The sequence below is a fragment of the Blautia coccoides genome, assembly GCF_034355335.1.
Classification (GTDB): domain Bacteria; phylum Bacillota; class Clostridia; order Lachnospirales; family Lachnospiraceae; genus Blautia; species Blautia producta.
This window is the reverse complement of the sequence record NZ_CP136422.1, coordinates 476372-591714: the sequence shown is the minus strand read 5'-3', so window position 1 is coordinate 591714 and position 115343 is coordinate 476372. Positions and strand designations below refer to the sequence as shown.

Sequence of the window (115343 nt, the reverse complement as noted above, 5' to 3'; positions counted from 1 at the left end):
AATCATATCACCTACTTCCAAAAAAACGGAGGGTATTCATCTAAATCTCCTCTTATATAGCGGGCAAGTAACAAGGCTTGAACATACGGTGCCATCCCCCATTCAATTTTCTCCTCTAAAAACGGATGTTTTATCATTTCTTGTTTTTTAGCCTGCCAGGCAGATAAAAAAGATTTCCTGGTTTCATCGTCCAGCACCACTGCTCCATTTTCCTTTTGAATAAATCCTTCTTTTTTTACAATACGTTTATTTATCAATGTAAGAACAAAACGGTCGGCCATCACACTACGAAATTCTTCCATCAGATCTAAAGCCAATGACATTCTGCCTGGTCTGTCTGTATGCATAAACCCAACGTATGGGTCTAACCCAACCGATTCTAAAGCTGAGCCGCACATCCCGGCAAGAAGAGAGTACGTAAAAGAAAGCATCGCATTAACACGGTCAAGCGGTGGCCTTTTATTTCTTCCTTTAAAGTAAAAGTCTTCCTTTTGCTGAAGGATCAAATCATCAAATACTGAAAAATATAGGGAAGCGGATTCTCCTTCTATTCCTAATAGTTCTGATGCATTCTTACATTTTCTCACAGCATGAAGATTATCCGCCAGCATGGAAGATTTTTTCTTAAGCAATACGGAATCCAGCCTCATAGAATAATCCCTAGATGCCCTTTCTAATACCCATCTGGAATTGTATACTTTGCCTGTAATAAAATCTCTTGCAATACAGAGACTTTGCTCCTTATCTCCGCTTATCTTATACTGCTGTTTTCTTAATAAAACATTTCCGCGCACTTCACCTGAAACCCGCGCAAGAAACCTCCCGTTTCCAGACATAAAACACAGATCGATATTCCTTTTAGCACATGCTCCCATAAGAGCGGGGCTTGCGCCAGTATATCCGAAGGTTACAATAGATTCAAGATTATGTAAAGGTACACGACCAATTTCTTTTTGTTCTTCTAAAACAACTACATTTTCCCCATCCAGGGACAGATACCGGTTATTAGAAGTTACATACAAGGTATTCAACAGCCTTTTCATCCATCTTCCACCTCCGAAATATTTTTTATTATATAATCCGCTGCAGATTTCCCCTTATTTAAGACCGGAAGACAAATATCTTTCAAAGAACATGCATTGCAGCTCTTGGTACGCTTTACTTTCGGTGTATATCCACGCTCATAATACTGATGCATTTCAGCGAAAGCACCTTTTGTTTTTTCTCTTAGCTCCTCACTAAACTCCACTTTTTCTCTCCGGCGTATTTCACCGTAAAATAAATATCCCATAGGGATCTCACAGTATAGCATTTCTTCCAGGCAGAGAGCCTGAGCCATTAGCTGCATTTTATCTGCATCATTTGCCTTTGGCTCACCACGTTTATATTCTATAGGTATAACAATATATTTCCCATCTCTGCCTGATAATGTAATACCTTCCTGACTTTTGTGGAATTCCACTACATCACATTCACCACTGATACCCAACACTCGTGAATGGACGGGCATTGCTCTTGAAACAATTAACTCCCCTCTCTTTTCCTTAGCGCTCACATCATGGGCTTTTTCATGTAGTATTCTGCCCTCCGCAGTACGGACATTTTCCTGCCATTGAAGTTCTATATATGCCAAAGCCCACTGTCTTCTGCAAAATGCAAAATGCTGGACACCGGATAACTGCAGGAAATTATCCTCATCATACAAAATCATACACCTCCGGTTCAACACATCCCAAGGGTTCCCAATGGATTTTATAATCTTCAAATGACTTCGGGTGTTCCACTTTTTCAATCCTGAATGCCCTCTGTATTTTTCCAGAAGAAACAGCCGGTGTCTTATCTTTATGCTGCCACCAATAAAGTTTACAGACCTCCATACTGCCTTCCGGTCTGGCAGACGATGCATCATTTTCAAACAACGTCTTTAATGCTTCTTTTAATAACTGTGCATCTTCATGTGTAAATCCTGTTTTTTCGGCAAGCTGTACATTGACGCTTCCCTGCACTTTATATACCCCAAACCCTACTCTATGTTTTGTTCCCATTGTATCTGATGCTTTGCTGTCTTTTCCAGATTCACTATTTACACTTTTTGTTATCTGCATACTAATTACATCCACGGGAGAAAGACTAACAGCCTGATGTATAGATACGGGGCCTCTGACCCCTACTGATACATCATCCCCCTTAAAAGCGAACACCTGGCCAAAACTCCGCACATCTATCCATTCCCTGCATGCAATTTTCGCAAATATATCACGGTTTGCCTTTTTCTTTTTATCCATTTCAATCTTAAGCTCTTTACACCCTTCTGCTCTATCCCTCAAACTAGTGTAGGAATCATCGGAACGGTCATCTGACTGTACAAAAATCCGTCCTCCCAAATCCTGTAGACGATTTCGGATTTTTCTCTTTAAACACACGTCAGAAATCTCCCCATATCCATCTAAATTTACACGCGGCCTGTTTCCATTTAACGGATCACCATTAGGATTTGCATTTAATGCTGAAATAAATAATGTAAAATCAATTTTTCCCATTAAATCGCTCATATTTTTATTCCTCCTCACTTGTTATATCTTGCGCTTTATCCGCTTCCTTATTTCTCAGCTCATAGGACTCACTATGAAATCCCAACAAATAAAGCCCATCTAATTTGCTGTTATCCTTAAAAGTTTCCTCATCAAACAACTCACAAATTTCTTCTAACTGTTTGCAATAATAAATTTTCTCCTGATACTTTAACTTCGAAAAATATGGTGCTAAACTCTCCTCTATTATCTTCCATGTCTCATATGGCCGCTGTGAAAACATGCTCATATACCTTCTGGCATTGGTTTCCCTGTTCGCATCTCTGTCCTTTTTATCAAATGTCCTATATTCCACCCGGTCCGCAACTGCCAACAGCCTTCCATATAAATAATTCCTGTCCCGGCTTTTTCTATTCAATGCCAATGTCCATACCTCCTTTGGGTTTTGCTGCTTTTTCATCTTTTTTACAAGGGAGCATGCCAGTGATAATGTCCGCTCCCAGTTATACCTCTTTTCATAGGATACAGGTGATGACGCTCTGGATACTGCAAGATTTACCATATCAAACGGCACATCCATCTGGTCCCATATACAAGGAATCAAACGCCTGTAAATCTGACCATATAACTTACTTTTATTTCCCAGAGAAAGTATTCCATTCTGCTCTGTACCATAAATTATATCGGCAATTTCTTTCACACCAACCATCCCTTTATAGTAATAAGAACCACCCTCCTTAAACTTTAAATGCAGCCATTCACACTCTTTATGCCAATATTTTATATTATCCAGATATCGTGATGTCTCCAGATTCTTGTACTCTACCAGCGCAAGTCGGCCCGTAGTTGCCGCATCAAATGCCATTAGTACCATACGTGACATATTCTCCAGTTTTCGTCGATATCCAAGCAGTGCAGCACTAAATTGGAAAGCTCCTGCTTGATTGCCATCCCATACCTGAACCTCTTCCTCCTCCTCGCCCCAATCCTCTTCATACTGACTGCAAATTGAGTCTGTATCCAAATCCCACTCCGGCATTGGACACAAATCAGATTCCCACGATACGATACAAAATGTATCTATGTTTTTCCCCTGTCTTCTGATAATCCATTTTAGGGCATTATGTACCTTCTGGGATGTTTCATTGCCAATAGCAAACGCCTGCTCCTTATTATGAAATCTTCCTCGAAAAGTATAATAATCCTTATCATTGGAAGAAATCAATTTAGAATTATCGCCCTCATTTCTAATTTTTTTGGAATGTAAATAGGTTGGCTGTTCAATATTACCCGACAAATAACAGATATCTTTTTCTGTCATTAAAGATCGATAATACTGAATGAATCGCTCCTGCAAAGTACGATCCAACCAGCATTCTGAATAATATTGACCTGTTATATCAGACAAGATATCCTCATCCCCTTGATATTCCTCTAATATACGAAATCGTACAAATGACTTATCCTGCTCAATCCCCTGTATTTTAACTGATTCAGATAGTTTCCCGTTTTCTCCCAGCTTTAGCACACCCTCATTCACCAAATCCCAGATCAGACATTTTTTACTCAAATACAGATATAATGCATCTACCTTCTTATGGGAATACAATGAGATATGCCACCTTCTTAAGGCTTCTATATATAACTGATAGCACTCTTCAGCGTTCTTAGTACCCTCTATGCAATAGTCTTTATAATCACCTGACAAATATTTAATATTATCACATAAAGGATGAGGTACTACTGTTGAAGTCCGGCTGGCTGAATTCTCTGTGACTGGTATAATCGTAAGTTTGTCCTCGTTTTCAACAAGTTTTGCATCTTGAAACTCACCACTTTCGCTAATTGTCACCGTAATCTGTGCCGTTACCGTAGTATGAAAAGGAGGAAGCAGAACCAGTGGAATCTTTTCTAATCCATTTTTTCTAATCTGTTCTTTATACCGCATTTCGCCCGCTAAATATTTATTTTTCTCATATAAATCACATAACTCACTTACCCAATCCAAGCACTTTCCTCCTCTTCAAATTCCTTTAATCCTGTGAACTCGCCTTCACCAAATGATTTTATACCCATTTGCCTAATATATCGTTTTATCGTACATTTTTCTGGGCGCTGGAATTCAATTATTCCCCCCTTCTTCATTACAGGATTCCAAAAACGTACCGTCATTTTCCCTTTATCTTCTTCCAGTACCGCCTCATCTGCGTAGGTTATCCCATGATACATGAACCCATATGCCACTTCACCCGTCATATCATCATAATAACTTTCTCCATCTCCAAATACACATTCCTGGACAAGTCCCTGACATTCACGTGTTCCTAAAAATATGTCTCTTCTCCCTCCACGCATAACCATACGCTTTGCAATATTATGATGTTTGTTTTCATTTCTGTCATGAATCAGCTCTTTTCTGTTTTCATTCCATTCAAAATGAGCTCTCACCTGATAAGACACATTTTTTAAATATGTATAATATGCCAGGTCATTTCCTCCATTATATACGATTGGCCTTACCCCCTTCGTTTCTGTTTGTATCCCATTCATAACCCGCACTGCATCTATGATCCAAACCAAAGTGGGTTTCCAATAAATACTTTGAAGAATCCCCTTTAATGCCTCGTATGTAGGTATGTGATAGCTGCACTTTTCTCCACCAACACGCATAACAGGATTAGCAAATAACGCATAGTCACCGCTCACCTGAAATTCCACAGTATTCCTGAATTTCTCCATGATCTCACCTCCTGATCCTTACATGAACATATTCTTTAACTTGGGATTCTCTAAAACCCCTGTCTCTTCATCATAATAATCATCACTCAACACAAGGATCCTACCCTCGCAAATATTACTAACCGCTCTCCCTAACCTATCTTTCATAGCCATTGAAATTCCAACTGTATATCCCTGAATCGCTCTTAGATTTCTTCTGCGACTGACCGCATCAATATAAGGATTTTCCAATTCATTCAGTATTTTTTTTGCTATGCCATCATAGGCCGCAACCACTTTTACTTTCCCATCTTCATCAATTACCTCAAATATGTCTCCTGCAGTCTTAAATGCCTGGTTTAACATTCTACTTCTTTTAACAGGTTCATTTTTGTGAGCCGCTTCATAGCGATTATATCCTATCAGATTATTTGACAATAATTCTACCAATGTGGTTTGTATCCCATTCACACAAGCTGGAAAATTTGTCTCCACACCAACTTTTTTCAAATAGTATCTGTTATAATAGTAAGTGACTGCTTCCAGTGAACTTAGATCATCAGAAAAGATTTCCGCATGGCTGTTGAATTGATACAGGACCTCCTCCATTGCCGTCTGAGCATCTCTGATATCTCTGTTTCTGGAAAGGTTTTCTGCCTTTTGTGACATTTTTACTATATATACATCTCCGCTATCCCTCTCCCTATGTCTGTTGCATCTGCCCGCTGCCTGGATAATATTATCCAGACCTGCCATTGAACGTATTACACATTTAAAGGAGAAGTCAACGCCGGCTTCCACTAACTGTGTGCTGACACAGATAACTGTATCTTCTTCACTTTTCTTTTCATCTAATTTCTTCTTAATATTTCTTAAAACAGATTTCCTATTAACCGGGCACATATTCGCACTTAAATGAAATAAATAATGATGCTGCTGTCCCCCATATCGTTCTTTTAAACCATTAAACACTTCTTTTGCACATGGCTTTGTGTTAACTATTATTAAAATCTTATTTTGTTTCGGTATTAGTTCCTCAACAAAGTCCAATAAATCTTCAACTTCAAGTCCACCACTTTTCAGTTGCGTCTTATCAATAATATTTGTCCTCTTAAATGCCTGTACATATATTGGAGGATTTTCTATCATTTCTTTTGATTCAAGAACTCTATTTTGAGGTATTTTTGCTAAAGAAGGCTGTGTTGCGGAGCACAAAACAACTGTCGTGCTGCAAAATGAAGTAAGAAAATTAACTGCAAGATTAAAAAGTTCTGTACATTTAACCGGAAAAGCCTGCACCTCATCAAATATGATCACGCTATTACATAGGACGTGCATTCTTCGGAGACTCATTTTACTGGAAGAATATAACGAGTTCAAAAGCTGTACCGCAGTTGTAACGATAACCGGGCAATCCCAGCTTTCTGATAACTGTCTGTAACGTTCCTCATCTTCATCATTTTCCTGTACCACATTACAGTGATGTTCCAGAACAATGTCCGGTTTTCCGATTGCTTCTCGTATTTCAGATGCATTCTGCTCTAACACAGAATTGTATGGTGCCACATAAATTATGTGCTTCTTTTTAAACTTTTCAGCATGATAAAGCGCAAATCTGAGGCTACTCAGTGTTTTACCTGCACCGGTTGGGACTGTAAGACGATAAAGCCGACATGAAGTGATTGCCGTTTTCCTGCAGTATTCGGAAATCTCCTGTCGGTATTTATCAACAGGGCTGTCTTTTTTATTCTTTCTCATCTGAGTAAGATAGCTTTCAAAATACCTGATACATTGACTCCAAATCCTCTGTGTATCATCTGCTGTTTTCCTGAAAGTAACATCGACATGCTGATTAAACGCGGCAGTATCCGACCAGTCACTGTCTAATAACAGGGAAAGCAAGATTCGTTCGTACATTCCCAAGAAAAAATTTTCTGTACCATAAATACGCTCCCTGCCACCACTTTTAGCTATAGTTTTTATTTTGTCTTTCAATATCTGCACATCGTCCTGCGCCCGCAAGCAGTACTTCTTCAAATTTTCTACAGGATAAAGTTTAAAGTATCTGCTGCAGATCGTCTGCATATCTATTTCCTTTTTCTGTCGTTCTTCCTCCAAAGATACTGCCGATTCCAAATCGATACAATCCTGTAACCCATGATGGCAGTACACAGCTATACTAATCATTTTTGCCAACAAGGTTCCCGGCAATAAGCCCAGGGCTATTCTTCCACCTGCAGTAGAATGATCGATTTTTCTCCTTACAGTTTCTCCATTAGATTCTATCACCGCCTGCATATAATCCTGGAATTCTAAACAAAATTTACCGGAATCATGCAGTATTGCTGTAATGACCACCAGATTTTTCATTAACTGTAAAGGACAGTTGACACTGGAAAGTTTTTCTACACTTAATAAATGCTGTTCCAAAAACTGTATATCACCTGTTTCGGGTATGACATGAGCTATATACTTATTTTTTTCAAAGTTTGTGTTTATTTTATCCATCAAGAACTTATCCTTCGCATATTTTTGTATACTTTTTATACTTTTCTCAATCTTAATCCTTGTTTATTATACATATTAACCATATAATATCATATAAATCTTTTATTTACAAGCCTCACGTTTTAGTATATAACAAAATATGTTACTATTCAGCCTTTCGGCTTCATAGCAACAAAAACATGCAAAAAGAAAGCATGAGCCAGATGATAAGAATATACTACTGGAGAAATTCAATACAAAATGACACTACCTGCCCTGCCGCTGTTATCCTCAGAATACCAATACGTCTGCCAAACGCCGTGTACAACAGCCCTCCCATCAGCATCATCAAAAGCACATTCAAAAATATTTTCTCTGCCAATAGTACCCAAAAGGCACTTGTTCATATTTATTTGCGGATAAGGGTTCCGTGAGAAAACGGTGGATAAAAAACAATAAGCAGCCAGACAAATACTCCCGCTATACAGACTGCCTGCTCATTTTATGGACGTTTGACGAGGCTTTTTTCATCCCAAATTGTAAAAAACATGATTATATACTATCCATACAAACCGCACAATTTTTTGTTTTATACCCATCTTTATATCTATATTTTACATTATTCCGGCAATCGCTCTATTTCTGCCAAAACAAAAGCCCTGCTGCGGAAACTTTTAAGCAGCCTTCCACAGCAGGACTTTTTCATTTTAACTTCTTAACATCACATAATTAATAACATGCCTGGTTCAGCAACGCCGTCACAGCTCTCCCATCAGCTCCCACAGCTCTCCCTGTTTCCCCGTCTCATACAATTCCATATGTTCCAGTCTCTCATTTTCAGAAATCCCCGGCTGGTTTATCTGTACAGGCCCTGTCTTCACAACTTCTTTCTGGCTGTACATGCGTTTCCTAATGCTGAGCTGGTAGAACAGACTGAATCGGTTGGTAATAGAACTCTGGCTCAGATCTGACAGGCAGATCAGCTGTATTTTGAAGGTTTTTGCAATATCCATCACTGCTTTTAAGAGGTGTTCAGAAGATGTCTTTGCAAAAGGATTATCCATTATCAGCACCTTGGACTCCAGCATGGCATCTCCTCCGGCATTTCTTCTGGTAACTTCCCTGACATAAGATATGAGAGTTGATACCAGAGTGAAAAATACCACAAACTTTTCACCTCCCGAATTCTGATCCATGGCATCCTCCCAGCGTTTCAGGCCGCTGTTCTTTTCATTCAAGTCGATCTTATAGACAAAAACAGGTATTTTATTCGTTCCCGTCACCTGGTTCAACAGCTCTCTGCCGGATGTGAGAGCAGAGAGCTTCTCCCGTATCTTCTTCTCATTTCCGGATGCATCTTCTTTTTTATTCAAAGAGACCATGATCTCCAGACATCTGTTTATATATTCATCCATCCGTTCCCGTACTTTGTTGTCCAGTTCCCTGGGCACGTCGATTTTCAGCATCTGGACCGGCCTGCTTTTCTGGCTGAGACGGATCCTGGATTTTGACACAATGGCTTTGATCTCCTCATAAATTCCGGTTCCGTAGCTGACGCACTGATCTACGATCTGGTTCCTGGTGCGGCTGATCGTCTCCAGCTGTGTACTGTAATAATCCAGAAGCTTTTCCAGGTTTTCACGCTTGAGCATGAACTCTTCCAGATAAAAATAAATGGTATCATAGGAAAGATCCACATCCTCCAGCGGCATGGAAGACAGCGATTCCAGAATATCCTCCACACATTGATTTTTACCTCTGTACCGGTCCCTTATATCCAAATACCTCTTGCTGCAATTCCTCTTTTTCTGCTCTGCTGATCTCCGCGCCTGCCTGTATTCCTCCTTCATGTCCAGGAACTGCTTCTCCATATCCTCTTCCAGCTTCAGATGTACATCCGTTCCCGCTGCTGCCGGAACCACATCACGGATCCTTTTCTGCAGGCTTTCACAGTCTTCCCTCAGACGCTTTAATTCCTCTGCCCTCTCTCTGAGTTTATCTGATTCAAACCTGAGATTTTTTCTCCTCCGCTCATAATCCTGGCATATCTCTGCATCGTCAAGCGGCTGCTCCAGTCCAAGTTCCTTTAGTCTGCTTTTTGCATGATTCCTGTCTGTCTCTATTTTTGCAGCCCGGATTCCGGTTTCACGATAATTTTTGTCACTCTCCTCCTTTTTTGCTTCCAGTTCCCTGATATCCTTTTTCAGCTCCCTTTCCCGTTCCGGGCGGTATGCAAGCTGTTCATATTCCTCCCTGGAAACTTCCAGCTCTTCCGTCTTTTCCTCCTGACGGCCAAGCTCTCTTCTGGCTTCTTCCATTTCTCTTTGCAGGGCTGCCTGGTTTTTCTCCCGTTCTTCCGTCAGTGTCCTGTATTCCTGCTCCATCTTCTCAAATGCTTCGTCCAGAACCTCCGCCTCTTCTGCCTCCGCATAAACTGCCACAGTCTCTTTTGCCCGCCTACATAGATTTTCCATCCGTATACACTGCTCCCGCAGCTGATTTTCTTTTTCCCTGCATGCTTCCAGCTGTCTCTTACATTCTACTGCGCTTTTATCCAGCTTTTGCAGTTCTTCCATGGTGACAGTATACGCCTTAAAATCAATCTGATACTGTACATCCGCTTCCAGAAATTTCTCATAGCACTCTGCTTTTTCCTTCGCATCAGCCAGCATTTCCCTAAACTTTGGCAGCATCTCTGCCAGACGTTCCTGTTCTTCTTCCAAACTGGTTGCTTTTATGTCCAGGCGCTCCTTTTCCGTTGTCATCTTTGCCAGTTTCTGTTTCCCCTGCAGGATCTGTTTTTCAAATTCCTCTTTTGTACCTTTTTTATAATGAAAGCTTTCCAGCCTGATCTTTGCCTGATATAACTGCTGTTCCTCTTCCCCCCTGTTTTTCATGAGCTTTTCCAAATCTTCCCTCTGCATTTCCAGGCGCTGCAGATACTCCTCTCTCTGTACATCTGAGAAGATCTGTTCTTCATAAACCGCAATAAACTCTGCCTGCTCCCCCAGGATCACCCTCTGCTTTTCCTGTACCAGTTCATTCCCAAGCTGTTCATAGGTAAACACTGGTATGATCTGCCTCAAATAACACTCCCCGAAAGAAATATGATCCAGCTTACCTAAATCTTTCTTCTCCAGGATCAATCCAAAAGGCAGCATGGGATTTCTCAAAAGCTGCTGTTTTCGGTTCTCCTCCGGCAGATTCTGCAGATAGGCCTCCCCGGTCTGAAAACTGATATCCTGTTCCTGCACTGCCGCAAGAAGTGTTTCAGGCAGATAGACACAGTGGTTCCTGATTCCGGAAATCATATCTCCTATCTGCCGGTGTTCGCTTCTCGCCTGATATGTCCATGCTTTCTGCAGGTCCATCTTTTCTTCAAAAATACGCCTGAGGGCTTCCGGTTCATACAAAAGTGATTTCTCCACACCATACTTATCCAAATAGGCCTCACACTGTGCCTTCCCATCCAGGAAAACAGACTGCTCGCGACGGACTTCTGCCAGTTCCTGTTCCAGATCATACAGGCTGCGGCTCTGTTCTGTCACCTTCTGCGCCAGTTCTATTCTCTGCTCCCTGATCCCGGCCTCCTGTTCTGTGCACTGACAGAACTTTTTGCCGCTCTCCTTCACATTCTTCTCCAACAGCTTTTTATACTTCTCTGTCTCCTGGGTATCCAACTGTTCCAGAACATTTCTTGTCAGGGCAAAGCCCAGTCTTTCAAAGACACGTTCCTGCTCCTTTTCAAACTGCTGCACCCTGCTTCTAAGCGCCCCGGCTTTTACTTTCAGATTCCCCCACTTTGCCTTGTCCGCATCTTCCTTTTCCCTCAGTTCTCCGCACAAAGCGCTGAGTTCATCTATCTCTTTCTGCAGATCCTTCGCTTCTGTTTCAAGGGCACGCTGACGCTGTTTGCTCTGCAGTTTCAGGGAATAGGCCAGATCCTTCAGCCTTTTTTCCAGACTTTTGTCTCCCTGTTCCCGCTCCATTTCCTGTTTCAGGGCAGAGATTTTTCCCCGGAGTCTCCGGATCTCCTCCATGATCCCTGCGCCCTCCTGGCAGTTCTTCTCCCTACGGCACCGGGCCAACTGTTCCCGCAGGCTCTCTCCCTCTGCCTGCAGTATCCGCACCTGTTCCGACGCCTCCAGAAAATCCTCCTGGGACTGTCTGTACGTTTCAGACGCTTCCTCCTGATCAATATGCCGCAGTTCCGCAAACAGTTCTTCCTGCCGGAAATTCACTTCCTCCCTGTCAGCGCCCGCATTCCTTGCCCGAATGCCAAGAGCCTGATACATTCCGTTCAGCTTGTTCTGTATCTGCGTCCTGGTGTCAAGCGCTCTGCACAATTCATCCATGTCTGTTTCCAGAGCCTTTTGTTCCTCCAGGTATTCCTGTATGATCTTCTGCGCCCGGATGTACTCCTGGTTTTTTATGGTATCCGACACCAGGCCTGCGAGCAGTTCCTGGATCCCTGTATCCTCCGTCTGCCCCGCAAGCTGGGATTTTTCTATGTTTTTAATGATCCATTCATTCAGCACGCTGTCTGATGTGCCGCATTTATCAAAGAACTGTGTGATCCCGCCCTCATCATTGTTCATACGGGCAATGATATTTTTCCATTCTTCCTGGGAAATGCCGAACTGCCCCAGAAGTTTCCTGTACTCGCCCACATCCTCTCTTCCGAAGTAAAACATCTCCCGATGGCTTCCCACCACCTTCTTCACACTTTCCCTTGCCCGCTCAAAAGGCAGGAGCACCTGCCGCTCCCCATCCATTCTGACAAAAGGCACAGCCTGCAGATCAAATTCACAGGCTCTCTGATAATGGCTGGCAAACGTAAAGTAATGGATCTTGTTGCTCTCCTCCATATTTGCAGAATTCCCAGGCGCAATGGCAATTCCCATCATCAGATAATCCTTCACAGAAGGGTTGTCCAGAAGCCATTCTATGAGAACATATGCAGGGGCGCTGTTTCTCCTGAAATAGTCGGTCATTTTCCGCTTCTGCAGTTTTAAGTCGGGCAGGATAGGCTGCATAAACAACTGGATCAGCACGGTCTTTCCTCCCCCGTTTGACAGATTCAGAAGCGCATTTTCCCCGTCATAAAACCGGAAAGTCTCATCCGGGATTTCTCTGGTATCATTGTTGTAGGAAAAATTTATAATTCGGATTCTGTTAATCTTAGGCATCTTCTATTCTCCTTGCGCAAATATTCCGTGGATCTCCTGTACCCGTTCCTCATCCAGATAATAATAGAGGAACAGATCGTCCATACGCTTTGTCCTGCGGATCTGCCTTCCATCCTCCAGAATACGGATGAGGCGTTCCTCCTCAAGCTGGGCGTAAGCACGTTTTATGGTCCCTATTTTTGACTTTCTGGCCGCGCTGTCCCCGATCTGTTTATTATCCCAGAGCTGGGATATCCGTAGGAAGTTCACTCCATATACCTCTTCTGCTTCCATGGCAGCATCCTCATTTTCCAGATAACCTTTCATCCTCCGGTCCAGCTCCTCAAGCAAATCTTTCGTCTGGATAAATTCCCTCTGTATGGGATTTGTATTCTTTCCCCCGTAAAAGAGATAAAAGATCAATATACAGATATAGCTCTGCAGATACGCATCTGCCATCCTGGCATCAGCAGAGATCCTGGTGCGGAAGTCCTTCATGGTATATCCCATCACATCATTGTCCATATTGGGGATCAGATAAACCTTTGTCCCCGTGTCCAGGAGCCGGAAATCCAGCTCTTCTTCAAACTGCTCCAGGATCTGACGCACCTCTTCATTTTTCAGATCCATATATAGCTCACTGTCTGTTTTTGCATCCAGCTCACCCTTTTCCATTAATCTTCTGTAGATTGCCAGTGCATTTTTAAGCATTCTCTCCATCCCCGCTTTCTGCCTCTTCTCCCCGGTGCAGCTTGACACACACCTTCAGGTCATCCATCATTACGGTCCTTTGGACCAGTTCCGCAATCCCCTCCCTGTCCGTATGTTCCTCCTCCAGAACTGCCCTGAACTTTTCTCCGGTCTTTTCAAAATGCAGCTCCTCCACACCGAAAAAATCGGGATGTTCCATTTCCATCCGGTACATACAGCAGGCAAGGTCAAATTCCCCGTTGGAGCCGGAAACACCCCGGTCCGTTCTGTTTTTCCACTCTTCCACATTGATACACTGATGCTCATAAAGCTTCAGCATAACAAGAAAAATCCTGTTTTCCCGGGTATATCGCTCGAATCTGGGGGAAACTTCCCGAATATGTTCATATAACCGGGAAAAAGTATAACTTCCTCCGCTGTCCGCCGCGTATTTAAAAATGCGCTCGATCAGACGCTCATACATGGCATCCAGCATTCTCTGCCGTTCTATGCGCAGATCTTCTTCCAGTAATTCATCCTCCAGAGTTGTCTCCTCCTCCTCTGTATCCCGGAGTTTCCCCTGCCTCTGGTAAAGCAGCCCCAGATTCAGCCGCTTCTCAAACCTTGGTCCGGAAAGAGGACGGAACAAATCCCATAATCTCTGCACCTGCTCTCCTTCAGCCCCTGTAAACGGCTCCAGTATTTCCTTCTGAAAATCATACCTGCGGATCATGGAATTGTAGAAACTGTTCCGTATTGTCTCCTCGTAAATGTCATTCATGCGGAACCGGCCGGCGATCAGGTTCCTCTGCTCACTGATCACAATCTGAAGGTTCCGCCTGATCATAGACAGATTCTCCATTGCCTGCACCATAGCGGCATCAGGGACAGTGCCTGTCTCCATCTCACCCCGGATCCGCTCTTCATCCTTCTCCACAGCCCGTTTCAGTTCCAGCATTCCCTCATATTCCTCGTCGATCAAATGATAGGTCTGCTTCAGAAGCTCCTCATGCTCTCCCCTGTCAATGGTGTGGATGTTCTCCCGGATGCGGTCCACAAAAGACTGGATTTCCCTCTTTTTCTGCCGCAGCATGCTGATCAGCTCACGGCTCTGTTTCAGGGCATGCTTGTAATTTTTCCGTTTCAGCAGCTCTTTCAACTTTAACTGTTCCAGCTTAAAGTCAAGCTCCCTGTCAATCTCCTTTGTCCTGAATAAAAAATCATATCCCTGATCCGTGAGCTGATAGACTATTTTCCCCTCATCAGTCATCTTATCCTCGATCAGCCGAACCCGATGCTGTACCATACCCTTATCGTAATGCATGACAGCATAAGTCCTGGCTGTGCCCTTGTTCTGCAGAATGTCCCTCACCATATATTCTGTAAGCCGGAGTATCTGGTCAAAAGAAAAATCTTTCCCATATGCGGGAAGCGTATCATCTAAAAAACCGGCCATTTTCTCAATGGTACAATCATCGTTTTCATTCAGCGTCCGTTCCATGATATATACTAAAAGAGAGAAGAACACATTATCCAGTTCTTCTCCCCCAAACCAATCCTCTATCTCACTGTTTTTGTTTTTGCGGTTCACGATCGAATCCACCACCGCGGCAAATCCCATCCGTTTTTCAAATCCTTCTAAAAATTCCAGCATGACTGTCACCTGCACATATTCCTGTAATCCTGATAATTTAAAATTTCCTGGGGGATCCTTCTGTTCTCCTCCAACACCTGCTGTACAAAACTGCGGTATGGCAGCGGAAAATACTCCAGGAATTCCCTTTTCCAGCCGATTTCCCTTTTATCCCTGCATTTTTCCAGAACCCGCTTTTCCTCCAGGGCGCGCTGCACCATAAAATGATAAAGCGGAAGACATGGTTCCATGGACAAATCCGGATTCTGTTTTTTCGCATCGTAAAAAATCCCGACCCCAGCCCGGTCAATGTCTCCTGCATAATAAATCCTCTGCCCTGTGCTTCTGCATCCCATCTCCTCCAGAAATGCAGATAAGCCTTCCTGCTCCCTTGTGATCTTATTTCCTTCTCCATAGACTAAAAGCCCAACAGAGATTCCGAAAATACGTTTTTCCTGGTGTTCTCTCAGCGCTCTGCCAATAGAATACCAGGAGTCCTTATTCTCCAGGACCAACACATCCCCTTTTTCCCCGGGCTGAAAAACACGGCAGAAAAAGGGTTCCGGTGCATGATAATAGCGTAGTTTCTCTTCATCCAGGCGATGGAAAGCCAGAATGGCCTTTCCCTGCCTGCTCTCTAAAAACTTCTCGTCCCCCCAGATGGCATATGATTTCTCTTTCACAGACATCCACCGGCCCAGGCGCTCATCCTCCTGCCAGAGGAGCCGGCTAAGCTGCAGGACATAGTCCCTGGACTCCTCAAATTCCCCGGGCTCCTTCAGATACCGGTCAATGGCAAGGGTTGGATGAAGACTGCGTATTTCCGGAAGGAGATAACTGTAATCCCGTTTTTCTGCTACCTTGCGGTATTCACGGTATACCTGGGGAACAAAAGATGTTTTTCCCGATTTTCTGATCGGTGCTATGACACCTTGTTCACATAATTCTTCCAATACTCCATGGAGCTCTTCGTATGACAGATCCGGGGAAAGCTGTAATATTTCCTCATATCCGAATCTGTTTTTTTTGATCCTTTCCAAGTCCGGTCGTTTCATTCCCTACACAATTTCCTCTTCCGCCAGAACAGGAATCTCCTCCTCAAAACTCTCTGTCTCCATCTCACCGATCACCGCTTCCCCGGCCTGTCCGTACTGATACATCTGGTCCAGGAATTCGATCGCTGCCCTGATTTTTGTCCGCAGAAGGTATCCCCCCGTCTGCGTTGCCTTTGCCAGTTCTTCCACTGACACCTGAGGCTCCCATCCATAAGCCCTTCCGTGAAACTCCTGGAGTTTCTGCAGGATCTCATGAATCTCGTCCTTTGTCAGCGGCTGAAGCTGTTCCGCATCGGTGATCAGCCCCAGCACCGTCTTCATAGGCTCCATATCCTCAGGAAAGGTCTCAGCCAGGGTATCAAATTCATGCTTGGCCTCAACCACATCCTCCACGTAAGAGGCTCCCAGCGCAAACATGGTATATGTGGATTCCAGACGGCTCCCCGGAAGCAGAAACTCACCCATATTTCTGTAGGCTTTTAATCTTGTCTTTTTACCCAGCCGTCCGATCAGTTCCGTCTCATCAAAAAGGATCACCCAGCCATTATACCCCATTTTCACAAACAAATGGCTTAAAAAGTCAAAATAATCCATTGCATGCTTCGTCTTGCTGAAGTTTACATTATATTTTACTCTCTGCTGAAAAATCCTCCGGTAAATCTGGCGCAGGGACGCATTCGTAATAAAATCCCCCTCCAGATCTGCCTGCAGCAGAAATTTTTCATCCTGGTCCTCTGTATTCAGATAAGACTTGAGAAGGTAATATAACTTATCCGTCTCCAGTTCCTTTCCCCCATAGAGCTGCATTTCACTGGCAAGAGGGCTGTTGGGCGTCATCTTTTCCAGCTCCTGAATAAATCCCGGCTGCAGACGTTTTGGCAGATATGTATTGTTCACCAGCTTCTGGTACAGGAGATAAAGCTTGTCAAAGGGTGCCTCCTTACTCAGTGACAGATAGGAAACTACCATATTGTTGGAATGGGCCAGATTGAAGACTGTGTTCAGCAGATGGGTCTTTCCCTCTCCGTATTTTCCTGCGATTATTTTGCCGGAAGATTTTCCGGTCTCACATACCCTGTCCATTTCCTGGGATATTTCCTTCATGATCTTAGGCCGTGCCTCAGAAAAATACTGTCCCACTGCCCTGGAAGGGATCCCCGAGCGCAAAGCTTCTATCACGTGACGCGCTTCCATATCAAACATCATTCCTCACCTCCCAGCACAGCCCTGTTTATCAGACCGGGGATTCCTATGGCGCCCACTTTTGACTGGATCAGGATTTCTTTTATCTTCTCCCTGTCAACTGCTGCTGCCCGGATGCCGCCTCTGTCTGCACACCTTGCCAGCTTTTCCCACATATCCTCTGCAACTGCCTCTGTATATTCCTGCGCTGCCAGTCTGTCCATATCCACAATATCTGTAAAACGGTTAAATCTTTGGCTGACAATTTCGCTCTGTATCCGCATCCAAAGAGCCTGATAAGACTTGATCCCTGCTTTGTCGTTATCCAGCAGTTCCCGGTCAAAGGCAAAAATAAACATAATATTCTTCAGAGTATCAATATCATCGATCAACTGGCGGATGCTCTCGTAAGTATCTTCACGTTTCAGCTTGGTATAATGGAGCGGTTCCAGGCTGGATCTGCTCAAAAGGATCTCCATATCATCCACAGTGACCAAAAGTCCCGAATAACCTGCCATGTGAATGACCTGAGCCAGGGAACGAAGCATATGTCTTGCATTTACCCTGGTGATCCGTGCCGGGGACAGGCCGAGAGAGCGAAGGGATGTTATCTTCACACTCCTGTCTCCTGCGAGCCAGCCCAGGAGCAGTTCCTTATTCTGTTCCTCCAAAAGGGGATGTCCCAGTATCCCTCCTGTCAAAAGACTGCAGGCCAGAGCAAAATTATTGTCGATCAGAGGGTTTTCCAGGAACATGCTTTTGAGCTGCAGCCGGATTTCCCTTCTGGTGATGGCATCCGCCATATTCTCCCTGGAGAGGTAATCCATAAATGTCATATCCTCCGGAACCTCCCTGTAGTCAAATCCGCAGTTTTCTATGATCTTATAACTGCACCGCTCAAGACACGCCAGAAGGTCACTCTGCCTGAGCACCTCAACATAAATTTCCCTGAAATCATGTATCCAGATATCCTTTGCGGAAAATGTCGCAGTCACATAGTTTTCCTGCTCTGCCAGGTGCGCGGTCAACTTCAGCAAATGTGATTTGCCGCTGCCCTTCCGGCCGCTGACGAACTTGATCTTGCTTCCGCCTTCCGTAATATATTCCTGCAGGTACTTCTCCTGCCAGAAATCTGTCAGAAAAGAAACTCCTGCTGACAGTTCCTCAAGCATACTGCCGTCATCCGGCGCCATACATTCTGTAAGCTGCATATATGGTGTCTCTTCCCGGGTATCTCTCCCGAAATCCTCCATGCTATATTCCTCCACCATGATCCTCCTCTGTACTTCTGTCCGCCAATTCCTGAACTGCCGCTGTTATTTAAAGAAACGGATCGTCGCCAAATATTGTTCCTGTCCGTCCTGATCCAGGATCCTGATAGCCTGGTTAATGTTCTTACTGGGGCCAAACTGGAACCGTCTTCCGTCCCTGGTCTCCTCCACATCAGAGGAATACAGTCTTGCAAGGTCAAAGGCATAACTCTGCTGGTCATAATCCCTGCGGAATCTGCCCATAGGCGCCAGGAACTTATACAGTCTGGTGAGATACAGATCTGCCTCCGGCCGCTTTCCCTGCTTCAGGACAGCCAGATCATATGCCTCTGCCAGTTCATTGACAAATGTGGCTGCATTGAAAGACGCTTTCATAAGCTTGTCCTGTCCGGTCTTGATCCTCTGCACAAAACTCAGTGGGCGCATACACTGCACCTTTTTCCGGTCCATATAGATATCCAGATTTTCCATGTCAAAACGTACTCTGTAAGGAAACATCTCATAGACCGGGAATTCCCCTTTTACATCCACGCCGTTATCCGCGCAGTAAGCCAGCATCTGCTCTGCAAAATCCCCGCCCTCAAAATAGGCCCTGCGGTCAAATTCTGCAGCCAGTGCCTTTACTGCCTCCAGAATTTTCAACTGCTCTTTGCAGGCTTCCTGAAGGAGTTCCATATCCTTATCAAAGCTTTTCAGATCACCGGTCTCTATTTCCTTATTCACGGACTTCTGCAGGCGCTGTACCAAAGATGTTTTGTCTTTTAAATCCTTTGAAAGTGCCTGATATTTTATATATAACTCTTCGTAATCCATTTTGCATAGACCTTCTTTCCTGTTTTATATTGAGTATACTGAATTACAGCAGGTTTTTCAATGTTTTCTTTGTCCATCTAAAAAAAGAAATATCTCCAAATATCTAAATTTCATTTTGTATTTGTCACTTCCTCTATAGTTTTTCACACGCTGACAAGTTATCGGTCACTTCATAAGACAACCGCCTTACTGTAAGCAGCACACCCCGCATCTTTTGACGCATGAATGTTATAGTGCTATACTCATTTCATTAAGATACTGAAATAAAATACTTATCCAAAAGGAAGGAGCAGACACCAGATGAAGCTGCAGTTATATCCATGGCAGGAAGAGTGCCTGCAAGCATGGTTCAGCCATCAAGGCCGGGGAATCGTAAACGTGGTGACCGGAGCGGGAAAAACCGTCATGGCCCTGTCCGGCATGGAGCGGCTCAGCCATACTTCCCCTCTCCCCCTCCGCGTAAAGATCATAGTACCCCAGACCTTCCTCACCTCCCAGTGGAGCAAGGCCATGCAGAAGCTTGCCGGCATTCCCAGAAGGGATATCGGTTTTTATTATGGTACCCATAAAGACTCTCCCAACCGTCCTTACATGATCTATGTGGTCAATTCTGCCCGTTACTCCCTGTCCCGCCACATCCTGCAGGATATACACAATGGATATGCTGTCCTGCTGATCGCCGATGAATGCCATCATTATGCCAGCCCGGAAAACCGGCGGATTTTTGAATTTCTCCCTCACCTCGGAAAAGAGAAAAAGAACTTCTATTCCCTGGGTCTGTCTGCCACGCCGCAGACAATGGACTACGAAAGCTGCCTGGTTCCTTCCCTTGGTCCCGAAATATACAGATATACCTTCGAGGATGCTGCTGCCCAAAAAAACATCCGCCCATTTGCCTGCTTTCATATTTCCCTTCGCTTTACGCCGGAAGAGAGCAGCGAATATGAAGAATTAAGCGACCGTTTAAACCTTTCTGTCCAGAGACTTCTGGATCATTCTCCATGCCTGAAAAAACTGGAGGGATCACAGTTTTTCCACGCCCTGAAACGACTGTCCCACGCTTCCCGCTGTCCGGAACCAGCGCGTATGGCGCAGTCTGTGCTGTCTCTGCTCTATCAGCGGAAGTCCATTATCTATAATGCCACCTCCAGGATCCAGTGTGCACTCCGTCTGGTCGAGGAAGCTGCACCAGATTCCAGGATCCTCATATTCGGCGAACGGATTGCCCAGGCAGACCTGCTGTATACAGAGCTGGATCAAAAATACCCCGGCCAGGCCGACCGCTACCACTCCCAAATGGACCCAGAGACAGCAAAAGCCGCGCTGGATCGTTACCGCATCGGTGAAACCCGTATCCTTGTCACCTGCAGGGCCCTGGATGAAGGCTTTGATATCCCTTCTGCCAATATAGGGATCGTCCTTTCTTCCTCCTCGGCAGAACGCCAGCGCATCCAGCGCCTTGGGCGTATCCTGCGCAATACCGAAGGCAGCTCCATTGCAGGACTTTACTATCTCTACGTCCAACATTCCAGCGAACGGCCTGATTACATGGAAAGATCACAGCTGGGCAGCGCTGTATCCTTTTTTCTTTCCTATGACTCCGCATCCGGCCAGTTCTGCCACCCTGTCTATGAAGAACTCACATGTCTGGTCCTGGAAAGCCTGAAAAAACAAGGAAAGCCACAGACGGTCGTAAATGAATGCCGCCGATGCCTTTCCCTTGGTATGCTGCGCCCTGACTGGCTGATGGATGTGCAGGATATTACGTCCAGAATAAACGCCGCAGAGTCGGTCAGAGACCAGAATTATTGGATTTGCATGAAATTAATCGCATTGCAGAAATACCATTCTATAAATTTTAGCAAATCACCGCGCAACAACAGTAGCGCAAATCAGGATTAAATGTTATACTGGAAACGAAATTCACAGAAATACGGATAACCTCCTGACACAGACTTTAACAATACCTGACACCCGGTTCCCATACAGTCACGGACAAACTCCCTATTTCACATATCAGGAGGAATCACATGGCAGACAAATTAATTGTAAAGAACCTGGAAAAAGAGTACGACGGAGAAAAAATCTTAAAATCCCTTTCCTTTGCAGTAAAGGAAGGCGAATTTCTCAGCGTACTGGGTCCCAGCGGCTGCGGAAAAACCACGCTGTTAAGAATACTGATCGGACTGGAATCCCAGACAGCCGGCGAAATACTTTTAGATGGAAAAGACATCAGCAGGCTCCCTGCCGCTGAAAGGGGCATGGGCATCATCTTCCAAAATTATGCGCTTTTCCCAAACATGACCGTATTGGAAAATGTAGAATATGCCCTTAAGATCAGGCCGGAAACAAAAGCAGACGCCACACAGCGGGCCAAAAGTACTCTGGAAATGATAGGCATGAGCGACCAGTTAAAGAAAAGACCCCACCACCTCTCCGGAGGCCAGCAGCAAAGAGTGGCGATTGCCCGGACCCTGGCCTTAAACCCATCCATTGTTTTACTGGACGAACCCATCAGTGCACTGGACGTTGAAAATAAAGAGATCATGAAGCGGGAACTGAAGGACATACAGAAAAAATTCCATTCTACCATGATATACATAACCCATGACCAGCAGGAAGCCTTTTTTCTGTCTGACAGGATCATGGTAATGAGCAGCGGAACCATTGAACAGCTGGACACCCCTCTGGAAATATACAATAATCCTGCAAATGAATACATTCAAAATTTTGTAGTGAGCCATTTGAATATTCTGCGGTGGCGGAGCCACCAAATCTCCTGGAATAGAGCCACAGGATCCGTTGTCGAGAGCCAGCCGTCCAATGACGGGAGCCATGACCTTTGTCGTGGCTCCCAGTAGAATGATTTAGTTTTTGATCGCCCTTTTCCTTTGCCGCATAGAAACATCCCCGTCAATCTGCATGGTATAGGCAGATGGTATAATACGGTCAAGGATGGAATCGGCAAGGGCACTGCCTCCCAATCTTTCATGCCAGCCTTCCGGCATGAACTGGGAACAGAAGATGGTGGAGGCCTGGCCACAGCGGTATTCCATCAGTTCCAACAGATCCCTTTGCTCCTGATCGGAGGCAGGGATCAAAAGGAATTCATCAAGAATCACAAGTGGAAGCTTTTGAAGCTGCTTCATCACTTGATGATATTTTCCCTGTATCCTCGCCGCTTCCAGTTCACTGAACAGTTCCACCAGACGGATATATCTGGTCTTATATCCGGATTGGCAGGCGTTGACTCCCAGTGCATTAGCAATAAAGCTTTTGCCGGAACCTGTAGCCCCGATCAGAATGACATTCAGCCCTTGGCGAATGTAGTCATTATCAGCCAGGCTTTCCAGAAGATCACGGTTCAGGTGCCGGTCCGGCAGATAATCAATGTTTCCAAGAAATGCAGATGAGTCAGAGAGCTTCGCGTTCTTGATCAATCTTTTGATATTGTTATTATGCCGGGAATCATATTCCGCATCAACCAACAGCATGAGACGTTCATGGAAGGAGATGGAGCCGTATTCAGCTTCCTGGTCGATCTGTTTTTCATAAGCTTCCGCGAAGGCAGGCAGCCTCATAGACTTTAACTTTTTTAACGTATCATTTTTCAGTAAACGCCAAATAGTAAGTACCTTTTCAAATTCATCATATGTGAGATAATAGACTCATCACTATAAAGTCAAAAAAGTTTAGTACTCAACTTTTTTGACCAGACTACAGGAGGTGAGTTATGAAATCTCATGCAAGTTTAGTTGCACAGCAAACTCGTTTGCGTGAATGGGCCGAACTGGTCAAAGATTGCCAAAATCGTCCACAGGGTATGAAAATCGATGAATGGTGCCAGCTGCACGACATTACGAAAGCGAGTTATTACTGGAGACTCCGAAAAGTTCGGGAAGCTTTTCTGGCAGCTGCTGACAACACACCAGATTTTATAGAAGTTCCTTCTTCTGCAATCCAGTCAGAAAATATAGCACCGAATCATAAAACCGTTGCTATGATCAGAGGTAGAAACCACCTCACATTGGAAATCACAGACCAGGTATCTGCTTCCTTTCTTCATACACTTTTGGGAGTGATGATGGATGCTCAATGATGGTACAGGATTCAAAAAAGTATACATAGCCACTGGTTTTACGGATCTTCGCAGAGGAATTGATGGTCTTGCCAGAATCATACGTTTCCAGTTTCATCTCGATCCTTATGATAAACATACATTATTCTTGTTTTGTGGCAAGCGTACTGACCGGATAAAAGGACTCCTCTGGGAAGGCGATGGGTTCCTCCTTCTGTACAAGAGGATTGAAAACGGTAACTTTCGATGGCCGCGCACAAAAGACGAAGCGCTGGAGATTACCGCAGACCAGTATCAAATGTTGATGCAGGGCTTGGAAATCATTGCCAGGAGTCCGATTGAAGAAGTTCCGGAGCCGGTGTTTTCCATGTGATTGTGCAAAACAGCGAAAATAAAATCATTTTTATTCATGTCGATTTATTCTGTGCAATATAAAATTTAAAGTTATTCACATTCTAAAAGTTTCTTGTGAGTTTTTATATTTACAGGACTCAAAAACTTTTCGGATTGTGGATAACAGTCATAAATATCTGGATTTTCAGCGTTTCTTTTCAGGTATTCATGACTGTTATCCACCGTCAAAATGACGAAGGTGACAGAAATTAAAAATGGCGAAAATCTGCCGTTTCTGCTATAATACCACTCAGGAAAGTGAGGTTCGGTTATGGCAGTTAAGTATACGGAAGAACAATGAAATACAGTTGATAAGTCGTTTCTTATCCATCTGCTTTTACAACAGCAGGAACAGTTGGAAGCCTTAACAAAGGAACTTCATGCATCGAATGAAAAAATGCAGCTTCTGATGGAACAGGTAATCCTTGGTAAACAAAATCGTTTTGGCAGACCTTCTGAAAAGATGGATGATACCAATCAGATCAGTTTTCGCGAAGTGGATGGAAGCATCGTATTTTTTAACGAAGCCGAAGCTGTATCTGATCTTAGTGTATCAGAACCGGAAGATCTGGAACTCAGATCTCCAAAGCAGTCAAAACGCAAAGGAAAGAAAGAAGCGGATCTTTCCGGACTTCCGATCAGGCGGATCGACCACTATCTGTCCGAGACCGAATTGGAAGAAGAATTCGGTGAGAAGGGCTGGAAACAATTACCGGATGCGATCTCCAGAAAATATCATTTCGTGCCGGCAAAGGTGGAAGTGGAAGAACATCACATTGGTGTATATGCCAGCAAAACAGATGAACATATGGTCAAAGCAGACCATCCAAAGTCTCTGCTGCATGGAAATCTGGTATCCCCATCTTTGGCAGCTGCGATCATCAACGGTAAGTATGTGAATGCAGTACCACTCTATCGGTTAGAACAGGAATTCCGGCGCTATGGTCTTCAGATCACAAGGCAGCATATGGCAAACTGGTGCATCCGTCTCGGAGAAGAATATTTGTCGGTTCTTTATGATCATCTTCATGAAGAATTGTATTCCTATCATGTGATACAGGCAGATGAAACACCGGTGCTTGTAAACCATGATGGACGGAAAGCAGGTTCCAAAAGCTGGATGTGGGTATATCGTTCCGGACATCTATATCACAACCGCCAGATTGTCTTATATGAATATCAACAGACGAGAAATGCATCTCATCCACGGGAATTCCTGAAAGGGTATGATGGCATCTGTGTGACAGATGGATATCAGGTCTACCATACTTTAGAAAAGGAGTTGGAAGAACTGACGATTGCCGGCTGCTGGGTTCATTGCCGCCGCAGATTTGATGAAGCTTTGAAACTGATCAACAAATCGCATCAAAAGGAATCCGGGGCGTTTCTGCTGATGAAACAGATCCAGGCAATCTACCGGGAAGAAGGGAAGTTGAATTCCCTTTCTTCTGATGAACGGCTTAAGCAGCGGCAAGCGGTTATAAAACCACTTGTGGATGCGTTTTTTGCGTACCTGAAAAACATAAAGGTATCCAGAAAGGATAAATTTGGAGATGCCGTCGGTTATGCTCTGAACCAGGAAAAATATCTTCGGGTATTTCTCACAGATGGAGATGTTCCAATAGATAATAATGCATCCGAAAGGGCAATCCGGGGCTTTTGTATCGGGAAGAAAAATTGGCAGATGATAGATACAATTAATGGAGCCAAGGCTTCCGCAATCATTTATAGTATCGTAGAAACAGCAAAAGCCAACAATCTGAAGCCCTTTGATTATGTACAGTATCTCTTAGAAGAGATTCCACAACACATGGATGACACCGATTGTTCATTCATAGAAGAGCTTCTTCCATGGTCAGAAAAACTTCCAGCAGAAATCCGTAAAGCTTAAATATAGGTGGCTGTAAAGCAGCCGGCTAAAAATGTCAAGGTACTTACTATTTTGCGTTTACATTTTTCATTGCTGCCACCTCCGTAATAAGAAGCCCCACGGACCAGGGCATAGCTTTCGTCATGAATAGTCTCAGAGGATTGGCTTGATGGGCCAACAGTCCTGTCATTTCCGGAGTAAACGCAAAATAGTAAGTACCTTGACATTTGGCGTTTACGAATGACAGAGCGGCTTATAGATTTCGTTACAATACTTGCTCATGAAACCAGTTGTGAAGCAAGTGCTCGTATTATGCAGGCCATGAATGTTAAGATTAGTGGTGACACGGTGATCCGTATGCTTTTGAAAAGATACCAGACGCAATCCCATATACCATGTGGAAGCCATGTTGGTGTGGATGATTTTGCTTTTAAAAAACGGCATACTTATGGAACGATTATTGTTGATGAAAATTCCCATATTCCTGTTGCTGTTCTGGAAGGACGGGATGGATCTGCCCTAAAAGCATGGCTGACTCAGAATAAGCAGGTAACAACAGTGACTCGTGACCGTGCATCTGCATATGCAAAGGCAGTGGAAGAAATTTTGCCGGATTGTATGCAGATTGCAGACCGATTCCACTTGCATCAGAATCTTCTTGAAGCAGTAAAGAATGTAATAAATTCAACAGTGCCAGTGGACATAAAAATTCCCAAAGATGCTGCTTCATCTTATGCAGAAGCAGCAGTTTCGGAGTCTCTCGTGGAGAGTGGTAAAAAAAATGCCTGATGCTGTGGATAATTCAATAGAATATAATCCTAAAAGTGTACAACTATATAACAGCATTCGAGAATACGCCGCTGCCGGATACAGCAAAAGAGAAATCGCTAAAATTTTGCATTGTGGCCGTAATACAGTCACCAAGTATCTTAATGGCGACTATGAATCCCTATGCAAAAGAGATTATATGAATATTCTTGTGCGGTGAAATCGCACTTCCGGAAATCTGGAAATCAGATGTCCGGAAAGTGGAAATCATCTTATGCGAGATTACTCGCGTAATGTTTTGTCCAGTCCATATACCTCTCGCATGGAGATGTCATGAGCTGTATCGATGCTTGTGATGTTGATTCGGTAGCTGTCATGAGCAATGCGATCAATGATTGCATCAGCAAGTGGACTTGCATCGCCACCAAGCTGGTCATACCATTCTTCGAAGCCATACTGAGAACAGAAAATCGTGGATGATTTCTTACGCCTCCGATGGAGCAATTCGAAGATATCCCTTTGTTCTGTATCTGTTGGCTTGAGTAAAAGCCATTCGTCCAGAATCAGAACGACGGGGTTAGCATATTTTGCCATGACTTTTTTATAATTACCATCCGTCCGTGCTATTTCCAGATCTATGAGCAGATCCGGAAGGCGGATATATCTGGTGTTATAATACTGCTTACAGGCCTCCATGCCAAAGGCACAGGCCATGTAGGTTTTACCACAGCCTGTAGCTCCGGTAATAAATAGATTCCGGTGTTCAGATATATATTCGCAAGTGGCAAGTCTGTGAATCATTTCCTTGTTCAGCTTGCGCCCGGAAGTGTAGTTGATATCCATAATATTTGCTTCCGGCTGATCGAATCCGGCATTCTTAATCAATCTTCTGAGACGATTGCTTTTGCGGCTGCTGTATTCGATATCTATCAGCATTCCGAATTGATCCTCGAAAGAAATCTCCTTAAATTTTGGATCATCCAGCTGGCTGCGGAATGCGTCTGCCATTGCAGTCAGGCGCATTTCAATTAGTTTATCTATTGTACTCTGATTAGTCATATGCGTTTACCTCCGATAGTAGTCGGCACCTCTTGTGATGCCGTGTGCTTTCTGTGTGTTCTTGGATTCAGATGCTTCTGATTCTTGTTTAACAGAACCTATTACAAGGATGTTTTTAATACTCTTGTAACTTGGCGATGCTGTATAGGATAATGCCTTTTTACAGGCAGTTTCAAGCAATGCATCTGAGTATTTCTCAGCAAGCTTTAGAAGCCCCATGCAGCTCCGATAGGTCTGTTGTTCCACACCTTTGGAGGTTAATATCGCATTAACTGCAGTGTACGTATTTATACCAATCCGCTCAGCCCACTTACGAAAGCGGTCACCGTTCCACTCCAGATATTTCTGGTGGTCTTCTGGCATATGCTCTGTAATTGTGCTGTATTGCCCAGAGCGCCCTTTCAGACGCCGATGGGAAGCAATGCGGTTATGGTTGTAGAAAATTTCAATAGTGGTATCTGTTACCTTCACATCAACTTTCTTTTTGATGTATTCATACGGAACGGAGTATAGCATTCCGTCTACAGATATGTGATAATTGAACTGGACGGTGGCTGTTTTCCAGTCACTCAGTTCAAAACGGGTAGCAGGTAATGGTGCCAGCAATGGTTTTTCTTCCCCAAGAAATAAGCTTCGCCGACTACCCTCTTTCTTCTGAAAGAGCCTTTGGTTGAACAGTTCTAGCTTATCTCTGATTGCCCGGTTTAATTCGGCAAGGGAGAAGAACTGTTCATCCCGAAGTGCTGCTGTGATCCAGGTAGATATGTTTCCTACCGTTCCCTCAGCATTCGGCTTGTCCTTGGGTGCCCTGACACGCGCCGGAATAATAGCGGTGCCATAGTGTTCGGCCATTTCCTGATAGGTTTCATTGATCTGCTGGTCTTTAAATCCACCATTGTGAACAACTGCTGTTTTACAGTTATCCGGTACGAGGATTCTGGCGACACCGCCAAAATATTCGTACATATGGACATGAGCATTAATCCATGATTTCTGCTTCATATCCAGAAATGCTTCCACATATGCATACTGACTGTAGGTCATTACGCCAACAAATATGTAAGCTTTGATAATTTCGCCGGTATCCGGGTCGATGACTGTTGCAGAAGCTCCTGCCCAGTCTACTTCAACCTGTTCGCCGGGTTTGCGGTTGATATGCATGGTAGCACGCCGTTTCTGCTCATCTTGCTGGATGTGATAGCAGAACTGGGAATACATGAGCGGTTCCTCACCGTTGGCACGGCAGTCCTCCATGTATTCTGTCCACAGAAGCTTTTTGCTGACTCCGTTGCGGAGCAGTTCCTTGTGGATGTAAGCGTAGTCAGGTATACGCTTGTTAGGTGATACCTTGTTCTCCTTGGAGAACATGAGCCTTTGAAGCTCTGTGTCAGTCATTGCATCATCAAGCGGCCATGAAAGATTTAATTCTTTGGCACGTTTCTGAACCTTGACGACAGTTTTCTGTGCGACACCACAGCTAGCCATGATATCGCGTTGTGAGAATCCTAGGCCGGTAAGGCGAATGATTTCTCTGTACTTGGTCATAAGTGTGACCTCCTTATAATGAATTTACACCAACAGGTGCATGACCTCATTATAAGGTTTTTATAGATAAAGCGATTTCCTTTTTAACGGAAATGCGATTTCCATCTAAACGGATTGGTGATTTCCATACACCGGACAGGTGATGGATTTCACCCCGGATTATTCAATTATAGGAGCGGTATGGATCAATTTTATGGTGATATCGTAAAAGAACTGAACGCAGGTGTGAGCAGAAAAGATGTCTATTGTCATCTGCTCAAAAAAGGTTATAAGGGTAAGCATTCGGCTGCTTATGATTATATGAATAAAATCATAAAGCGAGAGCATATTGATGTAGCTGTTTATAAAAGTTCTTCTGCAGAGGTTATTCAAAAACGGAAGAAACTGCAACAATATGACCATATTTCACGAGCAGGCATTTTTCGTTTTCTTTGGATGAACGCTGACTTGAGCAAGGCACATTGCATTTATATTATGGAGCATTATCCTAAAATCCGTCAGTTAGATATATGTATCCGAGAATTTCGAAATATATACGATCAAAAAAATATGGTGCTGCTTTATTTATTCATTGAAAAGTATAAACTATCAGAAATACAGGAATTATCCCGCTTTGCAGCTGGGCTTGAAAAAGATATTGAAGCAGTCGAAAATTCAGTTGCAAGCCCTCTATCTAATGGATTTGTTGAAGGGACAAATAACAAATTAAAAATGGTAAAGCGTACAATGTATGGACGATGCAGCCGTCAGTTATTAGAAGCAAAACTTATGTATCGCCCTAATGTATAAATACCAAAATATGCGGAAGAACCCTCAAGCCACGGAATACTCAATCTGGAAAGTAAGCGCCAAATATTCCTGCGGATTTTCTATTTTCCTGGTTTCCTCTATAATTGTAGATGAAAGATATTTAGACTATTTCACTACAATTACGGAGGATAGGTTATGACAACTACTCGCAAAGCCCGTGTTCCGATGGCGGAACAGATCCGGCTTATCAATGAATGCCGCCAAAGCGGCATGACAGATGCTGACTGGTGTCGTGAAAACGATATCGCAGTAAGCACTTTTTATAACTGGGTCAGCCGCTGCAGAAAAGCAGCAGCGGATCAGATCCCGGCACCGAATTATGGTCATTGTGGGATCGCGCATTCAAAACAGGATGTGGTTCCCATTGACATTGTTTCGGATCACCTTCCAGAACAGCATATAGCATCGCAGATGCACCAAACGAACCTTGACAATTCACATACGATTGAAGTGTCCATGAATAATGTAACAATCCGCATCAGCAATGATGCCGATCCTGCCCTGCTCACCAGGACACTCCGCCTGATCCGGGAGACCTCATGTTAGGTGATATCTCCGGCCTCGAAAAAATCTACATTGTCTGCGGCTATACCGATATGCGCAAATCGATCGATGGTCTCTGTGCCATTATCGAAGACCAGCTTAAGATGGATCCGACATCCAGTGCGCTCTTCCTGTTCTGTGGAAGAAGACGGGACAGGATCAAAGCTCTGTTCCATGAACCGGATGGTTTTGTCCTGGTCTATAAACGGTTGTCTATCCGGGGCGGGTATCAATGGCCAAGGAAGCAGTCGGAAGTCCGGAATCTTTCCTGGAGGGAGTTCGACTGGCTAATGTCAGGAATTGATATCGACCAGCCAAAAGCACTCAAAGCAGAGTAAAAAAGCATCTGGATCCTGGTAAAAATCCTGCACAGAAAAATGTCAGGTTTCCTTATAAATTCAGCGTTTTTCAGTACTTGTTTTCCTTTAGGAATGGCTGTGTTTCTGGTATAATAAAGGTGTTAAATTCAAGGAGAAAACGATGGCTTCCAGTGCAAAAGACATCCAGCTGCGAGAGCTGAAGGATACCATAACACAACTGAAAACAATGATCTCTGAGCAGACGGAATTGATCAGATCTCTCCGTCTTGTTATTGATGAAAAAACCAGCCATGAAAAAGCCCTTCAGGAACAGGTGGACTATCTTACCAAAAAGCTTTTCGGTTCTTCCAGCGAAAGAAGGACCGATGACATTCCGGGACAACAGCACCTTTTTGATGAAGCGGAAGTGGAACAAGATCTTTCCCTGTTGGAAGAAGAGACTGTGATCCGGGAGCATACCCGCAAGAAGAAATCAACCCATGAGGATCTTTTTAAAGGCCTGAAGGTTGAAAAAGTAGTCATTCCTCTTCCGGAAGAAGATCAGGTCTGCCCGGTCTGTGGTACGCAGATGGTTCTGATCGGTGAAGAGTATGTCCGCCGTGAGCTGGAATTCATTCCGGCAACATGTAAAGTGATCGAATACTACAGCCAGAGTTATGGATGTCCGTGCTGTAAGGAAGGATTGGGAGACACAGAAAAACCTGTGATCGTAAAGTCTCAGGTTCCGCAGGCCCTGGTAGGAAAAGGCCCAGCGACCGCATCCACCGTTGCATGGACGATGTATCAGAAATACGCCAATGGACTTCCCCTTTACCGTCAGGAGAAAGACTGGAGACAGTATGGTGCCCAGTTCAGCAGGACGACACTGGCCAACTGGATTATCTATTGCTCCAGGAATTACTTTCAGCCAATGTATGATTACTTCCACAGGGAACTGCTGAAGCGCAGTTTTGCAATGGCAGATGAGACTAGAGTCCAGGTATTGAAGGAAGAAGATCGCCGGGCACAGACGCAATCCTTCATGTGGCTGTTCCGCAGCGGCGAAGATGGTCTTTCCGCCATTATCTTATATGGCTATTCTCCAACCAGGAGTGGCAGCTATGCAAAGGAGTTTCTGGAAGGCTATCACGGATATCTGGAAACGGATGGTTACCAGGGCTACAACAGCCTGCCGGATATCAAACGATGTTCCTGTTGGGCACACATCCGCCGGTACTTTATCGACGCCGTTCCCAAAGGGAAACAGTATGATTACAGCCAGCCAGCAGTACAGGGAGTCCAGTACTGTAACCGCCTGTTTGCCATAGAAGATTCCATTAACAAAAAATATCCCGGTGATTATGAAAAACGTAAGCAGCTGCGTCTCGAGAAGGAAAAACCTGTTCTGGAGGCTTTCTGGTCGTGGATTGAGCAGCAAAAGCCAGTCCGAAATACCCGCATGGATAAAGCGGTGAATTATGTCCTTAACCGGCGGGAAACAGCGGAGACCTATCTGGAGGATGGTCGCTGTAGTTTCACAAACAATCTCAGCGAGAACGCGATCCGTCCGTTTGCAGTTGGCCGTAAAAACTGGCTGTTCAGTGATTCTGTAGAAGGAGCCAATGCCAGTGCTGTAGTCTATACAATGGTTGAAATGGCAAAGGCACACGCCCTGAACATTTACGAATATCTGAAATTTCTACTGGATCATCGTCCAACGAAGGAGATGACTGATGCTCAGCTCGCAGAGCTTGCACCCTGGAGTGAAAAACTCCAATCTATCAAAAATCGCATGTGAATTATAGTGAATTACTCCAACTCGCAAAGGGCTGGGGTAATTTTATATCTGACCGCATTATTATTTGGCGGTTACTCTGGAAAGGGCAGGTTAAACTGAAAATAGACAACCGCCTCCAAAAAGAGGATGATTGTCTACAGTCTGATGCAAGGGGCTTTCCCCCTTGCATTCTATTTTCTCGTCACAATCATCAACTCAATCACGTCTGAAGAGATCCCGTGTATATACTTTCTCTTTTACATCGTCCAGACAACTATCATATCTGTTTGCAATAATTGCATTTGCAATCCGCTTGAATTGATTAAGGTCATTCACTATTTTACTTCCAAAAAATGTGGTGCCATCTTCCAATGTTGGCTCATATACAATAACCGTAGCACCTTTGGCTTTGATTCGTTTCATTACACCCTGAATGGAACTCTGTCTAAAATTATCTGAATTAGATTTCATTGTAAGGCGATAAACACCAATTACTACCTCATGTTCTTTAGTAGAATCATATATGTTTTCATCTTCATATGAATAATACCCAGCCATCTGAAGAACACGATCTGCTATAAAGTCTTTTCTTGTCCGATTACTCTCTACTATGGCAGACATCATGTTCTGTGGAACATCCTCATAATTAGCAAGTAGCTGTTTCGTGTCTTTTGGCAGACAATATCCACCATATCCAAAACTTGGATTGTTATAATGATTTCCAATTCGAGGATCAAGGCATACACCATCAATAATCTGCTGTGTATTCAGTCCTTTCATCTCTGCATATGTATCTAATTCATTAAAATAGGAGACACGTAAAGCCAAATATGTATTGGCAAACAATTTAACTGCTTCCGCTTCTGTAAATCCCATAACTAATGTATCAATGTCTTCTTTAATTGCACCTTCCTGTAAAAGGTTCGCAAATAAATTTGCAACCTTCACAAGACGTTCATTTTCCAAATCTGTACCAACAATAATACGACTTGGATAAAGGTTGTCATACAACGCTTTTGATTCCCGGAGAAATTCCGGACTGAAAATAATATTATCACAATGATATTTTTCACGAACTGAAGCTGTAAATCCTACCGGAATTGTTGATTTAATAACCATAATTGCATCCGGGTTATATTCAATAACCAACTTAATTACTGCTTCTACTGCTGATGTATCAAAGAAATTCTTCTTACTATCATAATTCGTTGGTGCCGCAATAACTACAAAATCTGCATCCTTATAAGCTGCTTCTATATCTAAAGTCGCCGTTAAATTTAACTCTTTTTCTTTTAAATATTTTTCAATATACTCATCCTGGATTGGACTTATTCTTTTGTTGATCTTCTCAACTTTTTCTGGAACAATATCCACTGCCATTACTTCATGATTTTGAGATAAAAGTGTAGCAATAGACAATCCCACATACCCAGTTCCTGCAACTGCAATTTTCATTATTATTTCCTCGTTTATTTACTATTATTTTCTTTGGTTTGTAACCTATTTAAATAATACATATTAACCTGATTAACTGAAATTTGTGCGTCATGATAATATCCATCATTCAACACATACAATACATTATTAACAATTGTTATCCCTTCAATAGCATATGAATCCTTTAAAATATACAGTGGTTCAACTTTGCTCGTTTTTAAATCCACTGTGTAAATGTAACTATCTCCATGATAATCTGCACCCGCTGAAAAATATATCAATTCATTTTCTTCATCTAAGAACAACTGATCTTGTCCATTTATATGTGCTTTTATTGTTTTTTTTACCGTCCCATCATATGAGCAATTATATAAATAATCCTTTGTCAAAATCCAAAGTGTACCACTTCTAGTATCATTTGCAATACCAGACGGTTCTTTAATATCAAAATTCCCTATTTCATTTCCATCTCCATCTATATGACGAACTTTATTTTCTCCATAAGAACATAACCAAATAGTTCCGTCTGTTGACTTAGTAACTCCTTGTATATCACTCATATCATTATAATTCAAATAACAAGGTATACTTCTTTTGATAGCTGAAAAGTCTTTTTCGATTATTTCGATAGTGGCCTGAAATTTATCATCATCTGGTTTGTATTTACCTCCATTTCCTATTAAAAAGCAATTTTCCTCCTCGTCCCAAAAAAGTCCTGTACATGTGAATCCCACATTGTTTTTTTCCTTATCGGGTAATTTTAGTATTTTATTTGCATATATTTTGTCACATTTTCCCAGTTCAATTTTTGCCTTAATATGTGATAAAATTATACATCCTAATACCAAAATAGCAACGCAAGAAAGCAACACAAACACTAAACTTTTTTTCTTTTTCATAGTTTCTTTCCTTTTCTCAATTCCGGCATCCATTTTTTTCTTGTTACTATCAAAAATACGAGCATAACTACTGCTAACAAATATCTAACACCTATATTTCTATATACAGCTACCATAGATAATGCAATAATACTTGTAACCACAAGTATTATCATTTGCAATTTTGTATTAAAATAATTATTCATTTGAATCTCATTAGCAGCGCACTCTTTTCTTGCCAATATAGAATACAATATCATAACCGTAATATAACTCGCTAACGAAGTATATCCACCGGCAACATATCCAAATAATGGAATAAAAATAGCATTTAAAATTATATTGCTAATAGCAGCAAATACTGATGCAAATAAAATATATTTAGTTTTCTTGTAATAAAACAGTACATTTACATATTGTTGATATATATACATTACAATAACACTAATTGCTAATGGGGGCATAACCCATATTGCTTGTAAATATTTTTCCCCCCCCAATACTAAAATTAATTCTGGAGCCATTACAATCTCTGCGACAGCACAAAAAGATACTATAACTGTTCCCACTGTTATCAATCTACTTTTATCTTTTGACGAATCTTTTATCTTCAATTCTTTAAATAACCATGCTTGTAAAGATAAATTTAATGCCCCGCTTATAACAAAAATAACCATAGCTGCACTATATGATACACTATATAAGGCAGCATCTTCATATCCATCAATTTTTTGTATCATTAAACGATCCGAATGATTTAACAATATCATTGATAAATAATATGGCATTAATGGCAAATTATATCTCAATGCATCTATTGCAAAGTCTTTTTTCCATAAGGTAAAACTCCCTTTGTAATTGGATATAAAAAATGGAATTGCAACACCTAATTGAATTATTGTCCTTGTAGCTACTACATAAAATATAGGATTATCTAAATCAAGAAAAACTGTTAATGCACCAATAATTGGTCCAATAAGACCATATACTATTATCGCAAATAACATTTTTTTGTACTGATTATCAACCCTTTGTCTTGATGACCATAGCCCGAAGCTTATAGTCCCTATAAAAGAACATATCATCATTATACTTAATGAGGTACTTATCCCTGTAACACTATTAACTATTTTGTGATACATTAAATATACTAGCATCCAAATCATAATCAGTATAATACTTAATGATTGCATAGTAGCTGTATATGTTGTTCTATTTTCATCGTCTCTTACTAATCCAGCAACATAACCATTACTATATATTCTTAATGTGATGACAATTTCAAATATTTCTAGCCAAGACATAAAAACGCTATATATTCCAAATTCCTCTGTAGACAAGTAATGCGTCAGTATTATCATGACCATCCAAGGAGCAATTTTTTGAATTATATTTCCTACTGCATACCAAGTAGCAGCTTTGATTTCTACTGACACATCTCTATATTTTTTTACAATTTTTTTAAGAATAAATCTCATATTACCTAACTCTCTATTCCTATCCTATCTACATCTATTGACTGATACAATTCACTATTTCCAAAAAAGAAAATTGCTATAAAAATAGTTGATAAATAATGAATCCATATACTTGATCCTGTCATCCCAATGCCAACATAGCACAAAAGTAGAAAATAAATAAATTTTCTACACCTTACAGGTGCGATATATTTTAATGTTCTACTGCGAATTAATGTAATCCCAATAACAATAATAGTTCCCCATATTCCAAAAAATGTTAATAATTGCAAAATTACATTATGTGCATAATAGTATTCTCCCGAAGTAATGTATAACGGAATTCCAAATCCTCCAGGTAAACCCATTCTTCCTTTTACATACTCTATACATGCAGAATAAATGTAATCCCTATTAGTCAAATAAATTTCATTACTCTTTATTTGATTTATTAATAGAGTTACGCTTCGAGACTGCATTCCATATTGTTCCAATTTTTGACTTATCCAATATAAAATCTCAATCAAGTTGTTAAACAAAATATAAGCAGCTATCACTAACCCCACAATAATTATTAGCTTTTTCCATAGTTTAATTCTTCCTGAATATACATATGCAAATAAAATCATGCACGCTGATATTGCTGCTGACATACGACCACCTAAAACAGCAGTCACAAGAATATTGAAAGCAACATTAACATATAACCATTTCTTTTTTTCAATTCCCTGAAGTACCATATATGAACCAATAAATACATTTGGTACGCATATACTTGTAAATATCGAATAGTGCACTAATCCTTGTTTAAACAATATAATCGCAACTAAAACCAATGGTAAATTTAGTCTAGAAAACCTCCACCATTTCTCAATAAAAATGTTCAGATTGAATAAGTTATTTGAAACGCATAAGCATGGCACTATTATACCAACCAACGCTTGTATGCCTTCTATGAATACATAGTATTGATAAGGAACTACCATATAATTAACCAATATCATAGCAAAAAAGATAAATAAAAATGCAAACACCCGCTTATTAATACTCATTGTAGTTCCTATCGCTACTATTGCAAGTGTCATGTATATAATGTATTGATATAACGATGATATTTTAAAAGTATTTTCCAAAATATTCGCAAAGTATGGAACATAAATATATATTACTAAAATATTTGCAAGTACCGTACTTTTCAGTATTAGATTTCTTTGTACATTTCTCATACCGCACCCTATCTTTTGCGTTTTCTTATTACTTTGTTATATATTTCTTTCCAATCATATAAAGCTGTTTTTAAAAATATTAAAGGATATTTTCTTTCATAGCTATTCTTTTTCTTTTTGTCCCAAATTTCATTATTATCTGCCAATTTTTGTGAAAAAGCGTCTTTAACTTCTTCTGATAACCATTCTCTACCATCTTCACAAACTCTATTTCGAATATCAGAATATGTTGGAGTCTCTAATTCCGGTACAACACCTAAAGTTAAAAATGCATGACCATTATAGCAATATGGTTGTCTACAATGTTTTCCCACTGGATTAAATATTACTGGCTGCTCAGGATATTTAAATATATTTTGATTACTAAGTTGTCCATAGCATGGTTTAGCTGCCCCAGTTCCCAAATCAACATACAGAGTCCAAGCTCCTGCGTAACAAAAGTCTTCTATTTTTTTCTGAAAAATATCCAATTTAAAATTAAACATTGTCGAATTGAATTTTTTCCAAACAGCTTCATATTCTTCTCTTGACATAGATGTTAAAAGATCTTTTTTCTCAGTCAAATCATTTCGACCTACAGTAATCTGACATACAGCTCCTAACTCTGATTTACAGAGGTTTATAATATCATCAATGTCGGAAATCAACCCATCATATGGCATTAATTCAACAGTAAATGAACATCCCCTTTCCCACATCTTTTTTACATTTGAAAAATATCTATCTAACAATCCTCTTTTCTTTAATTCTGCATAATGAAAAGAAAACTTAAATTCTAAATGTTTCAGCAAGTTTCTTGGAAATTCAGCAATTTCATCAAACCGACTTGTTAATGTTCCATTTGTCACAACCTCTAAGAAATGTCCTTGTAATAATAATTGATAAATATACTGTGGCATTTCTTTTGGAATAAGAGTTTCTCCTCCTCCTGTCAAGTTTATAATACATGTTCCGCCTAACCTCTCTTTTGAAAGACATTTTCCAACATGTTCTGGACTATACAAAAATTTAGCTGCTCCTTTTTCAGTTTCTTTCAGTGCGGAAATATAACAGTATTCACATTTAAGATTACAATTTTTTATTGGCACATTAATAACTAACAATCTTTTAATATCCATGTTTAATCCTTTCGTATTACCTCTGCCATTCTCTCAAAATAGTTTAGTGTTTTTTCTCTATCATATTCTTTATGTTTCCATACATTTACATTTTCTAACTTTTCAAATACTACATTTAACGAATTAACTCTTATAATCATATTGGTATCTTCAATCCATTCTGCTACTCCAAAAACTTTGCCTGTTTTATTATCTAAAACAATACATGGAGTACCATTCAACACAGAAAACAGCATTGCATGTAACCGATCTGTTATAGTAATTTCTCCATTTTTGAATGTTTCCCATGACTTTTGCAATTCATCCATTCTTTTTTTCAAAATAACAGGAGACTTTATAACAGTACTAACATTCCTAACATTATACTTTTGTTTAATTTTTGAAAAAAAATCATTTACATTTTCTTGTTGAGATTCGCAATCTTCTCGAATACATATATTTATTACTTTCTCATATTTAACAGATTTCTCTTTTGCTATTATATCTTTTCCATATAAAACCATATCTGGCATCAGATATACGCCTGAATTTCCAGTAAATTCAAATTTCTGTTTTATAAAATTGAAAGATTTTTTTTCTCTTACAAATATATATAAGCTACTATGATGTTTTAATATTTCATTCGTAATTCTATATTCTTTATCTCCGAATTCATCAGGAGTGTAATATGCTGTTTGTGGAAGAATAACAATCTTATTATTGGGATAGGATTGCACAATCTCACGAATGACCATTTCATTGTGTATCCATAAATTTCCCATCCAACCACCGCCTGAAATTACAACTAAATCTCCCGGTGTTATATATTTTTTTATCTTTTCTTTTTTTGTGTGATACATTGGCATCAATATTTCACAATATTCATATTCAGGGAAAAAATCTTCAAAAAAATATTGTTCTTGAATTGCAATCGCATGATCTCCCAAGTTTCCATGCATAGGCGTTCCAAATAAAACCACCTTTTTTTTCTGACCTTCTTTTAACCTTTTCATCGTCATACGCCACCTTGGGTCGGCAACTAACAATTTAATTCTTTCTTTTAAAATATTCATTATATCCCTCAAAAAAATATTTAAAATTGTTTTCTTTTTTTATTACTAAATCTCTTAGTAACACTAATAAGCAAACAAATATATTAAAATTTTTACCATATATTGCACCTTTAGCAATAATTTGTTTATTACTACTACCATTTTCTTTCTTTTTATGATAAACCATTATCTCAGGTTTATAAAATATAGCTTCTTTTTCGTAATTATTTAAAAGAAAATCCACCTCTTCACCACAAATAAACTCACTTCCAAGTCCTAACCGCTCGTCAAAATTTTTATACATAAGTAAATCCTTTTTAAATGCTACTTCAATAGATGATTTTGACATAAGCTGTAATCTATGCTTTATATATCCTTCAGTTGAATTATAGTTTTTGTAAAAAATATTTTGTTCTGGATCATAAATTTGAGATAAGACAATTTTAGCAGATCTTCTTTCTATAAAAGTATTAACAATAACTTCAAATGCATTTATCGGATACCAACAGTCATCATCTGACAATATAACTATTTCTCCTAATGCTTCTTTTAAACCTTTATTTCTAGCTCTTGATAATCCTTTTATATTCATTTGAATTTGTTTTATATCCAAATTACTATACTGACAAACTATATTTTTTACCTTTTCGTGATTATCCTGTGTGACAAATATAACTTCAAAGTCTTTATATGATTGTTTTTCCAAAGTCTCTAACAGTTGGTTAATTTCTTTTTCTCTTGTTCCAAGAGTTGGAACCAATACTGATATTTTCATCTTTTTCCCTACTTAATTTTTAGCACTTTAATTGCACACCAGTATGCAATATGATAAACACTTCTCACTATACTAAGGTGTTCTATATCTCTATATAAAATCCAATGATACTTAATCACTTTAAGTTTATTACTTGAAATAGAATTTTGCCTTATTCTATATTGCATAAGTACTGACTTCATACCGTATATATTTTTTTCCTTTTTCAGCATCTGTAGCCACAATGCATCATCATTTCGTTTCCGGATATTTGGCACTTTAAATTTTCCCATCTTTTCTACATTATACATAACTGTAGAATTTCCTACTGGGCAATCTAATAATATCCGATTATAATCAGCTTTAGGTACAGTATTAATAACTTTATTTAATGATTCGCCTTTCTCGTCAATCTGTTCATATGCAGTACAAGAAAATGCAACATCATATCTTTTCATAAATGACAATTGTTTTTTCAATTTATCTGCTGACCAAATATCATCTGAATCCAAAAATGCCATGTACTGTCCATTCGCCAATTCCATTGCCTTTGTTCTTGCTACAGCTGCCCCTGAATTATTCTCTAAACAAAAGTATTTGATTCTATTATCCTTTTTTATATATTCACCTACAACTTCTCTTGTATTATCTGTTGAGCAATCATCAACAATAATCATCTCCCATTGCTGATACGTTTGTGCCAGAACTGATTCAATCGTTTCTTCTATAAAACGTGCACAATTGTATGTTGGTGTAATAACTGATACTAATCCTTTTTCCATACGCTTTTCCTACCTAATTACAGCAAAAACTGTTTTTATCATTGTTTTTATATCTTGTAAAAAATTAAATTGTTTAATACTTTCAAGATTATATTTCATCTTTTCTGGAAGTACTTTTTCTATATAAACCTTGTCTACATCATCTGCCTTATCCAGCAGATCTGCTTCATCTTTATATTTAATACTCGCCTCTGAAGTAACTCCCGCCGGTAATAATAATGTAGCAAACATTTCTGGTGTATAACTTTTTACATAATGTGTACTTTCTGGTCTAGTACCTACCAGTGTCATATCTCCCAGAATAATATTAATTAGTTGTGGTAACTCATCCAAACGATATTTACGAAGTTTCTCACCCACTTTCGTAACCCGACTATCATTAGATACTGTAACCTGTGTTCCAATTTTATCCGCATTAGCAACCATTGTACGGAATTTAAATATTCTGAATTTTCTTCCATACTGCGTAACTCGCTCCTGCCGATAAAATACTCCTCCTTTTGAGTCTCTTACGATCATAATAGAAATAGCAATTAACACAGGAGAAAATGTTACAAGCATGACAGATGCAGAAAATACATCAAATCCTCTTTTTAATGTCAGACTAATTTTTTTCTTTTTTAAGCTATCATAATACGGGCCAACTTCCTCCGTTTGCATATATTTTGGTAATTTATCCCATTCTCGTAACATAGTTATCTCCCATTTCTACTATCATATTTAAATATAATCTTTCACGATTACACTAAACTGCTCGATTTCATAATCCACTTCTCCATTTATAAGTTTGATATGAAGTGGCAATGCAATTCCATTTTCAAATCTTATATACATTTGATTGACTTTTAGTACTAAATTTCTTATTTATATATATTCTTTAACTATATCCTTGAAGTTCTCAATCACATATTCCACATCATCATTGGACAGCTTTGTATGTAACGGTAAAGTTATCAAATTATGATAATAATCATAAGCATTCGGAAAATCCTTAATATCCCAACCATATGCTTTATAAGCTGTCATCATTGGAAGAGGCTTATAATGCACATTGGTTGCAACTCCGTTTTCTGCCATTTTTTCAATTATTTCATTTCGTTGTTCTTCATTAATTTCTGGTATTCTGGTAAGATATAAATGTCCGCTACTATTATAGTCCTCACCATAGTGCTGTGAATGAAATACTCCTAGCTCATCGCATACCGCATCGTATTTTTTAATAATCTCTTTTCTTCTTTCTAACAATCCAGGATAACGATCAAGCTGGCGGAGACCAATAGCTGCCATAATATCTGTCATATTACATTTATACCAAGGTCCAATAATGTCATATTCCCATGCCCCTAGCTTTGTCTTTGCAAGAGCATCTTTATTCTGTCCATGGAGACTAAGTAATTGATATTTTTTATAAAGTTCTTCTCCATCCACATTTGGAATATTCCATGTGGATGCTCCACCTTCCGCAGTTGTAAAATTCTTAACAGCATGAAAACTAAACGATGTAAAATCTGCCACTTCACCAGCCATCTTTCCATGACGAGATGCCCCCAGTGCATGAGCACAATCTGATACAATTGCAACACGTCCCAATGCTTCTTGAATAGCATTTGAAGGTTTAAAAATATTCTTCTTATTTTCAACAGCTTGGAAAATACGCTCGTAATCACACATTATTCCACCAAGATCGACAGGAATAATTGCTTTTGTTCTCTCGGTTATTGCAGCTTCCATTGCATCATAATCCATCTCCGGAGAATGAGTTTTTGAGTCACCATTTTTCTGTGAATCCACAAAAATTACAGTTGCACCACAATGAATCGCAGCTGACGCAGACGCTGTGTAGGTATATGCAGGCACAATCACCTCATCCCCAGGACCTACTCCTAAAATACGAAGGTTCATTTCTTCGGAAGCTGTTGCTGAATTTAAACATACAACTTTGCCAGTATGACAAACCTCTGCTAATCGCTTCTCTAGCTCCTTTGTTCTCGGTCCTGTTGTAATCCATCCCGATTGAAGAGCTTCAACTACTTCTTGAATTTCTAATTTTGATATGTCAGGCGGACTGAATGGTACTTTTCTCGGTTCTAAATCTTTCATCATCTTTGTACACTCCCAAATCATTCTCAAGAAAAGCTCGGTTCAGTACCAAACTGCTTTTCATAATCTTTTTCCCAATTTTCATTTGACAGTTTTGCAAGTGGTGTTTTCCACTCACCCATTTCAATGACAATTTTTCCATCCTGCGTACTAATTGATGTAGCTATCTTATTTTTGCTAAATTCACTTTCTTCCAAAAACCACATCACCACTTTTTACTCCTGCCAGTTTCATTGCAAGATGAAGAGCTGCTGTTCCGGCAGATAATGCCACTGCGTATTTACATCCAACAAGCTCTGCCATCTGTTTTTCAACTTCGTTTATGTTTTCTCCCACCGTTGACATCCAGTTCGTTTCATACGCTTCCATTACATATGACATACTATCAGGGTACATGCTGGGTGTACTCAACCACTGCTTGGATAAAAATGCATTAAATTCATTTTCTTTACTAAACATTGCTACTCCTCCTGAGTTTCCTGGCCTCTTTTCAAAATATATTTTCACTTTAATGTATATAAAAAAGTTAATTTCAAAATTATATGCAAGCATTAAAAAGACCCGCATCAGAAATCTCTCTCTAATACGAGTCCATTATTGTTCCTATAGGTTTTTGGGAGGGTTAATTAAATTCAGTAATCAAGAAATCAGATTCTCGTTCTTCACAAACGTCCTGCCTTATATTTTTCCTATAGGAACAGTCCAAGACATTCTCGCGAGATTTATTTCTTGACTGTTCCACCTTAACACGCTTTTTAATTGTTATCAATATACATTTTACGAATGACAATTAGCCTACCAGATCTTGTTCCGTGCAGGCTTAGTCATTCCTCCTTATTGTATTTTTCGCTCTGAAAATTGGGTTAATCATGAGCAACCTAAAAGCCACCTGTTTGATTAGTAGTTAGAGGCGCTTAATTGAACCACGCAGAGAAAAATCTACAAATAAAGGAAACAACTAAGCTCTCAACCCCTTATAAATACTGAGTTTCTCTTGGTTGTCCCTATTATATAATTATCCTTGAATGTTCATCTTCATCATGTTTTCTTTCACACTACTCATTTTTCAATATCTCCTTTTATTTCTAAATCATGTTGACTTGATGCGAGCCTGTTCGTCCTGCTGTGAAATGCAGACCGCTACCCCATTTATAAATAATCAGGGATCAGATTCCCAGTTATTTGTTTCATTCGTGTTTCTTCTTAATAAATTAGAGGGCACTCTTTTATTACCGTATCCAGGAAATACCCTGAACTCCCCTGTAACTTTTTTATCGCCATATCCAGTGTCCTTAAATTTCCCCGTTATATTCTTATTCCCATAACTTGAAACAACATCTTTGGTGAAAAAGCCAGACAAATTCCATCCCTTTCACCAAAAGTCCACCCTCAAAGCACCCCATTTTAAGCCATTTATACATGATTTATGTATAAATTTCTGGTTTCTGAATATTTATACGTTTCTTTGCTTCCGTACGGTCTTACCTATGTCAATAAACATTTCACTGCTTCAAATTACATAATTTCACTTTAGCGCTCTAGCACTTTACTCTACATTGAGATTATGCATTTGTACAGAAAGTCAATTTATTGTGGAATATATACAAAAAATAGGATCTGAATAGTGTTATTTAAGCCACTTTCTTGTTACTAATGCCAGTGGAACTTTTGTTACCGAGTAAACTAAAGCTTGAAAAAACCGTGAAGCTTTCTGCTGGCTTTTTGCACCATATTACTACAAATGCATGAGCTGTATCAGTCATAACAATCACTCTGCCGATTGCTTTTGGAATTTCATTCTTTGCACGTAATAAATATTTCTTGCTTTCAACTACTTAAAATATCTTGTCATAACCACAAAGAATGTCTGCAAGATCTACAAGAATGATGACCTTTATCTTCTCTGTGATAGCATCAGGCAATTTTTCGTAATCCATTTCCCATGAGTCATCCTGTGTATCCACCAAGATGAGTTTTACTCCCACATGGCAAACTACGTATGCACTGACAATATATGTATATAGTCAGTTGTGATAATTTCATCTGTATTCTTAATTTCAAGAAGGTATATAGTCATTTCTGCACAAGCAGTTTGTGAGCCAAGACATACTGCATGATTAACACCACAGCATATTGCTACTAGTCTCTCCGATTCTTTTGTCTTAAATCCTGTTGTGATCCACCCAGATATCAATGTCTCTTTTATCTGCTTTGCTTCACGAATTCCTACGCTGGAGAGAGAAAATAAAATTCTCATATACTTATCTTCCTCTCAAAATGTATTTCAACATCCACTTTTGTTCCTTTTTTATACTTGTCCTTCAAAAGAACTGTAACATACTTTTACGGTAATAATTTAAACTGCTACTGTTTATATTAACGATAATAAGCCTGCCAGATGATTATTTATCCAACAACAGGCTTAGTCGATTTTCTCCTTATTTAATTTTCCTCTCTAAATTGGGTTAATAGAGAACCAAGAAAGTCACATATATCGACAAGGGTATGGCATCTCATCCTATTTTGTTTTGAAGAAAAAAGTATAAAGCGGGACTCGACTAAGCCTCCAACCCTTTGTAAATAATGGGTTTTCTCTGGTTCTCCCTATTATATAATTAACGATACATGCGATGTTCAAATGACTCTCCCCCTTATAATCTTACTTTTGAATAAATACCTCTTTCTATCATTTTCATCTCCTTAGAACTTGTATAATCCTAATATTCCTCCTTCATTCTATTTACCGTCAATATTCCAATCGTTAAATCTACTGTAAAGTCACCGCATTTTTAATATGACTATTCTGCCCATATGTCGGCACCAATCTTTTTACCAGTTCCCTAATATCCTCCCGGTTCCTATAACTAGACTTCGCCAGCTCCTCCAAGTCCCCCAAAAACTTCTCCATATCAAACGGGATCGGACTCCCGATATGTATCAGCTGATTCGGCGTAGTCTTCATCCCTTCCTCCGCCATCAGCTTCTCCTCATAAAGCTTCTCCCCAGGCCGCAGCCCGGTATACACAACCGATATATCCACATCCGGCTTATACCCCGAAAGCTTTATCAAATTCCTCGCCAGCGTATCGATTTTCACCGGCGCCCCCATATCCAAAACGAAGATCTCTCCGCCCTTCGCATACGTCCCCGCCTGCAGCACCAGGCTCACTGCCTCCGGTATCGTCATAAAGTACCGGATGATATCCGGATGTGTAACAGTGACCGGCCCTCCCGCTTCGATCTGTTTCTTAAACAGCGGGATCACCGACCCATTACTCCCCAGTACATTTCCAAAACGGACCGCCACAAAATCTGTGGTCTTCCTCTGTCCTTCTTCCGGTTCCACACCTTTTTCCCTGGTAGCCGCAGCCATACCATACTCCGCTTCTTCCTCATGCCCGTTCAGATCTGGCAGAACAACCGGTCTTCCCAGTTTCCCCAGCCTGTCCATAGTCTGGATCACCATTTCACAAAGCCTCTTGCTCGCTCCCATGATATTCGTAGGATTGACCGCTTTATCCGTACTGATCAGCACAAACTTCTCGCACCCGCTCTGCAGTGCCGCACTGGCAGTCTTATACGTTCCCAGGACATTATTCTTTATGGCTTCACAGGGACTTGTCTCCATCAAAGGCACATGCTTATGTGCCGCCGCATGATAGACCACATCCGGCCTGTATTCCGCGAACACGCTGTTGATCCTCCTGCTGTCCCTCACTGACCCGATCAAAACGACCAGATCCAGCTTAGGGTATTTCCTTCTCAACTCCTGCTCAATGTCATAAGCATTATTCTCATAAATATCAAAGATGATCAGCCGTTTCGGACCATGCGCTGCGATCTGCCGGCACAGCTCACTTCCAATCGAACCACCCCCACCGGTAACAAGGATCGTCTTATTCCTCAGCGCCTGGAAGATCTCCTCCATATTGACCCTGATCGGATCCCTTCCCAGCAGATCCTCCACTGCCACACTCTTCATCTTGCTGATCGACACTTCTCCGTTCACCAGCTGGTAAATTCCCGGAAGTATCTTCATTTCACAACCAGTCTCCTTGCAGATATTGAGAATATCTCTCTTCTCCTCAGCCGAAGCACTGGGGATTGCCAGTAAGATCTGGTCGATCTTATACTTCTCCGCGCTCAGCAGGATATCATCCCGATTTCCAACGATCGGAATCCCTTCTATGTAACGCCCCATCTTATTCGGGTTATCATCAATAATGCAGCAAACCTTTGCCTTCACCTCACCAGCCCTGTTCAGATCCCTGATTATGATCTGCCCTGCAGCTCCCGCTCCGATCAGCATCACCCGATGTAGCACCGTATCCTCTTCGCTCTGTTTATTCCGATTCCGTTCCAACAAAATAAACCGATAAGAAAACCGAACAGCAACCGTAAACACAAACTGCAGCATGATCCCGAACAGATAATAAGAAATCGGCATCCTCTTAACAAACAAAGTGATCCCAATGATCTGAAACAGTCCGGTGACAACATTCGCTGCCCCAATCCGAAATAACTCACTGAAACTGGCAAACCGCCAGATACTCTTATACAGCCTCAAAGCCCAATAAACAACAATACTAAACACCGTATACCACGGCGCAAACCTCAAAAACGCCCCCAAATAAACATCCGGTATCAAAGAATACCTGCAGTCAAACCGCACCCACAAAGCCAGCATAAACGCCGCGTTCACAGCCACAACATCATAGAGCATCAGCCAAAGCGCGATCGCCTGCCAATGTTCCATAACCTTCTTTTTCTTACCGGCTTTTCGCATCAGCTCTTCCTGGGCCCTGTCTCTTTCCTCATTTGTCTGTGCAGCTTTCCATTTTCTCTCCTCGTCACCGGTCATGTCAGAGCGTTTTCCTCTGCCACTGTCATCTCCGGTATCTTCAGTACCACGAATAAACGCCTCCTGCTCATCATCCTCTCTCTTCCTGTCACCGGAATTGATCTTTGCCAAGGCAAAGACCATCACAAACAGGAACAGGACCAACAGGAGCAGCAGCACAATGATCATCTGCCACATAATATCTCCCCTCGTATTTCCACATCTTTTTATTTCTTTTCATTTTTCTTTTATTATTACTTTGAATATTCTCTGCCCATAACAGGCAATTCTTCGCCGACACCGCAAAGGAGCCGACCGGCGATATTCAACCGGAAACCATGCGTCATTGGCGCACGGCCTCTTGCCAGTTTCCCAGCATCTATATAAGAGTGAGTGTTCACACTTATGTCTAATTAAACTATCGAAAACTGTTTATCCGATTTTGTCTGCCCTATTTCCTCTTCCTCTCAAAATCCTTCAGACATTTCACCCCAAGATTTCTCGCGCTATTCAAAAATCGACTACCCTGATGCCCATTCTCACACTCAAACATAGCTCCATTTTTCTTAATCTTCCCACCGCAGACAAAGCACCTACTGCTTGTCCCTTCCGCACTAAGCTCCAGAACCACGATCCCGACACTCCATGCTTTGTATTTCAGAAATTCTCTTATCCGACTTCCCAGATACAGCGGCGAATACATGCCTGAACGATACTGCACCATCTTTGAAAATTCTTTGTCATAGGACGGAATCACAATGACCCTCGCCTCTTCCCTCACACAGAAATCCACGATTTCCCTGCTCACCTGGTGAGCATAATGCTCAGAAAGGTTTTTCAACCGCAAATAATATTTGTGGTTAGGCTGCGCCGCATTATCTTTGTCCGTATAAACTCTGGATTTCTCAATCTTCTCCAGGAGGACTTTACATTTGCTCCTGTAGGCATCCCCGCCTCTGCAGGAATACACTGCCTTTTGTTTTCCATCTGCATCCAATATGCAGCACATGGCAAAAATGTCTGTGTTCGTAAACTGAACACTGCATACATGCTCCCGGTTCTTCATACGCTCTTTTGCGTTCCGGGCATCCTCTGTCTGCTGTTTGACAGGTACATGAAGCCAGAACTCCTTCTCCTTAAAAACCACAGTCGGAGAAAGCATCAGACCTTCTTCCGGAATTGACTGCCCTTTTAACCTGCAGTCCATCCAATTCCATTTGTTTCCATCCCACACCTTCAGGGAAATCCTATTTTCCTTAAAGTCCTTATACATCCCCTTAAAGTAGGTGACAGAGGCATCAATAGTATCCGGTATGGTATAGACCAGATCATCACCTGAGTTTTTATACTTTTCCGTATAGCTCTTCAGACTGGCGGACGCCTTATTAATAGCTGACCGCCTGAAATAGACCGGAACTCTGTCAAACGGCAGCGGCCTTTCCGGCACTCTCCCGTCTCTTCCTGCAATTGTCAGGCGCTCTAAAGCCCCCTGCATCTGCAAAACATTTAACTCCCAGATTTCCTCATGTTCCAAAAGCAGCCGAAAATAAAAACCCAGCACCTGTCTGTAATATTTCTCTGTTTCTGTCAGCCATTCCGGATGGGAACAGCGAAGTTTGTATTTAATTGTCTTAATGCAGTATCCTGTTTTCATTCATTTTTTCCAGTAAATAGGACATATTTTTTTAGAAATGCGGTTAGAGTCGTGAAAGACAGGTCAGAAGGCGCGTTTCGCGGCTTCTGACCACTTTGATGACCACGAATGGTCCGGTTTTACAGATTGGTGAGCTGGTTCATATACTTCCGTTTTGTGTCAGGCTGAATATGCACATATAAATCAAGGGTGGTCTTTACAGAAGTGTGGCCCAGGATTTCAGAAAGGGATTTTGTATCAAAGCCCTGTTCAATCCAGCGGCAGGAGAATTGATGGCGCAGCGCATGGATCTTTATATGGGGAATCTGGCACTTTTTCAGCAGGCCTGCGTATCTACGCTGTATAGTCCTTGGCTCCATACATTTTTCTGTACCGGTGAGGACAAAAAATCTGCTATCTTTTTTCAGAGGTGCTGCAAGTGCCAGAAGTCTGTCAGGAAGAGGGATTGTACGGATAGACGTGGCAGTTTTGGGTGTGCCGATATTCAGGTGTGTGCGGGAACACTCTTTTTTTCCATCTGTTATGAGCATATTCAGGTTTTTTACACGCGTAACAGTACGGCGGATGTGAAGTCTGCACTGATCAAAATCCACATCCTCCCATTTAAGCCCGCTCAACTCTCCCACACGGATTCCTGTGTACATGCAAAGAAGAATACCGAAGGAAAAAGAATCCATATTGCTGAGCAGGCAGGCATCCAGTTTTTTATAATCCTCACTGCTCATGATCTGTATATCACTGCTGCTTGATGGGATGCGTGGGAATTTTAAAGGCTCAGCCGGGAAATAACCAAAATCCTGAGCATACCGGAGAATATTTTTGAGCACACTTATGATGACATGAATACTCCCGTATGCCATTCCCTGTTCCAGTTCATTTTGTATAAAACCGGCGATGGTATGGTTCGTAAGCTTTTTAACCTGCATTTCCCCCAGAAGAGGCAGTATATGGTTATCCAGAATTTCTTCATAGTTGGAATATGTGCTCTCTTTCACGGTGTAGCGGATATGTGCTTTCCACTGTATGCTCACTGTATAGATCCGGTCATCCTGTGGAGGCAGAGAGGAACGGCTGGTGTACAGATAGACGTTTGGATTTTCAGATATGATTTTGGATTTTTTATCCTTTACTTCAGCGTACGATTTGCCATAGAGATACCCATAGTGGATCTTACCGTCTATATCTCGACCCTTCACATACCTGGCTTCCCAACGGCCATCTTTTCTTTTTCTAATATTTTCACCTCTTCTTGGCATATTGACCTCCTTAATATCACGAATTTTTTGTACAAATTCAGACCATTTTTTTGACCACTAATGATTATCTATTAATGATGCCCAAATATGGTGGTTTTCATTTTATATACGGTAAAATATTCTGGTGGTTCAGAATATACTAAAAATAGCCAAAAAATTGCCATTATTTTTTGGCATATTGACTTTAGCGGCTTTTAGCGTTAAACTTAGTTTTGATTAAGGGCAGGGAAATTATATTTGTTAATACTTTTTCTTGTCTTTAAATGTCGCATTTCTAAAATAATGCGGTCAAAAAAAGGAGTCCGCCCCCACGCGCACTCCTGCCATACCAATTACATCGTTGCCAAAAGGAAAGCCCCTGCCGGCAGCAATACCAACAGGGGCTTTCACTTTAAAAGCTATTCTTATTATCAAATTCAGTATCTCACAAAACCAAATACTTTGTCAATAAATTACCACAAAATTCCTGGTTCTCACTCTGTCTCCAGCCACTCCACTACTTTCTCAAATTCCATAAAATGTGAAGCCTTCACCAAAATAGTATCTCCATCCTGGATCATTCCCGGAAGTGCCTCCCTGAGACTCTCCTTCTCAGCAAAATGTACGATATCTTTTGTAGGCGCAGCCAGTCTGGCCGCCTCAGCCATATCCCCTGCCAGTTCACCCACGCAGATGATCTTATCAATATCTCTGGAAGCCGCATATACACCAACTTCCCGGTGCATCTCCACTTCATCGTTTCCAAGCTCACCCATATCACCCAGTATAGCCACTCTTCTTCCCAGTGCATCCTGCAGCACATCCAGAGAAGCTTTCATGGAGACCGGGTTGGCGTTATAGCAGTCATCCACTATGGTCCTCTTCTCAGTTTCTATAATGTGGAACCGGCCGTTCAAAGACTGCAGGCTCTCAATCCCTTTTTTTATCCCCTCCAGGCTCATGCCATAGATAAGCCCCACAGCTGTGCCGGCCAGCGCATTATATACCATATGCCTTCCGGGAATGGGTACCAAAACCTGGAAACTCTCCTGCCCCGCATGGATACGGCAGGAAATCCCTTTCAGTCCTCTGCTCTCGATCTCATCTGCCCAAATCCCCTGACGGTTCATCACCCCAAAGAATACCGGCTGAATCCCATTCACTTCCTTCACTGTGATCAGCTTATCGTCATCCCCGTTCAGCACAACGTGCCCATCGCGCTCCAAGAAGTCGAAAATTTCTGTCTTTGCCTTTAATATACCATCTCTGGATTTCAAAAATTCCAAATGACACAAACCGATATTTGTGATCACACAGGTATCCGGCCGGGCAATTTTTGCCAGCCGGTGCATTTCTCCAAAGTCGCTGATCCCCATTTCCAGAACTGCGATCTCATGCTCCGGGCGCAGACCGAAAACAGTCAGCGGAACTCCCAGTTCATTGTTGAAGTTTCCTTTTGTCTTCAGCACATTATATTTTTGTTCCAGTACAGCAGCGATCATTTCCTTGGTGCTGGTCTTACCAACACTTCCCGTGATCCCCACCACCGGAATGTCAAGCTGCTTCAGATAGAACTCCGCAATATCCTTTACTGCCTGAAGAGAAGAATGCACCTTTATATAAGGAAAGCTTTTTTTTCCGAGGTCCTTCTCAGTGAGGGTACACAGTGCCCCTTTTTCCATCACACTGTCAATAAAATCATGGGCATCCACACGTGCACCTTTAATAGGAACAAACAGGAATCCCTCCTCGGCCTTTCTGCTGTCTGTAACGATTCCCTGTACTTCCCGCTCCTTCATTTCCTCGCTGCCAACATATACGCCTTTGCAGGCTTTGGCTATATTTTCTAATGTAAGATTTTTCATGGCACACCTCTGGTCATTTATATTTTTTCAGAGAAACCTCGATGAGCTTCTCACACAATTCCGGGTAATCCATTCCAAGCACTTTTGCTTCCTGGGGAATCAGGCTTGTGGGGGTCATTCCCGGCAGGGTGTTTGCCTCCAGACAGTACATGTTTCCGTCTTTGTCCATGATAAAATCCAGTCTGCCGTAGGCCTGCAGGCCCAACGCTTTATAGCCCTGCTCTGCGTATTTCTGCATTTCCTTGGTCAGTGACTCGGAAATCTCTGCCGGACAGGTCTCAATGGTGGAACCTGCCTCATATTTGTTCTTATAGTCATAAAATCCCTGAAGCGGAGCGATCTCAATGACCGGATAAGCCTTGCCGTCCACTACAGCCACGGAGAACTCCCGGCCCTCAACAAACTGCTCTACAACCGCTTCATTTTCATAGGAAAAGGACTCGTCAAGAGCCGCCTCATATTCCTCCTGGTTCTTGGCAATACAGACACCTACACTGGAGCCTCCGCAGCACGGTTTCACGATTACCGGGAAGTCCATGTCATAGTCTGCCAGTTCACTGCTGCATTTTCCCTTCTGCAGTGTAATTCCTTTTGGAGTGGGCACTCCCTTTGCCTCAAATACCATTTTCGTAATTCCCTTATCCATGGCCATTCCGCTGCTCAGTGGACCGGAACCTGTGTAGGGAATTCCCATCAGGTCAAATACGGACTGTACTTTGCCGTCTTCCCCATTTGAGCCGTGCAGTGCCAGGAAGACCATATCTGCTGCTTTGCAGATTTCAAGCACATTGGGACCGAAGAATTCTTTCCTGTTTTTCATGGTTTCTTCCAGTTCCCCGCTCTTTTCCTGCATATACTTAATCTCTGCATCTATATCGTAGGTCTGGGGGAACATTTCCTTTCCCCAGCTTTCTTTTCCAAAATACGCGTCTACCAGTACCGCTTTGTGATTTCTTCTGCGCAGCGCTGTGCAGATGCCCTGTCCGGACACAATGGAGACTTCCCTCTCTGTACTGCTGCCGCCTGCTAAAACAACTATATTCATACTCTTTCTCCCTTATGCAGCCATTCGGTTTCTTTGCTCTTTTTATACTAATCAATTTAAACTTTTTTGTCAATGATGATGCCGTCCAAGGACATGATCTGCAATAAAAATAACACGGCAGGTATGTTCTTTTCTCACTGCACTTCACACATCACTGTCCACAGCCGCTGCCATCTTCCATCAAAACGCCTCTCATCGTCTTCCTTCCCTCACCACTTTTATCCATATTAACTATCTTTATAACATATTTTCTCAATACAAAATACAATTTGACATAAAAACAGCATAATATATCATTTGTTCTGTACATTTTTTACAGTAAAATAAGTCGTAACTATTCAGTAGGTCCGTGCATTTACTGCACTGACTGTAAGAAAAGATTCAGCAGCCGGGCAAAATCCCATCACCAAAGGCGGTTCTGCCTGGACTTCTGCTCACATCTGTAAGGGTACTGAACAGTTGCAATGATCCACAGACCGACAAGCCAGCCGCTGGCCGGTCAATATTCAGAATGGATACTCAAAATGGATACTCAAATACACAAACCGGACACTATGTCTGTCACGCGTTTTTTGTATCAGACAGGACAAGGGTGCCTGAGGAATCCCGGAATGCTTTGGGGCTGCTGCCTATTTTTTGCTTAAAGGCTTTGGAAAATACCAGTGCATCCTTATATCCCACCATTTCCGCGATCTGTTTAACCGGAAGCGCAGTGGTCTGAAGAAGAAGAGACGCTTTGTTCATCCTGACACCCAGCAGATATTCATATGGTGAAACGTGAAGAACCTGTTTGAATATCTTTGTCAGATAACTGCGGGTAATGCCGATGTAACTGCACATATCATTGACCTTGATATCTTTATGATAATTCTGTTCAATGTAGGCAACAGCGTAATCCACGTATTCCTGCTGATGGTATTCACCAAAAGGCTGTCCGGCAGCATGTGAAGTCTGATACTCCCGGATCATATCAGCCAGAAAAAGGGCAAGCTGGCTCTGACGTACCAGGTCATTGGCATAGGTGAGCTGATGTGCGGCCAGCATGGCATCCACACAGGCGGTCAAAGCCTGTTCCTCATCAAAATGCCCCACCCTGCGGTCCGCGGAAAATCCGGCATGTTCCAGACATTCATATGCCCGGATACCGTCAAAGGCAGCCCAGACATAAGACCATGGTTCTGCGGCATCCGCCCTGTATATCGTAGTCTCGTCCGGCATGATAAGAAACGCGTCATGAGGGCCAAGCTCTCTGGTTTTTCCATTTGCTGTAAATGTGCCCTTCCCGCTTACCACATAGTGCAGAAGATATTCCTGACGTGTGGCCGGTCCGTATGTATGTCCGGCTTCACAGATTTCTCTGCCGCAGTAAGCCAGATACAGCTCTACGGAATTTTTTCTAAGAAATTCCAGACATTGATATTTGGGGGACTCTGTATATTTTACCTCGGTATCCTTATGTCCGCTGTCCATTCTGAATTTCCTCCTTTGCACCTCTGCATACATAAAATCAAGCTATACACATTATAGCATTATGCATGTCCGGTGAAAAGGAAAATGTAAAGCACCACAAGAAAGGAGCATATGTATGAAAAGAAACAAGAAAGTCTCCAAAGCCCTGTCACTCTGCATGGCATTGGCATTGACTGCCGGAAACTTATCTCCCGCTGCAGTCAAGGCAGATACCATAACCGTGGATAAAAATATCCTGCAGGGCCTGATCCCCACTACCAACGCTGACGGAGGCATTGCCAATCCGGAAGCAGCCACAGACGGCAGCAAATATGACAGCAATGTGGAAATGAACAACACCCGAATCGACGCAGGCGAAGAAATCGGCGGCGATGACAACGGCTATTCCCAATGGAATCAGGTATACCTCCAGTACGATTTCGGAGATGTCTACAGCGTAAAAGCTGTGGATCTTTGCCGCAACACTTACGACAACGCGGTTTCCACCTTCAAAGATGTAAAGGTGGAGCTTGCCTCCACAGAAGATTTCTCCGACAGCGTCATTCTCTACGGCGAGCCTGACGGAGAAGATATTGTAGAAACCGTAGATACGAAAGGGGATTCCCAGTACCTGGAACCAGATTCTGCAATAGACGCCCGCTATCTGCGCGTCTGGGGAAAAGGCCATTATATAGAAAATACAAACAGTTCCTGGAAAGGTTACAGCAACGGTGTCCTTTTCACAGAAATTGAGGTCATCGCCTCTGTAAACCAGGAAGAAACAGACCCCGGTGAAGGGGAGGAAATGGTAGATGCCAACATTATGCCCGGCCTGCTCCCAACCTCCAACACCCCGCACCAGATCGTAACAGGAGGTTCCACTGTACCGCAGGTACAGATCATGAATCCGGAAGCCGCTACAGACGGTATGAAATCAGGAAGCGAGGACGATTCCAATAATACCAAGATCATTGCAGGCGATGAGATTGGCGGCGATGACAACGGCTATTCCGGATGGGACCACGTCTATCTCCAGTATGACTTTGGCAAGGCCCGGGATGTGAAAGAGATCAGTCTGTACCGGAATACCTACGCCAACGCGGTCTCCACCTTCAAGGATGTAAAAGTGGAACTGTCTTCCACTGAAGATTTTGCAGAGAGCACTGTGGTATACGATATGGCTGACTATGAAGAAACCACCTCCAACAAAGGACAGCCCCAGGTCATCACCCTGCCCGAAGCAGTTTCTGCACAGTACATCAGGATTTGGGAGAGAGGCCATTATATCCAGAACACCAACAGTTCCTGGAAAGGTTACAGCAATGGTATCCTCTTTAACGAGATCGAGGTAATTGCCAGCATTCCCAAATCAGAGGTTCCCGCGCCGCCGCCTGAGGAAGAAGCCCAAAACATTGCCCTTGGCAAGCTCCCATATGTCCGCGGTCTGACACCGACTAACATTGAGGCCATCACTGACGGCAATGTGGACGACAACTACGCAGTACATAACAGCACCGGAGAGCGCTGGCTTCAGTTTGAATACAAAAACACATATCAGATGAAAGAAATCTGCTTCAAGCTTGAGGAGGGCACTTACCGGTCCGTAAAGATCTCCGTATCTTCCTCCCCTACAAGCGCCGGACAGACGGTTTTCCAGCAAAACAACTGGACACAGGGTCCTGACATGCAGACAGTAACCCTGGACACGCCTGTCACGGGCAGATATGTACGTTTTACTGTAAACAAAGACAACAACAGCCCCACAAAATATTCCGAAGTGGAAATCTGGGCCACCGGCAAATCCTACGATGAATCGAAACCGGACTACACCGCGCCGGATTCCAAATATGACACCCTTGTATGGGCAGATGAATTTGACGGTGACAGCGTAGATGAAACTAAGTGGAATATTGTTGACGGCATGGCAAATCATGCAGCCATCTACAACAGAGATGCTGTAAGCATTGTAAAAGACGGAGACAACAGCTATCTGGCCATAAACTCCAAAAATTATGAGTCCAAAGATGCCCTCATTGACGCTGTAGGCTGGGATCAATACGGTTCGCAGGTACTGGCTGACAAAGTCACATGGTCATCCGGCCGCCTGGAATCCAAGAATAAATTTTCCTTCCAGTTCGGACGCATGGCAGTCCGGGCAAAACCCAACGATTCCAAGGGCATCTGGCCTGCCATCTGGATGCTGTGCCAAGATGAGACCGGACATGATGAGATCGACGTTCTGGAATACCTTGGTCAGGATGCATGGTCAGCCTGGACAACCAATCATTTCGGTATTCTTAGTTATAATAAAGGCTCACACGGTATTGCCACCAACAATTACGAGGCATGGTGCCAGGACTTCCATGTATTTGAAGTGGAATGGGATCCTCAGGCTATCACCTTCTACATTGACGGCAATCAGGTTCATAAAACATCCACTGCCAAAGACGACGGAAGAGACGGCATGCACACCCGCCCTATGTTCCCTATCCTGGAAACACAGGTAGGCGACGGCTGGGTCGGTGATGTGGATTACAGCAGACAGGATACAAAACAGGACAGTGATTTCCTGGTTGACTGGGTACGTGTTTACCAGACAGAGGGGCAGGCAGTTACCCGTTTTGACGACTTGAACGACATTTCAGGGGGAACCAACACAGATTATCTGATAAGCGCCGCCTCCGCAACAGACGGTCTTATGGCACTCACAGACGGAAGTGAACCTTATGAGGATAAAGACAACTTCTATTACGGCGGTCAGCCAAGATACGAAAACAGCAGGATCGCGGTAAAGGAAAATGCCGAGGACCAGTCCCTTGTTTACAAGATACCGGGTGTAAATGATGTTCATTTGACAGCCTATTATCAGACACTTAGCGATGCCGCTGTATGGGATGGAGGGGCTGGGTCTTATAAAGGGAAGTCCATAAGAACAACACTGAAAGACAATGCCAGTCTTGACTTCCAGGTATATTCATCTCCAAACGGAAAAGACTGGACCAAATATGAGAACATGAAAATCGTGGATAACTTCCCGGAAGCCTATCCCAGTTATGCCCGCATCACCTTTGACGCTTACGGACTACCGGAAGGTACAAATTATGTAAAAGTCTCCTTCCCCAATTATAAAGGGGTCAGCTACTCCCTGAATTCAGGAGACATTAAAGACGTTCAGAATACAGATATCCAGCTTGCAAAGGTAACCTTCCTTCAGGAACAACAGGAGGCAGCAGACAAATCCGCTCTTGACGCAGTCATCACAGCGGCTGAGGCATTAAACCCTGATGATTATACTCCTGAAAGCTGGAACCTCTTATCTGAAGCCCTGTCTGCCGGCAAATCCCTCATGGATGATACTTCCGCTTTCCCGGAAGAAATCGCAGATGCCGCCGCTGCCATTCAAAATGCCATTGACAGCCTGGAAGCTATACCTGAGGCGGATAAAACTGCTCTGAAAGCACTGCTGGACAAAGCAGGAAAATTAAATGAAAATGATTATACCCCGGCATCCTGGAAGACACTTGCAAAAGCCACAGAAAAAGGCAGCCAGGTTCTGAATGATAAGAAAGCTTCGAAAAAAGACATTGCCGACGCCGCCTCTTCCATTCAGAAGGCCATAGATGATCTCAAAAAAGTAACTAAAACAAACACAGCGGCCTTAAAAGCCGCGCTGGATAAAGCTGCAAAATTAAAACAGAATGACTACACTGCATCTTCCTGGAAGAATCTTTCCAAAGCAGTGGACACAGGCAGAAAAGTATTAAACGACAAGAATGCCACACAGAAAGAGATTGACAGAGCTGCCGACGGCATTCAGAAAGCTGTCTCCAATCTGAAAAAGACGGCAAAAGGCACCTGGAAACATAACTCCAAAGGCTGGTGGTATGAATACGACAGCGGCAAATGGCCCGCAGACAAATGGGAATCCATTGACGGCAAATGGTATGCCTTTGACGCAGACGGATACATGCGTACCGGCTGGTTCCGTGAAGGAAACACCTGGTACTATCTCACGAGCTCAGGAGCCATGGCGACCGGATGGGTACAAGTCGGCAGCAGCTGGTATTACCTCCGGGATAACGGTGCTATGGCGACCGGATGGGTCAGCGTAAAAGGAACATGGTATTATCTCACACCTTCAGGTGCTATGGCTACAGGGTGGATCAAATCAGGCCGGACCTGGTATTATCTTACTTCCTCAGGTGCTATGGCAACCGGATGGATCAAGCCTGGAAATGACTGGTATTATCTCACATCTTCAGGTGCTATGGTCACAGGATGGGCTAAGATAGACAGCAGCTGGTACTATTTCTCATCCTCAGGCAGTATGGCTACCGGATGGATCCGTCTCGGAAATGATTGGTACTATCTTGCATCTTCAGGACGCATGGCTACCGGATGGCTGAACCTTGGCGGCAGTTGGTACTACCTCTCATCCTCAGGCAGTATGGCTACCGGATGGGTTAAAACAGGCGGTAACTGGTATTACCTGTCATCTTCTGGACGCATGGCTACCGGATGGGTTAAAACAGACGGCAGTTGGTACTATCTGACATCTTCAGGCGCTATGGCTGAAAACACATGGATTGGCAATTATTATGTCAACTCAAACGGTGCCTGGACAAGAACCCGATAAACAAACTTTGGCAGCACCACTCACTTTCCCGGGGAAACGGAATCCACAAAGTTCCCTTCTTCCGGGAGACATTAGAATAGGCAGGCAGGTGAACTTCACCTGTCTGCCTTTACATTTCAGTGTATTTAAATGCTTTAGTATACCACCACCGGCACACCCTTTTCTATATTGTTATATATCTTCTCCGCATTAGACGGAGGCGTATTCACGCAGCCGTGGGAGCCGTTGTTGATATATTCTGAACCACCGAAACTGTCCCTCCAGTCCGCGTCATGGATTCCTGTGTTGGCATAGAAGGGCATCCAATACTGAACCGGTGAGGAATAATTCTCGCCAACCAGTGTGGCATTTCTCTCTTTATACATAATGCCGTAGATTCCCGTATGAGTATCCCATCCCTGGTTATGGTTTCCTGTAACGACATCTGTACTCACTAAAAGCTGTCCGTCCTTATAGAACCACATATGCTGTGCCTGCAGGCTAATCTCCACGTATGTATTTCCAATATCATTGGTATCCCTTACATATCCTCTGTAGGTGTACTCAGGCTCCATGGTCTGTGACTGGCCGCTCTTTATGGCTTCAACCAGCTTTGCCGTGGTGTCATTTCTAGCGATCAGCCAGCCGTAATCACCGCCGCTTACTGTAATGGTCTCTCCTGAAGAAGTAACAAACTGGCGGGGATAGCCAAACGTATCGTATTTCTTTGCCATTTCCACAACAAATTCTTTTGCCTTTTCTTCATCCAGAACCACATCCCCGTTCTCATCCGTGGTAAGCCAGTTCTTGATCACATCCTTATTCACTACTTCCTGCCTGTCAGAGAAATCAAAGGTCACAGTGACACCCAGATAGGCATTGCTCTGATCCCGCTGTTTGATCAGGTTCTCGTCCGTGCTGTATACTGTTGGCTTGAGATAACAATCCTCAGCTTCCAGATCCAGCTCCGTCTTACCTCCGTCAATGGCTTTCAGAATCTGCTCTTTTACCTTGTCCTTATCCAGGGCATTTCCCATGACCTCAGGGACAATCTCGTATCCTGTATCCGTGTCGCCCAGATAGGCGTCTGCAGGCTGGGTGATATTCGCCTCCTGAAAGGCATCCAGAGCATCCACCGCCGCATACAGCATGTCTTTGTCATAGGTTGTGGTGGCTGACATATCATAGTCATTCTGATGTGCAAATGACAAAAACCATAGGAACGGATTCTGCTTGTCCTTCAGTTCCTGGATCTTACCGTCATCCACATACTGCATATTGATCTGTGACGCTACAATGGATTCTGTTTTTCCGTCCCGCTCCTTCAGCTTCAATGTATAGGACGCAATCTCATCCACAATGCTGTCTTCCACATCCTCCACACTCTTGCCGGATGCGTTCATTCCGTTTATCTGGGAACCCAGATAGAAATGTTTGGTAAAGTATACGACACCGGCTATGTATCCAAGTACCATAAGAGCCACATATCCAATCAGAATGCCCAATACAAATTTCTTTGCCTTCGTGTACTTACCTTTTTTCCCTTTCTTTTTTTTCATAACCTCTACCCCTTATATTATAACATCATTACTTTGATCCTTCGTTTTCTATTCTATTTCATTTTGATTGTCGAAGTAAAGTGTTTTATGCAAAATTCATTAAAATATCACATTTCTGTAAATTATCCGATAATTTACCGGTGATTCTGTAATCAATTAGAAATACGGCGTCATATAACAAGGCAGAACTTCTGCTTTTCTGCAAAAGTTCTGCCTTTTTCTTACACGTTATACTTTATCTTATAAATACAATCATACTTACACTTCTAAAGCCTCTTAATATTTGCCCTTCTGCTTAACACTCATAGAAGCTCCTAACATACATCCTTCTGCTTAACGCTCATAGAAGCTCCTAATAATCGCTCTTATGCTTACTCCGCCAGTAACTTATCAACACTGACCAACTTAACACTGAGCACAAAAATTTCCGTTGCCAGCTGCAGTTCTTCCGGTGTGGGGAAGCTGGGCGCAATACGAATGTTGCTGTCATGAGGATCAACGCCATACGGGAAGGTAGCTCCCGCCTCTGTCATCTTCACCCCTGCCTCTGCTGCCTTAGCTACAATATCTTTTGCACAGCCTTCCATGGAGTCAAAGGAGATGAAATATCCGCCCTTTGGTGTGGTCCATGTTCCGATACCTGCTCCGCCGATCTCTTTCTCCAGGGTGTTTTCCACTGCCTCAAATTTCGGACGAAGGATTTCCGCGTGTTTTCTCATGTGCTCATGCATACCTTCAATATCCTTGAAGAAACGCACGTGTCTCAACTGGTTGATCTTATCATGACCGATAGTCTGGATAGCCATGTGCTTTCTGAAGTCAGCCAGATTTCTCGGAGAGGACGCAACCGCTGCGATTCCGGAGCCAGGGAAGCTGACTTTAGAAGTGGAAATAAACTTGTATGCCAGATCCGGATTGCCTGCTTTTTCACACTCCTCCAGAATCTCTAACAGGAAATCCTGCTCCTCATATAAATGATGGATGCAGTATGCGTTATCCCAGAAAATACGGAAATCTTCCGCTGCCGGTTTCAGTCTGGCAAAGCGCTTTACAGTCTCTTCAGAGTAGGTGATACCCTGGGGATTGGAGTATTTCGGCACACACCATACACCCTTGATGGCCGGGTCAGAGCTTACCAGCTCTTCGATCATATCCATGTCCGGGCCGGTGGGCGTCATGGGAACCGTGATCATCTCAATACCGAAGTATTCTGTAATCTTAAAATGACGGTCATATCCCGGTGACGGACACAGGAATTTTACTTTATCTAATTTGCACCACGGAGTGCTGCCGCATACACCGTGTGTCATGGAACGTGAAACTGTGTCAAACATAACATTCAGACTGGAATTGCCGAAGATCACGATCTGCTCTGCTGAGACCTCAGTCATAGCTCCCAGAAGCCTTCTTGCCTCCGGAATACCATCCAGCAGGCCGTAGTTACGGCAGTCAATACCTGTTTCACATTTCAGTTTGTCGGTGCTCTTTAGCTCTTCCAGCATATCCATTGCCAGTTCAAGCTGCTTCTTGGACGGTTTTCCTCTGGACATATCCAGATTCAGTCCTTTTGCTTTTACTTCCTCAAATTGTTTCTCCAAATCGGCTTTCATTGCCTGCAACTGCTCTCTACTCAGTTCTCTGTACGGCGTCATGGCTCTCCTCCTGGTAATCTTCATAAATATCTTTCATCGCTGCCACGGTAAAGCGTCCCGTGCAGCGCCTTGGCAATTATGTCTCGTTATGTGGTATTGTATGATAGAATATGACTTAATGTCAAGGCCTTCTTGCATTTTTGGCAATTTTTTCCCCTTTTTATCGGGTTTATGGTTTTTTATATGCAATTTAACAATTGAAATCCTGCATTTTTAGCCTTTATGCGTTGATGCAGGCCCGAATGTTCCCCGCAAAGGAAATTTTTCTCTGTGCCGCCAACGCTTCATGTCTCATTTACGTATCCCGTTTCACTGTTTTTTCCGGCTGCCGCTGATAAGTCTTGGCAGGAGCAGAATCTCATGCATGAGCAGCGGGATCGCAGAAATTCCCAGCAGCCACTGCCACTCTCCAAAGGAAAGCTGCACTGTCTGAAACGCCCGTACAAAATACGGAACCTCCGTCACCATGATCTGTAGTGCAAGCCCCAGGAAAAACGCAAGTATCATAAAAGGATTATCCAGGTGGTTCATCCGAAGCACCGATTTATCCCTGTCGCGCATTCCTATGGCGTGAAAGAGCTGGGACACACCCAGCACTGTAAAGGCATAGGTCTGCCCTCCTTTATGGAAGGCATAGAGTGTGATCGCGCTGATGAGCATTCCGTAAAATACAGTGAACAGCCAGCCCCCATGGGCAAACAGCCCTTCATTGGGGTCCCTGGGCTTTTTCCTCATAAGAGACGCCGGATCATTCTTATCAACCCCCAGTGCAAGTGCAGGCAGAGAATCTGTGATCAGGTTCACCCACAGAATATGGCTTGCCTTCAAAGGGGTCTCCAGGGAAAGAAGAACTGCCACGAACATGGTTATGATCTCACCGAAGTTGGAGGACAGCAGGAACAGGATTGATTTCTTGATGTTCACGTAAATGCCTCTGCCTTCTTCCATGGCTTTCTCGATGGTGGAAAAGTTATCATCTGTCAGCACCATATCCGCAGCATTCTTCGCCACATCCGTACCGTTTTTGCCCATGGCGATTCCAATGTCAGCGGCCTGCAGGGACGGCGCGTCGTTGACACCGTCTCCGGTCATGGCAACAATCTGTCCGTTTTTTCGGAAACGGCTGACGATCTTCACCTTATGGGCCGGGGTAACACGGGCAAATACCCGCAGGTCCTTCATCTTTTTTGCAAAACGCTCTTCACTCATGTTGTCCAGTTCTGCGCCGGTAACGCACTGGTCCATGGAGTCTGCAATACCGATTTTTTTAGCCACAGCCAGAGCTGTGTCTTTATAATCTCCTGTTATCATAGCCACCTGCACGCCCGCTCTTTTCAGGGTGCGGATAGATTGGGTCACTTCTTTTCTGGGCGGATCCATCATACCTGCCATTCCCACGAATACCAGATTATTTGTCAGCGCAGACTCACTTTTGTCCTTTACATGTTCCTTAAAGGCAAGGGCCAGCACGCGAAGCCCGTCCTGAGCCATTCCCTCCATTGCCATACGGATCTTCATACGCTGGACCTCTGTCATGGGAACGGATTTCCCCCTGACTGCCGCAAATGCACAGCGCTCCAGAATATAGTCGCAGGCTCCCTTCACGTATACTGTCTCGTTGCCGCCGTCTTTGTGTACGGTTGCCATGTATTTCCGTTCGGAGTCAAAAGGGATTTCATAGGTACGCGGATATTGTTCCTTTAATTTCTCCCGGTTATACCCCATCTCTTCTCCCATGTGGAGAAGGGCAAGCTCTGTGGAGTCACCGATCTCCTGTTTTCCCAGCATACTGTTGTTGCACAGGAGAAAGCCCTCCATCAGGCGGGGAAATTCCCTGCGGCGGATTTTTGACAATGGAAGCTTGCGGTCATCACCGTATATTTCCACTACCTTCATCTTGTTCTCTGTAAGTGTGCCTGTTTTGTCAGAACAGATGATACCCACAGAACCGAGGGTTTCCACAGCGGGGAGTTTCCTTATAATGGTGTTGACTTTTACCATGCGGGCAACACCCAGGGCCAGGACAATGGTAACCACAGCGGGAAGTCCCTCCGGTATAGCTGCCACGGCCAGGGATATGGCCACCAGAAGCATCTGAAGAATATTGCGGTGCTGGACCACTCCCAGAAGGAAAAGGGCTGCACAGAGAACCACTGCCACAACGCTGAGTATTTTTCCAAGGTCACCCAGGCGTTTCTGCAGAGGCGTCAGTTCCGTGGGGGTATCATTGATCATACCTGCTATCTTGCCAAGCTCGGTCTCCATACCGGTAGCTACCACGATTCCTTCAGCGCTTCCTTTCATAGCTTCGGTTGACATAAATGCGACGTTCTTCCACTCTGCCATGGGGATTCCCTGAGGCAGGACTGTATCTGTTTTTTGGACCGGCATGGATTCACCGGTGAGGGCGGACTCGTTTGTCTGAAAGCCTTGTACTTTTATAAGCCGGATGTCTGCCGGTACCTGGTCTCCTGCCTCGATCTTGACCAAATCCCCGGGCACTACGCCGGAAGCAGGAATTTTCTTGTAGGCACCGTCACGCTTGACTACGGCGGACGGAGCAGTCATTTTCTTCAGGGCATCCATGGCTTTTTTGGCTCTGCCCTCCTGGATGACTCCTACAGTGGTGTTCAGGGCTATGACTACAAAAATAATAGCTGTATCACTGAACTGGCGGAGGAGCATGGAGATTGCGGCAGCCATGAACAGAATGAATATCATGGGGTCGTTGAGCTGTTCCATGACCATATCCAGAATTGTCTGCTCTTTGCCTTTTTTCAGTATGTTTTCTCCGGATTGGCGGAGTCTTTCTGCGGCCTCAGCGGAGGAAAGGCCGTCAGCTTTCTGCGTGTGGAAAGTTTCTTCTAATTGGGGGGTTGTGAATGCTTCGTACATGGATTCACCTCCTTGGATAATGTATGCTTGACTTTTTTAGGTTAGACTAGGTATAGTTATATGGAAGAAGCAGCAAAGATCCTGCATGGATTTTTGCACGGAACTGTAAGAATACGAAAAAGCTGCGCAGTAGATATAGAATACGGTCAAACGGCGGGAAGCACTTCAACAAGCGGAACTTCACCCGCAGCCAGAGTGTGTTTGAAAATTGTTTTCGGTAAGCTGTGTGTCACACTATGTGGGAGATTTTAGTGGGACGTGCAGATTGTCGGAATGAATTTTCAAACACACTCTTGGAAACACGGAATAATACAAAAAATCAAAAGACTGAGAGGAAATTTAATATGTGGATTGCTGACGGATGGAAGGATTATGAAATCCTTGACACTTCCAATGGAGAGAAACTGGAACGCTGGGGGGATTATATTCTGGTAAGACCGGATCCCCAGGTGATTTGGGATACCCCAAAAAAGAATGCCGGATGGCGGAAGATGAACGGACATTATCACAGGAGTGCAAAGGGAGGCGGTGAATGGGAGTTTTTCGATCTGCCGAAGCAGTGGTGTATTCAGTATGGAAAGCTTACGTTTAACCTGAAGCCTTTTAGTTTTAAACATACCGGGCTTTTCCCGGAGCAGGCAGTGAATTGGGACTGGATTTCCGAGAAAATAAAAAAGGCCGGGAGACCGGTCAAGGTACTGAACCTTTTCGCCTATACAGGCGGTGCTACTCTGGCGGCGGCGGCTGCTGGCGCTGCGGTTACACATGTGGATGCCTCGAAAGGGATGGTTTCCTGGGCTAAGGAGAACGCTGTATCCTCAGGTCTGGGAGATGCCCCCATTCGCTGGCTGGTAGATGACTGCGTGAAGTTTGTGGAACGGGAGATCCGCCGGGGGAATCACTACGATGCCATTATTATGGACCCGCCCTCTTACGGCAGGGGACCAAAAGGCGAAATCTGGAAAATCGAAGAGGCGATCCATCCGCTGATCAAGCTGTGCGCCCAGCTTCTCAGTGACAAACCGCTTTTCTTCCTTGTGAACTCTTATACCACAGGCCTTGCACCGGCAGTGCTGACATATATGCTGGCTACAGAGCTAAAAAGCTTCCATGGAAAGGTGGATTCCCAGGAAATCGGTCTGCCTGTAAAAGAGAGCGGACTGATACTGCCCTGCGGTGCTTCCGGACGCTGGGAATGTGAAGATAAGTAAATGTCTGCACCCTGTTCATGAACTTTATGGCTTATGATGAGATGAGGGAATTGTAATGATCCAGACTCAGCAGGGGAGGATTCCCGTATATGGAAATCCTCCCCTGCTTTTCGCTATCCTTTAATTTTACACTTTTTCTGCGGTTTAGTCCCGCTCTTCACTCCATTTCAGGAAATCACCGGTGGATGCGTCTATCTCGAATTCATATTCTGTTCCGCTATAATAGATGTCACCCTCATAAATCAGCTTTCCGTCATCCTCCTCCAGCTTTATGCGCAGATCCTTTGCCTCAGCTCCCGGAACCTTTGCAAGGGCCGCCGCGGATGCCTCCTCCTGGCTTACTGCCGGATTCAGGTTTGTGGCATTATCTTTATTAAAATCATCTTCAATTTCAAAATCAGCGCTTAAGATTTCACCAGTAGATGCATCAATTTCATAGTCATATTCTTTATTTCCCACGTAAAACTCCACATCATAAACCTGGAGGCCATCCTCATGGTCTTTTTTCACACGGATTCCTGTAATCTCCTCCTCTGTCACGCCTGCGTGGGTCAGAGCTGTACTTCTGGCCTGATCTTCGGTGACGGCTGTACTGCCCTGAGAATCACCATTACCGCCGGTCTCCTGGCTTGTTCCACTCTGGGGACTGCCGGCAGCGCCGGTCTCCTGCCCTGTTCCACTCTGGGAACTGCCGGAAGCGCCCGACTCCTGCCCTGTTCCGCCCTGTGCGGCATTTTGTTCTGTTCCGGTACCGCCGCAGGCTGTTAAAACCACTGCGGAGATGACTGCTGCCATTAGAAATGCAAAATATTTTTTTCTCATATGATAAACTCCTTTCATACTTTTTATATCCAGCGAACGTATCCGCTATTCTTTGTATATGGTAAGTTTATCAGAGAAAGATTAAAAACAGATTAAAACTCTTAACTTTTTTTCTCCTTTGGAAGACAAAAAGTAAATGTGCTCCCCCTGCCGGGTTCACTCACCGCCTGTATCGTGCCGTTGTGGACATTAATGATCCACTGTACCATGGAAAGTCCCAGCCCGGAGCTTCCCACGTCATTTCGAGAGCTGTCGGCCCGGTAAAAGCGTTCCCAGATATGAGGCAGATCTTCAGCGCTGATTCCAATTCCGTCATCCTTCACACATCCTGTAACCGCTTCTCCCTCCTCCTGAAGGCTCATATAGATACAGCCGCCCTCTTTTCCATATGTGACTGCATTCTGGAGCAGGTTGAGCCAGAGTCGGATGAGCAGGGTTTCATCCCCGTACAACATGACACCTGGGCTGATATTTGTTTCCAGCCGTATCCCTTTTTCCTCCGCCATAACTGCCATCTCCGCGGCCGCCATCTCAGAGAGTCCGCTGAAATCTAATGTTTCCATTGTCACCTTCTCACGGCCCTGGTCCGCCCTGGACAGAAGAAGGAGCTGGGAGACCATCCGGGAAAGGCCGCCTGCCTTTCTCTGGATCACTGTGATCTCTTCCAGGATCTCATCCGGCAGACTGTCATGTGAAAGAAGGGAATCACACTGCATCAGTATAACAGACAGGGGCGTGCGCAGTTCATGGGATACATCTGAAGTAAACTGTTTCTCGCGTTTCATACTGTCTTCAATCTGCCCCAGCATCTTGTCAAAGGTGGCGGCAAGGCGGTATATTTCATCCCTTCCTTCTCCCAGATTTATCCTTCTGGACAAATCTTCTTCCTCCTGGATGGTTCGGACCGTCTCCGTAATATGAGCTACGGGACGCAGTGTTCTCCTGGTCATAAAATAACCCAGAACAGCAGTGAGGATCACCAGAAGCGGAAGGCAGATCAGAGCCAGGCGCAGCGTTATCCGAAAGCTCTCCTCAGAATCCGTTATAGATATGATCCCTCTTACCATTAGGTTAATGTTCTCTTCCGGCGCATAGGACATATCAAGAACGTAATATTCCACCTGCTCTGCCTTCTGCCTCCGCACCAGGCCGTCCTGAAAGGCCATAGACTGGTCAAAACCGTAAGGAATCTTGCCGTACAAAAGCCTGCCTTCCATATCATACACAGAGAGATACACGCCGTTTTCCAGCTCCAGAATATCCGAATCAAAATCCAGTTTTCCGTCATCCATCTCAATATCATCAAAGGCTCCTGCCACGCTTTCCCGCAGCCTGTTCTGGACAGAACTGAGTATTTCCCTGTTACTGAGGGAAAATAAAACCGCCAGCACAGCACAGATGTTGATGGTCATGAGAATGGTATAAAGTATCGTCAGTTTTTGTTTTAAAGACAGATTTTTCATATGGGTTCCCCCAGAACATATCCGGCGCCCCGTACGGTATGGATAAGCTTCGGCTCAAATCCCTCATCAATCTTTTTCCTCAGATACCGGATATAGACATCGATCACATTGGAGCCTCCCGCATAGTCATAATTCCAGATATGCTGCTCCAGCTTCTCCCTGGACAGGACGATCCCGGCATTTTGTATCAGATACCTGAGCACGGCAAATTCCCTGGAAGACAGGATGATCTCCTGCTCTCCCCGAAAAACGCGGCGTGTATCCAGATGCACATGCAGATCTGCTACAGAGCACACACTGCTCTTCTCCTTCTCAGGTTTTCTCAGCATAACACGTATCCTGGCTGACAACTCTTCAAAGGCAAAGGGTTTCACCAGATAATCGTCCGCCCCCAGATCAAGTCCCTTCACCCGGTCCTCCACACTATCCCTTGCTGTTAGAAGCAGTACGGGCGTGGTATCTCTTTTCATTCGCATGGTTCTCAGAACTTCCAGGCCGTCCGTTTTAGGCATCATAATATCCAGGATCACTGCGTCATAGCGGGCACAGGCCAGGCAGTCCAATGCCTCCTCCCCATTGGCGCAGGCATCTACACTGTAGCTCTCAGCCGTCAGCTTTTTCACCAACAGCCGGTTCAGATCACGTTCATCCTCAGCGATCAATATACGCATCCTGTCACCTCTCTTCCCACACTCCGGATACTTCCCATCCGCCGTTCCGTCAACGGCTGTACCACATCCATCCTGCCGCAAGCAGAACCTGGACAGCCAGGATCAGCGGAAGACCCAGTTTGAATTTTTTATGCAGGGTCTTATGACGGAAAAAATCCATACCGCAGACAGCGCCCACGGAGCCGCCCAATACGGCGGACAGCATAAGCCAGGCTTCGGGTATCCGGTATTTTCTGTGTTTTGCCTTCCACTTGTCTATGCCAAACATGGCGAAAGAGACCACATTGATGACAAGCAGCCAGGCGGTTATCATTTTTATCATTCTTTTTCTTTCTCAGGTATCTTGATCTCACCTGCCAGATTTTTATAGAACATTTCTTCTATCTTCTTTCTCTCCCAGTGTTTTCCAAGGATCCACATAACTTTCGTGACGATCGCTTCTGTGCTCATGTCATATCCCTGGAATACGCCGGCACTCAGTGCTGCTTTTCCCGTCTCGTACACAGACAGGCTGCTCCCCTCATAAGGACACTGACTCTTCACTACAACGATCATTCCCTTGTGAATCACAAGGCGCAGCTCGTCCAGCACCTCAGAGGACATGGTGGGAATGCCGCCCATACCGAATGCCTCAATGATCAGTCCCCTGTATCCCTGCTCATATAAAAACCGGAATATCTTCCCGTCAAATCCGGGCACCAGTTTGATGAGAAAGACTTTCTTCTCCAGCCTGCGCTCCAGAACACAGGGACCTGCCGGAGCCGGTATGATATCTCTGTAGATCTCCAGACCTCTGGAATCCACCTCACCCACATATGGATAATTGATACTCTCAAACGCATGGAAACTCCTGGTCCGCATTTTACTGGCTCTGGTCCCAAGCATGATCTTCCTGTCAAAGGCCAGGAATACACCGGGCATGCCGCTGCCCGCCATATGGATCGCGCACCTGCAGTTCTCCACCGCATCCGCCAGGGGATTGGTGATAGAGAGCTGGCTGCCGGTAATGACTACAGGGATGGGAATATTAAGCAGCATAAAAGAAAGAACGGAGGACGTGTAAGCCATGGTATCTGTGCCGTGGAAAATCACGATCCCGTCGTATTCCTTATACTTTTCATAGACAGTCTCTGCCATAGCCTGCCAGTTCTCCGGCTGGATATTGGCACTGTCAAGCTGGAACAATTCATAAAAATCCACCTCATAGAGGCTTGTGATATCCGAGATGTAGGACAGGATATCCCTGCTGGTCAATCCGGGCAGCAGGCCGTTGTCGCTGCTGACACAGGCCAGTGTTCCCCCTGTGGTTATGATCAAAATTTTCTTTTTCATTTTTTCTTCCTCTGCATTTTCTACTGTCTCCTGTCCGCGCCATCTTATGCACCGTGCATCTGCCCGGGGCTGTGTCCGGTACAGGGAACACAAATTTATATAAGTGTAACGTAACCCACGGCAGTTTTCAATGGATTTTATATAAAAACCATGCTAATATAGGAAAATAAAGCAACTGTATATGCAGTAAAATTCAGAAAACGAGGTGTATCTTATGTATGGTTCCACATTTGGAAATATATTAAAAATATCAACCTGGGGAGAATCCCACGGCGCAGGGATCGGCGTGGTCATTGACGGCTGCCCTGCAGGGCTTTCTCTTTCCCAGGAGGACATCCAGGCCTATCTGGACCGCAGAAAACCGGGCCAGTCACGTTTTACCACCCAAAGAAAAGAAGCGGACGCAGTGGAGATCCTTTCCGGCATTTTTGAGGGAAAAACCACGGGCACGCCCATCTCCCTCATGGTCAGGAACACAGACCAGCGCTCCCATGATTACAGTGAGATCGCCAACTATTACCGCCCCGGACATGCGGACAGGAATTATGATATCAAATACGGTTTCCGGGATTACAGAGGAGGCGGACGCTCTTCCGGGCGTGAGACCATCGGACGCGTAGCTGCCGGCGCCGTAGCCGCCAAAATACTGGGGGAACTGGGCGTGGAAGTCACTGCCTATACGCTTTCCATCGGACCTGTGGCTATTGATAAGGCTAAGTTTGACCTGGAGGAAATGAACCGCAACGCCCTCTATATGCCGGACGCAGACGCAGCAGAGAAAGCCCAGGCATATCTGGAGGACTGCATGAAAGCTAAAAATTCCTCCGGCGGCATGGTGGAATGTATCATCAAAGGCGTTCCCGCAGGGATCGGTGAGCCTGCCTTTGAAAAACTGGACGCTAACCTGGCCAAAGCCATCTTTTCCATCGGAGCAGTAAAATCTTTTGAAGTGGGCGCGGGAATTGCTGCCGCCTCCTCAGACGGTTTACATAACAATGATGCATACCGCATGGACCAGGAGGGAAATGTAATAAAAAAGACAAACCATTCCGGCGGTATTACAGGAGGAATCAGTGACGGCGCACCGATCCTGATCCGCGCTGCCTTCAAACCTACCCCGTCCGTGGCCGCTATCCAGGAAACAGTAAACCGACAGGGCGAGAATATTGAAATCTCTATCAAAGGCCGCCATGATCCCATTATCGTACCCAGAGCCGTGGTAGTAGTGGAATCCATGGCAGCTCTGGTGACTCTGGATGCCATGCTGGGCAGCATGACTACACGCATGGACGCAGTCAAAGGTTTCTTTAAAAATCTTTAGAATTTTTTTCGTTTTATACCACGTCACTTTTTAACTTTGCTTCCTATACTCAGTATAGTAACAGCAGGAGCCGCTGGGCATCATACATTTGCCAGATACGTGGTTTCCTGAACACAGGAGAGAGATACCATGGATATGAATCACATTTTAATTGTAGAAGACGACAAGGACATCCGGGAGGCAGTTGCCATTTATTTGAAAAGCCAGGGATACGAAGTATTTCAGGCAGGCGACGGCATAGAAGGACTGGAGATGCTGGAGCGGGAGGAGATCCATCTTGCAATCGTGGATATCATGATGCCCCGCATGGACGGCATCACCATGACCATGAAACTCAGGGAAAAACACGATTTCCCGGTTATCATGCTCTCAGCCAAATCTGAGGAGGTGGATAAGGTTATGGGGCTGAACATCGGCGCCGATGACTATGTTACCAAACCATTTACCCCAATGGAGCTTATGGCAAGGGTGAACTCACAAATGCGCCGGTACAAAAGATTCATGGAAAAACTGCAGCAAAAAGAACAGGAAAATACAGATACCATTTATACCATGGGTGGGCTTGAATTGAACGAGAGCACTTTTGAGGTACGGGTAGACGGATCTCCTGTAAAAATGACTCCCATGGAATTCAAAATTCTCCTTCTGTTGATCAAAAATCCCGGAAGGGTGTTCTCTGCGGATGAGATTTATGAACGTGTATGGAATGAGCGTGCTGTGAACACAGAGACGGTCATGGTACATGTTCGGAACATCCGTGAAAAAATAGAGATCAACCCTAAGGAGCCAAAATATTTAAAGGTGGTGTGGGGAGTTGGATATAAAATTGAAAAATTCTCGTAAACTTGCAGTCGTGCTGGTGATCCTGGTCATACTGCTGCCTTCACTGGCTATGATGATCATTCGTCCGCACTATATTAAGGGCCAGAGCAGCACTGACCCGAATTTCACCACTTCCTCATTTATGGGCACGCTTACACACTCCAACTATGTGCTCTATGCGGAAGAAAAACAGAGGGAAAACCAGGCGGCTATGATTCCGTTTGACATCTTTTTCCCATCAGCCTTAAACGAACAAAACACAAAAGAGAATGAAGAGGACAGCAAGTCCGGTTCCAAGTCCAATGTTTCTTCCCAGGAAATATCAGATGCAGCACTGGATGATGAAAACTTCCCTTCTTCCAAATACAAAGACAGCTACGGAGATGAATACGGAGAATATTCTTCTAAAGAGGCCATCATCGCATCCGCCAATACGCTTTCCAGCAAATTCTCCAGATGGGATGACAACTTCTCCACCCTGCGCTCGTATCTCCAGTATGAGGTAAGGGACGAGAACGGAAAAGTAGTGGACTCCAACGCCACAGAGGAACTGGCACCGCTTCTCTCCCAGACAAAGCCGGATTCGTTGGACAAAAAATACGCGTTCGGTGCTGTCATCAAATATGATGAGAGCGGAAACGTATCACAGGCGGAGTTCTTCTCCGGCAAAGCCAGCAATGCCACACAGCTTCTCAATGAACAGGTACGCCAAAACCCGTGTTCCGACTTTGACAGCCAATACGGCATGGATGCCCCCTTCCAGAAACCTCAGGGCCGCACCTACATCTATCTGATGACTGCTGAAAATCTGGCCACCTTTTTAGAAAGCTCACCCGGCAGCGGATATCTGGAATATCTGGGAGTTGACACTTACCGCTCAACAGACGATCTGTCCATTGTTTTCATCACCCTGCTGGGTATGGTGGCTGCTGCCGCTCTGCTGCTGCCGTTTATCAAACCGCTGCAGATCGGAGATGAAAAAATCTTCCGGGCGCCTTTCGAATTTGTCTTTATAGTAGCCAGCTTCATCCTTGGATTTTCCCTATCCATGTCTGTAGACGGCGGCGCAATGAACAATGAACCTATTTACAACGTTCTACACAGCATTGGCGTACCAAAAGGACTGGCTTCTGTGCTTCAGTATTTCTGGGGATTCATCGGATGGGCCTTTATCTTTGCGGTATGCTACTGGGCAGCGGGATGCGTAAGAGGCATATTTGTCATAGGCCCCAAACGCTACATCCAGGAACGAGTTATCATTTACCGCGTGTGGCCCTGGGCTAAAAGTGCAGTCAAGAATATATACAACAGTATGCTTCACGTAAATCTGAAAGATGATACAACAAAAGTGCTGATCAAAGTGGTACTGATCAACTTTATCATCCTGGGCTTTATCAGCCTCATGTGGGTCTGGGGAATCGGCGCGCTGATCATTTATTCCATTGCACTGTTTTTCCTTCTGAGAAAATACTGTAATGACCTGCAGAAACAGTATCACAGGCTGCTGGACGCAACCAACCAGTTGGCTGACGGCAACTTAAACGGCACGATTCCTGAGGAACTGGGCGTATTTGAGCCGTTCCGTGAGGAAATCGCCAAGATACAGTCCGGTTTCAAAAAGGCTGTGGACGAAGAGGTTAAGAGCCAGAAAATGAAAACAGACCTGATCACCAACGTGTCACATGACTTAAAGACACCTTTGACAGCCATCATCACTTATGTGGATCTGCTGAAAGATAAGAACCTGCCGGATGAGGAGAGGCTCCATTATATTGATGTACTGGAACAGAAATCCACACGGCTTAAGCTGCTGATCGAGGATCTGTTTGAGATCAGCAAGGCCACCAGCAGAAATGTGACACTGAACATTATGGACGTGGACATTGTAAGTCTGATGCAGCAGGCAAAGCTGGAGCTTCAGGATAAGATCGAGGCTTCCAACCTGTATTTCCGCTGGCGCCTCCCTGAGGATAAGGTGGTCCTGCCCCTTGACAGCCAGAAAACCTACCGGGTGTTTGAAAACCTTCTAGTGAATATCACCAAGTACGCTATGCCGCGTACCAGGGTATATGTAGATATGGAGAACGACGAAAAACGGGTACGGATATCCATGAAAAACATCTCCGCAACAGAGCTGACCTTTAATCCGTCAGAGATCACAGAACGTTTCGTCCGGGGTGACGCTTCCAGAAACACAGAGGGAAGCGGACTGGGTCTGGCAATTGCCAAGAGCTTTGTTGAGCTTCAGGGCGGAACCCTGCAGATCATGGTAGATGCGGACCTGTTCACTGTAGAGATCATATTCCCAAAACCATGACAGGACACCTGAACGTATCATCAGGCAAAAGATAAAAGGGGCTGTCGGTTAATACTGATTTTTAAAGCCCCTACACCAAAACAAGCATATCCCGCAGATTTCCTTGCTTTTCAGCAAAGGACGTTCTGCGGGATATGCTTGTTTTTCTTTACTTCTCCTATTTTAGGGCGCAAAATCCCCTTTTTACATATTTGCAGCTCCGCTCTGGCAGCTAAGCTGTCTTTTGATCAGATTTTCCTGCGTATTTCTCGATCTCATGGTAAAGAAACCGATGATATTTATTTATATTCCGGCCAATTGCATACAGCATGAATTCTTTATACACTTTTTCTGAATTGCGGTAATTGAACCGACGGAAGTTTTCGTTTTCCTTGATGTCCCCGAAGTGCCCTTCGGTCTGGATGGAACGGATCTGGCGCTTCAGGATCCCCTTCTCACTCTGGATGTTGGCATTGGATGCTTCTTTCAGTTCCTCCCACTGCTCATTGATCTTCATGACTTTATTTCGGTCACTGTTTTTTTCCGCATTGTACTTATACAGACAACGGGATTTATGTTCACAGCCGCTGCAATCTGCACATCCATAGACTTCCCATGTCTGGCTATACCCGTCCTGCTCCTTACTTTCTGTCCGGATATGACGAAGCTCTCTTCCGTCATGACAGATATAGTAGCGCTCATCTTCAAAGATATGGGTTGTCATGTTGTAATATTTGCTGATATCTTCTTTATAGGCACGGGTTTTCCGTTTTTCGTGATCCTGGAGTTTGATATAACTGGCAATCCCATTGTGTTTCAGATACAAGAGGTTTTTCTCGCTGCAGTATCCGCTGTCTGCTGTCACTTCATCCAATACTTTACCAAAGGCTTTCTGATGCTTCTCCAAAACCGGGATCAGGGTGTTATAATCTGTACGGTCATTGCTCACGTATCCGTGAACGATGAAATAGTTCTCCACCGCGATCTGAACGTTGTAAGCTGGTTTTAACTGACCGTTGAGCATGTGGTCTTCCTTCATCCGCATAAACGTTGCTTCCAGATCCGTTTTGGAATAACTGTTGCGGTCTTTCCCCATGATTTCAAAGCATTCTTTATATCCCATCAGGCGGTTTCCGCATTCCTCCAGTTCCTCATACAGTTTTTGAAGCTCGGACTTCGTTTTTCCCTTACTGTGGACGAATGATATCCCCTCACCTTCTGTAATCTGCATCAGATTCTTCTGAAGCTTCAAAATCTCAAGAGGGGAGCAGTTATCTATTTCGATGATTGTATTGTTTGAGAGCTTCTTATGCTTTGTCAGTTTTCGTTTCCGGTTTTCATCAATCACACGCCTGACTTTTTCCATGCCTTCGATGATGAACATCTTTGCATCCCCAAGGTCGTATTTCGCTGCATACCCATTTTCATGCAGAAGTGTATTGTACTTTTCATAAAGTGCATCTATCTTATCCAAAAGACCTGCAAGATGGTAATTGATGCTCCCTCTCCAGACAAAAGTATAGCGGTTTGCATTGGCTTCCAGCTTCGTACCATCAATAAAGAGTTCTTTGAGCGTGATCAGGCCCTCTTTTTTCAATTGGCGCATGAATTGGTAATTCAGCTCATCCAGAAGATCACCCGTCAGTTTTTTATTCTTGAATTCATAGAAAGCATCCCGCTTCGGTTTCTGCCCTTTGGTCAGCCAGATAAAAGCAAGGTCCCTTTCGCATGATTCAACAATACGGTCAACAGAACGCACTCCGCGCATGTTTGCGTAGGTAACGACAGCATACATCATGATTGGATTGTACCCGGTTCTTCCCTTATCTGAACAACAGGCAAGCAGGCCTGAAAAATCTAATTCCTCCATCACTTTTTTTAGGGTATAGACTGGATCGTCATCGGGTAAATGCAATTCGAAGAAACTGAAGTTAATTTTCTGTTGCCCTAAATCAAAAAATTCGTTATAATAATCTTGTTTAAGCATAGTTCTATTATAACATGGAACGGAGGAAAAGATGGTTGTCGTTAGCCATCTTTTTTTCTGTTTTAGGATATAGTTCAAGGGGAGGATGTGACCGATGATGGTCAAATCCTCCCCTGTTTTAGGCTATCTATTTCCCGACAGCCCCTTTTTCCCGTTTACGCCCAATAGATCCTCATGCCGGTCTCATGACTCATGCGCTCCGGGTGTCCTTTGACTCTTGGCGACAATGCAAATATATCTTTATAGGAATTCTGCGCAATGCAGTTCCCCTCTCTGTCTCTAATACTCACATACAGATTCCACCTCTGCCCTTCCCCACAGCCTTCCTTGAAATGCACAGCCTCTTGGGCAGAATCAGGCTCCATTTGGATTTTTACAGACTCCTGTGCGATAATATCCCCGCTTTCCGTCTCTGTAATCACCCAGAACAATTCACATTCCTCATACCTTTTATCAGAATCATTCACAGCGTAGAGGCCGTCCAAAGTATCTCTGTATTTTGCAAATATACCTACAGGCCCATTGCTTTCCAGCATTGCCTGCAGTCCCTTTTTGGGGATTCCCCACCAGTCATACAGTCCGTAAAAGCTCTGCGGACATAGATCAATGAACATAAACTGCACATACCCGGAACAGGGTGCATATTTTTGTATTCTATAATGTTCTGTATAGTATTTCAGCAGTTTATATTGATATTCCTGAATCTCAGGTATCTGTTTTTCAATCGCTGTAAGACGCCTGCGGATAACCGGCACCTTTTTTAAACTCTCCGCGCAGGCCGGCGCGTCAAATCCATACTCTGTATTCAGTTTTTCCGTTGTCCCATAGATATCCCTGTACTCCCCTCCGCTCAGGGAACCCAGATAATTATGACTGTCTCCGCTATAGATATCATCATTGCAGAAGGAGCCTTTTATGATGGGTCTGGCAGGGTCCATCTCCTGCAGCTCACGGTACAGCCTGGGTCCCGGATTTTCCTCCATGAACCTTCTTCTGGTATCTCCGTCCGGATCCACACATCCCGGTTCGTTCATGCCGATCCAGCAGATAATCGACGGATGGCGCAGGAGCATCTTCACATTCTCTTTGTAAATGCCGATAAATTTCTCTGCCCAGGCATCTGTGGATGGATGGGTCCAGTTATACTCTGAATCCTGGATGACTGCGATTCCCATTTCATCACACAGATCATAAAATATATCCTGTTCCACATGAACGTGAACCCTCACAAGGTTAAAACCAGCAGCCTTGATATTGAGCAGATCCCGGAAGTACCGCTCTTTTGTCATGGCTGAAATATAGCAGTCAGGAAAATAAGAGGTCCCGCGCACAAAGAAATTCCTGCCGTTCAGACGAAAACGTGTAATTTCTTCTGTCCGTTCCATCTCCGTCTTCCTGAATGCAATACGTGCCTCTTTCCCGCACACCTTCCTGCCGTCTCTCTCTATCTGTACTTCAGCAGAATACAGCCGGGGCTGACCGTGATCCCACGTGTTCCAGAGAAGTATATCCTCTATATCAGCACTGCACACTCTCTCCTCCCCGCATTCTTTTGCCGTGAAATTCAAAATAGTGCCGGCTTTTTCTATGCCTGAGCTGTTGTCTTTTATTTTAAGTACCATTCTATACTCTGCCCCAGGTGTAAGTCCCCTAAGCACTGCCTTTGCGCTGACCCGTGCGCTCTCCATGTTTTCTGAGAGCAGATAGGAAATCTCAGGCTCTTGCTCCATGGATTCCTGTTTTGTAATAATGATCTCCACTCTGCCGTATATTCCCACAGGGTTGACGTCCCGCTGTATAAAAGTGTCTGAATGTTCATAAGTTCCCTTTACCATTCTGCGCTTCACCAGAATAGTCCTGGAATCCTCTTTCCCCTTTTCCACTTCCCTGTCCCAGGGAGAACTCACCTTTACAGTGAGGAGGTTTTTCTCCCCTGGTTTTACAAGGTCTGTGATATCGAAGGAAAAAGGTGCACTGTACCCCTCATGTTCCCCTGCCGGCTGTCCGTTTATCCATATCTTACAGTAGTAATCCACATTGGTAAATCTCAGCCGTATTCTCTGTTCTTTCCCATTCGGCAGATCAAATTCATATCTGTACCACCAGGGTGCCTGATTAAAATATCTCAGCTCTCTTCCAAAGTAGGGCTGCTCTGCCAGCAGGAGCTGCAGATGTTTTAATTCACTCAATTTTTCCCACTCTGAAATCTGCGGTCCCATCTCTGTAAAACTTTCTCTGTCTGTGTACAGACCCTGTTCTTCCCCCGTATCATGTACATCCTGGAGAATGTACCAGCCATTCTCCAGATTCATTACTGTCTCCATCAGCTTCTTCCTCCTTTTTTCAGCTCTTCACCGCTCCTGCCGCCATGCCCTCGATAATATTTTTGTTCAGGATAAAATAAACTACCAGCGTAGGGAGAATGGAAATAACAATGGCCGCAAATGTGCTGCCCCAGTCCACCCTTCCGAACTGCCCCACAAAATCATTTAAACCAATGGGAAGTGTTTTCATATCCGACGAGGAGATAAACGTATTCGCATAGGTAAATTCATTCCAGACAAAAACAAAGTTATAGGTCAGCACAGTCATGGTTGTATTTTTCGCCATGGGAACCACGATCTTCCAGAACACAGTGCCCATGCCCGCGCCATCGATCACCGCTGCCTCCAGCAGGGAGTCGGGCAGGAACTTGAAAAATCCTGTGTAAAGATAAATACACATGGGAAGCCCAAATCCCACCTGGGGCAGCACCAGTGCCCAGTAAGTATTCCTGAGTCCCAGCGCATTGTAGATCTGGAACATGGGGATCAGACAGGCAAATATGGGAATCATCATCCCAAAAAGGAAAAATCCCATGAGCGCATCCGCATGTTTTATCCTCACCTTGCTGATCACAAATGCCACCGGACAGCCCAGAACAACAATACCCAGTAAGGTCAGCACAGCAACAATGGTACTGTTCAGAAAGTACTTGGGAATTGCCGAGATGGTAAGTGCGCTAATGTAATTCCCCAGATAGAAACTGGACGGGAGAGCATACTGGGCGGTATAGGTCATCTCATCCGGTGTTTTCAGACTGGAGCAGATCACCCAGAAAATAGGGTAAATCTGGATCATTATAAAAACTGCCACGATAAGGTAGAAAAAGGTCCTTAATATCTTATTTTTTCCTGAACGAATCATTCAACACCATCCCCCTTTGCAGATCCCAGCAGTCTTTGAATAACAAATACTGCTGCCAGACATTCGATCACAAGAAACACTGCCAATGTACTGCCATATCCAAAATCAACGGAGTTAAACGCAGTCTTGTACATATAAGTGGCAACCATTTCTGTTGACTTTGACTTGTTATCTAAAATGTAAAACACATCAAATGTTTTCAGACAGCCATTGATCAGCATGACTATGACAATGCAGAAGATATTTTTGATCAAAGGCAGCTTAATATATCTGTACTGCTGTACCAGGCTGCATCCGTCCATGATAGATGCTTCCAGAACGTCTTTTGATATAGATACAAATGCGGAATAAAAGATGATCATATACAGGCCGCAGTATTTATATCCATCGATCAAAGTTATGGTCACAAGCGCTGTCTTTGAATTAGCCAAAAGGGCAATGGGCTGCATTCCTATTTTTTCCATGAGATAACAGATCAGTCCCTGGGGCTGTGCGGAAAGCATTTTAGAAAAGATCTGGCAGATAGCCATAGAAGAAATAATGCATGGGATAAAGTACAAAACCCTCAGCAGATTACATCCCTTTGTGATATGAGCCAGCAGCATGGCCAAAAAAAGGCCTGCGACAAGCTGAAATGTGCTTCCCATTAAAACAAATTTTAGATTATTTACCACTGCCGACTTAAATGTATCATCTGTAAACATTCTTATATAGTTGGCCAACCCAACAAACTCCATATCCTTGATCCCATTCCATGAAAAAAAGCTGTATCCCACAGACCATAGAATTGGAATGATCACTGTGAAGAAATATACAAGAAAAGCAGGAAGTACAAATAAGGCCGGCTGTATCCTATTCTTTGGTTTCACGTTTCCTCTCTCCTTCCGAATTAAAACAGGTCCGGCCTTCCTGCTGGAAGTACCGGACCCGAACAGATTTATCAACGGCTACTCAACATCAAAATAATCCGGCGCATATTGGGCCACAGCTTCGTCCATTCTCTTACAGAATTCCTCTGGCGTTGATTCACCCATCCCTAAATTCGCCAATTCCTTCCGGTATACTTCATTTGTGGATGGATCCAGACGCACATCCCAGCACTGGGCAAATGTGCCGCAGTTTTCCAGATCTGACAAAATCTGCTGAGATAATTCCGGCAGCTGCTCAGGATTGCTCGGCATCATAGACGGCAGCATATTAAAATCATACATTGCTGTATCCGCAAAGTTCTCCCACAGATATTTGATAAAATCCTTCATTGCCGGTGTCATGGAATCCTTTAAGATAGCTGTTCCAATGCCGCAGTGTGCATAATAATCATTTTCCGTGGTTGCGTCATTGTCTGTATCCATAGGCAGCTTAAACATAGAGATATCATCCTTCAGCACCATATTCTCGTCTGTGAGATCTGGGGTATCCCAGGTACCTGTATACAAGATAGCTGCCCCTTTATTCAAGAACAGATCCATCTGTGCAGTCGCATCAGAGTTTGTCCATCCCTCATTATAATATTGGGCTATCTGCTGGAAAAATTCTCCTGACGCAATACCTGTCTCAGAATCAAATTTCTTCTTTCCCATCCTTGCGTTATCTATAAAATCATTTCCCTCCATGCGGAAAGCCTTGAATGCGGGATAACGCATGATCATATCATAGTTTCCGGCTGATATGGGTGTGATCCCGGCCCCTTTTAATTTTTCGCAAGCGTCAAGCAGTTCATTTAACGTCTTTGGCGTCCCCTCAATTCCAGCCTCCTGAAACATATCCTTGTGGTACCAGAAATACTCCACATTTCCCTGCCAGGCCATCAGATAATTGCTTCCGTCACTCAGCTTCGGATAGTTCAGGGCAATGTCAAAAAATTTATCTTTTAAATCCAGCTCATCATACAGGTCATCTATACTGTAGATCAGGCCTTTTTTACAGAGTCCCTCAAAAAAGGCCTCCGGGTCCGCGTCAAACCAATCCGGCAGTTCATTGCTGGATGCCAGTATTTTTATCTTCTGCAGATAGGTAGCCCGGTCTGCTATAGATTCCACATTAAACTCAAAATTAGGGTGGTCCTCTTTATACATGCCTGCAATCTTTTTAATGGCATTCAGTGCCGCATCTGTCTCTCCTCTGGCACTTACATAGTTGATCACTAACTCATCGGAGTCCTGCTCTGCCTGGCTTGTCTGTTTCGGCTCCTCCCCTGTGCTGTCCTTTTTTGCGCTGTCTTTGCCGTTGTCAGCTCCACATCCCGCTGTCATTACACATAAAACTGCCGCCATACTTAACGCCGCTAAATTTTTCAACTTCATTTTCCTTACCTCCTTTATTCATCTATCCTTATAATATTTACAGAGTGGGGCTTTAGGTCGATGACCATATCCATGTAAAAGTTCCCCATATCTTTTTCCTCTATTTTCACGTCCTGGTGTCCTATGTCATTGTATGACTCTGTAGAACTGCCGCTGATTGAATACATGGTCACATGCTTACCTTCACAGGGAAAGGACAGTGTAATGCTTATCTCTTTTTCGGCCTCCTTATTTACAGCCGCCAGAGCAAGTCCCTCCCGGTCAGAGAAGCTTGTGGCCAAAATATCCGCACTGTCCAGAGTGACTGCTTCTCCCTGTTTATTTTCCACTGTCATAACCGCAGCGTCTTCGTTCCAGGAATCAAGGACTATGTCCCCAAGATAATTTACATACAGATCAAAAACAAAATATGTAGAGCGGAGGACAATACCTTCCGGGTACGTATAAATACATCCCCTGGTGTTCACTACAGGCGCATAATTTGCCATACCCACAATATCACAATTTCTGTTCAGGGTATTGAGAAAACATGCGGTGAATACAGCATCTGCCATGGTATATTTGGAGTTGTCATCATTTTCATCCCGGGGATAAAGATATTCTTCCTTGGAAATTCCCTGTCGAATCGTGTGAACATTAGGGTGATACCATCCTCTTAAATTCCATTCGTCAAAGGCGATCTTTATTTTATTCTCCAGTTTCATGGCTTTTAGCAGCCCGCGGACCTCATCAATGGAATGACCTATATTCCTGGTATATGCCATACTCTGCTCATAATCGGCATAATCATTGGTCTGGTTGATGCCGTCCCAATACTCATGTATGGATATCCATTTCAGATAATCACCGCAGTTTTTCAGAAGGTTAATATTCCACTCAAGGTCTGTCAGAGCCGCTGCGCTAAGCTCCGTTTGTGGATCTACCCGCACCATCATCTTTGCAGATTCTCTGACCAGATGCCCCCATTCCTCCGCGGATTTGGCTCCCAGCTCCCAGGACCCGTAATTCTCATTGCCAATGCTCCAGTATTTTACTTTATAGGGCTGTACACTGCCGTTTTCAATTCTCCATCCGGCATATTTCCCCTCGCTCTCCAGATTGCAGTATTCCACCCAGTCGCTCATTTCCTCCGCCGTACCGGTCCCTGCATTTGTACAGATATAAGGTTCGCATCCTACCTTTCGGCAGAGTTTTATGTACTCGTCCGTACCGAAGGTATTCGGGTCCTCTACTCTCCAAGACTTGTCAAACATGGGTGTTCTCTTGGCACCCACAGCTTCCTTCCAATGGTAAGAAGACACAAAACATCCTCCGGGCCACCTCAGTATCGGCACCTTGATCTTTTTCATTGCTTCCAGGACATCTCTGCGGAATCCGTCTTCATCCGCCAACGGAGAATCCGGTTCATAGACCCCTCCGTAAATTTGTCTGTGGAAATGCTCAATGAAATGTCCGTAGATCATTTCATCCCGCTTTCCCACGATCCGTTTCTCATTGACATGTACTTTCATCTCTCTCCTCCTTTACATAAACACATTATAAAAAGTTCACTTGATAAAATACATGGAAAATTTTATTGATACTTGGAATATTTTCCTATAGTTCTCAGAATGCTTGTGGGCGTTTCCCGATTATTATATAATAAACTGCAGAAACGCCCCCTAAATGTGCGATTATTATTACCCGGAGGATTCACAAATGAAAAAATTTGAGCATTCCGTCTTTCATATATTTTCAACCGTTCCGATCAAACACAGGCTTTTGATCACATATCTTTTTCTGAGCAGCTTTATTCTCGTCATTACCGCCGTGTCTTTCTATAAGACCTCCAAAAATGCTTTAGTGGAACACGCGACTTTGTCCAGCCAGCAGCAGCTTATTATTATCACCAATAATCTAAGCGAAAAAATAGGTCATATATCTGACTACGCCATCACCTTATCCATCAACAGTGATATAGGAGAAACGTTAAAAGAAAATCCCACGGTCCCGGAAAATGCACTGTCCCGCTTTTTTGTGAATTCCGCGCTGACAAAGCAGGCTCAAAGGATTATTGGTTTACATAAAAACATCTCCAACTGGGATATCCTGGACACAGAGAACCAATGGTTTCACAGCAGCACAGATATCACCGAAGAACTGACCCCTTATCTCTCTCCTGAGTTTCTCCGGACATTGCAGACAGACCCTTCTTTTCATTTTTTAGGCCCATATACCATTGACGGCGTACCCACCTTTGCCGCCCTGAAACCAGTAATGGATATTGATACTACTAAATATCTGGGCACAGTTGTCCTCCTGATCCGGGAATCGAGCATATCCTCCGCATTCCGTGACCTTCCGGACAGTGATCTGCGCAACTTTTATATTACCGATTCTGAAAACAGGATCTTATCCTCCTCAGCGTCAAAAGGAATCTATGAATCTTTCGTTTCCTACACGGGGATCAGTGCCGAAGAAATGCGGAAGTTAGAGGATACAAATATAGCAACAGCTTATGTCCATGAAACAGAGACACTCCTCATAAGAAAAGAATATCCGGGGCTGGACTGGTACGTAGTGAATCTGATACCGCTGCAGAATCTCACCATGGAACACAGGGCTGTACTGCAGGCCATTGTCCTCATCTGTGTACTGCTGTTTATCCTCTCCCTGTTCTTTTCCATGCTCTGCACAAGGACCGTTACCGCTCCCATCCAGCGCCTGGCGTCAAAAATGGAGACAGCTTCCATGGGCAACCTGGATATCTCGGCCAGCTATCATTCTAATGATGAGCTTGCGGTGCTGTACAAACAGTTCAATCTTATGATAAAGCGGATCCAGACTTTGATCGACAACGTCTATGAGGAGCAGAACGCAAAACAGGAAATGGAGATCCGCTTCCTGCAATCACAGATAAATCCCCATTTCCTGTACAATACACTGAGCACCATCAAATCCCTGATCGAGCTGGAAATGAATGAAACCGCTGTAAAAGCAGTTGCGGCTATGTCTGTGTTCTATCGGAATTCTCTTTCAAAGGGACGTTTTATCATTCCGCTGAAACAGGAGCTTGAGCTGACGGAGCAATACTTGTATATCCAAAGTCTCAGATACATGGAATATGTGGACTATGACTTCAACATGACAGCCACATTTCCCACAGATCAGATTGATATACCAAAGCTTACCCTTCAGCCTATTATAGAAAATATATTTGTGCACGCGCTGTCTACCGAAAAATGCCATATCTGTGTCAATATAACAGAAGACGATTCAACCGTAGCCATAACCATAATGGATAACGGCAAAGGAATCCCATCGGGTAAACTGCAGGAGCTTCAGGCATCCATTTGCTCCAACCATGTAGACGGCAAATCGTTCGGACTTCCCAGTATCCACCACAGGATCAAGCTGTTATACGGAGATAATTATGGTCTTACCATAGCCAGTGAGGAAAAGGAATTTACTGCAGTTACAGTAACACTGCCCAAAGGAGGAACCCAATATGAAAACCCTGATAATTGTTGATGATGAGCTGTTTTTTCGGAAATCCATCTGCAGTCTGATAAAAAAACAGGAGAATTATGAGGTGATCGGCGAGGCCAACAATGGCCTTTCAGGTGCAGAGATCGTACGTGAATTAAAGCCCGATATGGCACTTGTGGATATTTCCATGCCTGTCATGGACGGACTAGAAATGATCCGCTCTCTCGTCCCGGACTGTCAGACAAAATTCATCCTCTCCACAGGCTACAGTGACTTTGCCTATGCAAAGCAGGCCATTTCCCTGGGCGTAAAGGAATACCTTTTAAAGCCCATAGACAACCGTGAGCTTCTTGACTGCCTTGACAAGCTGAGCCGGGAAATTGACAGCGAACACCGAAGACAGGGTGTGATATCTGATTATTATCAGACACGGAGTATTTACCAAAAACATATGGCACTTAACTTTTTCAGCAAAGCAGTCTCCGGCAGCTGCCGTCCTGAAGAATTCGCTGTGCTGAAAAAGCAGGCCGAACTGGAAAATGCAGACTGGTTCACAGTGCTGTCCCTGAAGCCAAATAGCGCCAATACCACTGTGTGGAACTGGGAGACAGACCTGGTACTCTGTCATTCCATTATGGAAAACATCTGTACAGAAGTCTTTCATGAAACCTATAAACATCTGCTCTATGTGGATTACTCGCTCTCACACCAGTATATCATCCTTGGGCAAAAGGACAGTGTCTGTGATATTTCCCAATTGGAGACTCTTTGTGAACACTTAATAAAGCTTTTGAAAGATACTGTCCATATTCCTGTAAGTATCTTCAGCGGAACTCCCCAATACGGAGCACAGGGGATTAAAGCCTCCTACGAAGAGGCCCTCTCCGTCCAGCATAACAGCAGCTATAAAAATCTCACGGTATTTAAGTGTTACAGCCAGGAGCAGCTTTCCCCGGATATTGATATAACATCTGATATCTGTCGGGAACTCCTGCTTCTGCTGCGCAGGAAAGAGAAAGAACAGGCCATTCAATATATCTGTACCACCTTCAACAAAATGCAGGAGACAAACTGCCACATCCGCAAAATCCGTCTGACCGCTGCCATATTTATCAGCGCACTGGACGATTTTATCACCGAATGCGGCTGTTTCCATATAGAGTTTACAGCACTGCAGAATGCTTTGGATTCCTATAGAAACTGTGAAAATATTGAACAGCTCAAAGAACTGCTCACAGACACATATACCTCTGTGCTGGAACAATGCAGTACAAGCGCAGTTTCCGGTAAAACTTCCCTCATATCCGAGATCCAGGATTACATTGCCCTGCACTATATGGACCCTGAATTAAGGCTTGAAACCATTTCCGCTCATTTTTTTGTCAGCCCTCAGTATCTCAGCACGCTTTTCAGCCAGGAGAGCCATACTACACTGAGCTGTTACATCAACACCTTCCGGATGCACAAGGCAAAAGAGTTCCTCTTACAGCAGTCTCCTTCCATCCAGAACACAGCGGCTTTATGCGGCTTCACAGACCCGGGATATTTCAGCAAGTGTTTTAAAAAGTTTTACGGGATCTCTCCTAAGAACTTCTTGGCACTGCGTTCTTCCTGAAAACGGGAGTGTTGCCTAGGGATGTTGCAAATCTCTTTCTTTAATACTTTGGGATATTGCCAAACCTTTCCTTTTATGCTAGAGTGTGTTTGAAATTGCTTTTGGAGGATGCGCGCTGCAGTCTGCAGGATGAACCGTCACATGCCCTCTGATCTAAGCAGTATTGAAAAAGAAAGGATAACGTAACTGTGCGCCGCGAAGCTGTAAAATTATACAGGTTCTGAATAGTTACAGGATTACAAAATGACAGATATACTAACCAGAGCTACTGCGCTTATCTGCATGATCGCTCTGGCGTTTACACTGAAAAAGATACATATTCTGAAAAAAGAGGATTTCCGCGTGGTCTCTGCACTGGTAGTAAAAATCACACTGCCGTGCGCCATCATCAATAATTTCAGCCAGATGGATTTTGACACCTCCCTCTTTTTCCTGGTTCCCATTGGTTTTTGCGGAACTCTTTTTCTAATTGGTACAGGATATTTTATGGCAAGAAAGAAAAGCCCGGATGAAAAGGCATTTCAGATGATCAACCACTCAGGTTTCAATATTGGAACCTTTGCAATCCCCTATCTGCACAGCTTTGTAGGCCCTTCCGGTGTGATCGCTGCCTCCATGTTCGATATCGGCAACTCTCTCCTGTGTACCGGAGGAACTTATGCATTGGCCTCCAGTGTACAAAGCCCTGATAACAGGACAACCCTTGGTTCCCTGTTGAAAAAGACCTTTTCATCCGTGCCTACGCTGACCTATCTGCTTATGACGCTTTTAAGCCTGCTGCATCTCAGACTCCCGGACGGCATTCTTACCTTTGTAGGGATTGGGGCTGAGGCAAATGCGTTCATGGCAATGACAATGCTTGGGATTGGTATGGAACTCACCTTAAACCGCAAACACTTCTCAGCCATTACCCGCATCCTCAGTGCCCGCTATCTGGTGGCCCTGGCCTTTTCCCTGGCTGCCTGGTTCCTGCTTCCCTTTGACAGATCACTGAGAAAAACTCTGGTCATCCTGCTCTTCTCACCTTTGGCATCCTTTGACCCTATATTCACAGAAAAATGCGGGGGAGATGTGGGACTTTCCAGCGAGATCAATTCTATCAGTATCATCATAAGTATTATATGTATGACTTTGCTGTTGATCATCCTATAACAACTTCCCTCCGTTTTGGCTGGGGATTTTGCTGAGAATTTATTGAGTGGTATTTAGATTTAATGCTTCAACTTAATCTATTGTTTTAAGTTAATCTCTTATTTCAGCTAAGCTCCCTCTGAACGAGCCGCAGCAATTTTTAGGTTACTGCTCATAGACTGCACTTCTTGCAGGACTATGGATAGTAGCCTTTTTAGATTCAGATTTTCAGATTTGGATTAAATAAATCTGTTGCGGACAGGAAATGGGTGTGATAAAATGAAAAAAAGCGTATTTTCTGGGTAATTTTCTAGTTTTGAATCGGTCTTGGGATTCAAAATATCTTAAATCATTTCATAATAGCCGGTCAGCATATGTCTGGCCTGTCCTTTCGGAAAATTCATGCTTTTCATCACACTTTGGCAGGGATTTTCTGAAAGTTTAGAAACCTCCTGCCGTAATTTTATTCATGATAATAGAAAAACACGATGCATGTTTTCTATTGTTAAAGAAGGAGGTTTTATATGGAAGAACGGAAACAAAACCACCGTATCTTGCAGTGGCACCCTGCTTTTTATGCCGGACTCCAGATTGAACTGGAAGCCGAGGCGAATCTTTTGGTTTTTGAAAGTGAACATCAATTGGGGACAAGGCCTAAAGAAATTGATGTACTGATCGTAAAAAAAGAAAAGGAAGTGCCTATACGGAAAAATATCGGCAAAATATTCAGAACCCATAACATCGTAGAATATAAGAGTCCCTCAGATTATCTGAGTGTGAATGATTTCTATAAAGTTTATGGTTATACTTGTTTTTATAAGGCCGATACAACGAAAACAGGCAGCATCGGAATTCAAGATATCACCATAACCCTCGTTTGCCACAAGTATCCACGCAGCCTCATACGGCACCTAAAGGAGGAAAGAGGCTATGATATTGGCAAAGAGGAAGATGGGATCTATTATATTACCGGGGATAAAATTCCCATACAGTTGATTTTGACAAAAGAGCTGTCTGAGGAACAAAATCTATGGCTGAAAAGCCTGACGGATGACCTGGAAAAACCAGAGACGGCAAAACGCTTAATTGAGCAATACAGAAAGCATAAAGAAAATAGCCTGTATAAATCAGTTATGAATCTTATTGTCAGAGCAAATAAAGCAAAATTCGAGGAGGCGAAGGCTATGTGTGAAGCATTGGAGGAGTTGATGAAAGATGAACTGGAAGCAAAAAAGGCAGAAGGAAAGGCAGAAGGCATTTTAGCGCTGCTGAACGATTTGGGTCAAGTGCCTGAAGCACTGCAGGTCAAGATCATGGCACAGAAAAATACAGAGGTTCTGAACCAATGGCTTAAATATGCGGCAAAAGCTGAGACCATCAACGACTTTGTCCAAAAAACCAACGGTCAGTGATCATAACCGGCAGACAACAGGAAAATCAGCACTTGAGAAACAAAAGGAAATTCACTTTTTGAGGTCAAAGGGCAAAGCAAATCAGTAAAGGGCAAAGCCCATTTGAGGACTTTGCCCTTTACTGATTTGCTTTGCCCTTTGAGCATACTATAATACCCCAGCGGGTATGTCATTTACCTGGATCTGACAAACCTTCATAGCCTGCAGCGCATTCTCATGGCTTTCTTTTGTGACTCCCGCACAGCAGGATGCATCCACAGAGATCACAGCCTCTGGAAGTGCTGCCTTCAAGATCAGGGCATTGGAGATAACACAGATATCTGTACACAATCCCACCAGTTCAATCTCATCATACCCGTCTTTTCCCGCCAAATGCGCAAGAACTGTACTGCCAAATGTGGGTTTTTCCACCAGTCTGCACCCGGCTGCCAGTTTTCTCAGTTCCGGCACCAGCTCCCATCCCTCTGTATCTCTGATACAGTGCGGCACGGGGAGATTCTTCCCCTCCTGAGTCTCCATATAATTTTCTTCATGTGTATCCAGGGTAAACACCACAGTTTTCCCCATTGCCTTGGCTTCTTCGACCTTCTTAACCACATTTTCCACAATGGCTTCCGCGTCTTTTGTGCCCAGCGCACCTGTGACGAAATCAACCTGCATGTCAACAACCACTAATAACTGCTTCATTATCATCATCCTCCATCTCTCATCAGCATTTTCTTCACCAGCTTTTATTTTCACAACCACCATTTTTCAGAAATCATGTCATTGATAAAGTTCATCCCTGTAAATCTCAGCATTCTCCCGCCCCTGCAGGATCCGAAGACACCCGTATGCCAGGGCTTCCAGTTCCATCTCTCCAGGCATGATTTTAATAGGTCCCAGAAAATCAACATAGCCAGTGATCCAGTCTGTCAGCATTTTAGAATGTGCCATCCCGCCTGTAAGAATAATGGCGTCCACCTCACCCTTCAGTGCAGGGGCAAGCTGCCCAATCCCCTTTGCCACCTGATAGGCCTGTGCCTCATAGAGAAGCTCTGCTTTTTCATTTCCCTCGAGTATCATTTTCTCGATCTCCCGGCAGTCATAGGTTCCCAGATATGCTTTCAGTCCCCCATCACCCCTGATTTTCCGCATCAGTTCCGCTTTTGTATATTTTCCGCTGTAGCACATATCCACAATGTAAATAATAGGCACACTCCCGGAACGCTGAGGTGAAAAAGCCCCGCCGTCATCACTGAGAGCATCCACTATCTTCCCATGCCTGTGTGCAGAAAAAGAGATTCCTCCGCCCATATGTGCCACCAGAAAATTCATCTCTTCATAAGATTTCCCTGCTTCCTCCGCCGCTTTCCGGGCCATTGCCTTACTGTTCAGCACATGGCAGAAGCTCTGCCGGACCACCTCAGGAATCCCGGTAATACGCGAAATTTCCATAAATTCATCAGAAGATACCGCGTCATAAATATAGGCTGGAATGCCAAGGGGCGCGGCAACCGCGTCCGCGATCAGTGCTCCCATATTTGACGCGTGAGGACTGATCGGCCCTTTCAGTATCCTGTCCTTCATGGCCTGATTCACAGCATATCCACCGGCTTTTACAGGCGGCAGAAGCCCGCCCCTGCCCACAACAGCACTCAACTGTTCTGCCTTATAAAAATGTTGATTCAGACAGTTCAGCACCATATCTCTTCGGAAGGGAAACTGTTCTTCTATATCCGGATGGCTGTCCAAAAATCCAGGATCATGTTCAATGTCCTGCCGAAACATTTCCTCCCGGTTTCGAAATACAGCTATCTTTGTAGATGTAGATCCCGGATTTACTGCTAGTATATCGTATATCATTCCATCCCCTTACCTTCCTTTAACAATGCATCTTTTCTCTCTACAAATGCGTCTTTTTCCTCAGTTCCTCACCCAGTGCTCTGCCCTTAAAAATAGCCAACGCTGACAGCATCAGCACCGCGCCCGCCACACAGAGTACAGACGGCAGCCTCACACTAACAGCACCGCACAGCAAAAGGATCAGGGGAACAAGGCTTCCCACGGACACCATAACCATATAAATCATATAGTGCGAGACCGGTGCCCTGGTAAGAAATACAATTACCCACAAAATCGCATATACGGCCAGCAGCACAATGGGAATTCCAAAATCCACAGACCAGCCTCTCCATCCTGTAATAAAATCCCAGAATAAAAAGACTGCCCACAGAAGCACTGCCTCCCAGACAGCATTCTTAAACAGATTCCTCCGCTTTACAATAGCAACTGCAGACAAAATCCACATACACCCCACACCGGCCAGCACATAACCGGACCAGAAACTGTGAAATCCTAATATCCAGTTTACAGACACCGCAGCAACACAGACTGCAATACACACAAAAGAAAATATGCGAAATCCCATAGCCATACGGGAGCTTTCTCTTCTGAGATCCGGAAACATCCGGTTCTCCTCCTCGGGGTTTCCCTCCAGATTCCCCTGACAAAGAGGACATTTTCTGCGGGGATTTCTGACTGTAATTTTGCATCGTTTACAATACTGCATCCTCAATCCCCTCCTTTTTCCTTGCCAAGAGCTATGATTTCCACCGGTATTCCCTGTTCGGTCAGCATCCGAAAGAAATTCCGCTCAATCCTTGTATTGGCATAACCGGAGGTAAAGCTGACTGTCAGCTTATCTCTCCAGGAACACATACACAGCTCCATCTTAGGGGTGCTGGTGTAAAAATCAAACCAATCTATATAAGGTCCGCACTCCTCGGGCATCTGTATTTTACCTATATTTGAAAAAACAGCCGTGTCCGCAGAAGTGGAAAAGGCCGCCCCGGCCTGCATTCCCCATAATTTCAAGGGAAGGGGCAGAATACGCATAAAAGGATTTTTCTCCATCCGCATAAATCCATTCATGCGTGCCGCAATCCGCTCCGGTGTCAGTTCCTTTTTGAAAAATTCTGATGTAAATGCAATGACATCCTCTAGTTTTTCGCTCTGTTCAGAAAAATTATATCCGATATCAATCCATCCAAAGAAATTTCTGACTGAGGAGGAGGGAAAATAGCTCCTGAGATTCACTGGGATCATCAGCGCCACCGGGCGCTTTTTCTGTCTTGGGCTCATATCCCTGGCGATCGCACAGAGAAATACAGCCGTGAGATATACGGTTACCGTTGTCTGAAAGCTGCGCGCTGTGCGAACCAAAGCCTCTGTGGGCACAATGCCTTCCACCAGTCTCATCTGACCGTATTCCAGACGGTGATATTTAAGCTGATGAGATTTGTATTTTGGAATATCCTCAATCGCTCCCCTGTCAGAATAGTATTTGTCAAAGCTGTCCTCAGCCATCTCCTCATCCGTGGCGTCTGCCTGCACCTGGGAAACCGGGCCTTTCACCCTGTCCGGATATGCCTCCATCAGATAGTAATACACAAGGCTTCTCAAAAACTGCAGAGCACCGGTTCCATCTGTTAGGGCATGGTATGTCTCGAAATTAATTCGTTTCTTATAATAAGTGACTTCAAACAAAAGATTTTTCTGATCTCTCACATAGATCTGGCTGCAGGGCGGGCGGTATTCCTCCCTGACTACCGGCCTCAGCTCTGACTCCTCCAGATAATTCCAGAATATGCCGCAGCGAAGGACACAGAGAAAAAGACTGTAATCTTCTATACACAGATCAAGGGCTTTCTGCAGTTTTTCCGGTTCTACTTCCTCAGTAAGCTGGCAGGAAAGCCGGAAGACGCGCTCATCCTTCTTCCCGCTGGTGGCAGGAAAAATCTTTGCTGTATTTTCCAGGGTTCTCCACTTTTTTCTGCTGAAATGGGCCATTCTCTCACTCACTTTCCAAAACTAAGCAGATATTCAGAATCCGCTTTGCTGCTTGATCAATTTGATTTCTCTAAACTTAAAAATGCATTGATATGATCATATGTCTCCCGCACAGCGGGATAGACTGGCTCTAAAAGGAAAAATCCATGGATGCCGTCTGTAATCCGGTGCAAGGTCACATCCACGCCTGCCGCTTTCATTTTTCCCGCATAATCTTCTCCCTCATCCCGGAGCGGGTCCAATTCTCCTGTGATCACCAATGCCCTGGGAAGATTGGAAAAGTCTTCTGCCAGCAAAGGCGCAAAATAAGGGTTCCGCCTGTCCTCCTCACAGCTCTGGTAAAAGTCCAGATAGTCAGCCATGTTCTGCCTGGTCAGAAGATAATCCCTGCCGTTTTCCTGAACAGAGGGATACGCATTTTCCTCACTATAATCATTATTGACACAGGGATAGATCAGTATCTGTCTCTTTGGAATAAATTCACCCCTGTCTCTGGCCATCTGACAGACAGCGGCAACAATATTTCCCCCTGCGCTGTCTCCCATAAGGGTAATTTGGTCCGGCTCCGCATTTAAAATGGTCCGGTCCAGAAACACAGCCTTTGCGGCAGCATAACAATCCTCTATCTGAGTGGGAAATTTATGCTCAGGTGCCAAAGGATAGTCCACAGACACCACCACATGCGCCGTATTCTTTGCCAGATTCCAGCATACCCGGTTATAGGATTCCACGCTCTCCGTCACAAATCCGCCTCCGTGTATATATAAGATGACCGGATATATATTGTCCGACATTTTCCCTGTATCAAGAGATTTATTTTTCTCCTGGAAGGCTTCAATATCCACCGTATCGTAAGACTCCTCATTGGGAAAATAAATTCGCACAGGCACTTCCCTGCCTTCATTATAAATTTTTGTATCCAGTGTCCGGTAAAAAGGTTTAAAGGGATCCAGAAGCTTCAGATTCATGATCCGTCTTGATTTCTGCAGATCCAGTTTCGTCTCCGGTTCAGACAGTGCTTTCAGTACCAGGTGCATTGCTTTATTCATATATTTTCCTCTATTCTACCAGGATACATCCCACATAGGTCAGGGTTCCGGGTCCGTAATAATAAAGTATGTCATTTTGCTGGCATACTTCGCTCACAAGCATACCGTAAGCCTCCATTGCCGATGACTGACGCTCGGGAAAACGGCACGGCGCATCCGGATATGTACATTCCCTGCAGTTATCACATGCCCCGTCCCCCAAAACCAGCGCACCGGGGTATTCCTCCCTGACAACAGCCGCAAATTTGTGAAATGCCTCCTTGTGGCGCTCACCTAATTCCTGCATTCCCTCTATATCAAAGCTGTCCTCCAACTCCCCGGTTGTCTGTACGATCAGCCCTTTTGAATACTTGTGTATCTGCCTGCTGCACTCTTCCAGTGTACCGCATCCGGGCGGACAGACCCAGTTTTTATTGTAATGCTGACATTTGTTTTCCGCACATGCGCTGCGCACTTCGCTTTTGACCTGGATCGTATCTGCATCCAGATCACCCACATGTGAAAATCCACAGGCAAGGGCTTTTTGCTTTAATTCCTCATACTTTTCTGACATGATATGTTCTCCTTTATTTGTATTTTTGATACCGAGGTCTCTTATTATATTTCAGCGGCATTTTGATCACAGACTTGGGGTGTACCTCCGCGGTAAGCGGATACTGTTTTTCCTGATACTACTTGTACTATTTTGTTTTCTTAACTACGCTGTTTTCTTATATTGATTGTTGCAGATAATTGGTCTGGTGTCAATGTGAAATGCAAAGGAAAGGGACCACTGTGCTTTACCGCACACAGCAGCCCCTTTCCGGAAACTTCTATTTAACTCATTGAGGACATATTACACTTCTAAGGGAGGATATTTCTAAATATAAAACTTATTTTTTAACTACTTCATATCCCTGGAAACCTGCCGCTTTCTGCAGATATTCAGGATCCAGTCTCGGCATAAGCTTACCGATTTCCCATGGGAATACTGTGTAGAACCATCTGTTAATACGATCCACATAGTTGAACCAGCTCCATAACAGGCTTTTCAGTTCCTCTTTCGTTTGAATTGTATCGTAAGATTCTTCGATATCCAGTGTAAACTGCCACATCAGCTTCAAATTCAGCCAGGGTGCAGGGCAGCCCTCACCAAACTGTCCGCCCATAAGATTTGCCATCTCATGGTTCAGATATACAAACATCTGCTTGCAGTGTTCCAATGTGAATCTGTCATCTCCTAAAATGCAGTACATGGCCGGTTCAATGGTCCACCATCCCATTGCCTGGGTATCTCCTGTCAGGAAAAAGAGATTTCCCAATGTCTGTCCCTGTGTACCGGCTCCACTGGGGTAAACCCCCATTTTGGACATGGTAATGTACTCCGGCTCATCAAACCAAATACGGTCATTTTCGGCCTCTATAGAAGCCTTAACGTCTTTCCAATGTTTTCCCATTCCTTAACCCTCCATTCTGCTGATTGTAATTGTTCCCAGTTTGTGATATAAGAAGCTGTGATTCCACAGATCTTCCCGCGCTTTTTCCAGATCATCCATACACGCTTTATCAACCTGGAGAACATACGCGCCGCCCGAGCGAAGAGGTTCCGTACAGCTTGGCCCATAGCAGAACAAGATATTCCATCCGCACCAGATCAGCTCACCGGCCTGAACCTCCAGTTTTCCCGGACCCGATACCAGATAAGGGCTGTCCTCAACCAGAGGGCTTGTCTGGTCACCGATGTATTTCGGCGGGTCGATCGGGGGTCTTGGAAATAATACCGTTAAATCCCCTGTGGACAATGTTGGATGTGAGAAGAATTTCACCGGTTCTTCGAGGAATTCCCAGAAATTCTCAGCCATCACAGGTTCTTCCTTGTCCCTAAGTGTTCCCGTGAACTTAATTCCACAGCTGGGAACCTCAAACAATACTTTTCTCATAGTTTTTACCTCCATTTTTTTGTATATGTAAATCTTTTTCAGACCTACATTCAGATTAAGTTTTTTCCGGCGTCAACTGGTATCACTGCGCCGTTTATATAATTACTGCAGGCCGACAGAAAAAGGATCAGTTCTGCTACTTCTTCCTTATCTCCCCTGTGCAGCGGTATACCTCTGATTGTTATGATACGTTTCTCATCATCCACAGTTTCTCCTCTGGACGAAAGAATATCATTTCCCTCAGCAGAATCCAGAAAAGATGCTGGACATATGGCATTACACTGAATATAAGGAGAATAGGTAACCGCTAACATCTGCATAAGCTTAGCAAGTCCGATTTTTGCAATGGAGTGCGGAATAAAATCCGGCCAGTTTTCATAAAATGAGTTCCCTATCATAGCCAGCATTCTACCCCCGCCATTTTTCAGCATTAGTGGAGCTGCTGCCTGACTGAGAAAAAAGGCCCCTTTTAAAATAATTTCCATCGAACTGTCCCACACAGCTTCTGTCACCTTATCTATTGGCTGTTCATTAAAATTACTGGCATTATGCAGTAGAATATCCAATCGTCCGTAGTATTCTTCCACCCTTTTGACTGCTCTTCTAAGCTGAGGTATATTCCTGTTATCTGCTTCCAAAGACAGACACCTGCGTCCCAGCTTTTCAATTTCTTTTTTTGTCTTTTCCGCTTCTTCCGGCAAACAAGAATGCGTTATCACAATATCTGCGCCTGCTTTTGCGTAACAAAGCGCAAAATATTTCCCTGCCTTCTCAGCTCCGCCTGTGATCAATGCTACTTTTCCTTCTAATTGAAAATCCATCTGCACCTCCTATGGCATAGGCATAATTTCCCCTCCTGCCGCAAAAACTGTCTGTCCCGTCAGATATCCATTTTCCGGAATGAGAAAAACCATAATGGCATATGCAACATCTTCCAGTGACGCAAATCTCTTAAGGGGATTAGAATCCATCTGCCTCTTTTCCAATTCTCCCCATTCTCCACCAAGGTTCTGACCCGACGTGGCAATCTTTCCCGGCGCCACAGTATTTACAGTTATATTAAATTTCCCTTCTTCCAAAGCTACGGTTTTACTAAATGCATTCATTCCCGCCTTCACCGCCGAGAATGGCGCACATCCTTCAAAGAAACGGCACGACAGACCACCTGATAAATACACAATCCTTCCGTACTGCTGCCTTCTCATATATGGAATTACTGCCTTGCAGATATGAAAATGTGCCTGCATTGCCTCCACGTGAGGTTCCCAATCTTTCCAACTCATATCTGCCGCTTTGCACGGTTCAAATTCCCTGTCCCTGTGAATAAGATTTACAACCCCATCCACGCGTCCCAAAAAGTCATACGCTTCTCTCACACATCTGTGCATGTCAGCTTCGTCTGCTGCATTCCCTTGTATAGTAACAGCTTTTCCTCCTGATCTTCTGACGCTCTCTGCCACATTCTCTGCTATCTCTCTACCTCGGTTACAATGAACTGCAACATCTGCTCCCTGCTCCGCCAATACCCTGCATACTGTCTTTCCCACTCTGCCGGTGGCACCAAATACAATAATTTTTCTGCCGTCCAGAGCACATTTCATCTTTACTCCCCCTATCTACTGATACATATTGCTTAAACCAAAAATCCTCTCTATTACATAGATAACAAGGAATGATATCAGTATGAAAACTGCTGAAAATGCAGATACCATAGGAGAAAATTGTTCCGTTATATGCGTATACAGCCTAAGCGGATATGTCACGGTAGATGCATTTCTCAAAAACATGATAATGACGGCTTCGTCAAAAGAAACTACAAAAGCAAATATAATACCCGAGATGATTCCCCGCTTTATACACGGAAGTGTAACTTTATAAAGTGTCTTCATAGGCCTTGCTCCCAGAACCAGAGAAGCCTCCTCAAAACTGACATCCAATCCATATAATGCAGCGGTAACACTTCTGATCACATACGGTATCTGTATAGCACAGTAAGATAAAACAAGCTTCCAATACGGCACTACAAACTTCCAGGAAGAAAATGCCAGTAAAAAAGCTACTGCATATACCACTGTTGGCACCACCATGGGAGCCATAAAAATCAGTTCAAATATCTCCTTTAGTCTTCCTTTTGTTTTCCAGAAATAAAGGCTGACCATTGTTCCCAACACAGCTGAAATCAATGTACTGACCACAGCTATCTTTAAGCTGATAAATACAGACTCAAAGAAATCCACATTATGCAGCGCTTCTGTATACCATTTTAAAGTAAACCCATGTGCAGGAAATACTGCCCGGTTTCCCTCTCCAAAGGATGTAATGATCACCACGATCAGGGGCAGAAGGAGAAAAAGATAAACAATAGAATTAAAGATCGTCCCTGCTAATTTGTATTTACGCATAACTCCACCTCTCCCTCAAATCATTCCTGTATCCTCATTTTATTAGATAGGAAACTGGACAATGTGACTATAAACATTGATACAAACAAAAGAATTACAGATAATGCCGCCGCAAAATTCCAGTCAAAAATGAACATGGTCTGCTGATAAATCATATTAGTCATGACCATTACCTTACCGCCGCCAAGCATCACGGGCACCATAAAGGCCGCTGTATTCAATGCAAACACTAAAAGTGCGCCTGATACGATTCCGGGAGATGTAAGGGGAAGTGTCACCTTAAAAAACGTCTTTACGAAACCTGCTCCGAATACATAAGATGCCTCCTCTACGCACGGATCCACATTTTCAATAGGGCTTATCATTATCATTGCAAAATATGGAAGCCCGCAGTGAATCAGTCCCATAATTACCCCAACATTACTTCCTAAAAAATTCTGAGGCTCAGAAATGATATGCAGTGCCTGCAGAACAATACTAAATACACCACTTTTTGGCAGGATCGCCATCCAGCCAAACATACGAATGGTTATGGAAACCCAAAGAGGAAGAACCAGAAATGTTGTGGCAATACTCCGTTTCCATCCTTTCATATGGGCAATCTTATAAGCAACCGGATACCCCATAATAATGCAGAACACTACCGACCACAGGCTCAAAATAAGCGTTCTTGTCAAAACCCCTATATAATACCTGTCCTTAAAAAACGCCATAAAATACTCTGCGGTATACTTCCCCGTATCTTTATCACAGATACTCAACCATAGCATTCTGCAAAGGGGTATCAGATAAATCACCATTAAAAAAGCAATTGGAAGAATTATGTACCACTTATTTACATAGGTCCACTTTTTTTCTTTTTGTTTCATACACACCCTCCTGTTCTGATTTCCACCCGCCCCGCCTGACATGCAGACGGGTATCGAGCGGAGGGCTGAGTCTTAATTCTTAAACACCTTATTCCAGCGGTCAACAAATTCTGCTCTGTCTTCCTCTGTTATCATCTCCTGGTCAAAGAATATCAGTTTCTGGATTGCTTCTTCACCGTATGGCATGAATGGCTGCAGCTCCTCAGGAACCTCACATTTTCTGTTCGACGGTGCATAGAAGTTATTTGTAGCATAGGCATATTCTGCCTCCACTCCGATCAGTTCGTTGACCAGTTCATTGGCCAGTTCTGGAACCTTTGTGTTTTTAGCCACTGCCACATACGTGGGCATTCCTGGGAGACCCTCTTCCAGGTCTGCATAAGATATCTCATCGTGTCCGTCATTAGACAGCATTGCTGTACGTCCATTGGTATGGATAGCGATCACTGCATCCCCATTGATAAGGGCAGTATCTGTATCGCTGTGCTGGGTAGATACCATATACACATTAGGTGCTAATTCTTCCAGTTTCTCAAAAACCCCATCCCAGCACGATTTATCCGTAAGGCTGGTATCAAAAAATGCATGGGCAGCCATTTCTGCAAGTTCATAACCTCCGCCAAAGGTCACGTCACTCACAATAACTTTCCCCGCATACTCGGGATTCCAGAGATCCTTCCAGCTCGTAGGTGCGTCAATCAGGTCATTGCGGTAAGCATATCCTCTTGTCCCCCAGTTTGTGATAACGCCATATTCGTTTTCCTTTGCCTCATCATACAAATCGGGCGCATTAGACATGGCATCATAATCCAATTCTTTTGTTACTCCCAGTAATTTTCCATTCATCATCTCATAGTAATTCACATGCAGTACATCAACAGAGGGATCATCGCCTTCTGCTTTCAACTGAGCAAGCGGTGCCGAGCCAAGCACGATTTCCATAGTAGCTCCTGTTCTCTCCTCAAATGCAGGTTTCACAATATTCCTCAGTGTCTCTTCATATGTGCCGCCCCAGGATGTGACTCTCACCGTCTGACCCGCAAAAGGTTTTTCGGATGTGGTGTCATCTGCATTGCTGTCTGTTTTTCCGCTGTTTTCTGTCTGGTCTTCTGCCTCTGCCGGCTTCGATTCATCATTTCCGGAATTGCCGCCGCACCCTATACATCCCAGGACCACAACCGCACTAAGAGCCAGCATTGCCATTTTTCTTTTCATTTGTGTACCTCCTTTGTGGAATTTTTATTTAAAAACTGTATCCTTACAGTTTTTAATCGCACCTCATGAACCCACCAGTACCATCTTCTCCTTATTGAATTGTACTTTAACAACATCCTGCACATCTGCAAACGCATGATCCGGATGAATTTCACACTCAAGAGCAATACCGCTTGCCAGCCTGACTTTATATCTGACTACAGAACCAAGGAAATTTCGTTCTTCTACCGATGCATCAAACAAATTCTCTGCCATAGACTCAACAGGCAGAATATTAATATTTTCAGGGCGTACCAGAATAAATTTCTTATCACCTACAGATATTTCCGATGGCGATATACAGTGCACCAACATACCGTTGCGAAGCATAACCTCCACATGTCCTTCTGAAATTTTTTCCACAACTCCTTCCAGAAGGTTGGCATGGCCTATAAAATCAGCCACAAACTTTGTTTTCGGCTTACTGTAGAGTTCCGTGGGTGATGCAAGCTGTTCTATTCTGCCCTTATTCATCACCGCGATCCAGTCAGAGATAGTCAGAGCCTCCTCCTGGTCATGGGTAACATAAATAGCAGTGATGTTTAGTTGTTTCAAAAGATTACGGATCTCAATTCTTGTCTGAACTCTCAATTTTGCATCCAGATTGGAAAGTGGCTCATCAAACAGCATGATTTTTGGTTCTACAACCATAGCTCTTGCCAGCGACACTCTCTGCTGCTGTCCTCCGGATAATTGTCTTGGAAACCGACCTTCCACGCCTTCCAGCTGTACAATGGAAAGAACCTCCTCGGCTTTCTTTTTCAGCATTTTTTTATCCTTGATCCCTCTGTTCTTCAAACCATATACCACATTGTCATAGACACTCATGTGGGGAAATAAAGCATAATTCTGAAAAACCATTGCTATATCCCGTTTGTATGGCGGCTTTTCTGTTATTTTGTCACCGGCGAGAAATACATCTCCTTCCGTAGGTGTGAGCAAACCTGCGATCATTCGTAAGGTTGTTGTCTTTCCGCACCCACTTGGCCCCAACAGGGACAGAATATCTCCTTTTTGTATCTGGATGTTGATTTTGTCCACTGCACGGAAGCCTTTATAATCTTTTACAAGCTCTTTCAGTTCCAGTTGACTGCTCATTTTACCCCTCCTTTATTGGATTATATATGTATATATTTATGTATAGTCCAAATGGTAAGTAATTTTTTCAAGTCTCCTTTTTGTCCGTCCTAAATTCTCTTTGATGTTTTCGATTATAGTCATAGTATATGGATTTGTCAATATTTTTTTCATATTTTTTGCAATTTATTTTCATATTATCCAACTATTACTTATTTAATGTTGTTTTTTTAGTTTATTTAATATGCGTTTTTTTGCCATATAGATATATACAAATACTTTTTATTTTATATTTCTATTGTTTTATTGAATTTATTATGCTATAATACCTGCAAAAGTTATACATATATACATATTTTAAAATTTGTATAATTCTATGAAAGGAGACGGTCTTATGAAAAAACTGATCAATGATCCCTTTAACTTCGTCGATGAATCCATGGAGGGAATTCTTGCAGCCCACAAAAATCTTTTGAAGGCAGCAGACGGAGATGCAAGAGCAATCGTGCGCACTGATGCTCCGGTTGCTGGTAAAGTAGCTGTTGTTACGGGGGGCGGCTTTGGGCACCTGCCCGTTTTTCTTGGTTATGTAGGGAAAGGTATGGCTGATGGATGCGCTGTCGGTAATGTCTTTTCCTCTCCCACCTCTTCGCAGATGAAACAGGTAACTAAAGCAGTGGACAGCGGCAAAGGAGTTTTGTATCTCTACGGAAGATATCAGGGAGATATGATGAACTTTGATATGGCAGCTGAGGACTGTGAAGAAGATGGCATTCAGGTACAGACTGTTCTTGTCACCGACGACGTTGCTTCTGCTCCCCGTGAAGACTGGCAAAAAAGGCGAGGGGTAGCCGGCTTGTTTTTTGCCTATAAAATAGCCGGAGCAAAAGCAGAGACTGGAGCCGACTTATCAGCGGTTCGAGCTGCTGCCGAAAAAGCTGTTTTCAACATGAGAAGCATGGGAGTTGCCCTTGGTTCCTGTACACTACCCACAGTGGGCAGACCCACATTTACAGTACCGGATGATGAAATGGAAATCGGAATGGGCATCCACGGAGAAGCGGGCGTACAACGCTGCAAGCTTGAAAATGCAGATAAAATTGCTGCGGTTCTGGTTGATTATGTGGCAGAGGACCTTCCATTTTGCAAGGGGGACGAGGTTGCTGTATTAGTAAACAGCTTAGGCGGAACACCGCTGGAAGAGCTCTATATACTTTATCGGAAAATTAACTTGTTACTCACTGAAAGAGGTCTCAAGGTATACCGCCCTTATATTGGACGATATGCATGCTCAATGGAAATGCCCGGCGCGTCTCTGACCCTCATGAAACTGGACGATGAATTAAAGGAACTGCTGGATGCCCCTGCAGAGACACCTTTTTTTATACAAAATTGAAAGGAGATACCTATGAAAAACCAATTATCCACAGAAGATATTCGTCAAATGATGCTGCGCCTCAGCGACCACATGATTTCCGCAGAAGTAATGCTGACGAATCTAGACTCTGCTATCGGAGACGGAGATCTGGGTATGACTATGGTTATAGGCTTCACGGAAATTAAGCAGAGAATACTTGGACAGGACTATGATTCCATTTCAGAGCTTCTGTTTTCCTGCGCAGATGCCTTTTCCCCAAAAGCCGCTTCTACATTTGCAACCCTTTTGATCACCATGATGAAAGCCGCAGGAAAAGAGGCAGAGTCCTTTACCTTTATTGACACTCTAAAGGCTTCAAGGATATTCGATGCAGCCGTTGCCAGTGTTCAAAAAAGAGGAAAGGCACAGCCCGGTGACAAAACCCTTCTTGACGCCCTGGTACCTGCTGCTGATTCCCTGCGTCATTCCGCAGAGTCAGGTCTGCTCCTGCCGGAAGCTGCGGTCAAGGCACAGGAATCCGCCTCGGCCGGAGCTGAAAATACAATAAATATGAAGGCTCGAACAGGGCGTTCTGGTTATCTTGGAGACAGGACAATAGGACAAAAGGATCCGGGCGCTGCTGCTATTGTTTTAATCCTGCAATCCTTTACATCATATATCGTGTAAACAGCAGAAGTTGCATAAAATTTTTATTTTACGGAATTTTTCCCGAACACGGAGGTAATGAATATGAAACAGGTTTCTACAGAGAGTATGGGAACCCGGCCTTTACTGCCGCTCATTATGTCACTGTCTTCCCCCATTATGCTCTCTTTACTGGTGCAGTCTCTTTATAACATCATTGACAGTGTATATATCTCTCACTATGACGGCAACGGTCTGACAGCCTTATCCCTGGCGTTCCCTGTGCAGACCTTAATTACCGCCGTGGCATCGGGAACCGGTGCTGGCACCAATATAATAATTGCAAAAGCTTTAGGTGCAAACGACTCAGAAAATGCATCCTCCACTGCATTTAACGGGTTTGTTTTGTCATTGATTAATTGGAGTTTTTTTGTTATAATAGGCATACTGATTTTAAAACCATATTTTTCCATTTTTACTGCCAACACAGAAGTGGCTTCCCTGGGGCTTAAATATTTAAACATTATACTTCTCTTCTCAATTGCCCCATTCACTGAAAACGTAGCTGTCAGGATTCTGCAGGCAACAGGCAATACGTTCATGCCTATGATATTTCAATCCGCTGCCGCCTTGCTGAATCTGCTTCTAGACCCTATTTTTATATGGGGGTTCGGAGTCATTCCCGCAATGGGTATTTCTGGTGCTGCAATTGCAACTGTATTATCGCAGTTTCTTTCAGCTGCTCTGGCAGTGATCACAGTATTTTTCAAGCAGACTGTTCTGACTGTGTCATTCCGAATCCCCCGTTTTAACTTGATAAAGGAAATCTTTATCACAGGGCTTCCTTCTGTATTGGGAATGGCTCTTGTATCAGCTTATATCTCAGGGCTTAACGCTGTCCTCTCCCGTTTTTCTGAGGATGCGGTGTCTTCCCTTGGTATTTACTATAAGCTCCAAACGTTTCTGCTCATTCCTACCTATGGCTTAAATCAGGGAGTGACTCCCCTTATGGGATTTAACTATGGGGCCAGAAAATATAAGCGTGTGTGGCATACTTTATGGTACAGCCTTGCCATATCCACAGTCACGCTTACTGCAGGCACTCTGTGTTTCTGCTTATTCACGCGCGAGATACTGCTCCTCTTTCATGCTTCTGACAGCCTGATGCATACCGGAATACCCGCTTTAAGAATTATAAGTACAAGTTTTCCGTTTTTCGGCCTGACAATTTTAATGCCTACTCTGTTCCAAAGCACTGGCTGTATACGGCAGAATATAATCATAACTCTGCTCAGAGAGGTTTTTCTGCTTGTACCGATTGCTTGGGCACTCTCGCATTTTGGACTAATATACACATGGATGACATTTCCTATATCAGAAAGTATTGCAGCTTTTTTGTCCTGCTATTATACTTATGTATTGTTCCGGGGACCACTGGCTTACCGGCGTCTCCCCCTCGAATAAATTATGCTGTATTTCATTATATTGAAGTGGAGGATTTTTCTTGAAATCAACAGATATCGTCATCGACAAAACATCTGACCAGCCTATCTACCAGCAGATAGCAGACAGGATCACCCAGTCGGTGCAAAAAGGATTTTTAAATCCAGGAGACAAACTGCCTACCAGTCAGGATTTTTTCGATAATTATGGTATTGCGCGGGGAACTGTAAAACATGCCTATAATATCCTTGAAAAAAACGGTATTGTAACTGTAATACAGGGCAAAGGTTCTTTTATCAAGGAAAAAAATGGTCCTGTACAATCCATTGACGCAGTAGACCAGTATCTGGAAGAACTGCTGGCTCTCGGTTTTTCCCTGGATGATATTGAAGGACTTATCAGCAAAAGATTAAAAACTCTGCAGGATGAACAAAATGTCTTTAAAATAGCTGTCATGGAAAGCTGTCCGGAGCTGCTCGATTGCCTGATCACAGATTTGGAGCAGTTTCCTAATACAAAAATTTTTCCGTTTCTGGTAAACGACATAAACGGGCAGCATACTTTTTCACTCCAGGAATACGATTTGATCGTGATAATGGAAAAGAACATCCCCTTATTCCTTGGAACAGAGATTGATCATGACACAAAAAACAAAATTTTGCCTATATCTACGATCCTGTCTCCCGGCACCCTTAAATTACTGGCAAAAATTATACCCGGAGAGCCATCAGGCATTTTATGCCAGACCAAACGTTTTGCCGGCATTTTAAAATGGGAGTTATCCTCATTGAATGCCATGCTGTCTCCCAAAGAAGTGCTGCTGTACAGTACGGCAACCGCAGATAACCTGTATTCATTTTTAAAAAATAAACGTCATTTGCTTATATCGTCAAATTATCTGCAAAGCTGTACACCGGAGCAGGAAAAAATACTCCAGGCCTATGGAGAAAGCGGTGGAAAACTTTTACCAGTTCAATATACGATTGACAGCGGTTCCGCACTCTATATTGAAGAATTTATAAGAAACTATCACTTTTCACATTATAATACTTCACGGTAAACAGAGGTATCACTATGAATATCTGTATTGATAAAAACAGTTCTGTACCAGCCTATTTACAGATAACAGAACAAATCAAGGCCAAAATAAGCAGCCGCGAATTAGCACCCGGAGACAGGCTTCCCACAGAACGGGAGCTATCTGAAGCGATTCATATTTCAAGAGGTACCATTAAAAGAGCATACGATGAATTAGGGGATATTGGAGTGCTTGAAAGAATTCAGGGAAGCGGGACGTTTGTGGCCCAACTTCAGGATCTATCTATTTTAGACAACAGTGACAAAGCAGCCAGAGTCATTGATAAAATGATCACAACGCTTTCCCGTATGCACCTATCATACAATGAAATGGAAGACCTTATCAACTCCAAGCTTCAGTGGAAGCGTCAGGAATCCCGCAATATCCGGGTAGCTGTGGTAGACTGCAACATGGAAACGCTAAGCCTTATCAGCAGTCAGCTTTACAATATCTCCGATGTGGATGTAACTGAGTTGATACTCAGTGATATTGTAAAATCACCACAGAAACTGACCTATGGCTACGACTTAATACTCACCACCAAAAATCATTATTTGCAGGTGATCGATCTTGTTCCCAGTTTGGCAAGTCATGTTATGAAAGTGGCTATTGTCCCTTCGCAGAAGGTCCAATACGAACTTGCGGGTATACATGAAAATATGTCTGTCGGTATCTGGTGTATGAGTCAGGAGTTTGCCAGTGCAGTCTATGATAATACCATGACTCTGGGGCAAGGAACACCAAGAATTGACTTCCAATTAGACAATGCCCCCTGTTCCCTTTCTGATTTTTTGGATGGCAAAGATGTGCTGATCCTCCCGTATGACTATTTAAACGGCAGCAGAACGGGTGAACTGGAGGTAATTCAAAAATTTATGCAAAGCGGTAAACAGGTTATCTTCTTTGAATATCACATAGACCAGGGATCTCTGATTCATATTACACATGAATTAGAACTCTGTCGCGAAAACAGACAGCCTGTCTCTCTTTGACCATACAAGCATCAACACAAAAATGTTCTTACTTTGATAATGTACCCTCTGTCTGTTTGACAGAGGGTACATTACTATGACTGCTTTTCTCCATCTCTTTTGGTCGTTTCGTCATTATTTTCCCCATTTCCGGCAACACTATAAAATAAACGTAACTGTTTCAATACCCTCACAGTAACGGACAAAAAATAATCTAATTGGAGGCCAGTCATGAAATTATGTAAACTAATCCCCATATCCCTTGCCGCCTTTCTGCTCCTGACCGGGTGTGGTTCCAGCAAGTCCAACACAGAAGATTATCTAAAGGAGGAAAATGCCATCATGGACAAAATGATGGAGGAGATGGACAAGGCACAAAACACCGGCAGTGCAGAGCTTGATTTTCTCAATGGTATGATTCCTCATCATCAGTCAGCAGTGGAGATGTCTAAAAGCTATCTGGAATATGCCGGAAAAGACGGAGAGTTCAAAGGCCTGGCAGAGAACATTATAAGCGCCCAAAACAAAGAAATTGATCAGATGAACACCATGACAGAACGTTTTCAGAAAGCCGAAAATCCTGATCCTGAAAAAGAGGCTGCCTATCTGGAAGAATACCGTACCTTGATGGATAAACACCACAGCTCCCATACTGCGGCGGAAACCTCTGATCTGGAGGCCGCTTTTGCACAGGGCATGTCTATGCATCACCAAATGGCTGTAGATATGGCAGAGATCATTCTCAAATATACAGAGGATGAAGAGCTGACTCAATTTTCCCAAAATATCATAACAGAGCAGGAAAAAGAAATAAAAGAAATGCAGTCCTATCTGGATAAAAACACAGACGGCGGAAACCATAAGCATTAAAATGTGTCATAAACTCCTGTGAGGACACACCAAAATCAATTAACAAAAACAAGATATTCAGCTGCTCCCCGCAATGATGTGATATAACTTAATAGATAAAACAGGAAACATTATCCGCGGATAGTCCATCCCCATATCCGATTGCGAAAAACAAACCGATAGAAAACTATAAAGCCAACATAAATATCCGCCATACCAGTTCAGATATGGCGGATACCTTTAACTTATTTTAGACATTTTACTTGTCTGCCTGACAAAGGACTGCTCCAAACCAGACAGACATCTTTCCTATTTTTTCAGTTTCTTAAAATTTACTCCTCCAAAAATAATTAAAGCAGCTCCTGCCCCTAATACCATTGGCAGGAAAATGTCCATCTCATCACCGGTCTTTGCATTTTCTGCTGCTCTTGTGCTCTTCTTTGCGGCACCTGCTATATTCTTTGCTGTATTTGAAGTGTTTTTTACTATTTTGGGTGGTTCCTTGTCCGGCTTGGAAATTTTATCGGTCTGCTCCCCTCCCTGTGGATCATCCGAGAGATTGTCATTATTGTCATCCCCGGGATTCTCACCCGGTTTGTCCGACGGCATGGGGTCTGCCTCTTCCTTCATACAGATGGTTCCTGTTCCGTTCTCTGTTTCCACTACAGCCCCGTCTAATGCAAGTTCCTCTACTTTTACTTCTATATTTGTGCTGTCACCCGGCTGCAGCCCTGTATTCTGAAAAGTCATATCCAGAAGGCTGCCTTCCGTAGAAAATGCCTCCGCAGATGCAAATGCCAACACAATTTCCCCCTCCGGCTTGTTTCCGTTTACCGGATCATTGATCTGAACCATCGCCCCGGACAAGGCAGACCCCTTCACAGCACTTTTCAGGCTTAACATGGAAGAATCATAGATAATCCTCAATTTTCCGTTTGTCACAGCCCCGGCTCCTGTGATCCGGCAGGATGCTGTTGCTGATGAAGCTCCGGCCCCAATCTCCGAGGCCTGTACCTCTGCCTTTGTTCCTTCTGCATATACAGAAATGGCCGAACTCAGCACCAAAAGCAGTGCAGCAGCTATAGAAGATATTTTTTTTGCTTTTCTCATCTCTTATCCTTTCTCCGGAACTGCCGTTGAAATTAAAATGATCCGATCAGTTCCGCTGCAAATTTCTGAATCAGGACAGCATCCGCGGTATCCACGTCTCCATCTCTATTCACATCTGCAGCTTCTCTGTCCATATCCTCAATGGTCAACAGTTCTGCGCTCAGTTTCAGCACAAGGGCTGTATCACTGGTATCCACATTTTTGTCATTGTTTACATCACCCAGAATCCTGACTTCCACAAGCTGCCCGGTCAGTAATCTGGCTGCCTCATTTACTTCTTCTCCGGTAGCATCCACGTCTTCATATACAGGTCTCACCGCATCAACTGCCTCCTGCAGTCCCTCAAGAGAAGAAGCCGTATACTTCTCGGAACTTTTGAGGATTTCATCTGCCATATTCCATACAGATTCCAACGCCGATTTATCACCTCTAAGTTTCAATCCGCAAATTGCCTCTGCTACTGCCTCATAGTGAGCAGAAACATCCTGCTGTGACCGGTCTTCATTGGCGATCACGCCCTCTGCGTCCGTGATGATATCCTGAAGTGCTTTCACCGAATCACTTGTATATTTTTTCTGGTCCTCTAAAATGAACTTAGCGAGATCTACAATACTCTCAAGTCTTTCAGCGCTGACCATATCCTTCAGTTCCATCAGTGCGTATATCAACTTTTCAGCCGCATCATTCACATCCTCCTGGGCAGCATTCTTGTCTTCCAGAACACTATTGAGAAATCTCAAGGCATTTTTCAGATTTTCAATCCCTTCCGGGCGATAAATGGAAGTATCATTTTCCAAAATAGATGCAGCCTCCTGTGCCACAGCCTCTGCCACAACAGTGTTGACTCCCGGAACAAGGCATCCCCATTTCAGGATCAAATCTTTATATGCCTCATCCACATCATTCTGAGATACATCCGGATTATTAAGAACGCTCTGTGCATGATCCAGTGCATCTGCAAAATCCTCCCAGCTCTCCGTGGTATATCCATCCGGAGCCAGTTCTGCCTTCTGCTCTACTGCTGCCCGTAAAACTTTTACGGATACCAGGGCATCTTTTGCATTGTTCAGAGCTTTAACAGCCTCTTCCACCTCTTCCTGTGCCGCCTCCGGGTTTTCAGCCACTCCTTCTGCTGTCTCTTTTACCTGCATAAGCGCTGTATAACTGCTCTGGGTATAATCTTCCGGTTTCAGACTTTCCACCTCTTCCAGAAGATTATTTAATCCCTCTTTTTCTACCGGTTTATCCGGTTCTTCTGCAGCAACATATCCAACTCTGATATTGTCCATACGGCACCATGTATCAGCACCCATGTTGCCGTAAAATCCAATCTTCAGCGTGTTGTCTGTAACTTCTGCTTCCAGACCGATCATCTCATATGCAGTATTAGTTGGAATATTTTCCTTTGCAATGATTTCATCTGCTCCGTTCTTAGCATACATATAAAAATCATCCGTATCCTTAACACCTGCGTTTACCATCACATTAACTGTGTAAGTACCGTTGGGGATGTCATACAATGTCTGATATGTATGTCCCAAATATGGAGATGACCTGTAGTAAGATAAGCTTCCCTTTCCTTCGTATATTTCTTTTGCTCTGGAGGTAATATAACAGCCATAAGGAGAATAGGTATACTCATTAACCCATCCGACAGAAAGTGCCTGTTCAAAATCTCCGTTCACAATTTCTGTCTCTTGGGGGATTACCATATCAACCGATACTTCCGCACCTTTTGTCACCTGAACATTCTGTTTTACCGCACTCACCGCGGAATCAGTGGACGCAATTACCTGATAAACCCCGCCCATCACATTTTCAAGACAGAATGTGCCGTCCGCTTCTGTCTCAATCTGATATCTTGTCATATCATCTTTTGCATTGCAGCCTCTCAGTGAAATCTTTGCCTTTCCTGCCGGATTACCATTCATATCCGTCACGGTTCCGGTAAGCGTACCTGCGTTTCTTTCCATAACGGTATCAATTGCATGAACAATTTCGCCCTTTTTCACCTCTACCCGGACAGGCCCCTGGTTCGTATATCCCATTTTTTCAAAATACAATTCATATATACCCGCTTGAATGGTGCTGAAACTGTATTTGCCTTCTCCGTCTGTAGTCTCTATGAACTCAGAATCATCATTTTTCAAAATAACTTTCACATCCGAAAGTACACTGCCGCTTTCATCCGTAACTTTTCCCGAAACATCTCCGGTATTGATGACAAGTGTGAACTGAATGCCTTCCACGGTCTCATTCGGAAGTACCGTAACTCTCTGAGGTTCCTCCTGTAGTGCATACCCGTCACAGGATGCAGAAATCAAATAAGTCCCCGGTCTCAGCATATTAATGGAAAAACTCTGATCCTCCTCCGCTATGGGTACCTGACAGGTATATACATCTGTTCCGTCTTCCCTTACAGCGTGTATGAAAACATTTTTGCCCACAGCATCCGAATGGATCGTTCCGGATACCGCTCCGCGCTCTGCCGTAGTATCTGTTTTTATAAAAGTAATATCATCTATGTAACAGGCTGTTTTTGCCTTGCCGTCAGCCAGGAATCCTACTTCCACGGCACCGCCGGAAACGGGTATATTTTCCAGCGTGACTTTCTTCCAATCATTCCCATTCTCAGTGATATCACAGGCAAATGTCATACTGCCGCTTACTGCATACATTTGCAGGACCTTGAAATCACCGCTTCCTTTTATATACGCGGTCATGTCATATTCCCCATCAGGCAGTCCTACATATGGGGTTGTCTTGACCTCCTGGGATATACTTCCCGCAAAATCCACCGTGTCTGTAAGCGCAAGACCATATTTTCCGGTTACTGCATTCCCGCTGTTTTTGATGGGTGAACTGCCTTTTTCCACAGTATTCTTCCATCCTGCCAGGGATGATGCGGACACACGGTCCGCGTCAAAGCTTCCATTCTTGATGTGATTATTATCCTCTGCAGCACTCCATTCTCCTGTTGTCATATCCAGATTCCAAGAACTTAAAGAGTTGAAATAGGGTACATCACCATCAAAGGATAATGGACACCACTGGTTATACCCCAGGCCGTTATTTGCAAAGTCAGACCAACGGTCACCACAAAAAAGAACGGTATCCTGGGCGCTGCCCTGCACTGTATAGAAAAATCCTGTCTGTGATACATGGCAGAAGTCATCACTGCAGCCCGGCATCACCTGCATTTTAGTTTCTGTACCTTTCTGTTCCAGGTATTCCGGTTCCAGACTGTCCAAAACCATATAGTATGCATGAGATGCGTTCCAACCGTACAGATCCGACGCACAGATATAATACTTGCCGTTGTATTTGAACATACAGTTGCCTTCACGGCCGTCCCCCTGGAATACCTTGTAAGGCTCTCCGATTTCTATTTTGCCTTCTGCATTCTCCCGGATTTCCGACAGGAAGATTCTGTTTCGTCCTCTGCCGTAAGAATACAGCAGATAATCTTTTCCTGTATCTTCATCTGTAAATACCGTCTGGTCGCCGGTATTGGATGTTCCACCTGTATAGGATGCCATATTTATTCTCTGGTCCCACTTAAACTGGCCGGTAGGACTGTCTGATCTTAGTAGAAGAACCTGCTTTGTTACACCGTCTTTAGAGGTATCCCCTCCCGCATTATCAATGACATCACCCGGATCTGCAAACTCGTGCTGAATTGCCATAACATAAGTTCCACTCTCTTCCATGTAAGCTACGCCCATTCTTCCCAGCCAAGTTGCCGGATTACCGTTGGTCTGTTCTACGCCGCTCACCTCAGATTCTGTCAGCACATTGCCCTCAAACTTCCAGTTTGTCAGATCATCTGAAGTATAACATGTGACTGCTTCAAATGTAGTCGTGCTGTAGCCTTTGGCTGGATTTTTATAAAAAGCTTCTGCCTCTTTATACTTTACTCCATACCAGTAATATGTGTCCTTTCCCGTATCCGGATTCTTGAATTTAAAAATTCCGCCCCCCTGTGAATAAATGGGATCTCCGTTAATATCATGCCAAAATGTATCATTTTTTATATTCCGTGACTGGGCCTGCACAGTCTTTGGTGCAGCCGCCCCTGATGCAAAGGCCATAGCAAAAGCCATGATTCCGCAAAGCAATAAACGTTTTTTCATTCTTTTCCTCCTAAGTCATTATATATTACACCGC

The 115343-nt window shown here is 43.7% G+C and carries 93 protein-coding genes and 1 pseudogene (1 of these 94 cut by a window edge); 27 read left to right on the top strand and 67 right to left on the bottom strand.

From position 1 onward, the window contains the following. The 14 genes from cas2 to BLCOC_RS02500 form a co-directional block, all read right to left on the bottom strand. Window positions 1-2 carry a 2-nt sliver of a CRISPR-associated endonuclease Cas2 gene (gene cas2 / locus BLCOC_RS02565; protein ID WP_115624287.1) on the bottom strand. It extends 289 nt beyond the left edge of the window, so only 2 of the gene's 291 nt are visible here; the start codon is cut by the window's left edge — 2 of its three bases fall inside, at window positions 1-2; its stop codon lies beyond the left edge, outside the window. A 9-nt stretch (window positions 3-11) separates the two neighbouring features. Then, window positions 12-1043, bottom strand: coding sequence for a type I-C CRISPR-associated endonuclease Cas1c (gene cas1c, locus BLCOC_RS02560; protein ID WP_115624286.1), 1032 nt, complete (start codon window positions 1041-1043; stop codon window positions 12-14). Then, window positions 1040-1708 carry a CRISPR-associated protein Cas4 gene (cas4, locus tag BLCOC_RS02555; RefSeq protein WP_115625531.1) on the bottom strand — a complete coding sequence of 223 codons (669 nt, stop codon included), beginning with the start codon at window positions 1706-1708 and terminating at the stop codon, window positions 1040-1042. The genes cas1c and cas4 overlap by 4 nt, the downstream gene beginning before the upstream one ends. Continuing rightward, window positions 1698-2552, bottom strand: a complete 855-nt coding sequence (gene cas7c / locus BLCOC_RS02550) for a type I-C CRISPR-associated protein Cas7/Csd2 (RefSeq protein ID WP_115624285.1) — start codon at window positions 2550-2552, stop codon at window positions 1698-1700. The genes cas4 and cas7c overlap by 11 nt, the downstream gene beginning before the upstream one ends. Window positions 2553-2556: 4 nt before the next feature. Further along, window positions 2557-4539, bottom strand: a complete 1983-nt coding sequence (cas8c, locus tag BLCOC_RS02545) for a type I-C CRISPR-associated protein Cas8c/Csd1 (protein WP_115624284.1) — start codon at window positions 4537-4539, stop codon at window positions 2557-2559. Next, a complete protein-coding gene (cas5c, locus tag BLCOC_RS02540; RefSeq protein WP_115624283.1) occupies window positions 4527-5270 on the bottom strand; it encodes a type I-C CRISPR-associated protein Cas5c in 744 nt (247 codons plus the stop codon). The genes cas8c and cas5c overlap by 13 nt, the downstream gene beginning before the upstream one ends. Window positions 5271-5288: 18 nt before the next feature. After that, a complete protein-coding gene (gene cas3, locus BLCOC_RS02535; protein WP_115624282.1) occupies window positions 5289-7757 on the bottom strand; it encodes a CRISPR-associated helicase Cas3' in 2469 nt (822 codons plus the stop codon). Between the two features lie 737 nt (window positions 7758-8494). Beyond that, window positions 8495-12925, bottom strand: coding sequence for a coiled-coil domain-containing protein (locus BLCOC_RS02530; protein ID WP_115624281.1), 4431 nt, complete (start codon window positions 12923-12925; stop codon window positions 8495-8497). Between the two features lie 3 nt (window positions 12926-12928). Then, entirely contained in the window at window positions 12929-13615 is a 687-nt protein-coding gene (locus BLCOC_RS02525) for a DUF6063 family protein (protein ID WP_131918365.1), read from the bottom strand. Continuing rightward, window positions 13608-15248 carry a hypothetical protein gene (locus BLCOC_RS02520; RefSeq protein ID WP_115624279.1) on the bottom strand — a complete coding sequence of 547 codons (1641 nt, stop codon included), beginning with the start codon at window positions 15246-15248 and terminating at the stop codon, window positions 13608-13610. The genes BLCOC_RS02525 and BLCOC_RS02520 overlap by 8 nt, the downstream gene beginning before the upstream one ends. Before the next feature lie 5 nt (window positions 15249-15253). Next, the gene (locus BLCOC_RS02515; RefSeq protein WP_115624278.1) at window positions 15254-16282 is read right to left on the bottom strand and encodes a Wadjet anti-phage system protein JetD domain-containing protein; all 1029 of its coding nucleotides are present in this window, start codon (window positions 16280-16282) and stop codon (window positions 15254-15256) included. Window positions 16283-16285: 3 nt separating this feature from the next. Further along, complete coding sequence (locus tag BLCOC_RS02510) at window positions 16286-17488, bottom strand: BREX system ATP-binding domain-containing protein (protein WP_227225526.1); 1203 nt, start codon at window positions 17486-17488, stop codon at window positions 16286-16288. Beyond that, complete coding sequence (locus tag BLCOC_RS02505; protein WP_115624277.1) at window positions 17485-18735, bottom strand: BREX system ATP-binding domain-containing protein; 1251 nt, start codon at window positions 18733-18735, stop codon at window positions 17485-17487. Before BLCOC_RS02505 ends, BLCOC_RS02510 begins: the two co-directional genes overlap by 4 nt. A 45-nt stretch (window positions 18736-18780) precedes the next feature. Beyond that, window positions 18781-19548 (bottom strand): hypothetical protein, encoded by a 768-nt coding sequence (locus BLCOC_RS02500; RefSeq protein WP_115624276.1) that lies wholly within the window; start codon window positions 19546-19548, stop codon window positions 18781-18783. Window positions 19549-19848: 300 nt separating this feature from the next. On the opposite strand from BLCOC_RS02500, the gene BLCOC_RS02495 reads away from it, so the two are divergent. Both BLCOC_RS02495 and BLCOC_RS02490 read left to right on the top strand, forming a co-directional pair. After that, window positions 19849-21450, top strand: coding sequence for a DEAD/DEAH box helicase (locus tag BLCOC_RS02495; RefSeq protein WP_115624275.1), 1602 nt, complete (start codon window positions 19849-19851; stop codon window positions 21448-21450). A gap of 128 nt (window positions 21451-21578) precedes the next feature. After that, window positions 21579-22409, top strand: a complete 831-nt coding sequence (locus BLCOC_RS02490) for an ABC transporter ATP-binding protein (RefSeq protein ID WP_242999021.1) — start codon at window positions 21579-21581, stop codon at window positions 22407-22409. 6 nt (window positions 22410-22415) lie between these two features. Here the strand turns inward: BLCOC_RS02490 and istB (BLCOC_RS02485) are convergent, their stop codons facing one another. Continuing rightward, on the bottom strand, window positions 22416-23129 hold the full coding sequence (gene istB, locus BLCOC_RS02485; protein WP_242999020.1) for an IS21-like element helper ATPase IstB: 714 nt from the start codon (window positions 23127-23129) through the stop codon (window positions 22416-22418). A gap of 152 nt (window positions 23130-23281) precedes the next feature. Here istB (BLCOC_RS02485) and BLCOC_RS02480 point away from each other — a divergent pair, with 152 nt between their 5' ends. The 5 genes from BLCOC_RS02480 (at window position 23282) to BLCOC_RS27710 (ending at window position 26877) form a co-directional block, all read left to right on the top strand. Beyond that, on the top strand, window positions 23282-23647 hold the full coding sequence (locus BLCOC_RS02480; protein WP_018598448.1) for a hypothetical protein: 366 nt from the start codon (window positions 23282-23284) through the stop codon (window positions 23645-23647). After that, entirely contained in the window at window positions 23637-23999 is a 363-nt protein-coding gene (tnpB, locus tag BLCOC_RS02475; protein ID WP_018598447.1) for an IS66 family insertion sequence element accessory protein TnpB, read from the top strand. Before BLCOC_RS02480 ends, tnpB (BLCOC_RS02475) begins: the two co-directional genes overlap by 11 nt. Before the next feature lie 345 nt (window positions 24000-24344). Beyond that, window positions 24345-25910: an IS66 family transposase gene (gene tnpC, locus BLCOC_RS02470; RefSeq protein ID WP_227225656.1), complete on the top strand. Its 1566-nt coding sequence runs from the start codon at window positions 24345-24347 to the stop codon at window positions 25908-25910. 219 nt (window positions 25911-26129) lie between these two features. Further along, complete coding sequence (locus BLCOC_RS02465; RefSeq protein WP_115624273.1) at window positions 26130-26678, top strand: transposase; 549 nt, start codon at window positions 26130-26132, stop codon at window positions 26676-26678. Continuing rightward, window positions 26608-26877 (top strand): helix-turn-helix domain-containing protein, encoded by a 270-nt coding sequence (locus BLCOC_RS27710; RefSeq protein ID WP_115624272.1) that lies wholly within the window; start codon window positions 26608-26610, stop codon window positions 26875-26877. Before BLCOC_RS02465 ends, BLCOC_RS27710 begins: the two co-directional genes overlap by 71 nt. Before the next feature lie 62 nt (window positions 26878-26939). On the opposite strand, the gene istB (BLCOC_RS02460) is transcribed toward BLCOC_RS27710, so the two are convergent. Both istB (BLCOC_RS02460) and istA read right to left on the bottom strand, forming a co-directional pair. Then, complete coding sequence (gene istB, locus BLCOC_RS02460) at window positions 26940-27716, bottom strand: IS21-like element helper ATPase IstB (protein WP_018598445.1); 777 nt, start codon at window positions 27714-27716, stop codon at window positions 26940-26942. A 6-nt stretch (window positions 27717-27722) separates the two neighbouring features. Then, a complete protein-coding gene (istA, locus tag BLCOC_RS02455) occupies window positions 27723-29261 on the bottom strand; it encodes an IS21 family transposase (RefSeq protein WP_115623603.1) in 1539 nt (512 codons plus the stop codon). A 180-nt stretch (window positions 29262-29441) separates the two neighbouring features. Between istA and BLCOC_RS02450 the strand changes: the two genes are divergently transcribed. The 4 genes from BLCOC_RS02450 to tnpC (BLCOC_RS02435) all read left to right on the top strand — a co-directional run bounded on the left by BLCOC_RS02450 (window position 29442) and on the right by tnpC (BLCOC_RS02435) (window position 32711). Continuing rightward, entirely contained in the window at window positions 29442-30050 is a 609-nt protein-coding gene (locus BLCOC_RS02450) for a transposase (protein WP_115624271.1), read from the top strand. A gap of 156 nt (window positions 30051-30206) precedes the next feature. Beyond that, window positions 30207-30617 (top strand): IS66 family insertion sequence element accessory protein TnpA, encoded by a 411-nt coding sequence (gene tnpA, locus BLCOC_RS02445; protein ID WP_227225493.1) that lies wholly within the window; start codon window positions 30207-30209, stop codon window positions 30615-30617. Next, window positions 30611-30952 carry an IS66 family insertion sequence element accessory protein TnpB gene (gene tnpB / locus BLCOC_RS02440; RefSeq protein WP_115622597.1) on the top strand — a complete coding sequence of 114 codons (342 nt, stop codon included), beginning with the start codon at window positions 30611-30613 and terminating at the stop codon, window positions 30950-30952. The genes tnpA and tnpB (BLCOC_RS02440) overlap by 7 nt, the downstream gene beginning before the upstream one ends. 142 nt (window positions 30953-31094) lie before the next feature. Continuing rightward, a complete protein-coding gene (gene tnpC, locus BLCOC_RS02435; RefSeq protein WP_115622596.1) occupies window positions 31095-32711 on the top strand; it encodes an IS66 family transposase in 1617 nt (538 codons plus the stop codon). Between the two features lie 195 nt (window positions 32712-32906). Here the strand turns inward: tnpC (BLCOC_RS02435) and BLCOC_RS02430 are convergent, their stop codons facing one another. The 20 genes and pseudogenes from BLCOC_RS02430 to BLCOC_RS02335 form a co-directional block, all read right to left on the bottom strand. Then, window positions 32907-34145, bottom strand: coding sequence for a nucleotide sugar dehydrogenase (locus BLCOC_RS02430; protein ID WP_115624270.1), 1239 nt, complete (start codon window positions 34143-34145; stop codon window positions 32907-32909). Between the two features lie 14 nt (window positions 34146-34159). Beyond that, complete coding sequence (locus tag BLCOC_RS02425) at window positions 34160-35026, bottom strand: hypothetical protein (protein ID WP_115624269.1); 867 nt, start codon at window positions 35024-35026, stop codon at window positions 34160-34162. Further along, window positions 35023-36483, bottom strand: a complete 1461-nt coding sequence (locus BLCOC_RS02420) for a lipopolysaccharide biosynthesis protein (protein WP_115624268.1) — start codon at window positions 36481-36483, stop codon at window positions 35023-35025. Before BLCOC_RS02420 ends, BLCOC_RS02425 begins: the two co-directional genes overlap by 4 nt. Before the next feature lie 5 nt (window positions 36484-36488). Then, complete coding sequence (locus BLCOC_RS02415) at window positions 36489-37688, bottom strand: hypothetical protein (RefSeq protein WP_115624267.1); 1200 nt, start codon at window positions 37686-37688, stop codon at window positions 36489-36491. A gap of 8 nt (window positions 37689-37696) precedes the next feature. Then, window positions 37697-38806, bottom strand: coding sequence for a radical SAM protein (locus BLCOC_RS02410; RefSeq protein WP_115624266.1), 1110 nt, complete (start codon window positions 38804-38806; stop codon window positions 37697-37699). Between the two features lie 2 nt (window positions 38807-38808). Then, window positions 38809-39858, bottom strand: a complete 1050-nt coding sequence (locus BLCOC_RS02405) for a polysaccharide pyruvyl transferase family protein (RefSeq protein ID WP_115624265.1) — start codon at window positions 39856-39858, stop codon at window positions 38809-38811. After that, window positions 39833-40612: a glycosyltransferase family 2 protein gene (locus tag BLCOC_RS02400; RefSeq protein WP_115624264.1), complete on the bottom strand. Its 780-nt coding sequence runs from the start codon at window positions 40610-40612 to the stop codon at window positions 39833-39835. The genes BLCOC_RS02405 and BLCOC_RS02400 overlap by 26 nt, the downstream gene beginning before the upstream one ends. An 8-nt stretch (window positions 40613-40620) precedes the next feature. Next, window positions 40621-41373 (bottom strand): glycosyltransferase family 2 protein, encoded by a 753-nt coding sequence (locus BLCOC_RS02395; RefSeq protein WP_115624263.1) that lies wholly within the window; start codon window positions 41371-41373, stop codon window positions 40621-40623. 9 nt (window positions 41374-41382) lie between these two features. Next, a complete protein-coding gene (locus tag BLCOC_RS02390) occupies window positions 41383-42066 on the bottom strand; it encodes a sugar transferase (protein ID WP_115624262.1) in 684 nt (227 codons plus the stop codon). A 171-nt stretch (window positions 42067-42237) separates the two neighbouring features. Next, complete coding sequence (locus tag BLCOC_RS02385) at window positions 42238-43476, bottom strand: DegT/DnrJ/EryC1/StrS family aminotransferase (RefSeq protein ID WP_330412147.1); 1239 nt, start codon at window positions 43474-43476, stop codon at window positions 42238-42240. A 23-nt stretch (window positions 43477-43499) separates the two neighbouring features. Further along, window positions 43500-43670: a hypothetical protein gene (locus BLCOC_RS02380; RefSeq protein WP_165907318.1), complete on the bottom strand. Its 171-nt coding sequence runs from the start codon at window positions 43668-43670 to the stop codon at window positions 43500-43502. Beyond that, a pseudogene (locus BLCOC_RS02375) lies at window positions 43669-43932 on the bottom strand (DegT/DnrJ/EryC1/StrS family aminotransferase); the annotation flags it as partial. The pseudogene BLCOC_RS02375 and the gene BLCOC_RS02380, both read right to left, overlap by 2 nt. A 1376-nt stretch (window positions 43933-45308) precedes the next feature. Then, complete coding sequence (locus BLCOC_RS02370) at window positions 45309-45437, bottom strand: hypothetical protein (RefSeq protein WP_256165085.1); 129 nt, start codon at window positions 45435-45437, stop codon at window positions 45309-45311. A gap of 29 nt (window positions 45438-45466) precedes the next feature. Beyond that, on the bottom strand, window positions 45467-45730 hold the full coding sequence (locus BLCOC_RS02365) for a DegT/DnrJ/EryC1/StrS family aminotransferase (RefSeq protein WP_264475673.1): 264 nt from the start codon (window positions 45728-45730) through the stop codon (window positions 45467-45469). A gap of 510 nt (window positions 45731-46240) precedes the next feature. After that, window positions 46241-48259, bottom strand: a complete 2019-nt coding sequence (locus BLCOC_RS02360; protein WP_369123936.1) for a polysaccharide biosynthesis protein — start codon at window positions 48257-48259, stop codon at window positions 46241-46243. Between the two features lie 505 nt (window positions 48260-48764). Then, entirely contained in the window at window positions 48765-49967 is a 1203-nt protein-coding gene (locus BLCOC_RS02355) for a zinc ribbon domain-containing protein (RefSeq protein ID WP_115624259.1), read from the bottom strand. Between the two features lie 119 nt (window positions 49968-50086). Next, window positions 50087-51223, bottom strand: coding sequence for a tyrosine-type recombinase/integrase (locus BLCOC_RS02350; RefSeq protein ID WP_115624258.1), 1137 nt, complete (start codon window positions 51221-51223; stop codon window positions 50087-50089). Between the two features lie 473 nt (window positions 51224-51696). Continuing rightward, the gene (locus BLCOC_RS02345) at window positions 51697-53067 is read right to left on the bottom strand and encodes a UDP-N-acetylmuramoyl-tripeptide--D-alanyl-D-alanine ligase (RefSeq protein ID WP_018594594.1); all 1371 of its coding nucleotides are present in this window, start codon (window positions 53065-53067) and stop codon (window positions 51697-51699) included. Between the two features lie 13 nt (window positions 53068-53080). Then, the gene (locus BLCOC_RS02340; RefSeq protein WP_115624257.1) at window positions 53081-54112 is read right to left on the bottom strand and encodes a D-alanine--D-alanine ligase family protein; all 1032 of its coding nucleotides are present in this window, start codon (window positions 54110-54112) and stop codon (window positions 53081-53083) included. 561 nt (window positions 54113-54673) lie between these two features. After that, entirely contained in the window at window positions 54674-55582 is a 909-nt protein-coding gene (locus BLCOC_RS02335; RefSeq protein ID WP_018594596.1) for an AraC family transcriptional regulator, read from the bottom strand. Window positions 55583-55697: 115 nt separating this feature from the next. On the opposite strand from BLCOC_RS02335, the gene BLCOC_RS02330 reads away from it, so the two are divergent. Beyond that, entirely contained in the window at window positions 55698-60197 is a 4500-nt protein-coding gene (locus tag BLCOC_RS02330; protein ID WP_115624256.1) for a family 16 glycosylhydrolase, read from the top strand. A gap of 134 nt (window positions 60198-60331) precedes the next feature. On the opposite strand, the gene BLCOC_RS02325 is transcribed toward BLCOC_RS02330, so the two are convergent. The 3 genes from BLCOC_RS02325 to BLCOC_RS02315 form a co-directional block, all read right to left on the bottom strand. Beyond that, a complete protein-coding gene (locus BLCOC_RS02325; RefSeq protein ID WP_115624255.1) occupies window positions 60332-61735 on the bottom strand; it encodes a L,D-transpeptidase family protein in 1404 nt (467 codons plus the stop codon). A 371-nt stretch (window positions 61736-62106) separates the two neighbouring features. Next, complete coding sequence (locus BLCOC_RS02320) at window positions 62107-63387, bottom strand: aspartate aminotransferase type Ic (RefSeq protein ID WP_018594599.1); 1281 nt, start codon at window positions 63385-63387, stop codon at window positions 62107-62109. A 309-nt stretch (window positions 63388-63696) separates the two neighbouring features. Beyond that, entirely contained in the window at window positions 63697-66282 is a 2586-nt protein-coding gene (locus tag BLCOC_RS02315; RefSeq protein ID WP_115624254.1) for a cation-translocating P-type ATPase, read from the bottom strand. Window positions 66283-66540: 258 nt separating this feature from the next. Between BLCOC_RS02315 and BLCOC_RS27705 the strand changes: the two genes are divergently transcribed. Both BLCOC_RS27705 and BLCOC_RS02310 read left to right on the top strand, forming a co-directional pair. Continuing rightward, complete coding sequence (locus tag BLCOC_RS27705; protein WP_369123934.1) at window positions 66541-66717, top strand: hypothetical protein; 177 nt, start codon at window positions 66541-66543, stop codon at window positions 66715-66717. Continuing rightward, window positions 66633-67493, top strand: coding sequence for a class I SAM-dependent methyltransferase (locus BLCOC_RS02310; protein WP_369123937.1), 861 nt, complete (start codon window positions 66633-66635; stop codon window positions 67491-67493). Before BLCOC_RS27705 ends, BLCOC_RS02310 begins: the two co-directional genes overlap by 85 nt. Window positions 67494-67637: 144 nt before the next feature. On the opposite strand, the gene BLCOC_RS02305 is transcribed toward BLCOC_RS02310, so the two are convergent. From BLCOC_RS02305 to BLCOC_RS02285, 5 genes are all read right to left on the bottom strand, one after another. Continuing rightward, the gene (locus BLCOC_RS02305; RefSeq protein WP_029470729.1) at window positions 67638-68315 is read right to left on the bottom strand and encodes a PepSY domain-containing protein; all 678 of its coding nucleotides are present in this window, start codon (window positions 68313-68315) and stop codon (window positions 67638-67640) included. A gap of 101 nt (window positions 68316-68416) precedes the next feature. Next, the gene (locus BLCOC_RS02300) at window positions 68417-69778 is read right to left on the bottom strand and encodes a sensor histidine kinase (RefSeq protein WP_029470730.1); all 1362 of its coding nucleotides are present in this window, start codon (window positions 69776-69778) and stop codon (window positions 68417-68419) included. Next, window positions 69775-70449, bottom strand: coding sequence for a response regulator transcription factor (locus BLCOC_RS02295; protein WP_115624253.1), 675 nt, complete (start codon window positions 70447-70449; stop codon window positions 69775-69777). The genes BLCOC_RS02300 and BLCOC_RS02295 overlap by 4 nt, the downstream gene beginning before the upstream one ends. A gap of 49 nt (window positions 70450-70498) precedes the next feature. Continuing rightward, window positions 70499-70771: a DUF1294 domain-containing protein gene (locus BLCOC_RS02290; protein WP_018594605.1), complete on the bottom strand. Its 273-nt coding sequence runs from the start codon at window positions 70769-70771 to the stop codon at window positions 70499-70501. Beyond that, a complete protein-coding gene (locus BLCOC_RS02285; RefSeq protein WP_018594606.1) occupies window positions 70768-71781 on the bottom strand; it encodes an asparaginase in 1014 nt (337 codons plus the stop codon). The genes BLCOC_RS02290 and BLCOC_RS02285 overlap by 4 nt, the downstream gene beginning before the upstream one ends. A 214-nt stretch (window positions 71782-71995) precedes the next feature. Between BLCOC_RS02285 and aroC the strand changes: the two genes are divergently transcribed. The 3 genes from aroC (at window position 71996) to BLCOC_RS02270 (ending at window position 76241) form a co-directional block, all read left to right on the top strand. Then, entirely contained in the window at window positions 71996-73102 is a 1107-nt protein-coding gene (gene aroC, locus BLCOC_RS02280; RefSeq protein WP_115624252.1) for a chorismate synthase, read from the top strand. A gap of 129 nt (window positions 73103-73231) precedes the next feature. Next, window positions 73232-73945 (top strand): response regulator transcription factor, encoded by a 714-nt coding sequence (locus BLCOC_RS02275; RefSeq protein WP_029470732.1) that lies wholly within the window; start codon window positions 73232-73234, stop codon window positions 73943-73945. Continuing rightward, entirely contained in the window at window positions 73929-76241 is a 2313-nt protein-coding gene (locus tag BLCOC_RS02270) for a sensor histidine kinase (RefSeq protein ID WP_242999019.1), read from the top strand. Before BLCOC_RS02275 ends, BLCOC_RS02270 begins: the two co-directional genes overlap by 17 nt. Before the next feature lie 211 nt (window positions 76242-76452). On the opposite strand, the gene BLCOC_RS02265 is transcribed toward BLCOC_RS02270, so the two are convergent. From BLCOC_RS02265 to BLCOC_RS02240, 6 genes are all read right to left on the bottom strand, one after another. Continuing rightward, complete coding sequence (locus BLCOC_RS02265; RefSeq protein WP_115625424.1) at window positions 76453-78207, bottom strand: IS1182 family transposase; 1755 nt, start codon at window positions 78205-78207, stop codon at window positions 76453-76455. Between the two features lie 155 nt (window positions 78208-78362). After that, window positions 78363-80531, bottom strand: a complete 2169-nt coding sequence (locus BLCOC_RS02260; protein WP_115624250.1) for a glycoside hydrolase family 2 protein — start codon at window positions 80529-80531, stop codon at window positions 78363-78365. Between the two features lie 19 nt (window positions 80532-80550). Further along, entirely contained in the window at window positions 80551-81393 is an 843-nt protein-coding gene (locus tag BLCOC_RS02255) for a carbohydrate ABC transporter permease (RefSeq protein ID WP_029470735.1), read from the bottom strand. Continuing rightward, window positions 81390-82262, bottom strand: coding sequence for a carbohydrate ABC transporter permease (locus tag BLCOC_RS02250; RefSeq protein ID WP_018594612.1), 873 nt, complete (start codon window positions 82260-82262; stop codon window positions 81390-81392). Before BLCOC_RS02250 ends, BLCOC_RS02255 begins: the two co-directional genes overlap by 4 nt. A 78-nt stretch (window positions 82263-82340) precedes the next feature. Continuing rightward, the gene (locus BLCOC_RS02245) at window positions 82341-83696 is read right to left on the bottom strand and encodes an ABC transporter substrate-binding protein (protein WP_018594613.1); all 1356 of its coding nucleotides are present in this window, start codon (window positions 83694-83696) and stop codon (window positions 82341-82343) included. A gap of 14 nt (window positions 83697-83710) precedes the next feature. Further along, window positions 83711-85207 carry an alpha-L-arabinofuranosidase C-terminal domain-containing protein gene (locus tag BLCOC_RS02240; RefSeq protein ID WP_115624249.1) on the bottom strand — a complete coding sequence of 499 codons (1497 nt, stop codon included), beginning with the start codon at window positions 85205-85207 and terminating at the stop codon, window positions 83711-83713. Between the two features lie 187 nt (window positions 85208-85394). Here BLCOC_RS02240 and BLCOC_RS02235 point away from each other — a divergent pair, with 187 nt between their 5' ends. The 4 genes from BLCOC_RS02235 to BLCOC_RS02220 all read left to right on the top strand — a co-directional run bounded on the left by BLCOC_RS02235 (window position 85395) and on the right by BLCOC_RS02220 (window position 91322). Continuing rightward, window positions 85395-87206, top strand: a complete 1812-nt coding sequence (locus BLCOC_RS02235) for a cache domain-containing sensor histidine kinase (protein ID WP_165907245.1) — start codon at window positions 85395-85397, stop codon at window positions 87204-87206. Then, the gene (locus BLCOC_RS02230) at window positions 87184-88779 is read left to right on the top strand and encodes a response regulator transcription factor (RefSeq protein ID WP_115624247.1); all 1596 of its coding nucleotides are present in this window, start codon (window positions 87184-87186) and stop codon (window positions 88777-88779) included. The genes BLCOC_RS02235 and BLCOC_RS02230 overlap by 23 nt, the downstream gene beginning before the upstream one ends. Window positions 88780-89022: 243 nt before the next feature. Then, a complete protein-coding gene (locus BLCOC_RS02225) occupies window positions 89023-89931 on the top strand; it encodes an AEC family transporter (protein WP_115624246.1) in 909 nt (302 codons plus the stop codon). A 503-nt stretch (window positions 89932-90434) separates the two neighbouring features. After that, the gene (locus tag BLCOC_RS02220) at window positions 90435-91322 is read left to right on the top strand and encodes a 3-isopropylmalate dehydrogenase (RefSeq protein WP_115624245.1); all 888 of its coding nucleotides are present in this window, start codon (window positions 90435-90437) and stop codon (window positions 91320-91322) included. A gap of 147 nt (window positions 91323-91469) precedes the next feature. On the opposite strand, the gene BLCOC_RS02215 is transcribed toward BLCOC_RS02220, so the two are convergent. The 14 genes from BLCOC_RS02215 to BLCOC_RS02150 form a co-directional block, all read right to left on the bottom strand. Further along, on the bottom strand, window positions 91470-92009 hold the full coding sequence (locus BLCOC_RS02215) for a cysteine hydrolase family protein (protein ID WP_115625527.1): 540 nt from the start codon (window positions 92007-92009) through the stop codon (window positions 91470-91472). 78 nt (window positions 92010-92087) lie between these two features. Further along, window positions 92088-93167 carry a butyrate kinase gene (buk, locus tag BLCOC_RS02210; RefSeq protein WP_115624244.1) on the bottom strand — a complete coding sequence of 360 codons (1080 nt, stop codon included), beginning with the start codon at window positions 93165-93167 and terminating at the stop codon, window positions 92088-92090. A gap of 40 nt (window positions 93168-93207) precedes the next feature. Then, window positions 93208-93873 (bottom strand): DUF6320 domain-containing protein, encoded by a 666-nt coding sequence (locus BLCOC_RS02205; protein ID WP_115624243.1) that lies wholly within the window; start codon window positions 93871-93873, stop codon window positions 93208-93210. A gap of 2 nt (window positions 93874-93875) precedes the next feature. Next, window positions 93876-95165, bottom strand: coding sequence for a hypothetical protein (locus BLCOC_RS02200; protein WP_131918344.1), 1290 nt, complete (start codon window positions 95163-95165; stop codon window positions 93876-93878). Window positions 95166-95209: 44 nt separating this feature from the next. Further along, a complete protein-coding gene (locus BLCOC_RS02195; RefSeq protein ID WP_115624241.1) occupies window positions 95210-96202 on the bottom strand; it encodes an alpha/beta hydrolase in 993 nt (330 codons plus the stop codon). Window positions 96203-96212: 10 nt separating this feature from the next. After that, window positions 96213-96755, bottom strand: coding sequence for a DUF2284 domain-containing protein (locus BLCOC_RS02190; protein ID WP_018594622.1), 543 nt, complete (start codon window positions 96753-96755; stop codon window positions 96213-96215). Between the two features lie 319 nt (window positions 96756-97074). Then, entirely contained in the window at window positions 97075-97638 is a 564-nt protein-coding gene (locus tag BLCOC_RS02185; protein WP_115624240.1) for a cucumopine synthase-related protein, read from the bottom strand. 3 nt (window positions 97639-97641) lie between these two features. Next, window positions 97642-98121: a hypothetical protein gene (locus BLCOC_RS02180; protein ID WP_115624239.1), complete on the bottom strand. Its 480-nt coding sequence runs from the start codon at window positions 98119-98121 to the stop codon at window positions 97642-97644. 50 nt (window positions 98122-98171) lie between these two features. After that, the gene (locus tag BLCOC_RS02175) at window positions 98172-98942 is read right to left on the bottom strand and encodes an SDR family NAD(P)-dependent oxidoreductase (protein WP_115624238.1); all 771 of its coding nucleotides are present in this window, start codon (window positions 98940-98942) and stop codon (window positions 98172-98174) included. Window positions 98943-98951: 9 nt separating this feature from the next. Beyond that, the gene (locus BLCOC_RS02170; RefSeq protein ID WP_115624237.1) at window positions 98952-99722 is read right to left on the bottom strand and encodes an SDR family NAD(P)-dependent oxidoreductase; all 771 of its coding nucleotides are present in this window, start codon (window positions 99720-99722) and stop codon (window positions 98952-98954) included. 15 nt (window positions 99723-99737) lie between these two features. Then, the gene (locus BLCOC_RS02165) at window positions 99738-100523 is read right to left on the bottom strand and encodes an ABC transporter permease (RefSeq protein ID WP_115624236.1); all 786 of its coding nucleotides are present in this window, start codon (window positions 100521-100523) and stop codon (window positions 99738-99740) included. A 20-nt stretch (window positions 100524-100543) separates the two neighbouring features. After that, complete coding sequence (locus BLCOC_RS02160) at window positions 100544-101392, bottom strand: ABC transporter permease (RefSeq protein ID WP_165907246.1); 849 nt, start codon at window positions 101390-101392, stop codon at window positions 100544-100546. Between the two features lie 72 nt (window positions 101393-101464). Next, a complete protein-coding gene (locus BLCOC_RS02155; protein WP_115624234.1) occupies window positions 101465-102607 on the bottom strand; it encodes an ABC transporter substrate-binding protein in 1143 nt (380 codons plus the stop codon). Between the two features lie 63 nt (window positions 102608-102670). Next, the gene (locus tag BLCOC_RS02150; RefSeq protein ID WP_115624233.1) at window positions 102671-103744 is read right to left on the bottom strand and encodes an ABC transporter ATP-binding protein; all 1074 of its coding nucleotides are present in this window, start codon (window positions 103742-103744) and stop codon (window positions 102671-102673) included. Between the two features lie 373 nt (window positions 103745-104117). Between BLCOC_RS02150 and BLCOC_RS02145 the strand changes: the two genes are divergently transcribed. The 6 genes from BLCOC_RS02145 to BLCOC_RS02120 all read left to right on the top strand — a co-directional run bounded on the left by BLCOC_RS02145 (window position 104118) and on the right by BLCOC_RS02120 (window position 110087). After that, window positions 104118-105119, top strand: coding sequence for a dihydroxyacetone kinase subunit DhaK (locus BLCOC_RS02145; RefSeq protein ID WP_115624232.1), 1002 nt, complete (start codon window positions 104118-104120; stop codon window positions 105117-105119). 12 nt (window positions 105120-105131) lie between these two features. After that, window positions 105132-105767, top strand: a complete 636-nt coding sequence (dhaL, locus tag BLCOC_RS02140; protein WP_115624231.1) for a dihydroxyacetone kinase subunit DhaL — start codon at window positions 105132-105134, stop codon at window positions 105765-105767. 63 nt (window positions 105768-105830) lie between these two features. Beyond that, on the top strand, window positions 105831-107189 hold the full coding sequence (locus BLCOC_RS02135) for an MATE family efflux transporter (RefSeq protein WP_165907247.1): 1359 nt from the start codon (window positions 105831-105833) through the stop codon (window positions 107187-107189). 40 nt (window positions 107190-107229) lie between these two features. Beyond that, entirely contained in the window at window positions 107230-108228 is a 999-nt protein-coding gene (locus tag BLCOC_RS02130) for a GntR family transcriptional regulator (protein ID WP_115624229.1), read from the top strand. A 14-nt stretch (window positions 108229-108242) separates the two neighbouring features. Then, a complete protein-coding gene (locus BLCOC_RS02125; RefSeq protein ID WP_115624228.1) occupies window positions 108243-109238 on the top strand; it encodes a GntR family transcriptional regulator in 996 nt (331 codons plus the stop codon). Window positions 109239-109448: 210 nt separating this feature from the next. After that, window positions 109449-110087, top strand: coding sequence for a DUF305 domain-containing protein (locus BLCOC_RS02120; RefSeq protein WP_115624227.1), 639 nt, complete (start codon window positions 109449-109451; stop codon window positions 110085-110087). Between the two features lie 288 nt (window positions 110088-110375). Here BLCOC_RS02120 and BLCOC_RS02115 read toward each other — a convergent pair whose 3' ends face one another. After that, a complete protein-coding gene (locus tag BLCOC_RS02115; protein ID WP_115624226.1) occupies window positions 110376-111176 on the bottom strand; it encodes a hypothetical protein in 801 nt (266 codons plus the stop codon). A 32-nt stretch (window positions 111177-111208) separates the two neighbouring features. Beyond that, window positions 111209-115309, bottom strand: coding sequence for a carboxypeptidase regulatory-like domain-containing protein (locus BLCOC_RS02110; RefSeq protein ID WP_115624225.1), 4101 nt, complete (start codon window positions 115307-115309; stop codon window positions 111209-111211). Window positions 115310-115343: the final 34 nt, after the last annotated feature.

Coding starts and splice junctions, on each gene's coding strand:
- cas1c (WP_115624286.1), bottom strand. CDS start 1,043: ATGAAAAGGCTGTTGAATACCTTGTATGTAACTTCTAATAACCGGTAT.
- cas7c (WP_115624285.1), bottom strand. CDS start 2,552: ATGAGCGATTTAATGGGAAAAATTGATTTTACATTATTTATTTCAGCA.
- cas5c (WP_115624283.1), bottom strand. CDS start 5,270: ATGGAGAAATTCAGGAATACTGTGGAATTTCAGGTGAGCGGTGACTAT.
- cas3 (WP_115624282.1), bottom strand. CDS start 7,757: ATGGATAAAATAAACACAAACTTTGAAAAAAATAAGTATATAGCTCAT.
- BLCOC_RS02530 (WP_115624281.1), bottom strand. CDS start 12,925: ATGCCTAAGATTAACAGAATCCGAATTATAAATTTTTCCTACAACAAT.
- BLCOC_RS02525 (WP_131918365.1), bottom strand. CDS start 13,615: ATGCTTAAAAATGCACTGGCAATCTACAGAAGATTAATGGAAAAGGGT.
- BLCOC_RS02520 (WP_115624279.1), bottom strand. CDS start 15,248: ATGCTGGAATTTTTAGAAGGATTTGAAAAACGGATGGGATTTGCCGCG.
- BLCOC_RS02515 (WP_115624278.1), bottom strand. CDS start 16,282: ATGAAACGACCGGACTTGGAAAGGATCAAAAAAAACAGATTCGGATAT.
- BLCOC_RS02510 (WP_227225526.1), bottom strand. CDS start 17,488: ATGATGTTTGATATGGAAGCGCGTCACGTGATAGAAGCTTTGCGCTCG.
- BLCOC_RS02505 (WP_115624277.1), bottom strand. CDS start 18,735: ATGGTGGAGGAATATAGCATGGAGGATTTCGGGAGAGATACCCGGGAA.
- BLCOC_RS02500 (WP_115624276.1), bottom strand. CDS start 19,548: ATGGATTACGAAGAGTTATATATAAAATATCAGGCACTTTCAAAGGAT.
- BLCOC_RS02495 (WP_115624275.1), top strand. CDS start 19,849: ATGAAGCTGCAGTTATATCCATGGCAGGAAGAGTGCCTGCAAGCATGG.
- BLCOC_RS02490 (WP_242999021.1), top strand. CDS start 21,579: ATGGCAGACAAATTAATTGTAAAGAACCTGGAAAAAGAGTACGACGGA.
- istB (WP_242999020.1), bottom strand. CDS start 23,129: ATGAGGCTGCCTGCCTTCGCGGAAGCTTATGAAAAACAGATCGACCAG.
- BLCOC_RS02480 (WP_018598448.1), top strand. CDS start 23,282: ATGAAATCTCATGCAAGTTTAGTTGCACAGCAAACTCGTTTGCGTGAA.
- tnpB (WP_018598447.1), top strand. CDS start 23,637: ATGCTCAATGATGGTACAGGATTCAAAAAAGTATACATAGCCACTGGT.
- BLCOC_RS02465 (WP_115624273.1), top strand. CDS start 26,130: ATGACAGAGCGGCTTATAGATTTCGTTACAATACTTGCTCATGAAACC.
- BLCOC_RS27710 (WP_115624272.1), top strand. CDS start 26,608: ATGCTGCTTCATCTTATGCAGAAGCAGCAGTTTCGGAGTCTCTCGTGG.
- istB (WP_018598445.1), bottom strand. CDS start 27,716: ATGACTAATCAGAGTACAATAGATAAACTAATTGAAATGCGCCTGACT.
- istA (WP_115623603.1), bottom strand. CDS start 29,261: ATGACCAAGTACAGAGAAATCATTCGCCTTACCGGCCTAGGATTCTCA.
- BLCOC_RS02450 (WP_115624271.1), top strand. CDS start 29,442: ATGGATCAATTTTATGGTGATATCGTAAAAGAACTGAACGCAGGTGTG.
- tnpA (WP_227225493.1), top strand. CDS start 30,207: ATGACAACTACTCGCAAAGCCCGTGTTCCGATGGCGGAACAGATCCGG.
- tnpB (WP_115622597.1), top strand. CDS start 30,611: ATGTTAGGTGATATCTCCGGCCTCGAAAAAATCTACATTGTCTGCGGC.
- tnpC (WP_115622596.1), top strand. CDS start 31,095: ATGGCTTCCAGTGCAAAAGACATCCAGCTGCGAGAGCTGAAGGATACC.
- BLCOC_RS02430 (WP_115624270.1), bottom strand. CDS start 34,145: ATGAAAATTGCAGTTGCAGGAACTGGGTATGTGGGATTGTCTATTGCT.
- BLCOC_RS02425 (WP_115624269.1), bottom strand. CDS start 35,026: ATGAAAAAGAAAAAAAGTTTAGTGTTTGTGTTGCTTTCTTGCGTTGCT.
- BLCOC_RS02420 (WP_115624268.1), bottom strand. CDS start 36,483: ATGAGATTTATTCTTAAAAAAATTGTAAAAAAATATAGAGATGTGTCA.
- BLCOC_RS02415 (WP_115624267.1), bottom strand. CDS start 37,688: ATGAGAAATGTACAAAGAAATCTAATACTGAAAAGTACGGTACTTGCA.
- BLCOC_RS02410 (WP_115624266.1), bottom strand. CDS start 38,806: ATGGATATTAAAAGATTGTTAGTTATTAATGTGCCAATAAAAAATTGT.
- BLCOC_RS02405 (WP_115624265.1), bottom strand. CDS start 39,858: ATGAATATTTTAAAAGAAAGAATTAAATTGTTAGTTGCCGACCCAAGG.
- BLCOC_RS02400 (WP_115624264.1), bottom strand. CDS start 40,612: ATGAAAATATCAGTATTGGTTCCAACTCTTGGAACAAGAGAAAAAGAA.
- BLCOC_RS02395 (WP_115624263.1), bottom strand. CDS start 41,373: ATGGAAAAAGGATTAGTATCAGTTATTACACCAACATACAATTGTGCA.
- BLCOC_RS02390 (WP_115624262.1), bottom strand. CDS start 42,066: ATGTTACGAGAATGGGATAAATTACCAAAATATATGCAAACGGAGGAA.
- BLCOC_RS02385 (WP_330412147.1), bottom strand. CDS start 43,476: ATGATGAAAGATTTAGAACCGAGAAAAGTACCATTCAGTCCGCCTGAC.
- BLCOC_RS02365 (WP_264475673.1), bottom strand. CDS start 45,730: ATGAGAATTTTATTTTCTCTCTCCAGCGTAGGAATTCGTGAAGCAAAG.
- BLCOC_RS02360 (WP_369123936.1), bottom strand. CDS start 48,259: ATGCGAAAAGCCGGTAAGAAAAAGAAGGTTATGGAACATTGGCAGGCG.
- BLCOC_RS02355 (WP_115624259.1), bottom strand. CDS start 49,967: ATGAAAACAGGATACTGCATTAAGACAATTAAATACAAACTTCGCTGT.
- BLCOC_RS02350 (WP_115624258.1), bottom strand. CDS start 51,223: ATGCCAAGAAGAGGTGAAAATATTAGAAAAAGAAAAGATGGCCGTTGG.
- BLCOC_RS02345 (WP_018594594.1), bottom strand. CDS start 53,067: ATGAAAAATCTTACATTAGAAAATATAGCCAAAGCCTGCAAAGGCGTA.
- BLCOC_RS02340 (WP_115624257.1), bottom strand. CDS start 54,112: ATGAATATAGTTGTTTTAGCAGGCGGCAGCAGTACAGAGAGGGAAGTC.
- BLCOC_RS02335 (WP_018594596.1), bottom strand. CDS start 55,582: ATGGACAGCGGACATAAGGATACCGAGGTAAAATATACAGAGTCCCCC.
- BLCOC_RS02330 (WP_115624256.1), top strand. CDS start 55,698: ATGAAAAGAAACAAGAAAGTCTCCAAAGCCCTGTCACTCTGCATGGCA.
- BLCOC_RS02325 (WP_115624255.1), bottom strand. CDS start 61,735: ATGAAAAAAAAGAAAGGGAAAAAAGGTAAGTACACGAAGGCAAAGAAA.
- BLCOC_RS02320 (WP_018594599.1), bottom strand. CDS start 63,387: ATGACGCCGTACAGAGAACTGAGTAGAGAGCAGTTGCAGGCAATGAAA.
- BLCOC_RS02315 (WP_115624254.1), bottom strand. CDS start 66,282: ATGTACGAAGCATTCACAACCCCCCAATTAGAAGAAACTTTCCACACG.
- BLCOC_RS02305 (WP_029470729.1), bottom strand. CDS start 68,315: ATGAGAAAAAAATATTTTGCATTTCTAATGGCAGCAGTCATCTCCGCA.
- BLCOC_RS02300 (WP_029470730.1), bottom strand. CDS start 69,778: ATGAAAAATCTGTCTTTAAAACAAAAACTGACGATACTTTATACCATT.
- BLCOC_RS02295 (WP_115624253.1), bottom strand. CDS start 70,449: ATGCGTATATTGATCGCTGAGGATGAACGTGATCTGAACCGGCTGTTG.
- BLCOC_RS02290 (WP_018594605.1), bottom strand. CDS start 70,771: ATGATAAAAATGATAACCGCCTGGCTGCTTGTCATCAATGTGGTCTCT.
- BLCOC_RS02285 (WP_018594606.1), bottom strand. CDS start 71,781: ATGAAAAAGAAAATTTTGATCATAACCACAGGGGGAACACTGGCCTGT.
- aroC (WP_115624252.1), top strand. CDS start 71,996: ATGTATGGTTCCACATTTGGAAATATATTAAAAATATCAACCTGGGGA.
- BLCOC_RS02275 (WP_029470732.1), top strand. CDS start 73,232: ATGGATATGAATCACATTTTAATTGTAGAAGACGACAAGGACATCCGG.
- BLCOC_RS02265 (WP_115625424.1), bottom strand. CDS start 78,207: ATGCTTAAACAAGATTATTATAACGAATTTTTTGATTTAGGGCAACAG.
- BLCOC_RS02260 (WP_115624250.1), bottom strand. CDS start 80,531: ATGGAGACAGTAATGAATCTGGAGAATGGCTGGTACATTCTCCAGGAT.
- BLCOC_RS02255 (WP_029470735.1), bottom strand. CDS start 81,393: ATGATTCGTTCAGGAAAAAATAAGATATTAAGGACCTTTTTCTACCTT.
- BLCOC_RS02245 (WP_018594613.1), bottom strand. CDS start 83,696: ATGAAGTTGAAAAATTTAGCGGCGTTAAGTATGGCGGCAGTTTTATGT.
- BLCOC_RS02240 (WP_115624249.1), bottom strand. CDS start 85,207: ATGAAAGTACATGTCAATGAGAAACGGATCGTGGGAAAGCGGGATGAA.
- BLCOC_RS02235 (WP_165907245.1), top strand. CDS start 85,395: ATGAAAAAATTTGAGCATTCCGTCTTTCATATATTTTCAACCGTTCCG.
- BLCOC_RS02230 (WP_115624247.1), top strand. CDS start 87,184: ATGAAAACCCTGATAATTGTTGATGATGAGCTGTTTTTTCGGAAATCC.
- BLCOC_RS02225 (WP_115624246.1), top strand. CDS start 89,023: ATGACAGATATACTAACCAGAGCTACTGCGCTTATCTGCATGATCGCT.
- BLCOC_RS02220 (WP_115624245.1), top strand. CDS start 90,435: ATGGAAGAACGGAAACAAAACCACCGTATCTTGCAGTGGCACCCTGCT.
- BLCOC_RS02215 (WP_115625527.1), bottom strand. CDS start 92,009: ATGAAGCAGTTATTAGTGGTTGTTGACATGCAGGTTGATTTCGTCACA.
- buk (WP_115624244.1), bottom strand. CDS start 93,167: ATGATATACGATATACTAGCAGTAAATCCGGGATCTACATCTACAAAG.
- BLCOC_RS02205 (WP_115624243.1), bottom strand. CDS start 93,873: ATGCAGTATTGTAAACGATGCAAAATTACAGTCAGAAATCCCCGCAGA.
- BLCOC_RS02195 (WP_115624241.1), bottom strand. CDS start 96,202: ATGAATAAAGCAATGCACCTGGTACTGAAAGCACTGTCTGAACCGGAG.
- BLCOC_RS02190 (WP_018594622.1), bottom strand. CDS start 96,755: ATGTCAGAAAAGTATGAGGAATTAAAGCAAAAAGCCCTTGCCTGTGGA.
- BLCOC_RS02185 (WP_115624240.1), bottom strand. CDS start 97,638: ATGGGAAAACATTGGAAAGACGTTAAGGCTTCTATAGAGGCCGAAAAT.
- BLCOC_RS02180 (WP_115624239.1), bottom strand. CDS start 98,121: ATGAGAAAAGTATTGTTTGAGGTTCCCAGCTGTGGAATTAAGTTCACG.
- BLCOC_RS02175 (WP_115624238.1), bottom strand. CDS start 98,942: ATGGATTTTCAATTAGAAGGAAAAGTAGCATTGATCACAGGCGGAGCT.
- BLCOC_RS02170 (WP_115624237.1), bottom strand. CDS start 99,722: ATGAAATGTGCTCTGGACGGCAGAAAAATTATTGTATTTGGTGCCACC.
- BLCOC_RS02165 (WP_115624236.1), bottom strand. CDS start 100,523: ATGCGTAAATACAAATTAGCAGGGACGATCTTTAATTCTATTGTTTAT.
- BLCOC_RS02160 (WP_165907246.1), bottom strand. CDS start 101,392: ATGAAACAAAAAGAAAAAAAGTGGACCTATGTAAATAAGTGGTACATA.
- BLCOC_RS02155 (WP_115624234.1), bottom strand. CDS start 102,607: ATGAAAAGAAAAATGGCAATGCTGGCTCTTAGTGCGGTTGTGGTCCTG.
- BLCOC_RS02150 (WP_115624233.1), bottom strand. CDS start 103,744: ATGAGCAGTCAACTGGAACTGAAAGAGCTTGTAAAAGATTATAAAGGC.
- BLCOC_RS02145 (WP_115624232.1), top strand. CDS start 104,118: ATGAAAAAACTGATCAATGATCCCTTTAACTTCGTCGATGAATCCATG.
- dhaL (WP_115624231.1), top strand. CDS start 105,132: ATGAAAAACCAATTATCCACAGAAGATATTCGTCAAATGATGCTGCGC.
- BLCOC_RS02135 (WP_165907247.1), top strand. CDS start 105,831: ATGAAACAGGTTTCTACAGAGAGTATGGGAACCCGGCCTTTACTGCCG.
- BLCOC_RS02125 (WP_115624228.1), top strand. CDS start 108,243: ATGAATATCTGTATTGATAAAAACAGTTCTGTACCAGCCTATTTACAG.
- BLCOC_RS02120 (WP_115624227.1), top strand. CDS start 109,449: ATGAAATTATGTAAACTAATCCCCATATCCCTTGCCGCCTTTCTGCTC.
- BLCOC_RS02115 (WP_115624226.1), bottom strand. CDS start 111,176: ATGAGAAAAGCAAAAAAAATATCTTCTATAGCTGCTGCACTGCTTTTG.
- BLCOC_RS02110 (WP_115624225.1), bottom strand. CDS start 115,309: ATGAAAAAACGTTTATTGCTTTGCGGAATCATGGCTTTTGCTATGGCC.